Here is a 115,343-nt window from a genome sequence, read left to right on the forward strand (position 1 = left end):
AGGCTATGGTTATGCTTATGGCAACAGTAGCTCATTACCCTTTGTTAAACAGTTTTTTGCAGGCGGCAGTAATGATGTAAGGGCCTTCCCTGCCCGTACATTGGGCCCAGGCACCTATAAAGTTCGCGATGATGCCATTTTCGCTGATCAGGGTGGTGATATTAAATTAATGCTGAATTCAGAACTGCGTTTTAAAATTGTGAGTATATTCTATGGCGCGTTATTTGTTGATGCTGGTAATATCTGGCTCAGGAAAGAAGATCTCGGAGAACCTGGCAAACCAGAAACTGCCAGGCTTGGCTCTGGCTTCAGGCTAAAGAATACATTTAATGAACTTGCTGTAGGCACAGGTGCCGGCTTAAGGGTAGATGTTAGTATTTTTGTAGTGCGCCTGGATGTAGCTTTCCCTGTGCGTAAACCATATTTGCCTGAGGGACAACGTTGGGTATTCAACGATATCAATTTTGGAAGTAAAGACTGGCGCAGGCAAAATTTAATTTTTAATATTGGGATAGGATATCCATTTTAGTTTTTTGATGAAAAGAGTAAGAGTAATACATAAAATCAAATATTTTTTTGTTGCCATTTATCACCTTTTTATAGCCGCCGGAAAAGGCTTTATGGAAGATAGGGTAATGAAATTAAGTGCCTCTCTGGCTTACTATACTATCTTTTCGCTTACACCACTCATTATTATTGTACTCTCGGCAGCCACGCTGTTTTTTGGCGATAAAATGAAAACCCGCGATAAGTTTTTTATCGAGGTTACTGAGCTGGTTGGAAAACCAGCAGCTACCCAGATACAGGGTTTTGTTGAGCATGCAAACAAAACGGGCCAGTCTACCTTGGGTTTAATTATTGGTATCGGTACATTAATTGTTGGTGCAACGGCCATTTTTATCGAAATACAAGACAGCATCAATCTGATCTGGAAAGTAAAGGCTATGCCTAAAAAAGGCTGGATAAAAATGCTCACCAACCGATTGCTTTCTTTCTCACTCATTGTGTCGATGGGCTTCTTGCTCCTGGTATCTTTAGTAATTAACAGTGTTGTTGTTGGTTTGGGCGATAAACTGGTTTCCCTAATTTCGGAAAGTAAGGTTGATGATGTGATACCTGTGGCAAACGATACCATGGCCTTAATTATCTACATCTTAAATAATGCACTTACGCTTACCGCTGTTACGGCCGTATTTACCATTATTTTTAAGGTACTGCCCGATGTTAACATTAAATGGAAATCGGCTATAATTGGTGCATTATTCACTGCCCTGCTGTTTAGCCTCGGCAAATATTTAATCGGTATCTACATCGAAAAAGGAAGTACGGTTTCGGCATTTGGTGCAGCAGGTTCTATTATCATTATCCTCCTGTGGATTTACTACACTTCCATTATCCTTTATTTTGGTGCAGAATTTACACAAGCTTATGCCGAAAAGTTCGATGGCGGTATTTCACCCAGTAAATATGCCGTATTTACTAAAATTACGATTGTAGAGAAAAAGGTTGATGTATTGCCACCACAACACCCTGAAGATACGGTTAACCTGCCGAAAGAATAGCGAACTTAGTTTCTCATTCAGATCATCTCATTCCCAAATCTTCTTACTGAAATACCCGTCCGGGCGGACGGGTATTTCAGCATCTCTTAACTTATTGGTTGGTATCCCAGCGGCTGAAAAAAGAGTACCTAAGCTGGTTGGTGAGACACCGACCAGTAGATAAACAAAAAAGTCAGGCCTTTTAAAACCTGACTCTCTTTTTATGCTACTTCCGTAATTACTTTAGGCTCTTCTGCAACCTCATCCTTCTCTATACGTAGGTTCCGGATAATGTGCTGCTGCCTGTCTGGAGTATTCTTACCCATATAATATTCTAACAGGCTCTTAATTGTCTGATCTTTTAAAATCACAGGGTCCAATCTGATATCTTTTCCGATAAACAGTCCAAACTCATCAGGAGAAATCTCACCTAAACCTTTAAATCGGGTAATTTCAGGCTTGTTACCTAATTTTTCTATCGCATTTCTACGCTCCTCATCGCTATAGCAATAAATCGTTTCCTTTTTATTACGTACCCTAAAAAGTGGCGTTTGCAAAATATACACGTGCCCAGCCTTTACCAGATCGGGAAAAAACTGGAGGAAGAAAGTCATCATTAACAAACGGATGTGCATACCATCCACATCGGCATCAGTAGCGATAACGATATTATTGTAGTGTAAGCCCTCTAATCCGTCTTCGATATTTAAAGCGTGCTGCAACAGGTTAAATTCTTCATTTTCGTACACCACTTTTTTGGTCAGTTCGTAGCAATTAAGGGGTTTACCTTTTAAGCTGAAAACTGCCTGACAATCTACATCACGTGATTTTGTGATAGAACCGGAGGCCGAATCTCCCTCGGTAATAAATAAAGTAGTTTCGTAACGTTTTTCGTGCGTGCTGTTGAAATGCACTTTACAATCGCGCAGTTTTTTGTTGTGCAACGAAGCCTTTTTAGCCCTGTCGTTAGCCAGTTTTTTAATCCCTGCAATATCCTTACGCTCACGCTCCGATTGCATAATCCTTTTCAGCAAAGCATCGGCAACATCAGGGTTTTTGTGTAGATAATCGTCAAGTTCTTTTTTAACAAAGTCGTTAATAAAAGTAGGCACTGATGGTCCTTCGGGGCCCATATTCTGCGAACCCAGTTTTGTTTTGGTTTGCGATTCGAAAACCGGCTCCTGCACACGGATAGAAATGGCCGCGATAATGGATGAGCGTACATCAGCAGCGTCAAACTCTTTCTTAAAAAACTCACGAACGGTTTTCACTACCGCGGCTCTGAAAGCAGCCTGGTGGGTTCCACCCTGTGTGGTGTGCTGTCCGTTAACAAAAGAATGGTAATCTTCGCCATATTGCTGACCGTGGGTCATCGCAATTTCGATATCGGGCCCAACCATGTGGATAATTGGGTATCTGATTTCTTCTGGCTTATTAAATTTAGAAAGCAAATCGTAAAGACCTCTTTCTGAAAAATATTTCTGGTTATTGAAATTTACCGTTAATCCTGTATTTAAGAAAACGTAGTTCCAAACCATGCTCTCTACAAAATCAGGAATGTAATGGTAGTTTCTAAAAATAGTTTCGTCAGGGTAAAAAGTAATGGCAGTGCCGTTACGCTGGGTAGTATCAATAACCGGGTTTTCGGTTACAATTTCACCTTTAGAAAACTCAACTTTCTTCGTTTTTCCATCGCGGTACGATTGCACGGTAAAACTGGTCGACAAAGCATTTACCGCTTTGGTACCAACACCATTTAAACCCACCGATTTTTGGAAGGCATTGCTATCGTATTTACCGCCGGTATTGATTTTGCTTACACAATCGATTACTTTACCCAAGGGAATACCACGGCCATAATCGCGCACGTTTACTTTTTGCTCTGAAAGAGTAATTTCGATGGTTTTTCCTGTTCCCATCACAAACTCATCGATAGAGTTATCTACAATTTCCTTTAACAAAACATAAATACCATCGTCCTGTGCAGAGCCATCACCAAGTTTTCCGATATACATACCGGGACGCAACCTGATGTGTTCTTTCCAATCTAATGAGCGGATACTGTCGTCGTTATAAATTACTTCTGCCATAATGTGTTTATTCTGTTCCTCAATGAAAAACCCTGCATTTTTGATTTGCCGAGCGATGAAGAGTTTGTAGAAATAACCCTGATGATTGAAATAAAAACATTTTCAGATCACCTCTTCAGAATTATCTTACAATAATAAATTTATTATGTGAGGCTAGCAAAATAAAGTTTCAACACAATGATGGAAAATGGATGATGAAAAGCATACCGTTCATGGCTTTAAGAATTAACTAAATCACCTCTTCCATCTTCCCTCTCCCCTATTTACATAATTTCCCTATCTTCATCCCACATTAACAAATTATTCATGCAACAGAAAAAGCAGCTTTCGTTATTCGATTTATCCATGATTGTGGTAAGTTTGGTTATTGGCATGGGGGTTTTCCGCACACCAGTAAATGTTGCAGCTAAAGCGCAAATCCCCGAACTGTTTTACCTTGCCTGGTTTATTGGCGGTTTTGTAGCTTTTTGTGGTGCATTAACTTATGCAGAAATCGGATCGCGTTTCCCAGTAACTGGTGGCTATTATAAAATATTTTCGGCGGCTTATCATCCGTCCATTGCCTTTGCCATTAATTGTATTGTGATCATTTCGAGTGCAGCTTCGGTAGCGGCCATATCTATTATCGGTGCAGAGTATCTGAGTAAGATTATTTTGCCTCCAGCCATGCAAAACGAAACCTACCGGGTTGCCATTGCCATTACTACCATACTGGTGTTTTATTTCATCAATCTGCTTGGTTTAAAAGCCAGTTCGAAAACGCAGAATGTATTAACGGTAATTAAGATCGGTATGATTTTAACACTCATCTGCGCCGTGTTTTTTGGAGGAGGTACACAAACTGCAGCGCCCGTTTTTAAAACCACCAGTGGAGCATTACCCAACTGGGCCGATTACGGCAAAGCCCTTGGCCTTTGTTTAATTGCAGTTTCGTTCTCTTATGCAGGTTATGCACAAACTATTAATTTTGGCGGTGAGGTTAAAGAAGCAAAAAAGGTAATCCCACGCGCAATTATTATTGGCTTAACCATTATCGTCATCCTGTATCTGGCCATTAACTATGTATATGTTCGGGTTATCGGCTTCGAAGAACTGAAATCTGCAGAAAGCATTGCTGCAATCCTGGCTGCTAAAATATTCGGCCCTGCTGGCTTCAACGCGCTTTCGGTTATTATCTTTTTTTCGGTAATGGGCTATGTAAATGTAAATTTATTGAGTAACCCCAGGGCTATGTTTGCCATGGGCGAAGAAGGTGCTTTACCCAAAGTTTTTAGTCGTATGAATAAAAAAACGGAGGTAATTACCTTGAGCTTAACCGTTTTTACAGTGGTTGCAGTGGTAATTATTTTCTATGCCAAAACTTTTGATAAGATTTTAAACTACACCATTTTTTTAGAAAGCATTAGTATGGCCAGTTCGGCAGCAACTATTTTCATTCTGCGCAAAAGAACTGCACATCTTGATAAAAAAACCATCTATACTGTTCCTTTATATCCTATATTGCCTATTATATTTATAGCAGCATATACCTTTGTGGCCCTAAGCATTTACGCCGACGATCCCAATGCTGCACTGAATGGTTTATATATCTTTATTGGCTTTCTGGCAATTTATTTTGTGAGCAGATGGTTTAATAAGAAATAAGTAAACTACGAATAGAAATTAAAGGAAATTAATGAACAAAACACTCTCGCTAAAACAAGAAATTGCTTACGCTGCCGGTATGATTGGCTGGAGCACGATGACGAACATTATCATCGTAATGCTGCCCTTTTTCTACCTGCCGCCCAGCAACGCCGGCCTCCCCCCACTTGTACCGCAACTTGTTTTATTCGGAGCCTTTAATATCCTATCTATTATTGCTGCCTCAGGCCGTTTGGTCGATGCTCTTTACGATCCGTTTATTGCAGCCAAAAGTGATGCCAGTAACAATAAGAAAGGCCGACGCATGCCTTTTATGAAATGGGCTATAATTCCGGCTATGCTTTTTTGCGGCCTGGTTTTTTACCCGCTTCAAAAAACCGAAAGCCTGCACAATGCTTGGTGGTTAACCATTACACTTTGTTTATTCTTTGTATCGGTTACCACCTATATCATCCCTTACAACGCTTTACTTGCCGAAGTGACCAACACGCCAAGGCAAAAAGTAAAACTTTCCAGTTACCAACAGGTGGGTTTTGTAATTGGCATTATTTTATCGGCCTGCACCAATAATTTTGCCGATCTGGTACAAGATAATTTTCAGGTAACCAACCGTAGCGAAGCCGTTCAAATGGCCATTTGGGGCTTATGCGCGCTATCCGGACTTGTGATGTTACTACCTGTTTTTTTCATCAATGAAAAAGATTTTTCGGTAGCCAAACCTTCACATGTTCCTCTTTGGGCGGCGATGAAGAATACCTTTAAAAACAGTAATTTTAAATATTACCTGATTTCAGACTTTGCCTTTTACACTGCCTTGAGCATCATTTCGAGTGGTCTGTTATACTTCTGCACCGTTTTGCTGGGCCTGCACGAATCAGAGGGAGGGAAATTTATGGCATCGATGGTATTGGCTTCGTTGTTATTTTACCCACTGGTTAACTTTGGTTCGGCTAAAATAGGTAAGAAACCCTTTGTACTCTTCGCTTTTGGGGTACTGTGCCTCATTTTTGTCACCATATTTTTCCTGGGCAAATTACCGTTTGGTCCGCATACCCAAATTTACATGTTGGTTTTATCGGCCTCATTTCCATTGGCTGCGCTAGGTATTTTACCTACGGCTATCCTGGCCGATATTGCCCAAAGAGATACTTTAGCAACCGGCGAAAACCACGAAGGAATGTTCTTTGCGGTAAAATATCTTTTTGTAAAGCTAGGCCAAACCCTGGGTATTGCTATTTTTGCGATGCTTACCATTTACGGTAAAGATCCGGGTAATGATTTCGGATTACGCCTGAATGGAATTGTAGGTTTTGGGCTCTGTTTAATCGCATTGTTGTTTTTCAGCAGGTTTAAAGAGGAAAAGTAATAGTCAAATGTAGAGCAGGATTGAATGTGAGTTTGAGCCGCTCCGATCATTCAAAATTCAATTATTCGATCATTCCATAAATTTAGCTATCTTTGCAGCGAAGCAGGAATAAGGGCTTGTCATTCTGAATGGCATATTCTCTCCGCAAGTTAGTCCTTCAACAAATGATTGTTCTAGCTTCTTCAATACATATTACATAAAAACATACATGTTATTCAAAGAATTAAACCTCATTGAGCCGATTTTAAAGGCACTTGAGACTGAGGGTTACACGCAACCTACGCCTATACAGGAGCAATCCATCCCTACTATATTAAAAGGAAAAGATTTATTGGGCTGTGCACAAACTGGTACCGGAAAAACTGCAGCTTTTGCTATTCCGATGCTACAGTTATTGCACGAAAAACACATCAATACTAAAGCCACAAAAAACATTAAAGCTTTGGTTTTAACGCCAACACGCGAGCTGGCCATCCAGATTGAGGAAAGCTTTAAAGCTTATGGCAAAAACTTAAACCTTCGCCACCTGGTAATTTTTGGTGGGGTAAACCAGTTCTCGCAGGTAGAAGCACTAAAAAAAGGTGTCGATATTTTAGTGGCTACCCCAGGCCGTTTACTGGATTTAATGAACCAGGGCTTTATCAGCCTGAACACCATCGAGCTTTTTGTTTTAGATGAAGCCGATCGTATGCTGGATATGGGCTTTATACACGATGTAAAAAGGGTTGTGGCTAAATTACCTGCAATGCGCCAGACTTTATTTTTCTCGGCTACAATGCCTGATGAAATACAGAAATTGGCCAACACCATTTTATCGAACCCTACCAAAGTTGAGGTTACACCTATCTCTTCTACTGCAGAAACCATCGTTCAGTCGGTTTATTTTGTAGACAAGCCTGATAAAAAGAAATTACTGATTCATCTTTTAGAAGATAAAGATATTCAAACTGCGCTGGTATTTACCCGTACCAAACATGGTGCAGACAGAATTGTAAAAGATTTAGGTCATGCAGGTATTAAAGCAGCTGCCATTCACGGTAATAAATCGCAAAATGCCAGACAAAGAGCCCTAACCGATTTTAAAGACCGGAAAATACGTGTTTTGGTAGCTACTGATATTGCTGCACGTGGGATAGACATCGATCAACTATCACATGTTTTCAATTTCGAATTACCCAATATTCCTGAATCTTATGTGCATAGAATCGGCCGAACAGGTCGTGCAGGAGCAAACGGAATTGCCATTTCATTTTGCGATGCAGAAGAAAACGAATACTTACTGGATATACAGAAACTGATTAAAATTACCCTGCCGATTGTTGATGACCATCCTTACCCGTTAAGCTGGGAAAACATGCTGGCCAAAAACCAGATCAAACGCAAGCCTCAAGCGCAATCGAAAGGTGGCGGAGGCGGTGGAGCCAGAAAAGGTGGTGATGGTAATATGAGCGGCAAACCGCGTAATGCAAGCAATAACAGACGTTTTGGCGGCAACAGGAGGAAGAGAGACTAGAAAGGCGGAAGGCTGAAAGGTAGAAAGCATAAGGCTTAAAATCTACACTTCTATACAACGATTAAGTTTATAAAGAAAAACCCAGGTTGCAAAATGCAACCTGGGTTTTCTATTTTCAGTTTAGACTAAGGCAAGAGAAAGAAAACCTTCTACCTTTAAACTACTACATTAATAATCTTTCCCTTTACGAAAATGATTTTCTTAGGTGCTTTTCCATCTAAAAACTTTTGGAAGTGCTCATCTGCCAATAAAATACTTTCAACCTCTGGTTGAGCAAGGTTTAAGCTCAAATTCAGGTTCATTTTCATTTTACCGTTAATAGAAACCGGATAAGCGAATTCATCTTCTACCAGGTATTCTGGCTTAAACGTTGGGAAAGCTGTGTAAGAAAGTGTTCCGGCATCGTTACCCAATAATACCCATAGCTCCTCGCAAATGTGCGGCGCATAAGGCGAAAGGATAATTACCATATCTTCCAGAATCTGACGGTTCTTACATTTCAGATCGGTAAGTTCATTTACAGCAATCATAAAGCTCGATACAGAAGTATTGAATGAGAAACGCTCGATATCATCCTGAACTTTTTTAATGATTTTATGTAACGATTTATGTTCTGCTTTTGTTGGTACGGCATCGTTTACATGAAATACCCACTCTTCGTTGTGGAACAAACGCCAGAATTTACGCAAGAACTTAAACACACCTTCAATACCATTGGTATTCCATGGCTTGCTTTGTTCTAACGGGCCTAAAAACATTTCGTACATGCGCAAGGTATCGGCACCGTAACGCTCAATCAAATCATCGGGGTTAACCACGTTGAACTTCGATTTCGACATTTTTTCCACCTCTATACCGCAAATGTATTTCCCACCTTCCAAAATAAATTCTGCATTGGCATATTCCTCTCTCCAAGCCTTGAATTTATTTAAATCCAGTGTATCGTTCTCAACAATATTTACATCAACATGCAGTGCCGAAGTTTTATATTCTTTTCTTAAGCCCGCTGAAACATAGGTATTGGTTGGTTTACCGTTCTCATCGTTAATGCGGTAAACAAAGTTACTCCTGCCCTGAATCATGCCCTGGTTAATCAGTTTTTTGAAAGGTTCTTCTTCTTTGGTATAACCCAAATCTTTCAAAAATTTATTCCAGAAACGGCTGTATAACAAGTGTCCTGTAGCATGCTCAGAACCTCCGATATATAAATCAACCGCCTGCCAGTAATTAACAGCCTCTTTCGAAGCAAATTCTGAATCGTTATTGGCATCCATATAACGGTACCAATACCAGCTACTACCTGCCCAACCTGGCATGGTGCTCATTTCATAGTGTCCACCTGCGGCAGGCATCCAGTCTTCGGCCCTCGCCAAAGGTGGCTCTCCTGTTTCAGTTGGTAAATATTTATCAATTTCGGGTAGCAATAAAGGCAATTCTTCTTCCTGTACCAGATAAGGCAATCCATCTTTGAAGTACACCGGAATTGGCTCACCCCAGTAACGCTGGCGACCAAAAATCGCATCGCGCTGACGAAAGTTTACTTTTGCTTTCCCTGCTCCTTTTTCTTCTAACCAGTTATTTAAAAACGGAACAGCTTCCTTATAGGTTAATCCGTTTATAAAACCCGAATTAATATATTTTCCTTCTTTGGTTGGATCTGCCTGAACGTCGATATCTTTTTGCGCATCTAAAATCTGAACAATAGGTAAGTTAAAGTGCGTAGCAAATAACCAGTCGCGCTGATCGCCACTTGGCACACCCATTACCGCACCTGTTCCATACCCAGCCAGCACGTAATCTGCAATCCACAATTGAATACGCTCGCCATTTACCGGATTAATTACATAAGTACCGGTAAAAGCACCCGAAACGGTTTTGGTATCGGCCATACGGTCTAACTCCGATTTCTTTTTGGTTAAGGAGATATAATCTTCGATAGCCTGTTTTTGTGCTGGAGTAGTTAATTCGGCAACCCATTCGTGCTCTGGTGCCAATACGAGGTAAGAAACCCCAAAAATGGTATCTACACGGGTAGTAAAAACTTCAATCTGTTTATCGCTACCTTCAACCTGAAACTTCACTGATGCCCCTACACTCTTGCCAATCCAGTTGCGTTGCATTTCTTTAATTGGCTCTGGCCAATCGATGGTATCCAAACCTTGCAAAAGACGATCAGAATAGGCCGTAATGCGCATACTCCATTGCATCATTTTCTTTTGTTCAACCGGAAAACCGCCACGCTCAGAAAAACCGTCTTTTACTTCATCATTTGCTAAAACGGTACCCAGGGCAGCACACCAGTTTACAGTACTTTCCCTTAAATAGGTTAAACGGTATTTTAATAATTCCTCTTGTTTTTCCTCTTCGGTAAAAGTTGCCCAATCACTTGGCAGGAAAGATTTCACATCATCATCGCAAACAGCTTTCACATCAGCCGATCCTGAAGCATTGAACTTCTCAATCAAAGTGGTAATATCCTCAGCCCTGTCGTTTTCGTTGTTGTACCATGAGTTAAACAGTTGCATAAAAATCCACTGCGTCCATTTGTAATAAGATGGCTCACTGGTACGCACTTCCCTGCTCCAATCGAAAGAGAAACCGATCTGATCGAGCTGGCGACGATAGGTTGCAATATTGGCTTCTGTGGTAATGGCCGGGTGCTGACCGGTTTGTATAGCGTATTGCTCTGCAGGTAAACCAAACGAATCGTAACCCATTGGATGCAATACATTAAAGCCTTTAAGGCGTTTGTATCTCGAAAAAATATCAGATGCAATGTAACCCAGTGGATGGCCAACATGTAAACCTGCACCCGATGGGTACGGGAACATATCTAACACATAATACTTTGGCTTTTCAGAATTGCTTTCGGCTTTGAAGGTTTGATTGTCTGCCCAAAATTTCTGCCACTTTTGTTCTATTTCTTTGAATTGGTAATCCATTGCAGGTTTTAAAATTTTTAATGCGCGAAATTACGCAAATAAAGGGGTTTAGTAAAACATAAATTTTGGATGAAAATCAAAGACCTCACAGCCCTTAAAAATCTGTGAGGTTTGTTTTTCAGATAAAAAAAGCGCCATCAGTTAAAAACCAATGGCGCTTTTAAATAATAAGGAGATCCGGGTTTTATCTCGACAGGTAATAAACCTTTTTAATTCTATTGTTTATGGTTGCCGTAAACTGAAATTTGTTTCCGGTAATACTATTTACCGCACAAAAATTGCTTCCATCGTTCAAATCCATGGTAAACTGATCTGAATAAATGATAATGTAGGTACCGATGGTTCTGTTACCTGATAAACTCACTTCTACCTGATCATCGTTGTTTGCTTTATAGTCAACATAATCGCTGGTTTTACCATAAGTTACATCACCATTAATTTTGGTAGGATCTTTTAAGGTTTCTTCAGCAGTATATCCAGTAGTAACAATTTTATCCAATGTCCATCTTCCTAACATCTGCGCTTTTAATGAAGTTGTGTCCTTTTTACAAGATATAATCGTGCTAGTAACAATTAATAATAGCCCTAGTAAAGTAATTTGCCTTTTCATAGTTAAAATTTTAGTCTTAAGTTTTATGATTAACGGCGTTTCAACAAATTTCGTACCGTATTTTGACAAAATGATGAATTAATTAAAAAATTCAATCTTTGGACTAAAACCTTATCCCATCCGTTAATGTTCATTTAGGCCCCTTTTAAATTGGTGTTTATCAGGTATAATTTATATTTTCGCAGAAACAAAAATGAAATACATGGAAGAATTCGAAGTAAGTGACGCATCTAAGAAAACCAAAACCGTATACATCTCTACGATCATTAGTATTGCTTTGGTTTTGTTAATGCTGGGGCTGCTTGGGTTGGTACTTGTACATGCCAAAAACCTGTCTAACTACGTTAAAGAGAACATCGTTTTAAATATTATTGTGGATGAAGGCGCAAAAGAAGCCGATGTACTGGCCTTTCAGAAAGAGTTAAATGCTAACCCTGCCGTAAAGCAAACGCAATACGTAAACAAAGAACTTGCAGCAAGAAATTTAACACAGGATTTAGGCGAAGATTTTGTTAACTTTTTAGGTTACAACCCCTTGACTTCTACTTTCGATGTGTATTTAAAAGCAGAATATGCCAACAATAAAAGTATCGATGCTTTAAAAGCCAGTATTTCTAAAAATCCTGTGGTTAAAGAAGTGGTTTACCAGAGCTCATTAATTGATATGGTAAATAAAAATATCAGCACCATTGGTTTAATTATTTTAGCATTTGCTATTTTGCTATTAATCATATCTATAGCACTGATAAACAATACAATACGACTAGCCATTTACTCGCAACGCTTTTTAATTAAAAGTATGCAGCTGGTTGGTGCAACGAAAAATTTTATCAGACGTCCTTTCTTACTGTATGCTGCCCTGCACGGTTTAATTGCGGCCTTTATTGCCATTATTATCCTTTTGGCCACATTGATATACGCCCGTAAAGAAGTACCCGAAATTATAATTTTAAATAATTATACTGAATTTGGTTTCGTATTTATAGGCCTTTTAATTGTGGGCATTTTTATAACGGGTATTAGTACCTGGTTTGCAGTAAGTAGATATTTACGTTTAAAATCTTATCATCTTTATAGATAATGGCAGAAAAAAAAACAAGTCCGGTTGTTAAGGACGTTAAAAGCGAATTGGTTTTTACCAAGAAAAACTATCAGTTATTGTTAATCAGCATTGCTATTGTAGTGGTTGGTTTTATTTTAATGATGGGCACCACAGGTGATATTTACGATTTCAGAAGAACATTACTGGCACCTGTAGTTGTGCTTTTCGGCTTCGCTTTCGGGGTTTACGCCATTCTTAAAAAATAACATCCATTACAGGAAGATATCTGGAAAACGCTTAATTTTTAGTTGAGCGTTTTCTTTATTTTTTGCTATTTCAAAACAAATATGAACTCTTTTGAAGCCATTGTCCTTGCTATTGTTGAAGGATTAACTGAATTTTTACCTGTTTCGAGTACCGGACATATGATTATTGCATCATCTTTTATGGGTATTGCATCAGATCCATTTGTAAAGTTATTTACCATTGCCATTCAACTTGGGGCCATTCTATCGGTTTTAGTACTCTACTTTAAAAGGTTCTTTAAAACAATAGGCTTTTACATTAAATTATTGGTTGCATTTATCCCTGCAGCCATATTTGGATTGTTATTAAGCAAAAAGATAGATGAACTTTTAGAGAGTCCAATGGCTGTTGGCATTTCTCTTTTAACAGGTGGTATAATTTTGTTATTTGTTGATAAATGGTTTAACAACCCTACAATTAACGAAGAAGAAAATGTAAGTTATTTAACAGCTTTAAAAATCGGTTTTTTTCAATGTATTGCTATGATACCAGGCGTTTCGCGTTCGGGAGCAACTATAGTTGGTGGTATGAGCCAAAAATTGAGCAGAACGGTTGCTGCTGAGTTCTCGTTCTTCCTTGCTGTACCAACCATGTTTGCGGCTACTGCTAAAAAACTTTACGATTTTTATAAAGAAGGTCATACCATTACCCACGAACAAACCAATCTGCTAATTATTGGTAACGTTGTTGCCTTTATTGTAGCACTTTTAGCCATTAAGAGCTTTATTGGTTATTTAAACAAAAATGGCTTTAGGGTTTTTGGCTGGTATAGAATTGCTGCCGGTTTGGTTATTATCATCCTTTTGCTAAGTGGCCACAGCCTACAAATTATTTAAGCCTAAAATACCTTAAGCACAGATAATAAGCATCTGTTACATCTGCGGTAAAAAAAATTAAGCAAACCACATTGAATCTGTATCTTTGCGCAAAAAAGATTTGTGAGCACCGAAAATCCAAAGTTTAAAGATTTCAAATTTGCTGAAGGCGAATTGCTGTTGATTAATAAGCCATACAAATGGACTTCATTTGATGTGGTCGGAAAAATCCGTAATTCGTTAAAACCATTAAAGCTAAAAGTTGGCCATGCCGGCACGTTAGATCCCCTTGCAACAGGTTTATTGATTATTTGTACAGGTAAATTAACCAAACAAATTGATACCTTTCAAGCAGAAGAAAAAGAATATACCGGCACCATGATACTAGGCGCTACTACCCCATCATTCGACATGGAAACTGAGGTAGACGAAACCTTCGATATCAGCCAGATTACCAACGAAGAAATTTACGCGGCTTGCAAGCCATTTATTGGCGATATTGAGCAGTACCCACCTGCACACTCTGCAGTAAAGGTAAATGGCGAGCGTTTATACGTTAAAGCCAGGCTCGGCGAAGAAGTAGAGCTGCGCAAACGCTTTGTAAGTGTTCCCGAATTCGAGATTACCAGAATAGAACTGCCCGAAATCGATTTTAGGGTTGTATGCAGCAAAGGCACCTACATCCGTTCACTAATATCCGATTTTGGTAAACAACTTAACAACGGCGCCTATCTTTCTAAACTCACCCGTACCCGCAGCGGAAACTTTTTGCTTAAAGATGCGTTTGAGGTATTAGAACTTGTTAATTATATTCGTAGCAAGAAAGAAGAAGCAAAAACCCAGGCGGAGGTATGAACCACATTAAAAACAGGAACACCAGATTTGTAAAAGAAATCTTTTTAATCGTTGCAGGTGTAACTTCGGCATGTTTTGGCTTAAAAAGCTTTTTAATGCCGAGCCATTTTATAGATGGAGGCGTAACCGGTATTTCGCTTTTACTAAGCACCCTAACGGGTTGGAATTTATCTTACCTTATTGCCCTCATCAACATTCCGTTTGTGATATTAGGCTACCGGCAAATTGGTAAGGGATTTGCATTTAAAACCGCCATTGCCATTGCAGCACTTTCACTGGCCTTAATTTTTCTACCCTTCCAACCCATTACCCACGATAAATTGTTAATTGCCTTTTTCGGCGGGTTGTTTTTGGGCGGAGGCATTGGTTTGGCCATGCGCGGCGGTTGCGTAGTCGATGGCACCGAGGTACTGGCACTTTACATCAGTAAAAACAGTATCCTTACTGTTGGCAATATCATTCTCATTTTAAACATCATCATTTTTGCCTTTGCAGCGTATTTTTTAAACATCGAAACAGCGCTTTATGCCATTTTAACCTATTTATCGGCTTCAAGCACTATCGATTTTATTGTAAACGGCATAGAACAATATACCGGCGTTACCATCATCTCCGAGCATCAGGAAGAGATTAAAAACTTCATTATTAAAGAGATGAAACGCGGCGTTACCATTTATAAAGGCGAGGGTGGCTATGGCGAAAAGAAAGATATAGATATTATTTTTACCGTAGTAACCAAGCTAGAAATGAGCAAATTACAAACTGCTATCAGGCAGATAGATGCTGATGCTTTTGTGATACAACAACAAATTGCTGATTTAAAAGGCGGAGTAGTAAAAAGGCACACTCTGCATTAAGCTTTTGGTCGCAAATTTGCGTTGATTTAGTTTTGCTGTAATGGCAATGATTTTAATTTAATAACATTGAAAATATACCATAACCTATCCGAGTTTTCGAAATTAGATAATGCTATTGTAACCATCGGCACCTTTGATGGCGTACATTTCGGGCACCAGAAAATTATTAAACAACTGGTTGAAAAGGCAAAAGCCGATAACGGTGAAAGTGTAATCCTTACTTTTTTCCCGCACCCGAGAATGATCATCGATCCTGAAAACCAGGAGCTAAAAATGATCAACACCATTAACGAGAAAGCCGATATTTTGAAAAACCTGGGGGTAGATCATCTAATTATTACCCCGTTTACCCGCGATTTTTCTAATCAACTGCCCGAAGATTATATTAAAAACACTTTGGTTGATAATATTGGTACAAAACACATTATCATTGGTTACGATCACCGCTTTGGCAAAGACCGTTCGGGCAATTTAACTGATTTGAAAGCCGCCGGACTGCATTATGGCTTTACGGTTGAAGAAATTATGGAGCAGGATATTCACGATGTGGCCGTAAGTTCGACCAAAATACGTCAGGCGCTTTTAGCGGGCGATGTAAGTTTGGCCAGCGATTATCTGGGCTATCCCTTTTCTATTTTCGGCAGGGTAATTAAAGGCGATAAAATTGGCCGTACGATTGGTTTTCCAACGGCGAATATCTTTGTAGAAGAAACCTATAAACTTATTCCCGGCGACGGTATTTACGCTGTAACGGTAGAAATGAGTTCGGAGTTTAGCGTTGAGAATTTAGAGGCTAAGCAACTCCAAACTTCAAGCCCCGAACTCAAAACTGTCTACGAAGGCATGGCTTATATTGGACAACGACCTACCATAAACGGTATGACCAGAAATATTGAGGTTAATATTTTTGATTTTAACCAGGAAATTTATGGCCAGGATATTAAAATGAACTTCCTAAAATTCTTACGCCACGACGTAAAATTTACCGGCTTAGAAGCTTTAACCCTTCAGTTACAAAAAGACAAGGAAGCTACTTTAGCTTTTTTTGAAACGATTAGTTAAAAGCATAAAATCACGTTTTTTCTTTCAAAAAAGCCTCATTTTCGTTATATTAGCAGCAATGAGGCTTTTTTATATTATTTTCTTTTGTGCCATTTCTATTCCTTTTGCGGTACACGCATCGCAGAAAAAACAAGATGATGTCTTGCCCAAAAATCAAAAAATAAGTTTCATAACCAGCAAAAAGATTAAGAAAATCACCAGCGATTTTCAACCCGACAATGATAGTCTGCAAAAAGACCTGATCAATAACCCTATCGTTAAAATATCTTCATCGGCTTTTTTGCTACTTATTTTTTTAGTGTTTCTTTTCTTTAAGTACAACACTGCCTATACCAAAGCTGTAATCAAAAGATTAAATTATAATTATTGGTGCCTTTTTAAAATGCTGTACCCAAAACATGTTTTTTGGTAAGTAATTTCATTTTTTAACCGCAGCAATGTGGTACAATTAAAAATGTCGGGTTTTGGCCCGAACATAAATTATTTAATATCATTACTCATTTTTATAGATGCATTTACCAGATTTAATTGCCGATTTAGGGTTAATTCTTGCTGCCGCAGGGATAACCACACTTATATTTAAAAAAATTAAACAGCCCCTTGTTTTGGGCTATATACTTGCGGGGCTTTTGGTTGGCTCGCACCTTGATTTTTTCCCTTCTGTTACCGATACCAAAAGCATTAACATTTGGGGCGAAATCGGGGTAATTTTCCTGCTTTTCAGTTTAGGTTTAGAGTTCAGTTTTAAAAAACTTGTTAAAGTTGGCGGTTCTGCTTCCATTACAGCCATTGTAAAAGTACTGTTTATCATTTTGGCCGGTTACTTTGTAGGTAAAGCCATGCGCTGGTCTGATATGGACAGCCTGTTCCTGGGTGGGATTTTATCAATCTCCTCTACTATGATTACCATCAAGGCCTTTGAAGAGCTTGGCCTCAAACATAAAAAATTTGCCGGACTGGTTTTCGGAGTCTTAATTGTAGAAGATCTGGTGGCTATTTTACTGCTGGTGCTATTTTCTACCCTGGCCGTAAGCCAGCAATCGGCAGGTACCGAAATGCTTTATTCTATCTTAAAACTGGCCTTTTTCCTAGTTTTGTGGTTTTTGGGCGGTATATTTTTGGTCCCGTCTTTTTTAAAGGCTACCCGAAAGTTAATGAACGATGAAACCATGCTCGTGGTTTCGCTTGCCTTATGTTTAGTTATGGTATTACTGGCCGATAAGGTAGGCTTCTCTCCTGCTTTGGGAGCGTTTATCATGGGCTCTATTTTAGCCGAAACCACCCAGGCCGAAAGAATCGAACATCTTACCAAATCGGTAAAGGATCTATTTGCAGCAGTGTTTTTTGTTTCTGTTGGTATGCTTATAGATCCCGCCATGCTGGTAAAATACTGGGTACCTATTTTGTTCGCTACCCTGGTAATTGTTATCGGTAAAATTATCTTCACCATTTTAGGTGCTTTATTGTCTGGCCAGCCTTTAAAAACTTCGGTACAATCGGGTATGAGTTTGGCCCAAATTGGTGAGTTCTCCTTTATCATCGCATCGTTGGGTTTAACACTTAAGGTTACCAGCGATTTCCTCTATCCTATTGCAGTAGCTTCCGCGGCTATTACCACTTTTACCACACCATACCTGATTAAACTATCAGAACCATTTTATGAGTTTTTAAAACGTGTTTTACCTCAAAAATGGCAGGATGGAATTGAACGCTACAGTTCGAGTACCGAGGGTATTACTACTTTAAGCGACTGGAAAGTTTTATTACGGTCGTATATTTTCAATACCATTATCCATTCGGTTATTATCATTGCCATTATATTTCTGGCTTACCGTTACGTACAACCTTTTATTGTGCGCAATATTGCGGATAGCCTAATCTCTATTATTATCAGCGTAATCGCTTCATTTATACTCATGTCGCCATTTTTATGGGCATTGTCTATCCGGAGAATTCAAAAAACAGCCTACTCCCACTTGTGGCTGAATAAAAAATATACCCGCGGGCCACTAATTGCCATTGAGTTTTTCAGGATTGCATTGGGAATATTTTTTGTTGGCTTTTTAATGTACGAATTCTTCGATACCTGGATTGCAGCCGTTATTGCGCTTGGTCTGATTATTTTCGGTATGGTTATTTTTTCGAGAAAACTGCAATCGTTTTACGATAAACTGGAAAGGCGCTTTATTTTAAACCTAAATGCAAGAGAAAACCGGAAACCCGATATCTTACCGTGGGATACTCACTTAACTGAATTGACCGTTTCGGCTGAATCGGAAGTCGTAGGCAAAACGCTTACCGAATTAATGATCAGGGAAAAATACGGAGTAAATATTGCACTGATTGAGCGTGGTAGAATCAATATCCCTACTCCGGGCAGAGACGAAAGACTTTATCCTAATGATAAATTGCTACTAATCGGAGCCGACGACCAGCTGGCAGCTGTAAAAGCTATTTTAGAAGTAGATAAGCCCGAAACGGTTGAGGAAAACAATTTCCCAAACAAAGAAATGACCTTGCAAAAAGTAGTTGTACATGCCGAATCGCCGGTCTATGGTTTGAGTATTAGAAATGCCGGAATCCGTGAGAAAGCACAGGCGCTGATTGTGGGTATTGAACGTGGTGCCGACCGCATCTTAAATCCTTCGTCTGATTTTGTTTTCGATACGGGTGATGTAATCTGGATTGTAGGAAACAATAAGAAGATTAAAGAGGTTATTTAAAAGTCAGGAGTCATTAGTCCCGAGTTGGAAGTCAATACACTTAGCTTCGTAACTAAAAACTTCGGACTAATGAATTAAAAACATATCTTCGTACAGAACCTAACCTATGAAAGTCGACAGAGAAAAGAGTGAATTTCTGGATGATATGATTGAGCAATGGCAAAGCGATGGCTTGATTACCGAAGATACAGGCAACAAGCTACGTAAAAGTTATGAAGCCAAAAATTTCGACTGGTTACGCCTCGCGCAGTATGCCTTTTGGGTGGCACTGGCCTGTGGATTTATTGCCTTGGGCTCTTTACTGATAGATAATTCGATTTTAGATTACCTGAAAAGGGTCTACAATACACCCAACATTGTAATCGCCATTGTTTCGGGCGGTTTGGCAGGCTGGTTATATATTTTAGGTTTCAGGCGAAAAAAGAAATTACCCCATTTAAAATTCAGCAACGAAGCCATTGTGTTTTCAGCTATTTTACTAACAGCAAACGCCATTGCTTATTTTGGTAAAGCGCTGGATAACGGATCGGGCAATTTTTCTATTCTTATCCTCATTTCTGTTTTTATCTACGGCGTATTAGGTTATATCTTTAATTCAAGGCTGATCTGGATTTTTGCATTGATCTCTTTAGGGGCCTGGTTTGGTACCGAAACAGGCTATCTCAGCCGCTGGAATTACTATTTCCTCGGCATGAACTATCCCCTGCGCTTTGTTGTTTTCGGAGCCACATTAACTGCTGCATCTTTCATCATGAAAGCGATTCCTAAAACTCAACATTTTTTTCAGGTAACTTATCTGGCCGGCATGGTATACTTATTTGTATCGCTATGGGCGCTATCAGTATTTGGCAATTTTGCAAGTCTGGATGAGTGGTATAAAATAAGACAGCTTAGCTTATTTTACTGGGCATTAATTTCGGCAGCGATTTGTGTAGTCAGCACCTTATTTGGTTTAAAATACCGCGATGATATTGCCCGCGAATTTGGCATCACATTTTTATTCATTAACCTCTATACTCGCTACTTTGAGTACTTTTGGGATAGTTGGCACAAAGCATTATTCTTTTCGGTTCTTGCGGCCTCTTTTTGGCTTATTGGACGAAAAGCAGAAAAGATATGGAATGTGGAGTTTTTAAAATAAAATGCTTTCGCTTTAAAACCTATGAAAATATATCAGCAAGCCCTAACACTCAGAGAAAGAAAAAGAGGCTTCCATATCATTACCAGCGAAATTGAATACGCCTTACCCCAGATTGCCGAAATTTCTGTAGGATTATGCCAGGTTTTTATTCAGCATACTTCTGCATCACTTAGCATCAACGAAAATGCCGACCCTACTGTGAGAATAGATTTTGAAATGTTCTTTAATAAAACAGTAAAAGAAAACGATCCTGATTATGAACATGATTACGAAGGATCGGATGATATGCCCGCGCATTTAAAAGCTGTACTTTTAGGTAGCTCGGTAACAATCCCTATTCGTAATGGCCGGTTGGCTCTGGGTACCTGGCAAGGTATTTACCTATGCGAACACCGTAATTATGGCGGGCAAAGAAACCTGATTATTACCGCCTGGGGCACTTAATCCTGCCTTAAGTTTTTTTTACTTCTTCTTTAATTTCCGGGTGATTATCCTGAACAGAATTATTTCCGGTTTCTATTTCAATTTCTTTTGTGGTCACAGCATAATGTGAGGGGTAAATTTCCGATCCAAAAGCTACAGCATAGGCTTTGGTAAATTCGGCACCAAAATACAGGATAATAGAAGAATAATAAGTCCAGAGTAATACCACTACCAACGAACCCATTGCACCATAAGTACCGCCAACATTGCTTTGCCCAATGTAAAGGGAAATAGCAAACTTACCGATCATAAACAAAACGGCGGTTACGATTGCTCCTGCTGCAACATCTTTCCATTTAATGATGGCATCAGGTAAAACTTTAAATATTACACCGAATATTAATGAAATCACAGCGAGCGTAACAATCTGATTTAAGATATAAAAAACGACTATCGATACATCTTCAAACCTTGCCTGTAATCCTTTGCTAAAAGCATCAAGCACCGAAGTAATGGCCAGCGATACCAACAATACAAAACCTAGACTAATAATTACCGAGAACGATAAAAAACGGTTTTGCAGCATTTTTACCCAGCCTCTTTTAGGTTTGGGTTTAAGCCCCCAAATGGTATTAATCGAATCCTGGATATCGCCAAAAACTGTTGTTGCTCCAATTAAAAGCGTAATGATACCAATAATTAGCGCTATGGTACTTTTTCCATCCAGATAAGCGTTTTTAATCAACTGCTGCAAGGAAACGGCCGACTCGCGACCTAAAAAACTTTCGAGCTGGGCATACACCTGCCCCTCGGCAATTTCGCGTCCTAAAAATATGCCGCAAAGCGAAATAATTACGACTAACAGTGGTGCCATCGAAAATACGGTATAATAAGCCAAAGAGCCGCTTAGCTTAGTTACCTTATGGTCGGTAAAACCTGTAAATGATGCTTTCAAAACGCACCATATTGCCTTTAAAGTAATTTTGTTCTTAGCCATATGCAGTTCAAAGATGATACGTTAGTATTTAAACCGCCGTTTTTTCGAATTGTTTGGTAGTTATATTTAGGCCTAAACCACAAAGCCCCAGTTTAAAACCAGGGCTTTGTAGTCAATTCGCTTGATATAAGTTACTTGGCTTTAATCCATTGAACAATATCGTTCACTAAAGTTTCTGATACACTTACCGCCGCCTGGTATTGTGCCATAGTACCTTTTTCGGTTTGCGAGCTTAAAAGGTGATTTAAATCCGGGTAGAATTTCAGCACCACATTTTTCTTCTTAGCTAATGCTGCACTCCAAACATCGAAATCGGCTTTACCCACCTGAAAATCATTTCCACCTTGTAAAACATAAATTTTAGGTTTGCTTAAGGACTTCGCAACCGTAACCTGGTTGTATGAATTTAAGTCGGCCCAATACTTTGCAGGTAGGCCCAGAATAATAGAATCGGGTTTTATGGTTGTTCCTAATTGCGTAATCCTGCTCTTGTCAATCTCCACCATGGCATCAGCAAGCTGCTTTTTAAATGCGACAGTGGTATCGTTTGCCAGGTTAAACATATAATTATTCTGATCAACAATAATATCGGTTAGCTTTCTGGCAGGTGCTGCAGCCAAAATAATTCCAGCCAAATCAGGCGTAAGTGTTGCCATTTTAGGTGCCAGCATACCGCCCAAACTATGACCAAATAAATAAACACTTTTTGGATCTGCACCGGTAACGGTTTTAGCCACAGCGATAGCAGCCGCAGCATCATCCAATACTTCTTCTTTTACGGTATAGGGTGCTGCAAACTCGTTTGGATAAATTAAAGTCCGCTTTACATAACGAATAGAACCAACACCTTTTGAAGCCAAACCACCAGCTAAATCTTTAAACGGTTTATTGGCACCGACAGTTTCATCCATATCACCCGGCCCTGAGCCATGTACAAAAACAACAACCGGAAAGTTTTTGGCATTTTTTGGCGTGGTTACAATTGCCGCCAGTTGTTTGCCGGTAGGGCCAATATATACCGATTTTTCACGGTACAGACTGGTATCTACATAACTAGGTTTTAAATAAGTAGCTATTTTTTTTGAAGGTGCGAGAAATATCCCCACTATCTTTTGCTGTTTATTGAAACCCAGGATAAAATTCTGGTCACCGTTGGCAAATTTACCTTCAACAGTAACCGAAAAAAATTCGCCTTGCATTTTGCTTTGAATGGCATCGAATGATTCGGCTTTACCAAATTTGGTTCCAATATCACCCCAAAGTTTTTTAAGACTTTCCTCAGGTAGTTTTGTTTTTAGTGTATCGTCAAAAAAGGCGTGTGCCTGGGTAAATTTCTCTTCCTGTAAGAGTTTAAAAAAGTCGTTGGCGCTGTTAAATAACTGTATTACATTTTGAGAAAATGCAGTGGTAGTAAACAGTAAGGCAATTATAAATAGGATGCTTTTCTTCATGCTTGGTTTGTTTGTTTGAGTTGCAATGTACCAAAGTTAATAATATTTGGTATGCAAAAGTTTGTAAACAAACGACCTATTTAGTTTTAACTATTTTTAACATTTTCCTGCATCCTTTTCCATAAAACGTAGGGGATAAACATGATTACAAGTGCTACAAGCGGCGGTATTAAAAGTGCAACGCCATCGCCAACAAAGGCACGCGAGGCAAAAGCGCCTATAAAATTAATGGCAAAACCTGCAAAAGCCCATTCTTTGATAGCTGTAAACTTTTGCTGCAAAATGGTTAAAGCGCCAAGCAGCTTTGCAATGCCCACAATAATGAGGAGATACATGGGGTAGCCCAGGTGTTTTAGTACTTCTTTACCTGCTTGCTGTTGTGTTACCCCACCAAAGCCATCCATCAGCATCATTAGGGCAAAAATAATTGTGACCACCCAGTACCATGTCTTTAATTTTTTCATTTTATTGGTTGTTATCGTAATTAATTAGCCAGTTGTTACCATATCGATCGGTTAAATCGCCGAAAATAGCACCCCAAAATGTTTCCTGTAAAGGGTGTACCGCTTTGCCTCCTGTTGAAAGTTTATGGTAAAAAATTTGTGCCTCTTCTTCCGAGCTGCAATTGAGCATCATCGAAACGGCATTTCCTTTAATTAAACCCACCTCTTCTACCATATCAGTGGCCATAATTACGAGGTCATCTTTAGCCAAAACCGCATGCAAAATGCTTTTCTCCAAATAATGGGGCATCTTAGGGGCTATGGGTGATTCGCCGATGGTTTGCAGCGTTAATTCGCCACCCAGACAATCCTGATAGAAAATCATCGCCTCACGACAATTGCCGTTGAAGGTTAAATAAGAGTTAATATGCGCCACGTGATTCTATTTTTGGATGCCCACCATACAGCGCACATCGGTTTCATTTAAATACATTTCCAGACAATAACCATTGGGATCGATGTTGGGTTCATTCAGCAATTTTTCGAAAGTTTTTCCAACCTGCGAAACATCTTCCATGAAATCCGGGATCAGCTCGCTGATGTAATCGCCCTTTTTTATCGTAAAATATTCCAGGTCTGGATTTTTCCCCGCTTCTTCTGCCATTTCTGTAACAGCAGCCTTATATATAACCTTTCTGGTTGCATCGGGCCTGCTAATTCCAAAATACATGCGCTGTTTATTTGGCGGGAACAATGCGTGTAATTGTTGATGTGCAGCCAAAACACCATCAGGGAAAGAACTGGCAGTAATGCAAAGCACTTTAATATCTTCTTCTATAATGTAGGTTTCCATAAATTAACAGTTAACAGTACAAACATACGGGCAGAAACCGATAGCTTAAACCTGTAGAAACGACAATTGAAGGGGTTGTTTACGACAACACACCTTGTTATATTTGTAATGGCTCCCAACCCGGGAGATTTACCTAACCAATAAAACAAGAATAGACAGATGAAACATGTATCTATCTTAATTCCAGAGACTGCCGTAATTGAAGCCATTGCCGACCCGCGCTACCTGTTTACTGCGGTTAACGAATTTTTACAGGCATCGGGCAAGCTGCCTTTGTTTAAAGTAGAGCTTGTGGCCATGACTAAAGAAGTACGCTTAAACAACAGCCTTTTTTCGGTACATGCAGATAAGCTTTTGCACGAAGTTGAAAATACAGACCTTATTTTTGTTCCGGCCATTAGTGGTAATGTTGATTACGCAATGGATGTAAACAGGGATTTGCTGCCCTGGATTACAAAACATCATGCAAAAGGTGCAGAAGTAGCTTCGTTGTGTCTGGGTGCTTTTTTACTCGCTGCTACAGGCTTGTTAAATGGCCGTAAATGTTCTACCCACTGGTTATTTGCCAACCAGTTTAAAGAAATGTTTCCTGATGTTGAGCTCGTAGATGGTAGCATAATTACCGATGCACAGGGCCTATACTCAAGTGGTGGTGCAAATTCTTACTGGAACCTGCTTTTGTATCTGGTAGAAAAATATACCGACCGTGATACCGCTATTTTGGCGGCCAAATACTTTGCTATTGATATAGACCGCGAAAGTCAGCTGGCTTTTATGATGTTTCAGGGGCAAAAAGGGCATGAAGATACTAAAATTAAAAAAGCACAGGAATTTATTGATGGAAATTATCAGGATAAAATCACTGTCGATCAACTGGCGGATATGCTGGCTTTAGGGAGAAGAAGTTTTGAGCGACGATTTAAGAGTGCTACGAAAAATACAGTAATCGAATATATTCAGCGGGTTAAAATTGAAGCTGCAAAGCGAAGTTTCGAATCGAGCAGAAAAAATATTACCGAAGTGATGTTCGATGTTGGCTATACTGATACCAAATCATTCAGAGATGTTTTTAAAAAAATTACAGGTTTAACGCCAATTGAATACCGCAATAAATACCATAAAGCCACTCCAGTATTACAGCAGGTTTAATTTAAGAACTTTAATTCAAAACCATGAATTATAAAAAAAATTAAAAAAAATTAACTTTCACACAATATATTCCGTTTATAGCGTTTATGTATGTGAGAGCGTTAATTTAGATGACGGGGATGCTGCCTTAGGGTGGAATCCCCGTTTCTTTTTTGCATAGGCGACAGCCGTCTCCAGGCTCCATGCGCCCGTGCAATTTACGTCATAAAAAAAGGGACACCTGTTAAAAAAATGTCCCTTTTTAAGATATATGATGGAGTTATGATTTTTATTCTGCTTTATCAGTAAAATCAACTGGTTTTTTATCAAAATACTGATCGAAGTTTTGCACTTTTTTAGGTTTTAAGATTACATACAAACCTAATCCGATCAATACCAGCGCCGTGCTGATTCTTGACACGTCGAAATCGAAAACAGTTATAGATTTAAGGGTAAATAAACCACCAATGATGGTTAAAGCCAGCCAGCCGCTACCGGTAAAATCTTTGCGATAGCCCAACCACAAACCAATACCTAACATGATGGTATGCCATTTTAAGATCCAGTGCGGAATATCTATTCCCGAATTTCTAAGTAAGCATACCGAACCGATTACTAAGATTAAAATGCCTAAACCAAATTGTTTATCAGCGTGATTTTTTTTGATGAAAGTTTCCATGACCTTTTGTTTTTATACTTCAAATGTAGCCAAGAAATGCAGGCCGAGGAATGGCTTTTCCTCTAGTTAAGCGGTTTTATCGGTGAGTGAAATAAAAGCGTCGGTAAAAATTTTCGAAGATTTTTTGAGAAAGGAATTTTATCGGTGAATGTAGCGCAAGCAGTTATCAGTTTTCAATGACCAGTTGGAAAATAATCAAGAACCAATTATCAGCTTTCAATAAACAGTTGGCAGACAATAAAGAATCAATTTTCAATGACCAATAAACAATGGATCAATCACCAATTAACTTATGAACAACTAAACCTATAACGAATTAGGCTATAAACCATGAACTATTGACCAATGTACAATTGAGCTAATGAACTACCTATTCAAAAACGACAATCTCCATCCCTTCGCTCATAATTACTTTTGAAGTGATATTAATAAATAAGCCATGGGCTAGGATGCCGTTAATCTGATTGAGATCAGAAGCCAGCTTGGCAGGGTTATTAATCAGGCCAAAATCAGCATCAATAATCAGGTTTCCGTTATCGGTAATGAAGTTTTTATTCTCTTTTACCCTAAGCGTGCCTTGCCCTCCTAATAATTCGATCTGGTCGAAAACATACTGGTAAGCCAGTGGGATAACCTCTACAGGTACTGTAAAAGCGCCAAGTTCTTTAACTTTTTTCGAAGCATCGGCAATTACGATGGCATTTTTACTTAATGAAGCTATAATTTTCTCTCTGAAAAGTGCACCACCGCCACCTTTAATCAGATCGAGCGATTCGGTAAATTCATCTGCCCCATCAATACTGATATCGATCTTGCTTAAGCTACCCAGATCAAGAATTTCGATACCGAAAGATTTGGCTAGTTTTTCTGTGGCAACAGAACTTGCTGCAGCTGTAATGTTTAAACCTTCCTGCACACGCTCGCCCAATGCTTTAATGGCAAAGGTAGTGGTAGAACCTGTGCCCAAACCCACAACATCGCCATCTTTAACATATTTTACAGCGGCAAGCGCTGCAGCCTGTTTTTCGGCATCTTGTTGGTTTTGCGTGGTCTTTTCCATAAAGTAAAAATAGGAGTTAAATGATAAAGATTACAAAAACGAAAAAAATTTATAACTCAGGCAATAAATCCTATTTACAGCGTTTATGTATATGAGAGCGTTAATTTAGATGATGGGGATTCTGCAATTGTGGAATCCTCATTTCTTTTTTAAAGTGGATTCTGCTATCATATGCGGAAGACCCTGAAATAAATTCAGGGTGACGTACAAATTGCAAAAAAAACGGCTGATGTTTCCATCAACCGTCTTATTACTAATTTAAGCTATTTTTATTTTAAAGAATTAATCCAACCAGCAATTTTTAAAGCTTCGGCTTTAGTTACTTGAGGCATTGGAGGCATCTCAGTTGAGTAACCCGGCCAGTTTTGTGGCTGTGGATTGTGGATCAACTGAAATATTTTCTCAGGTGAATATTTACGTTTTGCAATTTCTGCGAACGGCGGGCCAATTTGTCTTTTGGTTTGGTTGTGGCAAGCCAGACAAGTATTTTTAGTTAATAAACCTTCTACTTCTTTAAAAGTTGGTGCTTTTGCCGTAGCTGCAGTTGTTGCAGGCGTTTTTGTTTCAGCTGTTTTTTTTGCTGGTACCGTTTTTTTAGCTGGTGCAGATGCTGCCGGTACTGCTGCTGAGTTTTTAATGCTCACTTCACTCATGGTAAGTTTAGTTCCATCAGGGATCTGGTTTAAGGTATAATAAGCTACCGGATGAACCAGCGAATAGAAACCATCCTGCGAACGGATACCATCTAAAGTTAAAGTATGGATATAATACTGACGCAGGTTTTGAACAATAAATCTTGCTTTCAATCCATCAGCCGAAACTTTAACACCCGAAATTTTTAGTTTCTCGGTATTTACCGGTGGCGAACCATAAACCGGGTGGTACTTATAAATAAAGCTTTCAGCATCGTAAGAAGCTAAATCTTCGGCCGATTTACGATCTACCGGCATGGTAAATTCAACTTCGAAACCATCAGGCATTGCCCTTACGGCCTTCATCTCGAAAGGTGTTTTATTGTTGTAAACCAATCTTTCTAAACCTTCGTTTGCATCACCAGCCGATCCCCAGCCGCGGTTGGTTTCTCCAACAAATAACGAACCATCGGTTCCCCACTCTAATCTTAATACACCCGAACGGAAACCTTTACGGAACAAGAAGGCTGCGCCTTGCTCTTCACCTTTTACGGTTTCCATAAAAATCCTCGAAATGATACTCATCCCCTGATCGCCAACTAAAATCTGACCTGCAAATGGACCAAATGTATTTTCAGGAATTTTAACAGGCTCTGCAGAAGAGATACCCAAAATACCGTAAGGCAACCAAACCGATGGTAAACGCAACTCAGGAAATACTTTCTTCATATCGAACAAAGTTTTGAAGGTTTCATTTACCCTGTTTTCTGGCTTAATATATCTTCCCTGCTCATTTTTAGTTCTACGCTCATCTATTTGCGAATAAAAGAAATCAGATTGTAGTTTAACGGGAGAGTTTGGCAGGTTGGTCCACCTTAAACTTGCAGGGTGCCCCATAAAATCGCCTTTGTTTACTTTCCATAAACCACCTGAGCCAACCCAGTCGCCCTGGTTTTCGGTATAATAAAATTTACCATCAATTTCGCCAATACCTGCAGGCGAACGGAAACCAGCTGCATAAGGGCTCATTTTACCATCTTCGGTAATGTTCATGGCCCAACCACGCATAGGTACGCGGCTTTCCGCACGCCACCATTCTTCATCGCCGAAAGCAACGTTTGCGGTAACCATAAAAGTACCATCAGGCATTAATTTAGGTCCGAAACTATATTCGTGGTAGTGACCGCTTAAAGGCCATGCATATACAGTTTCGTACACATCGGCTTTACCATCCTGATCTTTATCAACCAATTTGGTTAACTCGCCACGTTGCGCTACGTAAATCGCACCATTTTTATAGGCGATACCTAAAATTTCGTGCAAGCCGTAGGCAAATCTGCGCCAGTAAGGTTTGGTTGTTGTTGGGTTTTCTACCACAAACACTTCTCCTCTACGGGTAGAAAGGGCTAAATCGCCATTCGGTAAGGTAATTAAACCACCAACCTCTAAAATAGGTCCTTCGGGTACGCGTACTTTATTTATTTTGAAAAAATCTTCTTCTTTCGGTGTTTCCTGTGCAAAAACTGTAGTAAAGCTAAAACTTAATGCCAGTATTGCTAATTTCTTAAATGTATTTCTCATTACTATCACAATTAAAACAAAATGGTATAATTCAACTTACTTCCAATGGCTACAACCATTTCTTTCTTGCCATCTACATCTCTGATTACTGGTTTGGCAGCGCCATCAGCCAGCTGGATGTAATAAGATTTGTCATCAACCAGGTATAAACCTTTCGATACTTCTTCGATGTTGGAAGCAGTAGCTAAAAGGAAATACAAATCTTTTGAAGCATTGTCGACAGTAATTTCTCTTATTAAGCCTTGTCCATTTTCCATCACTTTTACCGCATCGGCAACTGTGGTACCATAAATATTGTATTTAAATGTTGGTCTTTCTTGTTGATCCAATACATATCCTCTTGTGCGGAAACCTGTACCAGCAGTATCTGCAACCCATTTACCCTGTGCATTTGCCAGTTTTGAAATGGCTAAAACAGGTTTCCTGGTAAAGTGGGTAACACTACCCAATGCACGTGAAGTACCATTACCACGGCCATCCCACATTGGTGTTGCGTCTATAAAATCGCCGTGCCAACCTTGTAATAAGGTTCCGTTATCCAAATCGTAGCTATAAGCCGTTTTTTCTGGTCCGCCTACTGAAATAGCATGTACTGAACGTACACCTGGTAACACATCTACAAAGCTTCTGATCATGTTGTTGCTTGCTGCTTCGATATAAATCGGATCTGCACCACCTCTTTGGTCTGACTTAGGAATATCAGATAGCGCAGTGATTACAATGTTTTTAAAAGCCACGCTACCATGATCGCCTTGTAAACGCAATGGTCCGGTAGCTTTTTCAGCACCTGCAGCGCCACGGGTTGCACCAAACAATTCTACATTTTCGTGAATGGTTACCCCATTAAGCACTACACTAATTACTTTCGCATTTTCGGTTTTCTTTCCAGATGCATCGAATTTTGGTGCCTGGAAAACAATTTTAATGTGCTGCCATAAACCAGGTGCTTTACTTGCATTCTGACGTGGAGCTATACCACCAAAACCTTTTTCGGCTTCTGGCTTGCTGTCATCCCAACGTTGGTAAATACCTCCGTTGTTTGATGAGGTTGCGTTTCTCAATCCCCAGGCATCATCAATTTGGATTTCGTAATTACCCTGAAGATAAATACCAGAATTTGCACCTTTGGAAGTTAAATAGTCAAGTTCTACTGCTACGTTACCATATTCGCTTACGGTAAACAAATCAGATCCGGCTTTTTTAGCTGTTGACTGATTAACCAGAATTCCTTCACCTTTGGTTGCTTTCAAAATATTTTCACCGTTTAAATCGGCTACAACATTTTCGGCTAGTGACCATGAATTTCCAGGGTTCCGGAAAGCAGAGAGATCTTTTAGTTCGATGCGCTGGCCGTATGCCAGCAAGGTTCCACAAAGCCAGAGCATGGCTGTGAAACTCGTCTTTGAGACGTTTCTTATCATATATTTGGTTTCATTTGTGCCGACCGTATTAGGGTCAAACTGTGTCTTAAAATTTCCATTGAGCAGGTGTTTACTACTCAATGGAAAGGTAAAATTAATTATTTTTCTGTTGATAATGAATAAGGGAAATCGGCTGGATTTGCCCCACGTGTTTTGTTTGGTGTAGCTGTCATGTTAAAGTTTAACACGGCACCTTGCTGCATACCACTATGGCTGATCCAGTTTTTTGAATACGGTTTACCATTGATCTGCAATGATTGCACATAACGGTTGTTATCGCTGTTTTCTGGCGCATTAATTACTAACTGTTTACCATTTTCTAAAGTAACGGTTACCTTTTTAAACAAAGGCGCACCCAAAACATACTGATCAACAGCTGGTGTTACCGGATAGAAACCCATTGCCGAAAACACATACCAGGCAGAAGTTTGTCCGTTATCTTCGTCTCCGCAATAACCATCAGGTGTTGCTTTGTACATTCTGTTCATGGTTTCGCGCACCCAATATTGTGTTTTATAAGGAGCACCGCCATAGTTGTACAGGTAGATCATGTGTTGGATAGGCTGGTTACCGTGTGCGTACTGACCCATGTTGGCAATCTGCATTTCGCGGATTTCGTGAATTACGCCACCATAAGCACTTTCGTCAAACACCGGAGGCATAGAGAAAACTGAATCCAGTTTGGTTACAAATTTCTGATGACCACCCATTAATTTCGATAAACCGTCGATATCCTGAAAAACCGACCAGGTATAGTGCCAGCTGTTACCTTCGGTAAATGCCCCCCCCCACTTAAACGGGCTAAACGGGCTTTGGAAAGTTCCATCCTGGTTTTTACCACGCATTAAGCCTGAAGCCGGATCGAAAAGGTTTTTGTAGTTCAGAGCCCTTTTCTTGTAAATATCGATCTCTGATGCCGGTTTACCCAGTGCTCTTCCCAGCTGGTAAATGGTGAAATCATCGTACGAATACTCTAAAGTTTTAGCTGCATTTTCGTTCTTTTTAACATCAAAAGGTACATAGCCTAATTCGTTATAATATTTAACGCCATCGCGACCAACAGCTTCCATAGGGCCTTCGTTATTGGCACCATGTTTTACCGCCTGCCATAAGGTTTCAATATCGTAACCACGCATCCCTTTGATATAAGCATCAGAAACTACAGAAGCAGAGTTGTTACCCACCATGATGTTGGCATACCCCGGGCTGCTCCATTCAGGCAACCAACCACCTTCTTTATAGTCGTTAATTAACCCTTGCTGCATTTCCTTGTTAATTGAAGGATAAACGAGGTTTAAGAAAGGATATAAAGCCCTGAATGTATCCCAGAAACCTGTTCCGGCAAACATATACCCTGGTAACACCTGACCGTTATACGGGCTCCAGTGTACAATCTGGTTCTGTGCATCAATTTCGTACAATTTGTTCGGGAAGAACAAGGTGCGGTACATGGCCGAGTAAAAAGTACGCGTTTGATCGATGGTACCACCCTCAACAGCAATTTTGCTTAAAGTTTTGTTCCAGGTAGCACGGCCTTTTGCTTTTGTTGCTTCGAAAGCATCGTTAGCCAGCTCTCTTTTTAAGTTTAAATCGGCTTGCTCAAAACTAATAAATGAAGAAGCAACTTTTGCAATTACCTGCTCGCCTTTTTGAGTAGCAAAACCGATAACAGCACCTGCATGATCAACGGTAAGCTCTAAATCTTTATCGTTTAATTTTTTATCATCCCAGGTTTTGGCCAATTTAAAATCTTTGTTAAAATAGATTACAAAGTAGTTTTTGAAATTTTTAGGCAACGGGCCACGGGCATACTTGGAGGTATAACCGATAATTTTTCTTTCGGCCGGAATAATTTTAATGTAAGAACCTTTGTTCTGTGCATCAATTACCACAAAAGAACTATCGGTTTTAGGGAAAGTAAACCTGAACTGTGCCGCTCTTTCTGTTGGTGTAATTTCGGTGGTTACATCAGCATCAGCCAAATAAACGCTATAGTAGTAAGGTTTAGAAACCTCTGCTTTATGGCTGAACCAGCTTGCGCGGTCATCGTCAGTAAATTTTAATTTACCGGTAACGGGCATTAAAGAAAAAGCGCCGTAATCATTCATCCATGGCGACGGCTGGTGGGTTTGTTTAAAACCGCGGATTTTATCGGCATCGTAGGTATAGGCCCATCCATCGCCGCTTTTACCGGTTTGTGGAGTCCACATATTCATTCCCCATGGCAAACCAATTGCCGGGTAGGTATTTCCGTTTGATAATGCCGGCTTGGATGCTGTTCCCATCAGGGGATTTATCCAATCAACCGGATCTGTAACCTTACCTATGGTTTGTGCGAAGCTGGTTGTTGCCGCAAAACCCAATAAGGCAATAAATAGTCGTTTCATTTGTTTTGTCCGTGTTTTTTATATGCGTGTAATTATTATTTAAACTTGCGAATTTTTAACGTAATCAGCCCAAAGCGCATCTAAATCTTTTCCGGTTAATTTCGTCCAGATTTCTTTAGTATAGGTATGGTCTCTTAGTGAAGCATCAACCGCTTTAATGGTACCCGGTTTAATGCTTTTCTCCATCCAGGCAAAAAATGCTGCCGTAATGCGGTAGCTGTTTTTATAACTATGCTCTGGTTTTAAAGCTGGCAATGCCCATTTGGCTCCGGCATTATCAACGCCGAATTTGTAACGGGCATAATCGGCAATGCCTTCGGTTAACCAACCCGGCCCAACGCTACGGCCATAATCCTGTACAATGTGCATTACTTCGTGGGTAACTACATCAATATCTTCTGGGTGCTTCACCATCCACAGCGAACTGAAAGTTACTTTGCCATCAGCCGTTGCTGCAACGCCTTTGTATGCCGTATCGACAAAAAATTTCACTTCTTTAATGGTTGATGGGTTATACTCTTTTGCAAGTTTTGGATAAACTTCAAAAAATGTTTTAATTAAACGTTTTTTTAACTGTGGATCCAGTTCTGCAAAATTACTTTCGAACGATAAGGTGTAACCGCTCTTTTTGGTAGTTTCCTGTGCTTTTAACTGTGCAGAAAGCGCCGTAATCAGCATTGCACAAATCGAAATGGTGAATATTTTTTTCATTTATCTGAGATTTATGGCTTTGGTTAGCACGTTTGGTTCTGCAAAATAAATATAATATGTAAAACGTTTTACTAAATGATCAAAAATTTTACTTTACCAACGATTATTTTACTTCCCGCCCCTAACCAGGCGTTATTATTTACTGCTATAAGTTAGCGTTACTTTTTGTGGTTCCTTACTGTAATCTTCCCAAAGCTGTTCGACAGTTTTGCCGGTTAAAGCTGCCCACGATTGCTCGGTGTATTGGTGTGCCCTCAACTGCTGATCCAAGGTGGCAATTAATCCTGGTTTTACATTTTGCTCTAACCATGCGAAAAAACGTGCGGTAATGCGATAACTATTTTTGTAGCTCTGTTTATCGTTATATGCCGGTAAGCTCCATTTAGAACCTACATTATCTACCCCGTATTTATAGCGCACATAATCGGCAATGCCCTCGGTTAACCAAACCGGACCTGCACTGTAGCCATAGCCTTGTACAATGTGCATGGTTTCGTGTGTTACCACATCGATATCAGTAGGATGTGCTTTCATATAACCTGCACTGAAAAGAATCCGGTTTCCGCTGGCTTCTGCAACAGCCTTATATGCCGTATCGACTACAAAAAGTACATTGTTAGTAGATTTGTTATTAAAGGTTTTAACCAGTGTAGGGTAAATTTCGAAATAGGTTTTAATGAGTTTTTTTCTAACCACCGGATCTAAATTGGGGTCTTTACTGATTAAGGTTAAGGTATAGCCTTTATGTTTTTCTTTGCTGTAGGAAACCCAGTTTTTTGAAAGCGCAGTAAACAGCTCTTTTTCTATTTTCTTTTGCGATTTATTTTTAACCCATTCGCTGTTTACTTTTATTTCTCCAGCTCTGGCCTTAATTGTTGGTGTTTCGTCGGTTACAAAATCCAGCTCCACATTTCTTTTTGTACGGTATCCATCTGCCTGAGCAAAACCTGGATAAACCTGAAAAAAAGCAGCCTTTAATTTGGCATCTACATCGGCATTAGTAACACTATCTGCATCGTTAATGATAATTTTATATTCTCTTTGCCCACGGTTTTGAGCAAAAGCACCGGTACCTAAAAGCGAGGCTAAGGCAAGGATTAAAAATTTCTTTTTCATTTGGTTTGTTTGGGTGTATGATAAATATGAACGTGGGCTTAAAAAATCAAATAGCTAGGTAAACAACTTCGCTGGTATGGGTAGCGATGCATCAAAAAACGACACATTATTTTAAGATAAACCTAAAAAATATAGCTTTAAAATAAAACTAAAACGTTTAAGTAAGCAATAATAAGCATATTACTACGTAAGCAAAAATTAATTCAGACTTTTTGGGACAGAAATTTTCACTAAACGCACAGCCAAATGCCACAGCGGCAATTAGAAATAAAAATATTACAGAAAATTTTTCTCGCCGGCAGGATACAAAAGAGGCTGTTTCACCAATAACAAACTAGGTTTGATGAAACAGCCTCTGTAGAAAAAGAGATAAGAACCAGTCTTAGGTAAGGCTTAAATCGCAACAACTTGCGGCACCGATAAGAGCTGCATGCTCTTTAAGTTCTGATATTTTTATTTCCGTTTCAATGCCATTACCTTTCAGTGTGGCAATCAGTTCGGGGCAAAAGCATTAAATGATTGTGCAATATTACCACCAATAATAACGGTATCAATTTTATGTTCTTTTATAATCGGAATTAAGAACTGAGCCAGGTTATTACCAAATTCCATAAAAACCATGGTTGCATGGTGATCGGTTTCTACAATCTCGACAAGCTCCTTAACGCCGGCTACCACTTTTCCGCTAAGCTGGTTAAAACGTTTTACGAACCAGCGTGTAGATAAGTAATCTTCGGCAATTCCGTCTAAAAATTCGGAGTTCCAAAGGTCAGCATCGAAAGCTTTATAGTTGAGGCATAGCGATGAACCCAACCCTGTACCAAGCGTTAAGCCCAATACACTTGCATTTCCTTTGGCTGCGCCTGCAAAAACCTCGCCTTGCAAAAAGCCTGCCGCATCGTTTATAAAGTGAATATGATCAGTAGGGATATCCAATCTTTTGGAAAGTTCTTCTTTAACATTAATTTGATAAAGTGCTTTAAACTTATCCTGTTCTTTAATTAAAGAAATGCCTTCGCTGTAATTAAATGGGCCTGGCATGGCAATACCCACACTGCGAACGCCATTTTTAATGTTTTTAAAAGCCTTATCAATGATATCGCACCATGCTGATAAAATCACTTCTTTACTCTCCTGTGAATTCACAGGGCTACGCTTGATAGAATCTTTCACCAAAGTTCTTGTTTCTAAATCCACCAATGCGGCCGTAATATGCGAGCCGCCAATATCTACACCTAATGCAACAGGCTTTTCCATTCTATATTTATATTTCTGTTATTTACTCTTCCTACTTTTTAATAATTTGCAAAAGTAGTAATTCCTTATCTATTTGCTAAGCGAAAATGGCTTATCTTCAGCTAATAACCCTCTATTTAACGAAGGTTTAACATTCATTTCTAATTTTAGTACCCCTCCCTTTAACAAATCGCTGTGATTGATGAAGTTTTTGGTGAAGTTTTTACCATTAAGTGTTGCCGATTTAATGTAAACATGGCTGACATCGTTGGCCGGTGCTTCGATCACGAATTTTTTACCGTTTTCTAAATTAATGGTCGTTTTTTTAAATACCGGGCTTCCCAATACATATTCACCGGTACCGGGGTTACACTGTAAAAGCCTAGCGCACTTAATACATACCACGACGAGGTTTGCCCCTGATCTTCATCTCCAGGGTAACCGTTTTCCGTGGCATCGTACAGTTTACGCATCACCTCGCGGGCATAAAATTGCGATTTCCAGGGTTGGTTGGCATAATTGTACAGGTAAACCATGTGTTGTATGGGTTGATTACCATGGGCATATTGTCCCATGTTGGCCATTACCATTTCGGTCATTTCGTGTATCAAGCCACCGTATGAGCCTACATTTACCTTATTGGGCTCGCTAAAAACTGAATCGAGTTTTGCGGTAAAGTTTTGGTATCCGCCCATTAAATCAATCAGGCCTTTGGTATCCTGAAAAACCGACCAGTGATAATGCCAGGCATTGCCTTCGGTAAAAGGTCCACCCCACTCTATCGGGTCGAAATTAGGCGACCATTTTCCACTCACATCTTTACCACGCATAAAACGTGTAGAAGCATCGTAAACATTTTTATAATTGTACATCGGTTTTTCAAAAACCTCCATGTAGTGCCTATCCCCGATCATTTTGGCCAAATGGTAGGCACAATAATCATCGTAGGCATACTCTAAAGTTTTAGCAGTTGCTTCTCTGTATTTTGGATAGGGCACATAACCCAGCTCGTTATATTCTTTTACGCCATCCCTGCCATTTGCCGGCCCCAGGGACCTTTGTTCATGGCTTCGTGGTAATAGGCATCCAAAGCTTTCTTAGGGTCGAAGGTCCTGATTCCCTTTGACCAGGCATCGGTTAATAACGAAATGGCGTGGTTTCCGATCATACTTCCGGCTTCGCTCGGGAAAGACCATGACGGCAGCCAGCCGCATTGCTGATAAGCATCAAGCAGGGCTTGCATATAACGGCCATGCATTTCGGACTGAACCAATGTATTTAATGGAAATTGTGCCCTGAAAGTATCCCAAAAACCAGTATCGGTAAACATGTACCCATCATGTACTTTACCATCGTAAGGACTAAAATAATAAGGTTTACCTGCTTCGTTCAGTTCATAAAACTTTCTCGAAAATAAACTCGCCCTGAAGAAGCAAGAATAAAAGGTTTCCATATCGGTTTTCGATCCACCTTCTACTTCAATTTTGCCAAGCGATTTATTCCATACCGCAGCGGCATTTGCTTTGGTATCTTCCAGGTTTTTATCGTTGCCCAGTTCTCTTTTTAAATTCAGCTCGGCTTGTTTTAAACTGATATAAGATGAAGCAGTTTTAATCTGCACTTTTGCTCCGGCTTCGAACTGCACAAAGGCACCTTTACCCAGCCCCTCTGCAGCGGTAGAATCGGCAGAAACCGTGTTGTTTTTGTTTTCCCATGTTCCGTACGATTTAATGGGCTGATCGAACTGAATTACAAAATAGCTTTTCCAACCCCTTTTAAACCCTTCGCCGTTATTTACCCAACCGGTAATTTTATTTTCTTTTGGAAAAATCTGTACACCGCTTAACCGGTTGTAACCATCTAAAACCAGAAAACTTCTTTTACCTTTTGGATAGCTGAAACGCAGGTGCGCCCCACGCTCTGAAGGCGAAATTTCGGTAGTAATATCGTTTTCGAACTTTACCTTATAATAGTTCGGTTTGGCTATTTCGTTGTTATGACTAAATTTTGTCTCACGCTTGTTTTCATCAACTACCAGCTCATCAACCACTGGCATTAAAGAAAATACGGCATAATCTCTGGTCCATGAACTGCATTGGTGTGCCTGCTGAAAACCTCTTATTTTATCTTTAAAATACTGGTATTTCCAGCCATCGCCGTTTCTACCAGTTTGGGGTGTCCAGGTGTGCATGCCAAAGGGCAATGAGGTTGTGGGGTAGGTATTGCCACGGGTTAACTCGTGTTTGGAGTTGGTTCCCTGCAAGGTGTTTACGTACTGTACCCAATCTTTTTGCTGTGCCAATAACCCCTTGGCAGAAAGACAAAACAGAACGGATGCGATTAATTTAATTTTCATTGTTTATTTGTGTGTTTATCTTTTGCGCTTTTTGCAAGCCACATACCTTTAAAAACCAGCATGTACACTCCAGTTTTATACTGCAGGCCATGCTGGTTATAGCTTATTTAATTTCCCATTTATCGGCCAGCATTTTAATAAAATAGCCGCCAACTACGCTCCTCGCCTGGAAGCCCGTCATTTTGCCATTGGTGGTTTCGTGCCAATCGCTTAATGGTACTTTACTTTGGGTTTCGGTTGCAAAACGATATATCGGGCTTATAAATTTTCTGAAATCTGTGTCTTTATCAGCCAAAGTAGCAGTCCACATAATCCAATCCGATTTGGTGTAAGTCCTGCGACTATCGAGAGGCAAGCCAAAATCTTTTTGTTTGGTTAAATAGAAATTGATTTCTTTTTTGTAAACCTCTTTAGGGAACAGATCCAGTTTTAACAGTTTATCCCATACCAGATTATATTTCTGGCTCCAGGTATTTTTATCGTTAAAGGTTAAGGCATAATGATCGCCATCATCGGCCATTTTCATCCAGTTTTGAGCCATTTGCAAAGCTGCCGTTCTGTATTTCGTCGCTATATCGGTTTTACCCAGTTGTTGTGCCATTTGTGCGTAACCTCCCAAGGCTACAATTGCCTTTACTGATAAGTTTGCATTGCGGGCCAAATGACCGGCAAAATCATCGGTACAAAGCTGGTTTGCAGGGTCAAATCCTTCTCTCAATAAATAGTTCGCCCATACCGACATTACCTCCCAGTGTTTTTCGGCATATTTTGCATTGCCCTCGGCCTTGGTAATGGCTGCGGTTAAAATAATCATGTTACCTGCTTCTTCCACAGGCATATCTTCGCCATAGGTTTGCCCGTTGGCCAACGGATAAGTACCCAAATCGTGTGCAGGGAAAGGTTTTTTCCACTTACCACTTTCAGAGTAATAGAAAATACCGTTTAGCATCCCTTTTAGTAATTCGGGGTTATATACCAAAAATTGCGGCGCTGAAGGGTAAGTAACATCTACTGTATTGATAGAGCCATTACTGAAATTTTCTTTGGATAGGAAAAGGATATCACCATTTGGTGCATAAACAATTTTGTGGGCAGCAATGGCCTGCCGATAAGCCAATTTACACATATCGGCGTATTCTACCCCTCCGGCCTTTTTGGCATCGGCGTATAATTTAGCATCAAATGCAGCACATTCAGATTTTAAGGCAGAATATCGTGCAGCGGCTTCGGCAAGTTGATCTTCAAAATTCTGACCACCAGTTTGTCGCCAAACGGGTGATAGTTTTTCGCCAAAGTATTCTACAGATTTTAAATCATCGTAGCCCAGCATTACATATTTTTCTACCAGGGCAGAAGAAACAGTACCAAAAGGTATCACATTACTCAGACTTAAATTTTTGGTATTTAACACCTGCTTTTGTGCAGGGTACTTTGTCGAAAGAAAAGCTTTCAGACTTTCGTTTGGTGTACCGATAAACTGAGTGGCTTTAAATTTTGTAGGAACGGCAACATACAGGTAACCCCAATCGATACGCAGGTCATCGCCACGTTTTTTCAATATGGGTTGTTCCACGGTACCTGTTTTTAATACCGATAAATTGTTGCTGGTATTTTTCCATGCAGAAACGGGTTGGGTAGGATTATTTACGGCAATGTTGGATGAAGCACTGAAGTAAACATCAACCTGGTGTGTTTTGCCATCAGTAGCGTTTACTGCATAGCTGATATAACTAATCGGGCGAGCGGTTAGTTTAATATCATTAGCCAATAAAGGCGAGGTAAAATCGACCTTTAACTTTACCGGACCACAGCTAAAAGTATATTGTGTGCTGGTGGCCTGAATGTTTACATGGGTTTGCGTAGCTACATCTGTTTTAATATCTGATGCCTCTTCCTCTACAATACCGGCATCTAAATGACGACCACCTGCTGTATTTTTAACGTAGATGGCCAATACATTTTTGCCTTTCTGCAGCGTGCTATTCTCAATTGGGAGGTAGGCGTAATCTGAAACCCAACCATTTTTTCTGTAAATAACCTTACCATTTAGATAAACGATTACATTGTCATCGTGATTAAGCTTTAAATATTTTTTTGTAGCAGAAACATTGGTTATATCGAAAGTTCTGCGGAAGTAAAGATCGTTAGTTGTCCATTTTGTTTTGGCTCGCTCGTCATCGCCAAAAGGTGCTTCTGCTTTTTTCCAGTCAGTATCTTTGTAAGTGTTGCTTTCCCAACCCTCCTGAGGTTTTTCAAAGCTATAACTTGCCTGATATTTCGATTCATCAGCAGCCGGAAGTATGGTTTTGAAAGTTTTGCTTTCCTCGCCTAAAAAGCGATATAATTTACCATCCACTTTTATAATGCCCAATAACGACTGCTCTTTGCCGGTCCAATGTTTGGTAACAGAGTTGGTAAGGCCTTCGCCAAAAGACCAGATACTGAAATAAGCATCGTGGGTAATTAAGGGATAGGCCGGGGCTTTGTCTTGCGCTCTCGTAATTAAGCTAAAAAAAAGACAAAGTGCTAGTAAGGAAAGTTTTCTCATAAATTAATATTTGGTTTCATTGCAGTTGATAAAACGTTTTACCAGTTTATTCACCAAATATCTTATATCAAAGCCTAAATAGATAATGTAGATAATGCTGGTTAAATGTCGTTTTTACAGTTAAAAATGATTAAACAAAGTAAAACGTTTTACTAAATCAATATTAGTAAAAAATAATACACTTTTCGCCGCTTCGATTCGTAACATATAGGTTACATATCACTAATATAAAAGCGGCTAGCATAATAAAATAAAAAAGAAGCCGCAGCATAATTATCTTATACTGCGGCTTTCTTCTATACCTAAGCTATTTATTAATTATAGCCTGGATTTTGGGCTAAGTTTTCATTAAGTGTACGCTGAACCTGAGGAATTGGATACAAATTCCTGAATGCAGCAGAAGGGGTATGATCCCACCAGCTTTCGGTAGTAAATTTACCAAATCTAATAAGGTCATTTCTTCTAAAACCTTCAAAAATAAACTCCCTGCCTCTTTCAGATAGGAGCTCATTTAAGGTTAACGTTCCTGGTGTGTAAGCCCTTGTCGCCCAATTTGCATCAGTAAAAGCTCTTTTTTTACAATCATTGATTAATTGTACAGCTTCTGCAGTGGCTACTCCCCATTTTTACGCATTATTGCTTCTGCCTTGGCAAAATATACCCAGGTTAAACGGTAAATATTCCAATCTGTATTGTTGTAGTTTTGATCAATGGGTACAGCTACTCCATTTACAATGCCTGCAACCTGATTGCCTAATTTGTATTTATTGAAACGGACACCGCTGTTTTCTTCACCTTCACTCATATTGGATACGGTAGATCCAGTTTTATTTTTGCGGATGTTATCTACAAAAACAATCTGTTGACCATCATATTCGTTTCCTCCTCTGGCAAGCGCCGGTTGACCATTGTCAAATCTAACCATTGGCCCCTCTAAGAGCCAGGTTCTCTTTCTTAAATCTTCATCCTCGTATTTTGTAAAATTTCCGGGCACTACAACAATCCCATCGTTACCATTTCTGGCACCACCATAAATTTGATCTTGCTGAAAGTGAAAGAATTCACCTGTCCACGAGGGTTGAAAAGAAGCTTTTGCAAACTCATAAGCGATTGAAAAAATCACTTCTTTGGATAAATCGTTAGTAGACTTGAATGGATCAGTGATGTTTGGATCTAACTGCATAGTCCCGTTCTGCGCACCACCATCACCTGCAATCAGTTTATTTGCTGCAGCAATACAATCGTCCCATCTTGCTGTACCTGTCCAAATTTCAGCATTCAGATAGAGCTCTACCAACATTGCATACGCACCAGCCTGACTCATCCTGCCAATCATGTTCCTAGATAATTTTGGTGCTTTATCGATATTTTCTTTGATTTCTTTTTCGACAAAAGCAAAAACCTGTGCACGAGGCAATGTTGCTGGCTTAGCCGGAACACCTACTTGGGTAACTACAGGAATGTTTCCAAAAAGATCCATTAATTTTAAATAATGGAAAGCCCGGAATAGTTTTAACTCAGCAATGTAGGCATCTTTTTCTGCTTGTGTAATACCCATTTCTGCTATACTTTTCTTTTCTAAGTTTTCGATTGGAGAATTACATAAACCCATTCCCCAATACATCAACACCCAAGCGTTGTTCAATGGCCCATCATCGCTTAACCACGTATGGTAATGTAGTCTTTTCCATTTACCACCATCTTCGCCGTGACGTCCTTTAGTTGGCCAGGCCAATTGATCTCCTGACAGTTCAGCTGGTCTCCACCATCCGTCCTGACCTGATGGCGTAACCCAAGCATTAGCGTGCGTATATGGTCTTAACACAGCAGATAAAACCTCATTTTTATTGTTGTAGAAATTATCTGCAATCAGTTGATCATAAATCGGTTGATCTAGTTTAGAGCAGCTATTTAGGAGCAATGTTGGTGCTGCCACAAGCACTGCTAATATTATTTTTTTATATCTTTTCATTACTTAAAAATTAAAATCCGAAATTAACGCCAAATAAGAATTGTCTTGTTGCTGGGTAAGGGCTTCTGGTATCGATACCTAAGCTTCTGCCGTTGATTTCTTGCCCTAAACCTGTATCTTGAATATAGTCTGGGTCATTCCCTGTGTAACCAGTGATGGTCACCAGATTTTGTCCAGTCAAGTTCAATCTTAGTGTTCTCACATATTTAGTTTTAAGTTTAAAGGTATAGCCAAGTGTTACTTCATCAAGTTTAAGGAAACTACCACTCTCTAAGTAATAATCAGTATACATATAAGTGTCTTTCAGATCGGCATATTTGGTGAAAGCACTATTTAAAAGATTTGTAGAGGCACCATTTTTATTGCCATAAGAAATGGCCATTGTATTGAGCACATCAAAATCAAGCTTACTTCTCAAGAATACTCTTAAATCAAATCCTTTGTAGGTAAAGTTGTTTGTTAAGGATAAATAGTACTTTGGAACTGCGTTCCCGATTACAGCAAGGTCAGTTTGGTCTCTGAATACTGAGGTGTTAATTTGAGCATTAGTCACGACTTCATTATTTCTATTGAAGAAAGTCCATTTGCCATCAGGGCTGAAGCCAGCGAAGCGTTTTCCCCAAAATTCGCCAACTTTTCTACCTTCGTAGGTTCTAAATGCATCTCCCAGCGCTCCGAAACCACCAATCGAGCCAAAAGTTCTCATGTCTCTGCGATATTCACTATTTGAGTAAGTGTCCAGGATATTTTCTGTCGTACTACCTGCAAAATCTACGCTCCAACTGAAATCTTTATTTTTAATAGCCGCGTAGCTTAAAGAAACCTCAATACCTTTAGCTGAAATTGATCCAACGTTTGTCGTAATTGATGATGTTACAAAAGGAGGTTGTGGAGAAGTATATGTATCTATGAGGTCTTTCGTTTTTCGTTTATATACATCTATCGAACCAGTTAATTTATTATTTAGGATAGTAAAGTCTATACCAATATTAGTTTCTTGCTTGGTTTCCCACCTCAAATCAGGATTAGGGTTTTTATTTGGACCATAAGTTTGCAGGTACTCGCCTGTTGGGAAAAGATAGATCCCTCCACCGTTTAAGGTTACCAGAGCAGCATCATTTCCCATACCCGAATTACCTGTTTCCCCATACCCTACTCTTAGCTTCAAATTGTTCACCCAGCTTACATTCTTCATGAATTCTTCCTGGGTGATATTCCAGCCTCCGGAAATAGCAGGGAAGTTAGCCCATTTGTTATTTGCTCCAAACTTAGAAGAACCTTCTCTTCTGAAGATAGCTTGAGCAAAGTATTTATCATTCAAGGAATAGTTTAATCTTGCAAAAACAGCAATCAATGTATTCTCATTTTTAAAGCTTCCTATCCCAATTGTAGTAACCTTTACTGGCACACTTCCCAGGTTGTTATCTTCAAACAAATCATTCACATAGCCGCGGTTATTAGCGTTAAAACCCTCGTTGGTTTCGCGACGGAAACTGTAACCACCAATTCCAGAGAGTTTGTGTTTCCCGAAAGTCTTAGTATACTCAATAGTAGGTTCGAAGTTGATATTTTGGTTTAATTCGGTAGTTTTTGCAGCATATCCACCATTAGGTGCATCTCCATTCTCAACAGAGTTCTGGCTAGCTCTATCACGATATTCACTCCAAATTCTATTGTTTCTTTGAGCTGCAAAGAATGCACTTAACTTTAAATCTTTGATCACCTCTAAATCCAACTTACCATCCACGGAAGTAGTCTGTTGCTGTAAACCATAGCGTTCTTGCTCCAACCTAGCCAGTTCGTTGGTAATTGTACGAGTAAATTGATAAGAACCATCCGGATTGAAATAAGATTCGGTCGGGTTCTTTGTCAACACGTTCTCCCAACCGCCACCACCCAATAGGTTGGCATTATTAAAATTGGTAGAAACATTGAATTGTGCCTGAAGCTTATCTTGCAGACCTTTTTGTGTTAAGCTTGCCCGGATACCATATTCTTTTCGTCCGTTTTCTTTAGCCAAACCTTGAAGCTCTCTGTAATTCGCACTTACTCTATAGCTAGAATTATCACCACCTCCGGATACTGCTAAATTGTGGTTGTTTGATATATTATTTTTATTGATTAGATCCTGGAAGTAATCATAATCGCCCCCTTTATCAACTACTTTGTACTCACCACTTGCAATACGCGTTCTCCATTCAGTAGCATTCATAAAGTCAGGTCTTTTGACAAGGGTTTCTGTTCTAACATAGGCATTGTAATCAAAACGAGCAGGTCCTTTTTTGCCTTTTTTCGTTGTTACGATGATTACCCCTGCATTTGCTCTTGTTCCGTAAATTGCGGCACCCGATCCATCTTTTAAAACACTAAACGACTCAATATCGTCTTGCTGTAAAAGATCAAGGTTACCTCCTGGAATTCCATCAATAATGATTAAGGGGATTGCAGTACCAGATACAGAGGTAACTCCCCTCAATTGAATACCTACTCCACTGTTCGGATTAGAACTATTTCTAGAGATTTGTAAACCTGCAACCTTTCCTACCAATAAATCCAACGGGTTTCTCGACCCGCTTTGTCTGAATTTAGTAGAATCTACTTTAGTGATAGCCGAGGTAATCTCTTTTTCTCTTAATGTACCATAACCTACCACTACAACATCATCCAGCTTGGTATCAGCAGATACCACTAATTTGATGTTTAATGTGGTTTGATTTGCTATTGTAATGTTTTGCGTGATATAGCCTACATAGCTGATCCTGATTACATCACCTACATTTGCTTCTATGTTAAACTTTCCGCTTACATCGGTTACAGCACCTTTACCGGAAGTTACATTCTTAATACCAACCCCTGGTACTGGTAGATTGTTTTCATCGAGAATTGTTCCTGAGACGATCTTTCTTACCAGAGCATGTTTCAACAGCTTGCTCTCGCCCGATCGTCCTCCTGTAACTCCTAATTTTGCGTTCATTGAAAACGCAGGACTGTTTAGCAACACAATGGCAGCGGACAGCCCCGTAATTTTGAGTAAATTAATTTTCATTAACGGTTTTGTTTTAATTATAAATGATTAGTTATTGTTTCTGGTATTGTTTATCTGCGAAAGCGAAGGCCAGGCAAGGGTTATACTGCCTGACACTATTTATCGTGTTTAAGGTTTGATTGGATAACAACAGAGCCCCGATGACAAGACTCATCCCTGTGTTGATACAATCCCTTAAAAATCAGTAGGAAACTGGTGTAATGCTCATAAAATTTATTCCGGCCATGCTAAAACGTTTTAGCAAGCCCAATAATAGCAATTCTAAATCGTAATAAAACGTTTTAGTAAGTAAAAAAAATATGACAATTGATCGGAAGTCGGTTTTTGTTAGTCTCTAAGCACTAAACGGGCGGGGATAATCACCTCTTCTGCAGGCAATTTGCTTTTTGAAGAAAGTTGACTTAAAATGAGTTTGATGATGGTTTCGGCTATTTCCTCTAAGGGTTGCTGAATAGCAGAAATGCGGGAGTATGCAGCTCAAATGCTTCATGATCATCGTAAGCAATAACTGCGAAGTCATCCCCTACTTTTTTATTGATCTGCTTTAAAGCCTTTAAACCACTAATGGCCAGGTAATTGGTAGCAAACAGCACAGCATCTATTTCTTTATGCTGCAGTAAGCCCTGAATCTGGGCAATGGTTTCACTTTCTTCTTGGTTAAAATGGATTTTTAAAACAAGGTCTTCATTGTATTTGATTCCGTTATCTTCCAGTGCTTTTTTATAGCCTTCTAAACGCTCGGTAATCTGTTCTACGTTAATATCGATAGTTACCAGGGCAATGTTCTTTTTACCCTGATCGATAAAGTTTTTGATGGATTGATAAGAAGCATTAAAATGATCTGCACCTACGTAACTGGTACTGATATCGGGCAGGTTCCTATCGAAAAGAATTACAGGATTACCGTCGTTTATTAACAGCTGTATATCTTCTTCAATTCCTTTAATTGGCGAAATAATATAGGCATCGACCTTGCGCGATTTAAACATGTTGATGAGCTCTTTCGCTTTATCTACACTGTTTTCGGTACTAGAATAAATAATTTTATACCCTTTTTTGTAAGCTTTATCTTCAATTAGCCTTGCTATCCTCGAAAAGAAAGAATTGGAAATATCTTCGATAATCAAGCCAATGATATTCGAATTTCCGGTACGCAGGCTTCGGGCGATCTGATTAGGTTTATACCCGCTTTCTTCAATAATTTTCTCTACTTTCTCTATTACTGCCTCACTAATCGATTTCTCTTTTGCTTTTCCATTAATGATAAAAGAAACTGTAGTGATGGATACGTTTGCTTTAACAGCGATATCTTTGATAGAAAGCGATTTCATGTGCCGGGGAGTTCTATTAGGTTAATCATTCAAAACTAAGCAAAAATTATAGCTTTTATTTTTTTGCATGTTTAAAAACTGCAATTTAACATTTTTTATGTTAATCGTTTTAGAAAGAAAGAGGGGAATAATAATTATTGAATGAGAGATTTGGGGTTGCGCCAGAAAACACTCAGTCATTCAATATTACAGTCGTTCAATAATTACGCAGATAGATAACCTTTAATCAGTTTTGCTGTTTTAGCCGATGCGCCAGGTTTTCCCATCAATTTTAAAAGTTCGTCGTAACCCGCCAGCATTTCACTTCTGCCTGCACCTCCAAGTATTAAACCTAACTCTTCGTCTATTTTTGGGGTATTGCAATCTTCCTGAATTAGCTCGGTCACGATTTTTTTATCTACGATGAGGTTTACAAGCGAAATAAACTTAATTTTTACCAGCAAGCGCGCAATGGCAATAGAAATGGTACCACCTTTATAAACCACCACCTGAGGCACTTTAAACAAGGCTGTTTCTAGAGTAGCCGTACCCGATGCTACAATTGCAGCATGTGCTTGGTGTAACAGGTTGTAAGTATTGTTAAAAACTAAAACTACTTTTTTGTCGCCAGTAAACTGATGATAATATTGGTCTGTAAAGGTTGGTGCAGCAGCAATTACAAAGGTATAATCATTATGATTTTCGACCACACTCAGCATTACCGGGAGCAATCGTTCTATTTCCTGCTTCCGGCTTCCAGGCAATAATGCAATAATTTTTTTATCGCCTAGCTGGTGCTTTCCGCGAAAGACAGGATCGGGTGTGAACTGTGCAATTTCATCTAACAAAGGGTTGCCAATATAATCTACCTGCATGCCCCAGCTTTTGTAAAAATCTACCTCGAATGGCAAAATGCAGAACATATGATCTACAACTCTTTTAATTTTGAGTACCCGTTTCTGGTTCCAGGCCCAAACCTTTGGCGAAATATAGTAACAAACCTTTATGCCATGTGCTTTGGCAAACTCTGCAATTTTGAGGTTAAAACCCGGAAAATCGATCAGAATCAACACATCAGGTTTCCAGGCTAACAAATCTTGTTTACAGGCGCTAAGGTTTTTAAAAATAGTACGCAGGTTTAAAACTACTTCGGTAAAGCCCATAAAAGCCATATCGGCATAATGTTTTACCAGCTCCCCTCCTTCGGCAGCCATTTTATCGCCACCAAAGTAACGGAATACAGCTCCACCATCTTCAGCTTTTAATGCTTTCATTAGGTTTGCACCGTGTAAATCGCCTGATGCTTCTCCGGCTACGAGGTAGTATTTCATAGGTTGTTATGTAAGATGTGGGATTGATGATGGAAGATGTAGGAACAATCCCTGTCATCTATTTTACACGTTCTCTGCACAGTTATTTTTGACATAAGATTTGAGATAGAAATTGTAGTGTCCCCTACATCCATGTTACTTCTTCCATTATCCATTTTACCTATTCCATCATCTAAAAGACTTTGTAGGCAAAAAAGGCAAAGGCACACAAAAATGTAGCGGCCAGTATGCCTCTTCCAATATTTTCTTTATTGTATTTAAAAAAATATTGCATGGTATATGCGTTTACGGCAATGCCACCAATGTATAACAAATCGGCTTTGGTTAAAGAAGCTACATGGTGAATAATATACAAGGCAAGGGAACATAAAATTACCGGTACCAGTAAACCAATTGCCAAACCAACCCATACCGAATTATTCAATGCTTTTAATCGATCGTTCATCACCTTGTGGTTAACCTAAATTAATGCCATCGGGTGCAGAAACCTTGGTGGCAATGCCTACCTGTTTAGAATCTTTTCCACCAGTAAAATTCCAGGTGTTTAGCGTTTGGATGGCATGGTGCGCGGTTAAATCGAACTGTACCGGAACAATAGATACGTAGCCGTTTTCTAAAGCCCAAACATCGGTATCTTCTCCTTTATCAAAGTTTTCGAAAACACCCGTAAGCCAGTAATACGGACGTTTGTATGGATCGGTTCTTTCTTCAAACTCCTCCATCCACTTGGCATTGGCCTGGCGGCAAACTTTAACCCCTTTCAGGTTATCTCCTTTGGGAAAATTAACATTTAAAAGGGTGCCTTCCGGCAAACCGTTTTCAAGAAGCTGCTCGCAAATATTTTTTATATAAGGTTTGGTATGACTAAAATCAGCATCAGCAGCAAAATCATCTAAAGAGAAACCAACTGATGGTATTTTTTCAATAGCTCCTTCAACTGCAGCTGACATGGTACCAGAATACAGTACATTAACCGAATTATTTAAACCATGGTTAATTCCGGATACACACAAATCGGGCTTTTTACCTTTAAAAATTTTATTTACAGCAATTTTAACGCAATCAACAGGTGTACCGCTGCATTTATACATCTCAACGCCTTCATATAGATCAACTTTATCAAAACGAATCGGTTTGCCAATGGTAATAGCGTGCCCCATTCCACTCTGTGGACTATCGGGAGCTACCACAACCACATTGCCCAGCTCTTGCATTACTTCCATTAAATTCTTTATACCAGTAGCTGTAATTCCATCGTCGTTTACAACTAAAATATTTGGTTTTGTGCCCTGCTTTGTCATGCCGGTAAAAATACAGATTATAAATTCAAGGCACAATAAGTATTGCTTTAAGAGATCTGATTACTGTTAAGAACATACCATAGAAACATGTTATTTATAATTAGCCAATCAATATATTGGATCAAATATCTTTTTAAATAATAGTGTTTTCATTTACATGTAATCAATAATAAAAGGGGCGATCAATAGTCTGATTTCACTATCGTTAATCAATGAAATTAATAGGAACAGCTTTTTAATATCACCCTCACTTATAATATACTTTTCCGAGATTAATTAATGCCGTTACAATCTATATAAATACAGAAGAGATTAAAAATCCTCACCAACGGGTAACAGGATGCAGGGCTTAAGTGGGTATCTACTCCATAGTTTCTAAATCTTTTCTTCGACAATCCTTAACCCACCAACCGAAAGCTTGCTAAACCTGTGGTATAGGCAAGTGCCAACAACACTTAGCTTTTACCAGTGTATAACCAAAGCAATCCTCCACCTAAGGCAAAGCAGTACCCAAGCAAGCCTGTCTGGAAGGTGGCATAAATGTGGAGTAAATGTGGAATAAAGGTGGGGTGCTGTGATGTTTTGTGGATTTTTAATCAGATTGACTAAAATGGGGTATTATCGCTTTTGTTTAACCTAATATACAAAAATTAAGGCTATCTAAAATGGAACTATTAAAGTTAAAGGAAACATCAATCTGCGGGAAACAACCCAACTGCAATCTGGCTTACAAATCCCCGACCTACGAGGAACCAATAGACTAATTCCAATCATATCTAAAAAGCATAAGTCAAGCTGCAGCACTGTCTGGCCCGCTAAGACTTGCGCTAGTGATGGATAGAGACAATTTATAGTTTGAAAAGGGTGTATAAATCTGATTTATATGCCAAAATCATTTATTCCTACCTATTTAGTTCTGAAATGAAAAAGTATTTCATAACGTAACAGAAAGGCTATATATTTGAACAAATAACTTATTAAAAATGAATGCTGTATTTTATCAGATCGTAAAAAACAAAATACAAGCGCATTATCATAAACCAAAACCATTTCAATGAAATTCAAACTATTTACTTTGGCTTGTTTTCTGATTACGGGTTCTATTGCGAAAGCACAGACCACCTATCAATGGAAAACAGGGACCTCGGGCGGATTTACGTATAAATATGTAACCAACGACCCGACTAAGACACGTTTTTACACGCTAAAAAACGGTTTGACAGTAATCTTATCGCAAAACAACAAAGAGCCTAACATTACCTACAAAATGGCAGTTAGGGCGGGTAGTAACACCGACCCTCGCACCAATACAGGTTTGGCGCACTATTTAGAGCATCTTTTGTTTAAAGGAACCGATAAGTTTGGAACGCTGAACTATGCCAAAGAAAAACCACTTTTGGATAAAATCGAATCGCTTTACGAGGTTTATAACAAAACTACCGATCCGGCTAAGCGTAAAGAAATTTACAAAGAGATAGATAAAACTTCGGGCGAAGCATCTAACTATTCGATTGCGAATGAGTACGATAAGATGATGAAATCGATCGGCAGCGGCTCTACAAATGCACATACTTCTGTAGAAGAAACTGTTTACGAAGAAGATCTTCCATCAAATGCTATCGATAAGTTTCTTGCAGTACAGGCTGAGCGTTTCCGCGCACCGGTTTTCCGTATTTTCCACACCGAGTTAGAAGCGGTATACGAAGAGAAAAACATCGGTATGGATAATGATGGACGTAAAATGTACGAAAAAATGCTTTACTCATTGTTTCCTACCCACAATTACGGTCAACAAACCACTATTGGTACCATTGAGCATTTAAAAAACCCTTCATTAATCGAAATCAGAAAATATTACAACAAATATTATGTACCAAATAACATGGCCTTAATCATGTCGGGTGATATTAATTATGATGAGTTGATTAAAAAAATCGATAAAGATTTTGCTTACATGGTTCCTAAACCATTTACGCTTTATAATCCTGCTCCCGAAAAACCTTTAACCCAGATACAAACAGTTGATATTTACGGTCCTAGTGCCGAGAATTTATATGTTGCTTACAGAGGTTTTGCACAAAACACTCGCCAAAGCTTATTGTTAGATTTAATCGGCAGCATTTTATCTAATGGTAAAGCTGGTTTAATGGATATTAACATCAACAAACAACAAAAAATGTTGCGTGCAGGTGCGGGTTATAATTCGATGAAAGATTACGGTATTTTCATTTTATCGGGATCGCCAAAAGCAGGACAAAGTTTAGAAGAAGCTCAAAAATTGTTATTAGAGCAAGTAGAACTGCTTAAAAAAGGCGAGTTTGATGAAAGCCTGATTAAAGCAACTGTAGCTAACATTAAACTGGCCGAATTGCAAGGGTTTGATAATAATGATGTACGTGCTGATGCTACCATGAATGCCTTTATCCAGAACAGAGGCGCTGAGTGGGACAAAACATTGGCTTCTACTGATGCCATGGCTAAAATAACCAAAAAGGAAATTGTAGATTTTGCCAATAAATTTTTCATCAACAACTATGTTTCTATACTGAAACATAAAGGTGAAGATAAAAGCATTGTTAAAGTAGAAAAACCTACAATTACAGCTGTTAAAACCAATGTAAACGAAGTTTCTCCTTTTACAAAAAACATTATTGCTGCTCCGGTAAAACCAATTGCACCTAAATTTTTAGATTATACTAAAGACCTTAATTTCGGCAAAGCAGGTATTGCCGATGTAATTGCTGTACAAAATGCCGAAAACGGAATTTTCCGTATGAGCTATCGTTTTGATATGGGTTCTTACAATTACAAACTGTTGCCCTATGCTTCGCAATATTTATCTTTCTTAAGCACTGATAAATATTCGGCAGAAGATATTAGCAAAGCATTTTACAACATTGCATGTAGCTATAGCATAAACGTTAGTAATGATGTAACAACGGTATCAATTAGTGGTTTACAAGAGAATTTCGACAAAGCTGTAGCTTTGGTAGAAGATGTTTTGGCGAACTGCAAACCAAACGAAAAAGCTTTAGAAGATTTAAAAGGCCGTTTGTTAAAATCGAGAGAAAACGCAAAGCTGAACAAATCATCAATCCTTGGTGGTTTAATGAGTTATGCACAGTTTGGTGCGGTTAATCCTTTCAACTACGGTTTAACAAACGATGAAATCAAGAACATGAAATCGGCTGATCTGATTTACATCTTGCATAATCTAACCAATTACAAACACACCATTACTTATTACGGTCCTAAAACGCTAGCTGCATTCTCGGCCGATATTGTGAAGGCACATCCTTTGGCAAAAGAATTTACTGATGCTGCGCCGATTAAGAAATTTACCTATACCAAAACCGATTCGACTAAAGTTTACTTTGCTGATTATGATATGGTTCAGGCAGAAATTCGTTGGGTGCGCAATGCTGGTTTATATGATCCGGCTAATTCAGCAAAAATTGCTTTATTCAACAATTATTTTGGCGGCGGTATGGGTTCGGTAGTATTCCAAACCATCCGCGAATCTAAAGCTCTAGCTTATTCTACTTTCGCAGTATATTCTTCGCCAAACAGTAAGGATAAAGAAAATGCAATTATTGCATACGTAGGTACACAGGCTGATAAAATGAACGATGCAGTAGCAGGAATGAATGATTTGTTAACTACTTTACCAGAGTCTGATAAATCGTTCGCACTTTCTAAAACCAACTCATTAAATGGCTTAGAAACCAGCCGTATTACCAAAGATGGCATCATTTACAGCTATCTTTCGGATAAAAAACTTGGTTTCGACCACGATTCGAGAATTGATGAGTATGCTAACTTAAAACCGCTAACCTTCAATGATGTAAAATCATTCCACCAGACTAATCTTTCGGGCAAGCCTTACAGCTATTGTATTGTTGCTTCTGAAAAGAAAATCAACATGGCCGATTTAGCCAAGTTTGGTCCGGTAACTAAATTAAGCCTGGAGCAAATTTTTGGATACTAATTTTAAAGGTAAAAGCTGAAAGACCAAAGCGAAAAGCTTAGATGCCCTAAGATGTCTAAGGTAGTAAAAGTCCCAGTCTAAAAGCTGAAGTTAGATTAATTCATAAAAAAGCGTTCTGATCACTTGTCAGAACGCTTTTTTTATCTACCTACAATCAATTATCCGAAAACACTGGCAAATAGTTTATTCGAATGCAATTTTGACTGGTGATCGTAAATATGCGAAGTACTCATGATTTCGTTAACCCCATGTTTTGAAATGAAGCTATTCAACTCTCCTTTTATAGTTTCGGTACTTCCAATAAAAGAATAGTACAACATTTGTTCTACCGCTTCCTTTTCAAGCTGATCCCAATATAGGTCAATATTATCAACTGCTGGTTTTAACAGCTCTCTTTTGCCGGTAATTACGCCTAAAAACATTCTTTTAACAGAAGTGGCTAAACGATTGGCTTCGGCATCGGTATCGGCAGCTACCACATTTACACAGGCCATGACATAGGGCGCTGACAAAAACTGAGAAGGCTTAAAGTTATTGCGGTAAATAGCAATGGCCTGCTCAAAGTAAGCAGGAGCAAAGTGACTTGCAAAAGCATATGGCAAACCTTTTTCTGCTGCAAGTCTGGCACTATCTGTACTCGATCCTAAAACCCAAATCGGAATATCTAGTCCTTCGCCAGGAATAGCGCGTACACTAGCCTTATTGTTTTCGGCCGAGAACAACCTCTGCAACTTATCAATATCATTAGGAAAACTGTGCACGGCATGCATATTTTCGCCTCTGATGGCCATTGCAGTAACCTGATCGGTACCAGGCGCCCTGCCCAGGCCCAAATCTATGCGGTTTGGATAAAGCGAAGCCAGCGTACCAAACTGCTCGGCTACAATTAATGGTGCGTGGTTAGGCAACATAATACCGCCTGAACCAACGCGAATTGATTTTGTCCCACCCGCAATAAAGCCAATTAACACAGCTGTAGCCGAACTGGCTACCCCAGCCATATTGTGGTGTTCGGCAAACCAGTAACGCCGGTAGCCCAAATCTTCTGATTGTTTAGCCAGTGCTAAACTTGTCTTAAAAGTATCGGCGGCGGTATGTCCATCTAAAACGGTGGCCAGATCGAGCACAGAGAAAGGTATATTTTTTAATAAATTCGAATCCATTTTTATAGGAGATTTTAACACCAGCAAAAGTATTCTTAAAACCAGCAAGTGCCTGCGGTTACCTGCACATATGACCTAAAGGCTACATTAATGAAAAGTATAAAACAAAGAAAGCAGCCAAAATTTTGACTGCTCCCATCTTCCTATACTACTGCTATTAAAGGGAATTTATCCATTTCACCAGTTCCTCTCTACCTTTTCCCGTTTTTTGTTGCAGCTTCCCTAACAACTCATCATCCTGCCCTTCCTCATGTTTCAAATCATCGTCAGTTAAATCGGCATAAGCCTGTTTAACTTTCCCTTTTATTTCATTCCACTTTCCTTTTAATTCTAACTTATCCATGCGTGTATGTTTTTCTAAATGTTAATGTTATACTTTAAAAAACAGCTATAGCCTGCTATTGTTTTGAAATAAAACAGATACTTCACTCCTATTTAAAATTTTGAGCAAAAAAAAAGCCCCCGGAGTTTCCGGGGACAGGTAATATTTATCGTTTTTAAAAACTATTTTAAGGCTTTGGCTGCTTCGATAATTTCTTCTACCACCGCAGGATCTAACAAAGTAGATGTATCGCCTAAATTACTAGTATCACCTTCGGCTATTTTACGTAATATCCTACGCATTATTTTACCCGACCGGGTTTTTGGTAATCCAGATACAAATAAAATCTTATCGGGCTTGGCAATCGCACCAATTACACGGGTAACGGTTTGCAGGATATCCTTTTTCGATAAATCGGCTTCGCCATGCATTTCAGGATAAATTACGAAGGCATAAATACCCTGTCCTTTTACATCATGTGGATAACCCACAACGGCACTTTCAACTACGCCAGCGTGCATGTTAATTGCATTTTCTACCTCGGCAGTACCAATCCGGTGCCCCGAAACGTTTAATACATCATCAACGCGGCCAGTAATACGGTAATAACCATCGGCATCGCGTAAACAACCATCACCTGTGAAATATAGGTTTTCGTAAGTAGAAAAATAAGTCTGTTTGCAACGCTCATGGTCGCCATAAGTGGTACGCAACATACCCGGCCATGGGAACTTAATACACAGGTTACCCATTACATCGTTTCCTTCTACTTCCTTGCCGTTCTCATCAACTAAAATGGGTTGAATACCGGGTAAAGGCAAAGTAGCAAAACTTGGTTTTGTTGGGGTTACAGTTGCAATTGGCGAAATCATAATCCCCCCGGTTTCAGTTTGCCACCAGGTATCTACTATTGGTGCATTTCCCTTACCAATTTTCTCATCAAACCAATGCCACGCTTCTTCGTTAATTGGCTCTCCTACCGATCCCAATACCCTGATGCTACTAAGATCTTTTCCATTTAATGGTTCATCGCCGTAACTCATTAAAGAGCGGATAGCGGTTGGCGCAGTATATAAAGTATTTACTTTGTGTTTTTCTACAACATCCCAAAAACGTGATGGCGTTGGATAGGTAGGTATTCCCTCGAACAATACAGAAGTAGCACCTTGCGAAAGTGGCCCGTAAACAATGTAAGAGTGACCGGTAATCCAGCCAATATCTGCTGTACAGAAATAAACTTCGCCCGGCTTATAGTTAAATACATTTGAGAAAGTATAACCTGCATACACCATATAGCCACCACAGGTATGTACCACACCTTTAGGCTTGCCGGTAGAACCGGAAGTGTAAAGGATGAAAAGCATATCCTCTGCATCCATTTCTTCTGCTTCACAAATGTCGTTAACGTGTTTTACCTCATCTTCCCACCATACATCCCTCCCTTTTAGCATCGAAACAGGAGTGCGGATATGCGTTAATACAATACATTTTTCTACAGTTGGACAGCCAATTAAAGCATCGTCTATTACATCTTTAAGTGGAATCTGTTTGTTGCCGCGGTACGAACCATCAGCAGTAATTACCAGTTTACATTTCGAATCATTAATACGATCGGCAATAGATTTGGCAGAAAAACCACCGAAAATAACCGAGTGAACAGCACCGATACGTGCACAAGCCAAAACTGCGATAGCCAGCTCGGGCACCATAGGCATGTAAATACAAATACGATCGCCTTTTTTGGCACCATTGCGTTTTAATACGTTGGCAAAGCGGCAAACGCGCTCGTGCAACATTTTGTAGGTATAGGTAACCGACTCTTCTTCCGGGTTATTCGGTTCCCAGACAATAGCTGGTTTATCGCCATTGAGCGCAAGATGACGATCTAAACAATTTTCAGTGATATTAAGCTTAGCCCCTTCGAACCATTTGATATTCGGTTCGTTAAAGTTCCACGATAACACCTTGAACCAAGGTTTGCGCCATTGAAAATTTTGCGCAACCTCACCCCAAAACTGTTCAGGATTTTCTACGCTTTTCTTATAATCTTCTTCGTATTGCTTAAAAGATGTAATTTGCATTGCTCGTTTTATATTTTGGATTAGTGGCGGCTAATTTAAATAAATAATAACAAGGAGAAATAGTTAAATCGTATCAAAATAAATATCAAACGTTTGATCAAAAATAATTATTTTTGATATATGAAAAATATCGCTTTATCACTTCTTCTATTCTTCATGGTAATGGGGAATAGAACTTTCGGCAACACTCGCCTTCATTTAACAAATAAAACCGACACGATTAAAACCACAACCTATAAAGTTTTGGGGAAATCAAAAAATATAGAGTCAGTTGAGATTCGTAAAAGTAAGAAGACAGGCCACATTGTTTACATTACCATTGGCAAAAAAAAACTAAATGCTATCAATAATAATTCAACGGCCTACGGAGTTGTAGGAAAATCAGAATCGGTAGAAGCAAAAAGTGAAACCGGACCGGTATTTGACAATATTGAGGTTTTGAATGGTGGATATGACAACATAAAAGTGGACAAAAAATCGACTTCACAAAATTTTTATACGCTCACCAACATTAATTTTCCATTACGGTTGCGAATGCATGCCGGTACTGAATACATAGATTTTGAATTAAAGGAAGCAGGAAGATGGGATGTTGATATAAAATATAAAAATAATTAGCTAGGCTCTTGCCTTTTACAATTATTATTCAGATATTTGCACACTCTTAAAAAAATTAAGCGACGATATTTAACAACTATATTTACAAGTCATGTCAAGAGTTTGTGATTTAACAGGAAAAATGGCAATGAAAGGTAATAACGTATCACACTCGAACGTTAAAACCAAACGCAAATTTTATCCGAATTTGAAACTTCAGAAATTTTATATCCCTGAAGAAGACCGTTGGATTACGTTGAAAGTTTCTACTTCAGCGATTAAAACCATCAATAAAGTGGGTATTAGCGAAGCAATCAACCGTTTCGTAAAAAAAGGATTTTTGTAAAAAACATTAACTGTTGAGATTAACAGTTTACAATTAATATTAAAATGGCAAAAAAAGGTAACAGAGTTCAGGTTATTTTAGAATGTACTGAGCACAAAGAAAGTGGCATGCCAGGTATGTCTAGGTACATTTCTACCAAAAACCGTAAAAACACTACTGAGCGTTTAGAATTGAAAAAATTCAACCCGGTATTGAGAAAAGTAACCGTACATAAAGAGATTAAATAAGGTTGAGGGTGTAAAGGTAGAAGGTTTAGGGTATGCCCTTCCATTCTATCCATCTATCATTCGATCATTAAAATTATAAGAACATGGCAAAGAAAGTAGTTGCAACCCTTAAAACAGGTACAGGTAAAGAATATTCGAAAGTAATTACAATGGTAAAATCACCTAAAACTGGTGCTTACTCATTCAAAGAGCTTATCGTACACAACGACCACGTAAAAGATGCTATTGCATCTAAATAAGGTTAATATTTTTTAATATTGAAAATATTACAGGCCGTTCCGCTTTAACCGGAAGGGCTTTTTTTGTTATATAAAATTTAGATATGGGTTTATTTGATTTTTTCAAAAAGAAAGAAACTGCACCTGAGGCTCAGGAAGCCTTAGATAAGGGTTTAGAGAAAACAAAAGACGGTTTCTTTAATAAAATTACCAAAGCTGTTGCCGGAAAATCTTCTGTTGATGATGAGGTACTCGATAACCTGGAAGAAGTTCTGGTAACCTCTGATGTAGGAGTAAGTACAACCTTAAAAATCATTAAACGTATTGAAGACCGTGTTTCGCGGGATAAATACCTGAACACGTCTGAACTGAATTTTATTTTACGTGATGAAATTCAATTGCTGTTATCAGAAAACAACAGTAACGATTTCCGCCAGTTTGAATATGGCAACCACAAGCCCTATGTAATTATGGTTGTTGGTGTAAATGGGGTAGGTAAAACCACTACCATTGGTAAACTGGCTCATAAACTTAAAGAATCGGGACTTAAAGTTGTTTTAGGTGCTGCCGATACTTTCAGAGCTGCCGCAGTTGATCAGATTAAACTTTGGGGAGAGCGCGTAGGCGTAAGAGTTGTAGCCCAGGCCATGGGATCAGATCCTGCCTCTGTAGCTTTCGACACCCTACAATCAGCTGTCGCCAACAACGAAGATGTAGTAATTATCGATACTGCCGGCCGTTTGCATAACAAAATTGGTTTGATGAACGAGTTGGGCAAAATTAAACAGGTAATGCAAAAAGTGGTTCCAGGTGCGCCACATGAAATATTATTGGTACTGGATGCCTCGACTGGCCAGAATGCCTTTGAACAGTGTAAACAGTTTACCGAAGCTACCGATGTAAACGCTTTAGCCATTACGAAATTAGATGGAACAGCTAAAGGTGGCGTGGTAATCGGGATCTCGGATCAGTTTAAAATTCCGGTTAAATATATCGGCGTAGGCGAAAAGATAAACGACTTACAACTCTTCGATAAAAAGGAGTTTGTGAATAGTTTATTTAAGTAACCGATCAAAACATTCGTCATGCTGATTTTATTTCAGCATCTCTTGTTTTAAAATTAAAGACCCTGAAATAAATTCAGGGTGACGATCTCCTTACTTATAATAACAGTAAAGATTAAGTGTAAAAGATGAATACTAAAGTAGTACGCAGTAAAACAACAGCTAAACAACCTAAAATCAATGTAATAACTTTGGGTTGCTCTAAAAACATATACGATTCAGAAGTATTGATGGGTCAGTTGCGTGGCAACAACCTCAACGTTACCCACGAATCTGATAAAATGGGCAAGGATGATATCGTGGTAATTAATACCTGCGGTTTTATCGATAATGCCAAGCAAGAATCGATTGATACCATTCTGCAATTCAGCGAGCTTAAAGAGGCCGGTAAAATTGGCAAGGTTGTGGTCACAGGCTGCCTATCTGAGCGCTATAAACCCGAACTTGAATCAGAAATTACCAACGTTGATGCTTTTTTTGGCACCAACGATTTACAAAACATATTGCACGAGTTGGGTGCCAATTACAAACACGAGCTTATTGGCGAACGTTTACTCACTACCCCATCTCATTTTGCTTATTTTAAAATAGCCGAGGGTTGTAACCGTCCATGTTCGTTTTGCGCTATTCCGCTGATGCGTGGCAAGCACATGAGCAAGCCAATGGAAGAATTGGTTAACGAAGCCAAGATATTGGCTAAAAACGGAACCAAAGAGCTGATATTAATTGCCCAGGATCTTACTTATTATGGTTTAGACCTATACGGTGTTCGTAAGTTAGATGAACTAATGCGCCGTTTGTCGGATGTGCCAGGCATTGAATGGATCCGCCTGCAATACGCCTACCCTTCTGGCTTTCCGATGGAAATTTTAGATGCCATGAATGAACGCGACAACATTTGCAAATATCTGGATATGCCGCTACAGCACATTACCGATAACATGCTCAAATCGATGCGCCGTGGTACCACCAAGCAGAAAACCATCGATCTGGTTAACCAAATTCGCGACAAGGTGCCAAATATTGCCATGCGTACCACTTTAATATGCGGTTATCCGGGCGAAACTGAACGCGATTTTGAAGAAATGAAAGAATGGGTTGCCGAAACTAAATTTGATCGTTTAGGCTGTTTCACTTACTCACACGAAGAAAAAACACATGCCCATACTTTGGTTGATGATGTAGCTGAAGAAGTGAAACAACAGCGTGTTGATGATATCATGGAAATTCAGCAAGGCATTTCATTTGATATTAACCAGGAAAAAGTAGGCAAGACCTTTAAAGTACTCATTGATAAAAAAGAAGGCGATTTCTTTGTGGGCAGAACCGAATTCGATTCGCCTGAGGTAGATAATGAAGTGTTAATTGATGCCGCTACAGGTTATGCTGCCAACGGAAGCTTTGTTAACGTTAAGGTTGATAGAGCCGAGGATTTCGACTTATACGGAACAATTGTTTAATAAAATATAACTGATTAAAAATCCCGGGGCGCTGCTTTCGGGATTTTTGTTTTTTAAGCTATTTTTTTAATCATCAATTGCTCTGTAGCGAAAAGCATAGTTTATGCGTTTAATTAAAAAACCATAAAAGAACTATGAAAAAATTTCTGATTATCCTCTCTGTTATTTTTATTGTTAGTTTAGGCTGCAAAAAAGAAAACATTGGCGGTGGCGGCTTGTGTGCTTGTTCGCCAGTTATAAACCCGCCTTTAAGCCTGGTGATTAAAAATAGTGCGGATGTTGATTTACTCAACCCCAAAACTAAAGGTTACTTTGATAAAACCCAGATACAGCTTTATTCCAAAGATGCCAAGAACATGATCAAACAGATCAATTTTGAAATACGTCAGCCTTTTGCCTATACCGCTAATCTTAAAATAGATTATTATCAGCTTATTTCGAGCGAAATACCTTATTTATCTAAAAGCATTGATCAAACCTTTTACCTTAAGCTTGGCGATAACAAGCTATATGAGCTTAATTTAAAAGTAACCAATAATATTGTCGAAAAATTACTGATTGATAAAACAGAGGCACCAAAAGAAATCCAAACGGGTACAAATTCTTATCTGGATACCATTTACAGACTAAAAATTTCATAACCGTTAGTCAATCGTTCCCCTTTTTAATGAAAAAACTCCCGATCGTTGACCGGGAGTTTTTTTATCTAGTTTTTAGGTGCAGGCCTGTCTTTAATCTGGCTTGCTTTTAACCAGATTTTGGCGCCTTTAGCGTTTACATAATATTTTTCATTCTTTCCGTTAATGTAAACATCCGAACCATCGGGTGCCATTTTACCTTTCCAGGTTTTATCGGCTACCTTCGAGCTACCTTTTACAGCAACTTCGGCGGTTTTATTGCCAACAGATTTGGCTCCTTTACTAATGGCTTTACCAGTATGGTCTAATGCCTTACCGACTTCGGTTTTCTTCTTTTCTTGTGCGTTTACGCTAAGGGTTACACCGCCAATTAAGGCCATTGCCAATAAACCCATTACAAATTTCTTTTTCATGACAGCTATATTATTTTTTATGATAACAGCACCATTTGATTTTTGTTTGGTGCACAGCCATAAATTAAATAAACCTTATTGAAGCGGCTATACTTTTTGTAATGGCCAGCAAAGCAAGAAAGATTGTTAAGCACTTAGGTAATGTTATAGCAGCAGATTAACTTAACCATACAAAAAGATAGTAGCGGAAAGAAGGGCTATCGTAGCCGACGAGCACGAAACTTCCTTTACATTTTTTTGAAGCGCAGGGAAGCCCGGCTTAATTCAATTTTTCGGCCAATAATTTCATTTCTATTTGTGGCGAACGCTTCTCGTAAATGATGCTGTGAACAGCCTTACAGATGGGCATATCTACATTATACTCCTGGTTTTTGATGTGCATACATTTTGCTGCATAATAACCTTCGGCCACCATGTTCATTTCTAACTGTGCCGATTTTACGGTATAACCCTTCCCAACCATGTTACCAAAGGTGCGGTTGCGGCTAAACTGCGAGTAGGCCGTCACCAATAAATCGCCCAAATAGGCCGATTCTTTAATATCGCGATCAATGGGATGCACCACATCTACAAAGCGCTTTATTTCTCGTATAGCGTTGCTAATAAGCACTGCCTGAAAATTATCGCCATAACCAATGCCGTGGCAAATGCCGCTGGCTACTGCATAAATATTTTTTAAAACCGCAGCGTATTCTGTTCCGAAAATATCGTCAGAAACATTGGTTTTAATGTAACGGGTATTTAAAATTGACGCAAACACCGATGCTTTTTCCGTATCTGTACAGGCTATAGTAAGATAAGATAATTTCTCTAAAGCCACTTCTTCGGCATGGCACGGTCCGCTAACCACCAAAATATCGTGGTAAGGAATATCGTATTTTTCGTGCAAAAATTCACCGATTATCAGGTTATCTTCAGGTACAATGCCCTTAATGGCAGATACTATTTTCTTGCCTTTTAAATCAGCAGGTGTTATAGTTGATAATGTTTCCTTTAAAAAGGCTGCAGGCACGTTTAAAATAACGAAATCAGCCGATTTGATAATCGAACTGATATCAGACGAGATATTTTCCTGATCGAGTTTTAACTCAACAGAACTGAGGTAATGCGGATTGTGTTTAAATTTTTTAATGTGTTCAATGGCCGTCTCGTTACGCATCCACCAAAAAATTTCTTTCTCAGATAAATTATCTGCAAGCATTTTTACGATGGCAGTAGCCCAGCTCCCGCCCCCTATCATTGCTATTTTAGGTACCATGATTATAAAATAAAAATCCCGGTTTAATGTTTTAAACCGGGACAATTTAATTATTTATTATGGTTAAATATACCTTACTTCTTAGCCTCTTTGCTAAACAATTGGTCTTTAGATGTTTTTTCTACAACCATACCATCTTTCAATTTGTTCTGAATAGCAGAATAAGGACCGGTTACGATTTCGTTGCCAGCTTTAACACCCGATTTTACAATGATAAACTGATCGTTCTGGATACCTGTAGTTACTTCTGCCTTTTTAACTTTTTTGCTTTTAGCATCGTAAGTATAAACATATTGCTTAACCTTTTTATCAGTAAGTTTTGATTTCTGTTTATCGGTATTTTCCTGATTGCCCTGGTTATTGTTACTACCCGATTTTGCATTATCAGTAAATACTGACTGAATAGGAATGGCTAAGCCAGTTAACGATTCGCTTTCTATATCAACTGTTGCCGACATACCCGGACGGAAAATAGATTGTTGCTTACCTTCCATTTCTTCGCTGATCCTGATTTTTACCGAGAAGTTGGTTACCTGATCAACAGAAGTAGATACTGCAGTTCCAACCGCTGTTGAAGAACTTGCAATTTCGGTAACCACACCTCTGAATTTTTTATCAGAGAAGGCATCAACTTCAATTGAAGCTTTATCGCCAACCTTAACACGTGTAATGTCGTTCTCATTTACATCAACATTAACTTCCATTGATGATAAATTAGAAATACGCATAATTTCGGTACCCGCCATTTGCGAAGTTCCTAAAATACGGTCGCCCAACTCGATTGATAATTTAGACACCACACCATCAACAGGTGCATAAATGGTAGTTTTAGCTAAGTTAGCACCTGCTTCTTTAACATTTGCACCGGTTTGCTCTAAAGTAAACCTTGCACCGGTTACATTTTCTTTTGCACTGGCTAAATTAGCTTTAGCAGTTAAAAATGCAGCTTTAGCCGAATCAAACTCTGAAGCCGAAATTACCTTTTTATTAAAAAGCTCTACATTACGTTTATAGGTAGCCTCTGCATTAACGAAATTAGCCTGGTTTTGAGCAAGCTGTTGTTGCGCTGCAGCTACGCTGGCTTTTTGTGCATTAAAACTTGCCACAGTTCTTTCGTAACCCGATTGCAATACATCCGGACGTACTTTACAAAGTAATTGGCCTGCCTTAACAATATCGCCTTCTTTAACTTTTAGTTCTACCACCTCACCCGATACCTCAGAGCTTAATTTAACCTCGGTTTCTGGCTGGATTTTACCGCTTGCCGTAACTGTTTCCACAACAGTTTTATCTGATGCTTTTTCTGTAGTTACTTTTTCGGTTTTATCGCCACCAATTACACCAGCTAGTTTGAGTACAACCAGCAGCGCTACGATAGCAACTACGGTAATAATAATATGCTTCAGTTTCATAATTTATCTATTGTATTTCGTTTGTTTTATTAAAGTTGTAATGTTTTAAGGTTAAAACGTTGCAATGTTAGACCCTAAACCCAAAGGGTTTTACCTTTATTTAAGCCTTAAAAAGTAATTTGTTTACCTAAGTAGTAATCAATAACCTTAGCCCTAAAAATAAGGTCATATTTTGCTTGTATAAAATCTATTTCCGCCTTGTTTCTATTGGTTTGGGCTGTACTATAATCTAATGAGTTTACCAAACCTACATTGTAACGTTGTTCAACTACGTAAAAAGCATCTTTTTGCGCATTAAAAGCATTTTGGGTAGAAGCATAACGGCTTTCAGCTGCCTTTAAATCGGTGGTAGCCTGAAAAATAACTTTATTCAGATTATTCTTAGCCAGTTGTTCCTGAACTAAATTATTCTGGTAAGTAATTTTAGCTTTACGTACACTTGAGCGGGCAGTAAAACCATTAAAAATAGGAATTTGAAGGCTCATACCTATGCTTTGTCCTAATCTTTGATCTATTTGATCTGCGAATGAAGCTTGAGGAGTTAGTCCGTTATAGTTAAATTGATAAGAATACGAGGTATTTAATCCTGCACCCAGGCTTAGTGAAGGCGAATATGCTCCCTTTGCCACAGCGATGGCTTGCTTTGCAGCTAACGCTCTTAAACTGGCCAGCTTAATATCAGGAAAAATATTCAGTGCATTGTTATAAATTTCTTCAGCACTTACAGTTGTTGATGCTGTTTTAATGTTATCAATTAAAGGTGCCTGTACAACAAATTTTTGGCTGGGCTGCATTTCCATTAACTGTCCTAATGTTAGGTATGAAATTGAAAGTGCATTTTGTGCATTCGTTAAGTTAAGCTCAGCAGTAGCTGCCTGAGATTTAGCCTGAGAAACATCAGCCAGTGTTTTGTTCCCCGCATCAAGCAAGGCATTCTCCCGGGCTAAGGTTTTTCTGGCAATATCCAATTGGTCTTTAGAAGCACGTTCCAGATCTGTATTATATAACACCTGAAGATAGGCATTAACTACATTTAAAATCAAATCGTTTTTAACCTTTTCTATATTACTTTTATCAGCATCTAAAAGAATTTTGTTCTGTCTGATTTGGTTTATTTTGGTAAAACCCTGAAATAAATCAACATTAGTACTCAAATTACCACTTGTGTATAGCGATGTTTGATTGGTAACCTGGAAAGTTGTTTGATCCAAACCACGTCCAAACGTTAAATTAGGATTTACGCTTGCATTTAAATTAGGATAAAGCGCATATTTTGATTGTGTTAAATTTTCCTCAGTTATAGCAGCGCTGAATTGGGCTTGTTTAATGGTCAGGTTATTTTTTAAAGTATTTTCAACAGCTTGCTGAATGGTGATTACTTGTTGGGCATTGACAATATTGACAAAACCGAGCGCAGCAACAAAAGTAAAACCGGTAATAAACTTCTTCTTGGTAAACATCTTCATAATTTGTTTCAAATCTATATAAACAACTTTAATAATTTCAATCTGTACAGGCATTTACTAACTTTGAGCTTAAATGTACCTGATCAAATCACCGCTTCTGCTAAAATGGTATTACCCATCACTGTTATGGAATAAATCCCGCACCGAAAAAGTTATTTATCTGACCTTTGACGATGGACCCATACCCAATGTTACAGATTTTGTATTAAAAACTTTAAAAGTCTTTAATGCAAAAGCTACATTTTTTTGCATCGGCGACAATATTGTAAAACACCCCGAAGTTTTTGAACGTGTAAAAACCGATGGGCATGCCATTGGTAACCACACTTTCAATCATTTAAAAGGGTGGAAAACCGATGATGAAACCTACCTTCAAAACACACTAAAATGCCAGGAACTTACCCAAACCAATCTTTTCCGGCCACCTTATGGGAGAATTAAAAAGAGCCAGGTTAAGAGTTTGGAATCGTTAGTTTGGAGTCCGGAGTCTGACTCCAAACTGAAAACTGAAAACTCCCAACTGCAAATTGTAATGTGGGATGTGCTCAGTGGCGATTTCGACATTAATCTTTCGCCCGAAAAATGCTATAAAAACGTGATTAAACATACCGAAAACGGCTCTATAATTGTTTTTCACGATAGTTTAAAAGCATTCGACCGTTTAGCATACGCACTTCCCAAAGTTTTAGCCTATTTTACTGAAAGGGGTTTCACTTTCGCTACACTTTAGCGATAGTTATGCCAGAACTGTTTATACCTACCGTAACTGGCAAAAACAAGCTTTTAGTCAGATAGTCAATTTTCAGCTGTTCAAAAACGGACAAAACTGTACGGTAATGAACGGTTATGAAATCAAGAAATACTAAAGTTTTGAAGCAATTACCAATCATTTACCGGGTTAATCTTTCGATGTGATTGTTGCGTTTTATGACTTGTCATTAACACTAAATTTCATAGTTTAGAACAATTCCAAATTGCGCAATTGCCTGCTTAAATTACATTTAAAGCTTGCTTTTTGTTATTTTTGTTTTATCCAAAAATTCATTTTTTTTGGTCGATAACCACAAATTAATTACAAATAATAGTATTCTTTTGGGAAAGGTGTATTTTATTACGCAAAACTTAGCGAAAAAAGAATAAAATATCTAAGATGAGTATTTATAACGATTATATCCAGGAGATTGAGGAGAGAAAAACCCAAGGTCTTCACCCTAAACCTATTGATGGCGCCGAATTATTGAGCGAAATCATCGATCAGATCAAAAATGTAAATAATTTTAACAGAGCAGATGCTGTTAATTTTTTCATCTACAATACCCTGCCGGGCACTACCGCTGCAGCTGGTGTAAAAGCACAATTCTTAAAAGAAATTATTACCGGTGAAGCTGTTGTTGCAGAAATTACACCTGATTTTGCTTTCGAACTGTTATCACACATGAAGGGTGGCCCTTCTATCAAAGTTTTATTGGATATTGCTTTGGCTGATAATGGTGATAAAGCCCATAAAGCAGCAGATGTACTTAAAACACAGGTTTTCTTGTACGATGCTGATACTGATCGTTTAAAAGAAGCTTATAACAATGGCAATGACATTGCTAAAGAAATATTAGAAAGTTACGCTAAAGCCGAATTCTTTACAGAATTGCCTGCTGTTGCTGAAGAAATTAAAGTGGTAACCTTTATTGCTGGTATTGGCGATATTTCTACTGATTTATTATCTCCAGGTAACCAGGCGCACTCGCGTTCAGATCGCGAATTGCATGGTAAATGCATGATTACACCAGAAGCTCAGGAACAAATTCGCGCGTTACAGGCACAACACCCCGATAAAAGTGTGATGCTGGTAGCCGAAAAAGGCACCATGGGCGTAGGTTCTTCACGTATGTCGGGCGTAAACAATGTGGCACTTTGGACAGGTAAACAATCGAGCCCTTATGTTCCGTTTGTAAACATTGCACCAATTGTAGGTGGTACCAATGGTATTTCGCCAATTTTCTTAACCACAGTTGATGTAACCGGCGGTATTGGTATCGACCTTAAAAACTGGGTAAAGAAAACTGACGAGAACGGTAATGTTGTTCGCAATGAAAATGATGAACCTGTTTTAGAGCAAGCATTTTCTGTTGAAACCGGAACTGTACTTACCATCAATACAAAAACTAAAAAATTATACAGCGGAGATCAGGAGCTGATTGATATTGCAAAAGCATTGACTCCTCAAAAAATGGAATTTATCAAAGCAGGTGGTTCTTATGCCATCGTTTTCGGTAAAAAAATCCAAACATTTGCGGCCAAAACTTTAGGTATCGAGGCTCAGTTGGTATTTGCTCCGGCTAAAGAAGTATCTATCGAAGGTCAGGGTTTAACTGCTGTAGAAAAGATATTCAATAGAAACGCTGTAGGTTTAACCCCAGGTAAGATTCTACATGCCGGTTCTGATGTTCGTGTAGAAGTAAACATTGTAGGTTCGCAAGATACTACCGGTTTAATGACTGCTCAGGAATTAGAGGCAATGGCTGCTACAGTTATTTCTCCGATTGTTGATGGCGCTTATCAGTCAGGTTGCCATACGGCATCTGTTTGGGATAAAAAAGCACAGGCAAACATCCCTAAACTGATGAAGTTTATGAACGACTTTGGTGTGATTACAGCCCGTGACCCTAAAGGTACTTATCATTCAATGACCGACGTTATTCACAAAGTACTGAACGACATCACCATTGATGAGTGGGCAATTATTATCGGTGGCGACTCGCATACCCGTATGTCTAAAGGTGTAGCTTTCGGTGCCGATTCTGGTACGGTAGCTTTAGCACTGGCAACTGGCGAGGCATCTATGCCAATTCCGGAGTCGGTAAAAGTTACGTTCAAAGGTGAAATGAAACAACACATGGATTTCCGTGATGTGGTTCATGCTACGCAATTGCAGATGTTGCAGCAGTTTGATGGCGAAAACGTATTCCAGGGTCGGATTATTGAGGTGCATATTGGTACTTTATTAGCTGACCAGGCCTTTACTTTTACAGACTGGACCGCAGAGATGAAAGCAAAAGCTTCAATCTGTATTTCTCAGGACGATACTTTAATCCAGTCTTTAGAAATTGCCAAAAACCGTATTCAAATCATGATAGACAAGGGTATGGACAACCATAACCAGGTTTTACAAGGTTTGATTAATAAAGCAAATAAACGCATTGAGGAAATTAAAACTGGTATCAAACCAGCTTTAACACCAGACGATAACGCCAAATATTACGCTGAAGTAGTAATTGATCTTGATCTGATTCAGGAACCAATGATTGCCGATCCGGATGTGAATAACGCCGATGTTTCTAAACGTTATACGCATGATACCATTAGAGATTTAACTTTCTACGGTGGCGATAAAAAAGTAGACCTTGGTTTCGTTGGCTCATGCATGGTGCATAAGGATGACTTGAAAATCGTTTCTCAAATGTTAAAAAACATAGAGACACAAACTGGTAAAGTAGAATTCAAAGCACCATTGGTAGTTGCAGCTCCGACTTACAATATCATTGATGAATTGAAAGCAGAAGGTGATTGGGAATATTTACAAAGATATTCTGGATTCGAGTTCAGCGATGCATTACCTAAAAGCACAGCGCGTACCGAGTACGAAAACATTATGTATTTAGAGCGTCCGGGTTGTAACCTTTGTATGGGTAACCAGGAAAAAGCGGCTAAAGGTGATACGGTAATGGCTACTTCAACTCGCTTGTTCCAGGGCCGTGTAGTAGAAGATAAAGATGGTAAAAAAGGAGAGTCTTTACTGGCATCTACGCCGGTAGTTGTTCTTTCAGCTATCCTAGGTCGTATTCCAAGCATTGAAGAATATAAAGTAGCGGTAGAAGGCATCAACTTAACCAAGTTTACCCCTATTTCTACCAAACAATAAGAAACAAAAAAACATATCATTTGTTAAATACACGAAAAGGCTATCTGAGATTTCAGATAGCCTTTTCTTTTGTAAAAATAGTTGCATAGAATGGTTTTAAATAACACATTATGACAAATCTCAAAAATAAGTGTGTTTAAAATTGTGTAATTTAGATAGTACCTTATTGACAATAATTATAAAAAATTAAAGTATGGCTTTTGATATAGACATGATTAAAAAGGTTTATGCAAACTTTGGCAGCCGCGTTGAGGCTGCACGCAAAGTTGTTGGCAGACCTTTAACCTTATCTGAAAAAATATTGTATGCACACCTTTGGGATGGAGATCCTAAAACGGCGTTTAAACGTGGGTCTGACTATGTAGATTTTGCACCAGACCGTGTAGCGATGCAAGATGCAACAGCACAGATGGCATTATTGCAGTTTATGCAGGCAGGTCGTCCGCAGGTTGCTGTTCCCTCTACGGTTCACTGCGATCACTTAATTACGGCTAAAGAAGGTGCTGCAATAGATTTACCTCATGCCAAAACCGAGAGTGCAGAAGTTTTTGATTTCTTATCATCTGTGTCCAACAAATACGGCATCGGTTTCTGGAAACCAGGTGCAGGTATTATTCACCAGGTTGTTTTAGAAAATTACGCATTTCCGGGTGGAATGATGATTGGTACCGACTCGCACACTGTAAATGCAGGTGGTTTAGGTATGGTTGCCATTGGTGTTGGTGGTGCTGATGCCTGCGATGTTATGGCTGGTTTACCATGGGAGCTCAAATTCCCTAAATTAATCGGTGTAAAGTTAACCGGTAAATTAAACGGCTGGACTGCTGCCAAAGATGTGATACTTAAAGTTGCTGGTATTTTAACTGTAAAAGGTGGTACAGGCGCAATTGTAGAATATTTTGGCGATGGAGCTACATCGATGAGCTGTACTGGTAAAGGTACCATTTGTAACATGGGAGCTGAAATCGGTGCAACTACTTCTACCTTCGGCTACGACGAGAGCATGGAGCGTTATTTACGCGCCACAGGCAGAAACGAAGTGGCCAATGAAGCCAACAAAATTGCTGCATATTTAACAGGTGATGATGAAGTTTATGCCAATCCTGAAAACTATTTCGATCAGGTTATTGAGATTGATTTAGATACTTTAGAACCTTACTTAAACGGTCCTTTTACACCAGATTTAGCTACTCCGGTTTCGCAAATGAAAACTGAAGCAGAGAAAAATGGCTGGCCATTAAAAGTAGAATGGGGTTTAATTGGTTCTTGTACCAACTCTTCTTACGAAGATTTATCGAGAGCAGCATCTATTGCCAACCAGGCCATTGCTAAAGGTTTAGTAACAAAAGCCGAATTTGGTATTAACCCGGGTTCAGAGCAGGTTCGTTATACTGCAGACCGCGATGGCTATTTAAAAACTTTCGAAGATTTAAATGCGACTATCTTTACCAACGCTTGCGGACCATGTATAGGTATGTGGGATCGTACGGGTGCAGAAAAAGCAGAAAAAAATACCATTGTACACTCGTTTAACAGAAATTTTGCTAAACGCGCCGATGGTAACCCAAATACTTACGCATTTGTAGCTTCGCCAGAAATGGTGGCGGCGATAGCCATTTCGGGTAATTTAGGATTTAACCCGTTAACAGACACTTTAACAAACGATAAAGGCGAGCAGGTTAAGCTAGACCCGCCTACCGGTTATGAATTACCTACTAAGGGCTTTGCTGTAGAAGATGCAGGTTATCAGGCCCCGGCTGCTGATGGTTCGAAAGTAGAAGTTCTGGTTTCGCCAACCTCGCACCGTTTACAATTGCTAGATCCGTTTACACCTTGGGAAGGTACTGACCTTAAAGGCTTAAAATTATTAATTAAAGCCAAAGGAAAATGTACAACCGATCATATTTCGATGGCTGGTCCGTGGTTAAAATTCCGTGGTCACTTAGATAACATTTCTAACAACATGTTAATTGGTGCAGTTAATTACTTCAACGATAAAACAGATACCGTTAAAAACGAATTAACGGGCGAATATGGCCCTGTTCCGGCTACGCAACGCGATTACAAAGCTGCAGGCTTGGGTTCTATTGTTGTTGGTGATGAAAACTATGGTGAAGGGTCATCTCGCGAGCACGCAGCGATGGAGCCTCGTCATTTAGGTGTTCGTGCAGTATTGGTTAAATCTTTTGCCCGTATCCACGAAACCAACCTTAAAAAACAAGGTATGCTTGGCTTAACTTTTGCCGATAAAGATGATTACGATAAAATCTTAGAAGATGATACGATCGACATTTTAGGCTTAACTGAGTTTGCTCCTGATAAACCATTAACATTGGTATTACACCATGCGGATGGTACTACGGATCAGTTCCCGGTTAACCATAGCTACAACGCGCAACAAATAGACTGGTTTAAAGCTGGTGGCGCATTGAACATTATCAGAGCTGAGGCTGCCGCAAAAGCTGCGCTTTAGTCTGAAATTTAGAAATCGGTAGTCCGAAGTCTGAGTTTATAATATCAATCCCGTTTTGAGTAAAATCAGAACGGGATTTTTTATTTGTAAAACACAATAATAAATCTATTTTTGCCTGCTAAAACAAACAAATCAAATTAATGAAAAAGCTCTTTCTTTGTGCCATTACGGCCATGACTTTCCTTTGTGCAAAAGCGCAGGATGCCCAGAACACGATTAAAATTAACCCCTTAAGTGCACTATTAAAAACAGGTTCGGTATTTTACGAACGTAAACTAAATGACGGTGTTTCATTGCAACTTGGAGTGGCTTATACTGGCTTAAAATTAGATGACGTTAAATTTACAGGTGTTGCCATTACACCTGAAGTTCGTTTCTACTTAAAACAAAAAGCAATTAGTGGCTTATACGCAGCTCCTTTTTTGAGATATCAGGATTATACAGTTTCTGATGGCGGAGATAAAGGAAATTACAATTCGTTTGGTGGTGGTGTAGTAATGGGCCGCCAATGGGTATATGGTAGCGGTTTTGTTCTCGACATTTTCTTTGGACCAAGTTACAATAATGGTAATTACAAAGCTACACAAGGTAATAACGAACCTGATATTAAGGGAGGTATTGAAGGTTTTGGTCTTCGTACAGGTATTGCCCTTGGTTTCGGTTTTTAATCTATAAAAGCATTATTATAATCCCGTTCTGTTTATTCAGGGCGGGATTTTTTATCATACGCACACCTTTATTATTTCATGAAAAAACTATTACTATCATTAGGGATCTTAACCCTCATTAACCTAAGCTCCTGCAAAAAAGATGAGACGACAAGCAATACCATTGTTGGAAAATGGCAAATTGATTCTTACATCATTACCAATTTTGAAAACACAGGCAAGGATCAGGATGACACCAAAGGAGAAAGCCCGAGGCCAACTTTAGAATTTAAGGAAGACGGTAATTTACATGCCATTTTCTATTTCAAAGATCTTCCCGGAAATAATCAAAATACGATAGAAGATGTTCAAGTAAAGTATACCTTAAATGGAGACAAACTAAACCTGAGCGGAAATTTAGCTTTTAACCATAACAGCTTTACCTTTTCTATATCAAACAATATATTAATCCTGAAAAGAACTGATGTTTCCAGTATCGGGAATAAGGATTCGGGAACACACATAGAATACACAACCATTACAGCAACCAGAATAAAGTAATTTTCTCAAAAGACTTAAACCGTATAAATCCCGTTTTGTTAAATCAAAGCGGGATTTTTTATTTTAGAGTCATGTTAAATTATTGCTTTTGAGTTTGGTTACTCCACTTCGTTTACTAACGGCTCTTTAAATTCATAACCACAATCGCAACAGTGGTAACATTTATTTGCCTGAATTGGCGTAGTAAAGGTTAAAAAGGCTAATATGGTAGCCCAAAGACTGTATTTTTGATCTGTTGCCATTCCATAACCTACATTTTTAGACCCACAATTGATGCAGGCAACACGATTAAGATCTTCTTCCATATCGGTAACTTCATCCCTATGTTGGCTAACAGTTTCACTATGATCCTCGGCCAGCAAAGCGTTAATTGCCTCCACGTCTCTTTCAAAAACGATTAGTTTAACGCCACCAATGGCCTGATTATATAAAGGGTTAAGTGTAGCCACATTTTCATCAGCAAGAAAGCAAGAAAACCCACTATCTTCTAACCTGGCTTTGATAATATTGGCTTCTATGGGGTTATAATAGGTACTGTAAACTATGGTTCTGTCGTTCATTAATGAGGTTTCTTGTAAGCGTAAATATAAAAATCTTTACTTAGATAGATTTTTATAAGATTTGTTACCAAAACTTAAGGTACCGCCACAAAGCAAAATTATTGGTCCTAAAAAGAAAAAACGCCTTACCTCAACCTATGCACCAGAAGATGTTAGGCTTTTAAAAACTCCTGCCACCAGTAGCCAGAATACTTTATAGTACGTTTCAAAGTATGGAAATCGGTGTAAACCAGGCCAAACCGTGCATTAAAACCTTCAGCCCATTCGAAATTATCCATCAACGTCCAGGCCATATAACCGGTGATATTCATACCCTCGTTCTTAGCCTTTAACAAAGCACTTAAGTATAGCTTAAAATAGTCGATCCGCTCTGCGTCAACAACATTTCCGTTGTTTAGTTTATCATGATAGGCCGCACCATTTTCGGTAATCATTATATTTTTGACATTGGGATAGCTTGCAAATTGCTTAATAATATTGTAAAAGCTGTCGGCATTTATTTCCCAGCCCATTGCCGTATGCGGCTTTTTTCTGCCTTTAGCTTTTACTTCCCAGGCCTGTATTACCGGGATAAAGGCATTGTATTTTACGGTTAAAGGAAAATAATTTTGCAGGCCTATAAAATCGAAGTCAAACTTCATTCTATCCTGCAGTCGCCAGGTACCGTATTCCATCTGAAATTTCTCGAGTACATCCCAATCGGCCGTTGGAAAGCCCATGCCTTGAGTAGGTTCGACAAATAAACGGTTCATTAAACAATCTACCCGTTTAGCAGCCAGTATATCATTATCACTCTGGGTATAAGGCAGTATTTCGGAGCAGGAATAGGTAGTGCCAATATTGGCTTTAGCTATCTCGGCACGTAAAATTTTGCCTCCTTCGGCCTGCGCCAGGGCTGTATGCAAAACTGCCGGAAAAAAATTGCTCAAACCAGTTTTACCGGGAGCATGTACGCCCAGCATGTAGCCCAAAGAGGTGTAGCCGAAAGGTTCGTTCAGTACAATCCAGTTTTTTACTTTATCGCCATATTCCAACGCACAGATGCTCACAAAAGCATTAAAAGCTGCATTAATGCTAAAGCTGGTCCAGCCTCCTTCGTCTTCAAGGACCTGAGGCAAATCCCAGTGGTAAAGGGTAACATAAGGCGTAATCCCCTGGGTAAGGCACTCATCGATCAGGTTATGGTAAAAGCGGATCCCTTCCTGATTTACTTCTCCCCTTCCGTGTGGCAAAATCCTCGACCAGGCAATAGAGAACCTGAACACTTTAAAACCAAGCAGTTTTACCATTGCAACATCCTCTACATACCGGTGGTAAAAATCGCAGGCGGGATCTAATTTATGGTTCCTTTTTATTTTGCCGTTTTTTGCAGCGAAAGTGTCCCATATAGAAGGGCCTTTGCCATACTGGCTTGCTGCACCTTCTATTTGCACGGCAGCTGCAGCCACGCCCCAGGTAAATTTCGGACCAAAATCACTTGCCTTAATCATTTGTTATCCATTAATTGCCATAAGTTGCAAGTTTAATATTAACAAATCATTAATTGTCAGGCCAATAGTTATTTTAACCTATTTATTACCAAAACAATTCATCATTATGGCGCTTTTAGAACCGCTGTGTCTTGCGCCAGCAATGGCACTTTATAATTACCGGTATCTAAACTTACTTTGGGCAATAGTTTCTTTATTTTCAATAAATCGGCCTTGTTTATATTGGTTTGGTACAAATAGAGGAACTTCAGGTTTTTAGATTTTTTAAGCTGGTTAATACCGTTGGCGGTAATCTTTGTACCTACCAAACTAAGCGATTGCAGCTGTTCTAAATCTTTAAGTTTCGCTAACCCGGCATCGGTAACAGCTGTATAGTTTAAACTAAGGCGGGTTAAGTTTTTACAATCTTTAATTGCATCGAGGGTTTGGTCGGTAACCTTTCCGTTTTCTAATTTAAGCCAGGTTAACTGCTTTTTTATCGATTTGATCAAATCCTGAACCTCTTTACCCATAGAAACGGCGTTGATAAAGTTCGCTGATAAATAATTGGTGTTCTGTGCAACCGGAAAAACTGAGATGCCTAAACTGGTGAATTGTTGCAATACCTTCTCGTCAACTGCACCCACCTCTTCTGATGGAATTTCGCTGGCTGTAGCTTCTCCCGCTACGGTTTCGCCTTTTTGTAAAGCCGCCAAAACTGGTTTGATGATTTCGGGCTGAGGCAATTCTTTAAATTTCTTTTTAAAATCTGCCCCATTATCAATCCACCATTTTAATAAAGCAATTTCGTTTGCTGTTAGTTGAGGTTTCTCTTTCGGTGCCATATGATCATCATGGGTTAAAGGAAGCAACAACCTTTTAATCAACTCACTTTCATCGGCTTTGCCTTTTACAAGCGTATGTCCGTCTTCACCACCATTTAAAATAAATACTTCCTGATCGAGACGTAATTTGCCCTTCTGTTTTTCACTTCCATGACAACTATAGCAACGGCTTTTCAAAAGTGGCTGAATGGCGTGCTGATAAACAAAGGCTTCCTGAATATTGGCAATTGGCGGAATTGCTGCACCAACCTTCGCACCATCAGATTTTAACGGTGCAGTTAAATAATCGGCACCATGTGTTAATGAACCTCCGAAATGCCCTGTAACAGAAATCAGAATGATTAAAACGCCACTAATGCTTCCTAATATTACATTGGATTTAACCTTTTGATGAATGATCAGCAAAATAAGCGATAAAACTGCAACACTAATACCCATCCACTGATGATTACTCACCAGCTTGCCGTCATAATCTCCGCCATTGGCCAAAAAATATCCGGTAAGGCAGGAAACAACAGCGCTAAGCATCCCCAGCAAAAGCATGATGGGGAGTGCGGGTTTTAAGCTGGAAAATCTTGTCCAAAACGACAAAATGATACAAATACAGGCTAGTAGCAATATACCAATTGGAAGATGTACAAAAACAGGGTGAAAGCGACCGAAAAACTCTAGCATCTTTTAATTATTGGTATCTCTTTCTTAATAAATTCATCATATACACATTTATTGCCCATTGATCGGCAACAGGCTGACGGGTATAGGGCAAGGTAGGCATATAATCGGCCGGACCAAATTCAGTTAATATGGTCATTCGCTCGCCATTTTGTTTTTTTCGTGCAATCACTTTATCCCACCAGGCCAGGTGGGCTTCGATTACCTTGTTCCACTCAGGTGCCCGCGGATCGTTAACCTGTGGTCCTTCGGGATGCCCTACCCTGGAATGGATATGATCTGTTTTTTCTAAAATAAAATCTATGGTTTGTTTCTGATCGGACAATAAGCTTTCGTGCACATTACACCAGTGCGAAATATCTAAAGTAAACCTAACTTCCGGATTTTTTTCGGCAAAGTTTTTAGCAATTGGTGCTGCAAACATCATTCTTCCGCGGTGTGTTTCATGATAAATAGGAATCCCCGAAGTTTTTCTTTTGGCGGTTACATAATCAATTATCTGTTTATTTTCTTCATAACTAAAATAATCTTTACCCGAATGGCAGTTGATATACACCGGCTTTTGATAGGTATTGGCACAAATGGCATCCAAGCTACTTTTAAAGGAAGCAAAATGCTCTTTAATATTCGATTGCGATCCTGCACATAAAAAACCTATTTCCAATTTATGCTTTTTTACGGCATCGAAAAGTTCTTTCACGGCGTTGGCTTCGCCCGGCCACCATACCTCAATGCCTTCGTAGCCTTCTTTTTTTGCCGCTGCACAAAATTCATCTCTCGTGCCTTCAAAACCCCAGTCGGTTTGCATAAACAATAATTCGTAGCCTGCTTTTGCCTTTACATTGGTAACTTCGCTTGCATTTATATTATTAATAGGTGCCAAAAATGAGGCTGCCGTTACAACGGCTGTATTTTGCAAAAATTTTCTTCTGGTTTGAGACATATTTTATTGGTTCATTATCGTTAGTTCAAGGGTTCAATAGTTCATTAGTTCATTAGCCATTGGGTTCATTACCAAATCCTACATTTCGAACTGAAGGGTTACTGTAAGCGTGGTCGCTTGAGCAACCTATCTATTGGTTCACTTGTTCATTCATTGGTTATTGCAAATTGTTAACTGTTAATTGGTTTTGGTTATCGATTATCCTTTAAGCCACAATCTCCGATATCACTTTACCGCCCACATCAGTTAGCCTAAACGGGCGCCCCTGGAATGGGTAAGTAAATTGTTCGTGGTTAAAACCCAATTGGTTTAAGATTGTTGCCTGAATATCAAAAGCATCAACTTTTCCGCTGATGGCACTATAACCAATTTCATCGGTTTCGCCGTGTGTAAATCCCTTTTTTACACCGCCACCGGCCATCCAGATGGTAAAGGCTTCGGTGTGGTGATCTCTTCCTTTAAACGGATTTTGAATACCATTCCGGTTTTCCATCATTGGTGTACGCCCGAATTCGCCGCCCCAAACCACCAGTGTTTCTTCTAAAAGACCGCGCTGCTTTAAATCGAGCAGCAAAGCGGTAATTGGCCGGTCAATGCTTCTGCACTTATTTTTTAGGCCGATATTGAGCGAGTTATTCGGATTATCGCCATGTGCATCCCAACCCCAATCGAACAGCTGAATGTAACGCACTCCTTTTTCTACCAGTTTGCGTGCAAGCAACACATTATTGGCAAAACAGGCTTTACCTGGCTGTGTACCATACATTTCGTGGATATAAGCTGGTTCATCGTTAATATTCATCACCTCGGGGGCCGATATCTGCATGCGGTAAGCCATTTCGTATTGTGCTATCCGCGATAAAATTTCGGGATCATTGTACTCATGATATTGTTGTTCGTTGGCTTTGTTAATGGCATCGATAGAAGCTTTGCGCAAATCGCGGTTCATACCATCGGGATCTTTGATAAAGAGTACCGGATCGCCCTCGCTCCGGCATTGCACGCCCTGATAAACCGAAGGTAGAAAGCCGCTGCCCCAAACGCTTTTTCCGGCGTCGGGAAAACTTCCGCCGCTGGTAAGCACTACATAGCCTGGCAAATTCTGATTTTCGGAACCTAAACCATAAGTTACCCAGCTACCCATACTCGGCCTACCCAAACGTGGCGATCCGGTATGCACCAAAAGTTGTGCAGGCGCATGGTTAAACTGATCGGTTTTTACTGCTTTTAAAAAACTTACATCGTCTACCATGGTAGAAAAGTGAGGCAGGTTATCGCTCACCAAAGCTCCTGATTGCCCATGTTTGGCAAAATTAGCCTGTGGGCCCAGCATTTTGGGTACGCCTGTAATGAAGGCAAATTTCTTACCAGCAAGTAACGAAGGCGGACAATCCTGACCATCCATTTTCATTAGTTCGGGTTTAAAATCGAATAATTCCAACTGTGATGGTGCACCGGCCATGTGCAGGTAAATTACGCTCTTTGCCTTGCCTACCAATGGCGGCGATTTTGGCAATAACGGATGCGCCGGATCGTAAGCAATTTTAGTTTGCGGACTTGAAAAAAGATTACCACAACTGCCCAGTAATGAGCCCATGGCCAAAGCCCCTAAACCCATTGCGCTTTCTTTTAAAAAATGTCGCCTCGAATGCAGTCGGGCATTGGCCTCTTGTGCTTCCTTAATTAATCTGTGTGCGTTTAGCTCGTCTCTTGTCATAACCGTCCCTTAATTTTTGGTAACTACCTCATCCAGGTTTAACATGGCATTGGCCACTAAAACCATCGCTGCTTCTTCTGGCTTAAATTTCTTATGCTTATCGCCCATAAATGCCGATGCATCGGCTGCATTTTTTCTAAATGCCTGGAGGGCCTTTGTATACAGCTCTTCAAATACTTTTAACCTGTTTTCCGGAATAGCTTTATACAACATCAATTCATATCCTTTCGAAATTTTAGCTGCATTGGTGCTCCCTCCTACTTTTTCCATTCGTAAGGCTAATTTTCTGGCCAAATCAATATAAACGCTATCATTTAGGGTAACCAATGCCTGCAAAGGCGTATTGGTGCGAATACGCCTTGGGCTGCAGACCACTCTGGATGCACCATCGAAAGCAATAGATGAGGGATATGGCGCCGTGCGTTTCCAATAGGTATATATTCCTCTCCGGTATTGGTCTTCGCCTCCGCTTGTTTGCCATTTTGCTCCATTATACGGCGAAAACCATATGCCTTCGGGTTGCCATGGCATTACCGGCGGACCATACATTTTATTACTTAAAACACCACAAACGGCCAAACTCTGGTCCCTGATCTGTTCTGCACTTAGTCTCACCCTCGAACCACGTGCATAGAATTTATTAAAAAGATCTTTTTCTTTTATTTCTTCGGTTACTTTACTATCCTGACGATAGGTGGCCATCATCACCATTTCTTTGAGCATTTTTTTAACACTCCAATGGTATTGGTGCATAAACTGATAGGCCATAAAATCAAGCAGCTCCTGATGGGTTGGTGCCATACCTTGTGTACCCATATCTTCTAATGTTTCTACCAAACCGGCACCATACAACTGCTCCCATAACCGGTTAACCATAGTTCTCGATACCAGCGGATTTCGCTTATCGGTAAGCCACATGGCAAGTCCCATCCTATTATCGGGCGCATTTTTAGGCATAGCAAAAGCCAAAGAATTGGGTACGCCAACTTTTACTTCCTTACCTTTAGAGGTCCAGGCGCCACGTTCAAACACGTAGTTTTTACGCTGCATACTTAATGGATTTTCGACCATAACTGGTGTTGTTGGTACAGCGGCATTCATTAAATTGGTAAATGTTTTTTTATAGGCCAGATAATCCGAGTTACCCTGGCCCGGAAACTTCTGTGTAAAATAAAACCAGTCGAAATACACCATAAACTCATCAGGATTTTTTACTGATGGATTGCTATATTTTAAATACACATCTTTTACCCCACTTTGCTTAGGAAAATCGATGGTTACATTTTCATAGCCTTTAGTTTGCGCTACCTTCCACGATTTTACAAGCGGTCCGTTAGGCGAACCTAAATGCAGGCTCATGGCACCATTTTCCTTGCTGCAATTGTAACGCAGTATCAGTTGATCAACATTTTGGAGGTTAACCGATTTTAACCTTGCAGATGAACTGTTTTTAAAGAATAGTGCAATATTGTGATTGCCAATTACCGAATTCACCAGTTCATCGGCTGTTGTAGAGTTTATAGCCGGCTGACCAGTTTTTAAGAACAATTCTACCTCAGCTGCTCGCTCTTTACCTGCCACATCCTTAACCCAGCTGGTTAAATGATTCAGTTCATTTTTAAGACTGTCGTTAAAATTTTTAAGTAAAGGATACTCTGCCGATACATCTTCATCTCTTGTATTGTTAAAATACGACATGAATTTATAATACTCATCGTGTTTAAAAGGATCGTAAGGATGGCTATGACATTGTACACATGAGAAAGTGGTACTCATTAAGCCTTCCCAGGTGGCATTTACCCGATCCAGCACTGCTGCCGTTCTAAACTCCTCATTATTTGTTCCCCCTTCATCGTTTGTAGGGGTATTTCGGCTAAATGCAGTAGCAATATATTGGGCATCGGTTGGCTTGGCAAACAAATCGCCTGCAATCTGATCGGTAATAAACCTATCGTAAGGCATATCGGCATTATAAGCCTTAATTACCCAATCACGGTAGCTCCAGATGTTCCGGTTAGGATCGCTCTCATATCCCTTTGTATCGGCATAACGGGCAATATCCAGCCACATAGAAGCCCAGCGTTCGCCAAATTTAGACGATGCCAGCAAACTATCTACTAAAACATTATAGGCCTTTTGCTCGTCTTTACTGTTCAGGTAAAATTTCGCCAGTTTATCCGATGGATAAGTACCAATCAGATCTAAACTAACCCTTCTGAGTAAAGTAGCCTTATCGGCAGTTTTGGACGGTGCCAGTTTATTTTCTTCCAGTTTGGCAAAAATAAATTTATCCAGGTCGTTACGTACCCAATCGTTATCTACATCTGGCAATGCTGTTGGTTTTACACTTACATAGGCCCAATGATTACCCCACTTTGCACCTTGTTTAACCCAGCTACTAAGAATGTCTATTTCATCGTTATTTAAAGCCGGATGTTTATAGGGCATCCTTTCTTCAGGATCGTTAGATTTAAGGCGCTTGATAAACTCACTATCGTTGGGATTGCCCGGAATGATGGCTGGTTTGCCGCTTTTGGTATTGGCCAACGCTTCGTCTCTAAACAACACGCTAAAACCACCCTGTTGCTTAACACCGCCATGGCAAGCAATACACTTCTTATTGAGTATTGGCTTAACCTGCGAGTTAAAATCGATTTCCTTTTCCGAAGAAAAAAGTGAAAAAGCGACCAGCGCTATAGCCACTAGTGCAAAGCCGGAAGCAAATAATATTTTCCTTTTCAATAACATTTGGTTAGTATACATTAAAACAGCCTTTTTGGCCGATATGTCTTTGTTTATCGGGCTATGTTCATAAAACAATTAGTCTGAACTATTATTAGAACAAAGATTTGGCAAAAACACCAAGTGCTATACCCCCCTTAAAACCAAAGGTCTATAAAATTGCAAAAGACTAAAATGTATTAATTTGCGTAAAAGATGGATTATACTACTTTTGCATAGTGTAATTACGTATGAGAAGTTTAGTATGGAAAAACAATTGGCAAGGAAAAAAGATGGTTTTGAATATCAAAAAGCAATTATTATCCCAAGAAATGTACTAAGCAAACAATGTATTAAAAATGAAATCATTAACAATCTATACATTACCAATATTGGATATTATCCGAAAGCTTTAAATCATTACCGTAAACGAAACCATGGTTCAGAACAACATATTTTGATTTATTGTTTTGAAGGAAAGGGGCATGTAGAAGTTGAGGGGACTGCTTACCATATAGAAGCTGGTAATTTTATTATTATCCCCAAAAAAAAGGCCCATATATATCAGGCAGACTTAATTTTACCCTGGACGATTTACTGGTTTCACTTTTCAGGATCAGGAGCTGACCTGTTGGTAGCGCAGCTAGAAAACCATAAAGCATACGCCGGCTTTAGTGAGGAAAGAAATTTATTGTTCAATACCATTTACAGCCGGCTGGAACGTGGATTCAGCAGAGAAAATATTATTTATGCAAACTTGTGTTTCCACCAGTACATTGCAGGCTTTATTTATGCGGATAAACACATTACAAATGATAAAACCATAACGCCTGATAAAGTAGAGGAAACCATTGATTTTATGCGAAACAATATTGATAAAACGCTTAGTTTAAAAGAAGTAGCCTTAGCTGTTTATCTCTCTCCTTCTTACTTATCAGCCATATTTAAAAAGAAAACCGGAACTTCCCCAATCGACTATTTTAATCAGCTAAAAATTCAGAGAACAACCCAATACCTACTTTTTACTAACCTGAGAATTAATGAAATTGCACAGAAAATCGGTATAAGCGATCCTTATTATTTTAGCAGGCTTTTTTCCAATATCATGGGGATTTCGCCAAAGCAATACCGTGATAACCGGTTTAATTGATGCGGAATTAAACCTTTATAGCATTAATTAATTCGTATTCACAATAAACAATATTCCTATTAATAGTTATCCGCTTTTTCGTAAAAAACTTTATTTTTTTCATTTAGATTGGTTCAAATATTTTTTATAAAAATTTGAGATTTCTGAAATAACTAAATCCGGCTTATCCAGAGGTATATTATGTGAGCTACCCGGTGCACGAACCAAATTCGCGTTTATTCTTTTTCCGATAAGGTTTTTTAGATCAGATTGAAATCTGTCATTTTCTTCTTTATCATCAAATGGGCCTTGCTCTGCCATTATACCTAGCACTGGTATGTTAGGAGGTATGTTTTTTCCTCTTATAAAATCACTATTTTTCTCCATTCGGGCTAAAACATAGTAAAGACCAATATCCTCTCGCCTAAAGTCACTACGTTTAATTTTTGTAAACACGCTTCTTGCAAACCGCATATCAGCAAGTGATGGTAGCCTTGGGGCTAACATTATAATTCCTTTAACAAGATGCGGGTGCCTAAACGCGTATAGACTAGAATAGAATGTCCCTAAAGAATGGCAAGCCAATAAAATATTTTTATTTGCATACCCTAATTTTTTAATTGCAATTTCTAAGCCTTTCACTTCATCAAGAATGGTGTATTTAGAAGTATCCAATTCGCTTTTTCCAAAACCCTGACGGTCGTAAGTTATGATTGTGGCGTTTAGTTTGTTGTAAAGTATATTGGAAATAGAATCCCATTGTCTTGCGTCGAGTGCACCACCCGATTCGAACAATATTGGAGCTCCTTTACCTTTTAATATTTTTATGTGGAGTTTATAAGATCCAACATCAAGTAGTGTATCTACCTGACCATAAGCGCTTATGATGCCAATCCAAAAGAAAAGACAACATAATATATAAGTTTTCATGATTAACAATATGCTTAAAAAGTTAGCGCCAGTCTCACTAATCCAGAGTCAAACCAATCTGTTTCAGTAAAATAGCAGCATTAAAGGTTTTGCAGGGGCCATGTTTCAACAGGTAATCAAATTTCATTTCTCCGTTGGTAATCTGGATATCGAAATGGAAGTTACGTACTGTAGCCGGGTAATCGTTAATCAAATCGGCCAGTTGTAAATCGTGTGTAGCAAATAGTGCAGGTGTTTTTTCGGCAATCAGTTTTTCAACAAAAACTTTCGATCCAAGGTATTTATCGCGGCTGTTGGTTCCCCGCAACATTTCATCAATCAGCACCAAAGTATCTTTATCGCGAACCACATTTTCTAAAATCATTTTGAGGCGGTTTAGCTCGGCCTTAAAGGTCGAAGTACTTTCGTTCAGCGAATCTTTAATCCGCATATAGGTGTTAATCGAAAAAACAGATAATTCCAGGCTGTTGGCACAAACCGATGCCCCGGAATAGGCTAAAACCATGTTAATGCCCAGGGTACGCAGAAAAGTACTCTTGCCAGCCATGTTCGATCCGGTTACAATATCAACAGTTGGGCTTGGCGTTAAGTGATAATCGTTATCAACCCTGAGCTCGCGACGGATAAGCGGATGACCGATTTGTTCTGTTTTTAAAGTAAACTGATCGGTTACTGTTGGAAAAACCCAATCGGGTTGATTATGGGCTGTAGTGGCAAGCGAAATCAGTTCTTCAAAATCGCCAAGGTGGTTTAGCGCAGCAATTACATCTTTAGAAGAAGATTTGTACCAGATATCGAGATTTATGCAGCATTTTAAATCCCACAGTAAAAGTGCATTGAGTATGCCCCCTATCAAAATATTTAACCGGGCATCAAAGTTCTGGATAATTTTAGACAGGCTTTTAATTTCCTGGCTTACCGGAATGCGCGAATCGAATAAATTTAAAATATATGGGCTCTTCCAGTTTTGATTTTCCGTCCACAAAATAGCACTGGCATAACCGTTTAACAAACCAGAACTACCACCAAAACTATAAAACACCTTATTAATTTTAGCGTTTAGCAAAACATTCCAGCCGGTGTGGATTACAAATACAAGTGCCAGCACTTTCCAAAAAGCACTGCTGATGATAATGGCAGCCAAAATAAGACTGAAGGTAACAAAGGGTACTAGTTTAACATAAAACCGCATCAACTTACCACTAACAAATTCCAGTTGCGCACCCAACTGCAGTTTTAACTGCAGTTTAATCTGTTCTATTTTATTAGGATCGTAGCCGTGCAAATTAGCCCTGAAGCTGTAGGTCTCATCAATTTTAGCTACAATTTCCTTTACGGCTTCCTGCCGGCTTAAAATAATATCTGATGCCGATTTCTCTGCCAGTCTTTTCGCCAGCAAATCGTTACCATTTTTAGTACTGCAACGGTTTAAAAGGGCAAACAAAGATGCTTTTCCAAAAATATCGAGATCAGAGCTGTAAGGGTGAATTTCAGACTCGAATGCTGTTCCGTGATCGTAACCATTCTCTATGCCGTTTAAAGCATTCCATTCGTTCTGGTAAACCCATAGAAGCTGTTTTTTGTAATCGATTTCGAGGTCTAGTTTACTTTGTTTGCGCACCACATAGGCAAAAGCGATTACAGGCAGAAGCAAGGCAATTTGTATCAATGTACGAAAGCCATCATCGGTAGAGCGCACCAGTAAAACAAAAAATAAAATCTCGGCCAGGAACAAAGCAACCCGCACTAAAGAAAGCTTATCGATTAATTTTTTAATCTGATTTATACCATCAGTAACCAGCTTAATTTTTTCACTGTAACCCGATATGATTTGTGCTTGTAATTTTAACATTATATTTGAATCTCGAAATTCTAAAGATAGGGAAAATATTAAATGAAGATTACACTGATCGCCATTGGCAAAACCGAAGATAAATATTTAATAGAGGGGATTGATAAATACATTAACCGCTTAAAACACTATATTAACTTCAGTTTTTTGGCCATACCAGATGTAAAGAATGTTAAAAACCTAAGTGAAGCGCAGCAAAAAGCAAAGGAGGCAGAACTACTGCACAAACAAATCAACAATGGTGATATGGTGATTTTGCTGGATGAAAAAGGAAAAAAATATTCGTCGGTTGAATTTTCCAATTATCTTAACAAACAGATGATTGGCAGTGTACAACATCTTATTTTTATCATTGGTGGTCCTTACGGGTTCGACGAAAGTATTTACAAACGTGCCAATGGCTTAATCTCCTTATCGGATATGACATTTTCGCACCAGATGATCAGGTTATTTTTTGTGGAACAGCTTTACCGGGGATTTAGTATTTTGAAGGGAGAGCCATACCACCACGCATAAATGGAAGATGGCTGAGGCTGTATGGATAATGTGGAATTAAATATGGAAAAAGGGATTAAAAATCATCATTAAATAAAAGAAACGATGCTACTAGATAAATATAAACGGGAATACAGATACAAAAGCAATCAGAACGGCAACAATAAATACTTATGGATCAGCATTATTGTTTCGCTGATTATTGTGGCCTTACTTTGGTATTTCTTCGATTAAGCGCATAAAAAAACACCAGACAAAATGCCTGGTGTTTCTTATACTGAAGTAAAAAAGCTTAAACGCCCTTTTTACTGGTCATACTTGCTTTTTTAGCCGGAGCCGAAGTTTTAGTAGTTGCTTTTGCACTCGCTGAAGCTTTAGCACCTGTAGCTTTTACTTTTTTATCTGAAGCTGCTTTTTCTTCTGATAATTTAACTTCTGCCGGAGTTCCAGGTGTTTCAGGAGTTTCTTCTGTAAACAATGGAAGATCTTTAAGTAAGTTATACCAGGTGATAATCTTCTTCATATCCGAAGCATAAACCTTCTCCTGATCGTGACCTGGCGCTACTTCAAGAAAGTAAGCACGTAAATCGCCTTTTAGATCAGGTGTTGATCCTTTAGCAGAAATTTTGGCAAAAATATCGGCCAGTTTAATTTCTTCATCTTCACCATAAACAGTAATATCTTCTAACGAAGCTAATTTTGTATTGGTGATGTTGGCTACAATTTTAGTTTTTTGTGCATCTAAGCTTTCTAAAATGTAACCTACTTTATTTTGTCCAACCAGTTTAAATAAACCTGGTCTGCCAGATACGGCAACAATTCCTCTTAAGTTCATATATGTATGTGTTAGGCGGCTAGCGGTTAGCGTGCAGCGTTACAAAACGCCTGTTCGCTGTACGCCTATCGCGTTATCATTTGCATGGCACAGAGTACAGAGAGCGCTATGCTCAAAGCCCCTACCCTCTTGCTATTTAATCTTCTAAAACTTCAATATTTAAAATTTTGTCTCCCTGACGAATATCATCAACAAGATCAACATTTTCGGTTACTTTACCAAAACAAGTGTGGTTACGGTCTAAATGTGCAGTATTTGTTCTGCTGTGGCAGATAAAAAATTGCGAACCACCTGTGTTGCGACCTGCATGTGCCATTGATAATACACCACGATCGTGATATTGGTTATCGCCATCTAATTCGCAATCGATTTTGTAACCAGGGCCACCAGTACCAGCTAAATGTGCAGTAGCGGGATCTTTTGAATTCGGACATCCACCCTGAACTACAAAGTTCGGAATTACACGGTGAAAAGTTACTCCATCATAAAAGCCTTCTTTAGCTAATTTTTTAAAGTTTGCAACGGCTTTTGGCGCATCATTATCGTAGAATTCTACGGTCATATCGCCTTTTTCTGTTTTTATTATTGCTTTACTCATCTTAATATCGGTACTATTTTTTTAAACCTGTTTACTTAAAAAGACCAAAGTATTTTTTAAGTAGAGGGCAAAAATAACAAAATTGTATAACTTATAACACCATTAAATTTTTCTATCCAGTATAAATGAGGTATTTTAGTATTTTAAGTAAACTGGTTTTGACAAAGAAATATTATATCCTCCTCATCTGTCTGCTTTGCTCTATGGGGCTTAAGGCTTCATCGTTATTAATTTATATGGATGAAGACCAAAAAAACCACCTTAAAGCATACGGCATTGCCTATTGGACCATTAGCAAACAAGTTGAGGTAGACTGGCTGTTAAATTACCGCGGAGGTAGCTTTCTCATTAAATACAATAAGGCGGTAGAAGATGAACTTAAAATAAGAGGAGTATCGTACGAGGTTATGGCCGATGGTAAAGTGGTTAGCTTATTAAACGAAATCAGCGATCCTTCGGTAAACATGGAAATGGTAAAGCTGGAGAAAACGCCAAAAATTGCCGTTTACTCGCCTAAAAGCAAATTGCCCTGGGATGATGCCGTTACCTTGGTTTTAACTTATGCCGAAATTCCGTACGATGTAATATACGATGACGATATTTTGCAGGATAAACTAAGTAAATATGATTGGCTCCACCTACACCATGAAGATTTTACTGGTCAGTACGGCCGGTTCTGGGCCAATTTCAGGTATGCTACCTGGTACCAGGAAGATGTAAAAAACCAGGAGACATTGGCCAAACGCATGGGTTATAAAAAGGTATCGGAAATGAAACTGGCCGTGGCCAAACACATTAAAGAGTATTGCGCTGGTGGGGGCTTCTTATTTGCCATGTGCTCGGGCACCGATAGTTTTGATATTGCCCTTGCAGCCGAAGGTGTGGATATTTGTGCCCAGATGTTTGATGGTGATGCGGCCGATCCGAATGCCCAAGCTAAGCTTGATTTTAATAAAACACTGGCTTTCCAGAATTTCAGGCTTGATAATAACCCCATGAATTACGAGTTTTCGGATATCGACGCCACTCAAACCCGCACACTTAACCAAACCAACGATTATTTTACGCTTTTCGATTTTTCGGCCAAATGGGACCTGGTACCAACCATGCTTACGCAAGACCACGATAAGGTAATTAAAGGTTTTATGGGGCAAACCACAGCATTTAAAAAAAGTCTTGTTAAAACGAGTGTAACGGTTTTAGGCGAAAACAAAGGTGCGGCTGAAGTACGCTACCTGCATGGCGAAATTGGTAAAGGGCAGTTTACTTTTTATGGCGGCCACGATCCGGAAGATTATCAGCATGCAGTAGGTGATCCGCCAACCGATTTAAACCTGCACCCTAATTCACCGGGCTATCGCCTCATTTTAAATAACGTACTTTTTCCTGCAGCCAAAAAGAAACCTCAAAAAACATAATTCTTCAGTAACTACTTTCTGGCATTCATCATTTCAGGCTAAAAAAAACTGTTTTGGCCCGAAATTCCTGTTATGTATACAATAGGGAACAAAAAACCATTGCGCAAAGCAATACCGTAATTATACTAATTCACTACAAATACACGCCTGTAAACCAACACATTACAACCTGTTTTGTAACACACTTGATACTTTGGCACAGCTTTTGGAAATGAGGCTTGTAATTAACAACAGGTTTAAAGCCTGAAATTTTTAAACAAGATCTTTCTAAAAGAAAAATATTATGAAAAAGTTATTATTAAGTGCATCAGTTATTTTATTAGCAACAGGTGCTTTCGCACAATCGACTACGGGTACTACTTCAAGATTTGGTATTAAAGCCGGAGTTAACTTAGCTAAAATTCATTCAAGTGGAGATAATGAATCTATCTACAATGACAATGCTAAAAACAATGTTGGCTATAATGTTACCGCTTTTGGAGATTTTGGTGTGGCTAACAACTTTTTTATCCAGCCCGGAATTTCATTGCAAAATAAAGGTGTAAAATTCGAAGGCACCAGTTCTGCAACTATAGGAGCTACGACTACAACTACTACATCATCAGTAAAAACGAATGTAATGGCTATTGAAGTACCGGTTAATGCGGTATTTAATATTCCAACCGGCGATGCTGGTGCAGTGCAAATTAGTGCCGGTCCGTATATTGGGTTTAACATTTCTGGTAAAAACAAAGGAAATACCACCACTACTACGGTAAATAACAACACCAACTCGAGTGTAACCAGTACCAGTAGTAATGACAGGGATTTAAGTTTTGGTAGTGCAAACGATAAAGATCAGAGCTCTACGGATTTTGGCGCAAACTTTGGTCTGTCTTACCGTACCTCATCTGGTTTCTTAGTGGGTGCCAATTATGGTTTAGGTTTATCTGATTTAACTCCAAAAGACAGACAAGCTAACAGCAATAAATTTACCAATCGCGTGTTAGGATTTACAGTAGGTTATTCTTTCTAAGCAATAACATACCTATGAAAAACAAAAACCTTCCCGGTGTAAAATCGGGAAGGTTTTTTTATGCTTTTTGATTAAGTTACCTAATCGTAAAAATTCCAACTAACACCAAATTTCAACAGGGCATCCTGCATCGGGTAGCGGTTTACTGTAAAGTACCCCTTTTGGAAAAGGCCCTGGTTTACGAAATCATATTTAACAAAGATATTGGCCCTTTTTAAATTTGCTTTAAAAAAGACATCGACAATTGGTTTCGACTGTAAATTAACCGGATTATCCTCATCGATATAAAACTGTGCAGTAGCCGGCGAATACAAATAATTTCCGTATTCTGAATTGTAGCGAACATCGAAGCCGATATTTGCCTTCAACACTTTAAAAAAGGTATTATTGAAATAAATGCTGTTATAGGTGTAAATTTCTGGTGTTCTTAAAACAGCATTTTTATCGGTTTTTTGGTAGGCTACGTAGTTTTCTAATGCAAACTTACCAAAGCGCCATTTCTTTAATACATCAATCCTGATTAAGCTGATATCTGCTGTGGCCTGTTTGGGTAGGATAGCCGTTGTACCGTTACTGTGGTCGGCAGCAAAATAAAGATAATTACTGGTTAAGAAATATTTTGCCCCTGCGGTAAGGTCATATTTATCGTTTATATAATTAAAAGACAGGTTCAGGATTTTGGTGTTTTTAAAATCGTTATTTGTCCATTTGTAGTGGTTACCATGGTAATAATCGTAAATCGCCGATGGGCTCTGGTTTTGTGCATAAGCTCCCAGTTCTATCCGGCCAATAGTTTTACCCAAAAGGATTTTACTTTTTGCCTCATACAGATAATCGCCGGCATTTTCGCCTTGCAGGATTTGCTGTAAGTCTAAATTAAAATCGACATTGCTGGAGAATCGGTAACCCGCAGCACCCAAAACCGTAATATTCTGGTAATAAGCCCTACTTTGCTCGTAGCTGGTACCATCTAATTTAAGTCCCAGAAATTCATGTTTGTAATAATCGTGCCTGATCCCTGCATCTACCTTTAGCTCATTTTTAATTACCGACGAGTTTTTAGGCCGTAAAAAGAAACTGTAAATAAACTCATTTTTAACATGCAACACACGGGTCGAATCGTTGGTAAAGGTAGTACTGGCAATTCCCGGAGGCAGCACATTGTTTACATCGGTTTCGTTCTTTAAAAAATCGTAGGTATTGGTATTGTATTCAAAAGTATGGGTAAGCTTATTGGTTGGTAAAACCGCATTATTAGCATTGGCTGAGGTATCGATACGGCCCACGTAATAAGTCTGCTTTAAAAACAAGGTATTTTTCTTATAGATATTCCTGGCTGATGACAGATTTACTGGTTCGGCCTCCCTGCTAATGGTTGAATAATCGGGATTAAATATCTGTTTGGCCGAAGTTACCGATCCATTCTCGTAGCCACGCATGGTATTGAAAATTGCCGAAGCCCACATATTATAACGCTTGCTTGGCGATTGATACCACGAAAACACTGCTACATTTAAGTTATCGCCACGCTGCCTTGCATAAAAACCCTTGGAGTCGCCACGGTTAAAATTCACTCCAACATTCCAGTTTCGCTTAATATTTTGAGTATGAATAGCCCTGAAAAGCTGCTCCTTTTGACCCGCGCTTACAAAATATAAGCTTGTAAAAGGCGTTCGAGCCTGATAGTAAATAATATCTTCGGGCGTTAAGGCATAATAATCGAGCGAGTGGAAGCCCACATCAAAACCAATACGCTTGCTCGGTTCAAATAACAAAGGTCTGGCCGAAAGCCCCATATTACCATTGCTGATGGTGGGGTGTGTAGGTTGCAAAAGCGGACTATAATTCTGAATATTGGTAGTAGAGGTATCGAGCGGCAGCAGCACAATACTATCTTTGGTTAAAGATAGCTTGGTAAAGCGGATGTATTTAGCCGTAAAAACTACCGAATCCTTGCCTCCATCCAGCTTTTTTCTAACCGAATCGAGTTCTTTATTGGTACCAACACTTGTTTTTAAATCTTGTGCAAAGGCTTTGTTGATGCCCATGAGCACGATAATCAAAAAACAGATCTGAACAATATTACGCATCTTATAGTTCGGCAATTAAGCGGGTTAAAATTTCGGTCATTTTAGGCTCCGCCTTTGCTGCAGCCTCTAAAATTTCGTCAAGGTTAAAAGGTTGTAAATCTTCCGGAAATCCCTCATCCGTTAATACCGAAATGGCAAAAACAGGTAAACCGGCATGGTTAGCCACAATAACTTCGGGCACTGTACTCATGCCCACTGCATCGGCGCCAATTAAACGCAGGTATTTATACTCAGCCTTGGTTTCTAAATTAGGACCAGAAACGGCTACATAAACACCTTTATGGCATTTTACATCAACATTTTTGGCTATTTCTAAAGCTTTGGCAATAATAGAACGTTTATATGGCTGGCTCATATCCGGAAAACGCGGTCCAAGTTCGCTTTCAATTAAGCCTCTTAATGGATTATCGGGTTGCAGGTTAATATGATCTTCAATAATCATTAAATCACCTTTTTTAAACTCTGGGTTTAAAGAACCCGCAGCGTTAGAAACAATCAGGTTTTCGATGCCCAAACCTTTCATTACACGCACCGGAAAAGTAATTTGCTGCATACTATAACCTTCGTAATAGTGCAAACGCCCCTGCATAGCCACAATTTTTTTTCCGTTTAAAGTCCCGAAAATGAGTTTTCCGCTATGAAATTCAAGCGTAGAAATCGGGAAATTCGGGATATTAGAATACATAAGCTGGTGCTCGACTTCGATATCTTTAACCAGCCCGCCAAGCCCTGTACCTAAAACAATACCTATTTCTGGTTTAAAATTCTCTGTTTTACGTTTTATATATTCAACGGTTTCTTCTATTGCTCTTAACATAATTTAAAATGAGTTCGTCAAAGATAATCTTATCTTCTTCAAATAATTCAACCTCAATGGGTAAATAATATACGGGTAAATTTACCAGTAAATCTTCAAATCCGGTAGCTCTTAAACGTTTGCTATCCTTTTCTGTTGTGATGATGATTTTTTCTTTTTTTATTCCTGCTTCAAAAGCCGTTTTTAGCTTGCTGAGATCGGTATGCTTAAAGGCATAATGATCTCTGAACGCTTCGTGTTTAATGCTTTGGGTATATTTCTGGAGCTCTTCTATTAAGGGTTCTGGATTGGCAATTCCTGTTAGCAGGAAAACTTCATAATCTTTAACCGATTCAAGCGGCCTGCTTTCTTCCCGGTACAGGTGTTGTAGCTGACCATACTTTAAATAAGCATGCAAGACCGGCTGGTTATTGTTGGGCTGTAATTCGTTTACAGATGCCTGTTGCGCCACATGTAGCAAAGGCACCGGCGACTTGGTAACCAAAAGCACATCGGCCCTTGTGCGCGAAGCAAAAACATCCCTTAAATTTCCTGCAGGCAATAAAAACTGTAAAATGCCCAGTTTTCTGAACTCGAAAAGCAGAATATTAAAACCTGCTCTTATTGCCCGGTGTTGAAAAGCATCATCCAGAATAATTACATCGTGATCGTTTTGCAATTGCCTTACTCCAGCCACCCGATCTTCGCAAACGGCTACCGTAACTTCCTTAAATTTTTGATAGTACTGCAATGGCTCGTCGCCTATTGTTTCGGCTGTAGCATCGGCATCGGCCAGGATAAAGCCTTTGGTTTTACGTCCATATCCCCTGCTTAAAATAGCAACTTTATAATTGGCCAGCAACCTCACCAAATATTCGGTTGTAGGTGTTTTTCCAGAACCACCAACAGCCAGGTTACCAACACAAATTACTGGCAGATCGAATGATACGCTGCGCATGATCCCCCAATCGTATAGCTTTTTCCGGAGAATAACAGCCATTCCATAAATAAATGAAAAAGGGAGGAGCAGAAGGCGTAAATAATTAACTAGCATAGTGTCGTGGATTCAAAAATACTGATTATTTAAAAAAGAAAGGCATGGCACTCACCATTACCATTAAAGCAACCTTTGGTAATTAAAAATGTTTTGCTTTCTTCCCATTGTGCATATGGTATTTAACCATCGTACAACATTTAAATTGATAAGCCTGAATTTTCTTTTTATACTTGTTGTTCTATCAAAACATAAACGCATGTCTCCAAATAAACGCTTAGTAGTTGGTCAGGGTCAGATTAGTGGCTATATTTCTATATTTTTAGCTGTTCTGGCTTTACTGGGTATCCTCTGTTTTCATTATCCCGAGAAACTTACCACACCCGAATTCCGTGAGGTTTACACGAAAGACAGTATGGAGGTTTTAATGTTGGGCGGGGTAATTGCGTCTTTCTTCTTTTCGGCGTTAAGTATTGTTTTAAGCAAAAAATTAAAGTGGGCCTGGCCAGGTTTTTTATTGGCTGCACTTGCTGTATTATTGGGCGCTGTAACCGTTGAAGGTAGAGATGTTGCCAAATCGAACTGGCATTTTGGTTTAGACTGGATGATTTTAGATTTACTCTTAATGGTAGCCATTTTTGTCCCGCTGGAGTTGTTTTTCCCGAAAAATACCAATCAGACCAAATTCCATGAAGAGTGGCGTACCGATTTAACCTATTTTGTAATCAGCCATCTATTTATCCAGTTTTTTGGCATTGTTACGCAAAAACCTGCGGTGTTGTTTTTTGGCTGGTTGGGTTTAGATAAAATCCATACCTGGGTGCAAGGCCTACCTTTTGCCGTAGCGCTTTTTCTCGCTTTCCTCAGCACCGATTTATTTCAATATTGGGCGCACCGCTTTTTTCATACTAGGGTGTCTCTATGGCGTTTTCATTCAATACATCATTCTACACAGAATATGGATTGGCTGGCCGGAAGCCGCACGCATTTTATCGATATCTTTTTTACCCGTGCCATGACTTTTATTCCCTTATATATACTGGGGTTTTCGTCAACGGTATTTAATGTTTACATCATTTTTATTGCCATTCATGCAGTTTTAATCCACGCCAATACTCGGATTAATTTTGGGCCGTTGAAATACATCTTCACCACACCACAATACCATCACTGGCACCATTGCGAAGACCCTAAATATTATGGACATAATTTCGCATCGATATTTCCATTTATTGATATGCTGTTCGGCACCTATTATTTACCTGGAAAGGAATGGCCTGCCGGAACAGGCGTGCACGAAGCTGCTTACCCAAAAGGATTTGTGAAACAAACCATTTATCCATTTACCAAAAGCCCTTTCGATACTGATCTGAATATGGAAGAGCGGAGCGATAGGTAAACTTATTGGATGATTAAAGTGGTTGGTGGAGACACCAACCACCAGCGACCTGCTTAGCGGTCGGTGTCCTCACCTACCGCCCAAAAAGATCAGCTTATCGTCTGCGCTAAACCTCTTCTTTCGCCTCTACCCTCGGTGGCATTAATTTATAAACCACTGGTGTAACAATCCGTGATAGCAAAGTAGAACTAATTAAACCACCAATCATAACTATTGCCAGCGGCGAAATAAGTGGATTGCTTGACAGTGCGATAGGCAACAAACCTCCAATGGCTGTGAATGTAGTTAAGATAATTGGCAGGAATCTGATTTCGCCTGCTTCTTCAATGGCCTGATTTAAAGGCATTCCCTCACTGCGCAACTGATTGGTAAAATCGACTAGTAAGATGGTGTTTTTCACTTCGATACCCGCCAAAGCCACAATACCGATGGTAGCCACAAATGATAACGAATTACCAGTAACCATAAGCGCCAGTACAGCCCCCACAATACCAAGCGGAATAACCGACAGTACAATAAGCGTACTTTTAAAAGTTTTAAACTCCAGCACCAGCACAGCAATAAAAAGGAAAAGGGTAACCAGCAAGATGCTGCCAAAACCACCAAACGACTGGTTTCGGCTTTCTATTTCCCCGCCCATTTCAAAGGTGTAACCCTCAGGCAGTTTCAGGTTTTTCATTTGCGCTTCTACATCCTGAATCACCTTATCGTTCAAAAAACCTTTCTGCACAAATGCATTGACCGAAATGGTACGGGTTTTATTGTAGTGATTAATGCTCAAAGGTGAAGTTTCGAGCTTTAACGAAGCCACCTGAAGTAAAGGGATCGAGGTACCCTGATTATTATTGATGTACAGGTTATTAAAAACCGTCAAATCTGGATAAGATGGCCGTTTAGTGGTAAGCAGGATATTGTAATCATCGCCGTTAGATTTTGGATTGATGAATTTTCCTACTTCCAATCCAGCCACAGCCATGCGTACAGTCCGGTCGATATTAACAGTCGGAATGCCCAGTGCCTGTGCTTTATCTTTATTGATATCGACTTTAATATCAGATTTTAAATTTTTGAGCGGGTTGTTTACATAAATGGTTCCGGCGGTTTTAAGCAACACGTTTTCTACACGTCCACCAATATTTCTTAAGGTATCTAAATTATCTCCCAGCAAACGCACCTCAACAGGCGAAATAATTGGCTGCCCTTGCTCAAAGTCTTTAACTTCTACTTTTGCACCCGGATAGGGTGTCCATTTTTTACGCAACATTTCGATAATTTCGATCTTGCGATCGGATTTGATATCGGGTTGCAGCAACACAAAAAGCTCCGAAAAGTCGGTTCTTTCATTTTGTGGCAACACATTGTAATAAATCCGGGGATTACCTTTCCCAACATTCGAAGCAAAGTACTTTACTTCAGGAATCTTTTTCAGCTCCCTTTCTATTGCTTTCGTAACCGAATCGGTATAATTCAGGTTCGATTGCAGCGGTGTAGAGATATTGATTAAAAACTGCGGTTTTTCTGAGGCCGGGAATAAACTGAAGCCAATAACCGGAATAAGCATAATAGACCCCACAAAAATAGCCAAGGCTATAACAATGGTTAAAATTGGTTTCGCCAAAGCCTTATCCAGCAATTTCGAATAAGAGCCATGGATAATTTTCTGTAAAGTGCGCAGGAAAATATTGCCATTGGCATCGGCATGTGGCTTTAACAATTTGCTCGATAAAAAGGGAACCACTGTTAAGGCCACCAGCATGGAGGCAATAACCGAACAAATTACGGCTACCGGTAAACTTCTGATAAATTCGCCCGATGCTTCGGGTAAAAACATTAAAGGCATAAAAGCAATAATCAATGTGGCCGTACAACCCATTACTGCCATACCAATTTGTTTGGTTGCTTTCAGCGTAGCATCAAGCCGGCTATGACCATCGCGCATCCAGCGTTCAATGTTTTCTACCACCACAATACTATCATCAACCAATAAGCCCAGCGATACCACCAAGCCTACAATACTCAGTTGATTTAAACTAAAGCCTAATACGCTTAGCAAAACCACACCGATAGCCAGCGATAGCGGAATAGAAACCATCACCACAATAGAGGCCCTTGTACCCAGAGGCAAAAGTGTAACCAAAACCAACAAAATGGCAATCAGGAAATCTGTTCCCAGCCCCCCAAACGACTGTTTACATTATCGGCCTGATCGAACATTAACTGCTGATCAATATTGGCTGGCAGGGTTTTCCCGAATTTCTCTATTACCGGCAAATAGGCTTTCTGGGCAGCGGTAATGTTTCCGCCCGATTTTTGTGCAGCCACTACAAAAACGCAGCGGTGTCCGTTTAAACGGGTAATGTCTTTTTCCTGCGAATAATCGAAATACACATCGGCGATATCTTTTAAAGCCGTATTTTTGCCGTTACCGCTAAAAACAACCGTATTTTTAATTTCATCGATATTCTGATAGTTACCACTGGTTTTAATGTTGAATGATTTAGTACCCGCATTTACGCTTCCACCAGGAATATTGGCCACCTCACTTTGAATAGCATTGACAATAAAAGTAACCGGAATGTGCAGTTGTGCCAGCTTTTCAAGGTTTAAATCTACCCGCACCAGCTGATCGGGCAAACCCATAATTTCTACATTTTTTAAAAACGGGATTTTCTCCAGTTCTGACTGCAAATCTTCTGCTTTGGTTTTCAGCTTATCGCGCGATGCATTTTCAGAAACCAACGCAATCTGCAAAACATTTACATCTGAGGGGGAAACCTTTTGCACTTCCATGCTGTAAATTTCCTGGGGGAGATTTGCCCGCTCACTGTTCACTTCGCGCACCAGCTCCTGGTATTTATCATCTACATTTACGGCATATTTATACTCTACAAAAAGTACAGCCAAGCCATCACGAATGGTGGTTTTGATGGTCTTGATATCGTCCAATCCATAAATAGTTTTCTCTAGAGGCTTTACCACCAATTCCTCCATATCCTTCGGACTAGCCCCTGGATATACCACCACCACGGGATAGTTTGGCGCATTCATGTCGGGATCTTCCGATCGCGGCATATTGAATATTGTGGTAATACCCAGCGCCAAAACCATGAGCACCATGATCAGGGTAAACTGGTAATTTTTTACAGCGTATTCTGATATTTTCATCTTATTAGCTATGATGTGTATATTATTCCTTCGGTGTGATTACACCGATTTTAATGGGTCAGTTCCTCACAGTTCATATAAAATCGCATCTACCCCTTGAAATCTTGCTTTCAGCTCTAGTTATTTAATCTTTAGTCTTACTTAACCACCTTAATCTTCGAACCATCAGTTAAATAAGCGCTACCCGAAACAATTAAGCCTGTTGCATTTTCTAAACCGCCACTAATTGTAATTTTGTCATTTTGGATAGCCCCTAACCGAACCTTTACTTTTTGGGCGGTTTTATTGTCATTTGTAATAAAAACATAACCCTCGTTTTCACCACCGTCTAAAAGCGCATCGTAAGGAATGGTATAACCGCTACTTGTTTTGGTTGGGATAATGGTAGCCTTACCAAATAAGCCTGCAGCAAGCCCCTGAATTTTCGAATCGCTTAAGCTTAGCTCTACACCAAAAGTTCCACTTTGCGGGTCTATACCCTCAGCCTTACGAGTTACTTTTGCATTTAATGTTTGATTGGGTAGCGCATCGGTAGTAATGGTAGCGCCATCGCCTATTTTTAAAGCAGCCCATTGCACATCACTCAAACCAACTTTTAAAATCCATTTACTTTGTTTTGCTCCGTTTATCTGTAAAATCGGGGTTCCTGGCCCTACTACCTGACCATCGTTAGCCAATTTTTTAAGCACAAAACCACTACTGGTTGCCCTGATTTCGGAATAATTCTGATTGAATTTTACCGCATCCAATTGTTGTTTGGCCACCTGCAATGCGGTTTTGGCATTTTGCATCTGCTCTAAGGTGGCCACACTATCTTTATACAGTTTGCTTGCCCGACTGTAATCGCGTTCGGCTTTTTGGTATGATAAATTTACCTGCTGCACCTGGGCCGAAATTTCGGTCTGGTTCACAGTAGCCAGTAATTGTCCCTGGTGCACGGCATCGCCCTCTTTTACCAAAATCCGGTTAATGATGCCTCCGTTTTTAAACGAAAGAAAAGTTTCGTCGTTGGTGGTAAACTGTCCGGAAGCTGCAATGGCATGGTTGGCATCTTCAACTTTTAGTACCATTACCTGAACTGGTATGGTGTCTTGAGTACCGACATTATTGTTATCGGTTTTATGACTGCCGCAGGCACTTATTGTAAAACCTGCAGCAAGCAGGGCTGAATAAATAAATATCTTCTTCATAAAATTAATTTATTGAATAGGTTGCGGTTTCGCGCTCAACATCGGCCATTGCCGATAAAACTTTATACCTGTTTATGTTTACTAAAAGTTGGGCTGAAGTATATTGGTTGCGGGCATCGATGGTTTCTATAAAAGAATTTGTACCTGCTCTATACCCTTTTTCGATCAGACGCTGGTAGCTTGATGCCGCCTCGAACTGCTTGAGTGAAGATTGGTAGGTTTGGTAGGCTGCCCTTAAATTATTTTGCGCTGTTTTGGCCGAAAGATTTAACTGTTGTGCTGCCAGATTGGCATTCAGCTCGGCATTTTTAAGATCGAGGTTACTTTGTTTGATTTTAAAGTTGTTACGGTTTCCGGTAAAAATCGGAATATCGAGCTGCAAACCAATCATATAGTAGCGGGTATTATCGTTAAAGTGAAAACCTTCTGATTGCGAGCCCAGGTCGACAAAACCACCCAGTTTCGGTACTGCAAACTGCCTGTTCATTTTAAGTGCAGTTTTGTTGATGTTGATCAGCTGGCCTAAAGCCTTTAATTCTTCCCTCTCACCTGTTACCGATAAATCAGCAATCAGTGCAGGAGCTTTATTCAGATCGGCCTGGTTATCAAAATTCGCATCAATCTTTTCGTTTGCATCACGATTTAAGAGGAAATTAAAATACATGCGGGCATTGATTACTTGCTGATCAGCCGCAACCAATTGTGCGTTCACATTTTCTACTTCGCTTTTCGAACGCAAAACATAGGCTGGTAAACCTTTTCCCCCATCAAGCAGTTTTTCGTTTACCCGCAAACCTTCATTCGCCAGCTGCAAACCCGATTTATAAATATCAACTGCTTGTAAAGCATTCTGATAATTGTAATAGGCTGTTTTAATGCTCCGCACTAAATCGCGTTTGTAAATCTGCACTTCAAATTCCTGCAGAGTTACCTGTTGTGCCGATAATTGTTTATTATAACCTAAATCGGTATTAATAATCGGTACCGTTGTTCTTACTTTGGCATCGTAATAATTCTTTGGCAGGAAGTTAATGCTCTGGTTTTCCATCAAAGGAAAGTTGTTGGTGGCTGTCAATTTATTCAAGGTAGAGTAAACCGGATTTAACAGGTCGCCAAGCGGCAAGGGGATGTTACGTCCTCCATCAGCAGTAGACCAGGTGGTAGAAAAAGCAACAGTCGGAAGATATAAACTCCTGGCCGTTTTTAATGCCAGCTGAGCCTTATCTAACGAAATGTTTTTTTGTTGCAAAACGATATTGTTTTTAAACGCTTCTACTACATAAGCATCCAGCAACTGTTGGGCATTTGCGGTTGAGGCTAAAACCGTAACCGAGAAAAACAACAAACCAAATAACTTCGTTCTCATAATTAACAGTGTTAACTTAATGTTATTTTAAACTATTCAACATGGCAATAAAGCCATCAAAAGTTTTCTCCAGCCAATCGCCTTCCTCCAACATATGCGCTTTAGTTGTAGCCATGTGATCAAGATGTCCCTGCAATTTTAAACTGCATAAGCCATGCATTAACGACCATATATTAAGCGCAAAAGTGGTGGTATCGAAACTGGTAAAGTAGCCCGCAGCTTTGCATTGATCAACCGTCATAATTAAAGCTGTAAATGCCTGCTCACCCTCTTCCCATTCTTCATCGTGGCAGTGCGCCTTAACAAATTCGATGGGTTCTTTCATGATAAACATAAGCTCATAAAAGTCGGGGTTATTTAAAGCAAAGCTCATATAAACGCGCCCCATAGCTTTTAAACGCTCAAAAGGCTCACTCACATGTTGCAAAACCACAAACTGTGAACCCAACAATATAAAGCCCTCCTGATGCAAAGCATACATAATATCTGCCTTGTCTTTATAGTATAGGTAAATCGTAGTCGGACTAAATTCTATTTTCTCCGCAATCTTCCTGATTGATGTAGCCTCATAGCCATCCTTTAAAAAAAGTTCCTTCGCCGCATCCAAAATCCGCTGACGTAAATCTTCCTTATGCTTCTCTTTACGCTCTTTTATTCCCATGACAAAAACAATTACACCGCAAACATAATTAACACTGTTAATAAAATGAAATTATTTTAGAAAAATTTTTATTCGTGATACTGTTATTAAGAATTTAACCGAAAGAAAGTTAGATACACATTAGTCCCATACTGTTTATTAATGAATCAATACCTGGGATTAGCGCATTAGCCAAATTTTAACCAAAACTATTTTAAAATTACCCCTCCCCTCAAGTCCGTAACTTCACACAAACGTTTGCTCTATTTTCTTTACAGAATAATAGAATTGGCTATGTTAAAAAGCACTATCTTTGCCCAACTCATAAAAAATACATTATGCTTAAAGGATTTTTTAACGTACCTACCCCGGTAAACGAACCTATTTTAAACTACGGACCAGGCAGCAAAGAACGTGCTTTATTAAAAGAAGCATTGGCCGAAGCCCGCGCACACCAACAAGACATTCCAATGTATATTGGCGGTAAACAAGTTCATACTACCAAAAAAGGTAAAGTTGTTCCACCACACGATCACCAACATATTTTAGCGCAATACAGCATTGGCGATAAAACCCATATTGCACAAGCTATTGATGCGGCTTTAGCTGCAAAACAAGACTGGGAAAACCTGTCTTGGGAGCATAGAGCAGCAATCTTTTTAAAAGCTGCCGATTTAATTGCTGGTAAATACCGTTATAAATTAAATGCAGCAACCATGCTTGGCCAAAGCAAAAATGCTTATCAGGCTGAGATTGATGCAGCTTGCGAGCTGATTGATTTCTTACGTTTTAACGTAAGTTACATGGTTGATATTTACAAACAACAGCCTCCTGTTTCACCGCGCGGAAGCTGGAACCGTGTAGAACAACGTCCTTTAGAAGGTTTTGTATTTGCCCTTACGCCTTTCAACTTTACTGCCATTGCAGCAAACTTACCTGCTTCTGCAGCTATGATGGGTAATGTGGTAGTTTGGAAACCTGCCGATACGCAAGTATATGCAGCGAACCTGTTAATGGAAATCTTCCGCGAAGCAGGTTTACCTGATGGCGTTGTAAACTTAGTTTATGCCGACGGACCAGAAACAGGTGATGTAATTTTTAACCACCCTGATTTTGCAGGTATCCACTTTACAGGCTCTACTAAAGTATTTCAGGAAATCTGGAAAACCATTGGTACCAATATCCATAAATACAGATCTTACCCACGCATTGTAGGCGAAACTGGTGGTAAAGATTTTATCCTGGTTCACCCATCTGCACAGACCAAAGTAGCCAGTACAGCTATTGTACGTGGTGCTTTCGAATATCAAGGACAAAAATGTTCAGCAGCTAGCCGTGTGTACATTGCAAAAAGCCTTTGGCCTGAAATTAAAGAACAAATGTTAGCTGATCTAGATACATTTAAAATGGGCGGCACCGAAGATTTCACCAACTTTATTAACGCGGTAATTGATGAGCGCTCGTTTGATAAACTGGCTAAATACATCGATCAGGCTAAAAAAGATAAAGGTGTTGAAATTATTGCAGGCGGTAATTACGATAAGAGCAAAGGTTATTTTGTTGAGCCAACTGTTTTGGTGGTTGACGATCCGAAATATACCACCATGTGCGAAGAATTATTTGGCCCGGTTTTAACTGTTTACATTTATGCTGATCAGGATTTCGATTCGATATTAGAAGTAATTGATACAACTTCACCATACGCCTTAACGGGAGCATTAATTGCACAAGACCGTTATGCTATTGAAAAAGCAAGCCATGCGTTACGTAACTCAGCTGGTAACTTCTACATTAACGATAAATGTACAGGTGCAGTTGTTGGTCAGCAGCCATTTGGCGGCGCTAGAGGTTCGGGTACAAACGATAAAGCGGGATCGATGATCAATTTATTGCGTTGGGTTTCTCCACGTACCATTAAAGAGGTTTTCGAATCTCCAACTGATTACCGTTACCCATTCTTAGCTGAAGATTAATAAAGTAGAAACACTATATCAAAACCTCCGGAAACACTGGAGGTTTTTCTTTTAAGAGCTATCTACAGCTAAAACAAAGGTATCCATTCGAATCGTCACCCTGATCCGATAGTTATCGGATTTCCGCCCGGTCGGTCGAACGGGTATTTTAGGATCTCTCACTCAAAAGCCAAATCAAATCACCTTATTGTTTACCGCATAAGAAAGCGCCTCAACAATATTACTAACCCCAAAATTTTGGAATATTTTTCGTCGGTAGTACTTTACAGTATCCGGAGAAACAAATATCTTATCAGCAATCTGACTAATAGTTAAACCCTGCGCGTACAAACGCAAAACCTCCAGCTCGCGCTCGGATAACTGCGGCTTTACTTGCTTTTGCCACAAGTGCCTGGTTAAGTCGAGCTCCCAAATCTGATCGGAACCATGTCTATGAATAGCTGCATTTCCTGCCGTTTTATTGGCCGAAATAGATACCACACAAATGGCTTTCCACATCTTCCCTTCTGAATTAAGAAACAATGGAGTAAGCTTATGGTTTATCAAGGTAGCTTTTCCACCCTTGTTAAGCAAATGAAAATCGTAGGTAATGCTGTATAATTTTTTCTCGTTAAGGGGTAGTTTCTCAAAAAAATTGAATCCGCTTTCGTTAATCAAATCCAACAACTGCAGATCCTTTTCAGGCACGTTATTAAAGTAAAACCCATACCCTAACGTCATTACTTCAGCTACCGTATGACCACATAGAAAAAGAGGGTTACTCGATACATATTCGAATTTCATTTCGGCATAATCGATAACATACACGCTTTGATAGGTTAATTTTTCGAAAGCGCTTATCGCTTCCAGATAATTATCCAGCTGAAGTATATCTTCGGAAGTTACGTTTTCTATTTTGTTTTTGGTAAGTAACCCTGTGTGGTTATCGGCTTTCATGGCACTACTAAAATAGCAAAATTACACTAAAGTGTAGCCGCCAATCAGATTACATTTCTGAATTTTGTTGTTAAGCACAAAATCATTATGGCAGCAGAACAACTATCTAAACTAGACTTCTCCGAATTAAACAAAAACAAAGCAAAATTGAAGGCGGTAATCATTGCAGGTGCAATTGTTTGGCTGTTGCTAGTGTTCGCCGTAATTTACCTGTTCATATTTAAATCGAAATCAGCTATTCCATTTGTGGCAATTCTGATTGCAGTACCCATCACATTTTTACCAGCAATTAACAGCCTGGTTGAAGTGAATAAAGAAATAAAATCGCGCAATCAAAATTAATTGATGATGACGGCGATCTGTAACAGCTGCAACCAGGATATTCCTGAAAACTACTGCACCAAATGTGGTGAGCCGGCCAAACTTAAAAGAATTGACTGGCATTATATCCAGCATGAAATAGAGCACATTCTACACCTAGAGAAGGGGATACTTTATACGGTTAAAGAATTATTAATCAGGCCAGGGCAAACTATCCACAATTTCATATCCAATGACAGAAGCAGACTGGTAAAACCGATTGTATTTGTTGTTGTAACCTCTTTAATTTATACGATAATTAATCACTTTTTCCATATTGAGGAAGGTTACTTTAATTTTGATAAAACCAAAACTGCAGCCATAAACCCGATTAATGAATGGGTTCAGAGCCACTATGGTTATGCCAATATTCTTATAGGCGTATTTTCGGCATTATGGCTGAAACTCTTCTTCAGGAAATATGATTATAATTTCTTCGAGTTACTGATTCTTTTGTGCTTTCTACAAGGAATGGGCATGCTCATTTTTGCTTTTTTTGCCATAATTGAAGGACTCATCCATATTCATCTTATGAAATATTCGGGGATGCTTTTTATGGTCTACTTCACCTGGGCTGTGGGGCAGTTTTTTGAAAAAGGTAAATACATCAATTACCTGAAAGCTTTGGGCGGTTATATTCTGGGAGTAATTACTTTTACGGGTTGTACAATATTGTTAGGATTACTGATATACGTTGTTTTCAAACATTAATCCGGCTTCCTGGTCATGAAGATAGTTTAAGCAGTAAAACTACCTGTTGCTACACGCAAATAGCATTTCCTCGATATTAAGCTCAATCTTTCAAATCAGGAAGATAAAACCAATCTGTTTTTGCAGTGTTTTAATATAAACAGTTCAGCTACAGATCATGGAAAACAAAAAAGAAAACAACGAAAATCTCGGCAATAAAAACATCGAAAACAATGCTGACAAAAGCAATATGCCCGATCAACAGGTGCCGCGCCACCGCAGCAATGATAAAGAGAAAAAGAATACTGTAGAAACCGAAGCAGGTAACCTGGGCCGCAATTTCGGAATGGGAGATTTTGGTTCGGAAGAAGCCAGGACTGATGCTGAAAAGGGCAATAAGGGAGATGCAGGCAATATGCCCACCGGTACAAAAAAATAAAGCCCGGATAAATCCGGGCTTTGCTAACAACTAAAAAAGAACATCTAAAGATGTTTTAACTTACTTTAAAAGCAGCAGAAACATCATCAAGACCTGTACTTGTTACTTTAAGATCTTTAATCAGTCCTGTTTTTAAACTATATACCCAGGCATGAACCGCCAATTCCTGGCCATTTGCCCAAGCACTTTGTACAATAGAAGTATGCATTACATTCGATGCACCTTCAATAGCATTTAATTCAACCAAACGATCAAAACGCTGATCCTCATCTTTAATGGTAGCCATTTCGCGTTCGTGTGTACGATATACATCGCGGATATTCCTTAACCAGTTATCGATAATACCAACTTGTTTGTTGCCCAAAGCAGCCTTAACACCACCGCAACCATAATGACCGCAAACAATTACATGTTTAACTTTTAAAACATTAACCGAATAATCCAATACCGATAATAAATTCATATCGGTATGAACCACCACATTGGCGATGTTGCGGTGTACGAATACATCACCCGGTTTAGTATTTGTAATTTGATTTGCAGGTACGCGACTGTCCGAACAGCCAATCCATAATACCGGCGGGCTCTGTCCAGCTGAAAGTTTATCGAAAAAAGCAGGGTCGTTATCGATCATATCTTTAACCCAGTCTCTATTGCCTTGCAACAGGCTATCGTATGTTATATCTTTTGTTTCAATTGTTTTTGCACACATAACTATAATTTATTTATATCTTCTTCTACTTTAATATTTAATTTAGGAACAGCATAATGCTTCTGAATGTTTTCGAGGGTTACAATAATTCCTTTGGTATAGGCATTATGCTTGTAATTAAAAATGGTTTCCAAAACATCCGGATCAATAAACCTTGCATTGGTTCCATCAATAATTACATTTGTTTCTTTCGGTATATTCGTTAATACCACTTGTATTGCTGCTTTGTTTAAAAAGGAAACCTCTTCGGCGAGTTTAATCCTGATGTTCTTTTTATCACCTTCATTGGAAATGCGATAAAAGAAAGGGTTACGCATATTGGTACGAAGCAAATAGAAAATAGATACCAGCATGCCTACTGCCACACCTTTTAACAAATCGGTAAAAAGAACCGCAACAATAGTAACCACAAACGGCACAAACTGATCCCAGCCTTTGTGATACATGTGTTTAAAAAGGCTTATCCTGGTTAATTTATATCCGGTTACCAAAAGAATTGCAGCCAAACAAGAAAGTGGAATCATATTAATAACCTGAGGAATAAATAACAGGGATAATAATAACCAGATACCATGAAAAATTGCCGACATTTTAGTCCTTGCACCAGCATTTGTATTTGCCGAACTGCGCACAATTACTGATGTTAGCGGCAAACCACCCAACATACCACTGGTCATGTTACCAATACCTTGTGCAACCAGCTCTCTATTTGTAGGCGATACACGCTTGATTGGATCGATCTTATCAATAGCTTCTATGCTTAACAAGGTTTCTAAACTAGCCACAACAGCGATTGTTAAAGCTACAATATACACATCCTTATTGCCTAGCGCAGAAAAATCGGGCATAGAAAACAATCCTAAAAATTCTCCAAAACCACTTACCACCGGAATTTTGACCATTTGATCGGCCCTAAGCTGGTGGTCGGTACCTGCAAAAACAAAGCTTCCTACCACACCAATAATAACTACAATTAACGGAGCAGGAACAATGGCTAGTTTTTTTAATTTTGGCCAAATCAGCAATACGGCGATCGAAATAACACTAATCAGTACTGCGGCCAGACTAAAATGGCTAATTGCTGCTGTTATTGCAGAGAAAGTATTTTCGTGATCTTGCTGAAGAAAACCTTCATCGCCACTAAAATCGCTATCTACCCCCAAAGCATGCGGTAACTGCTTCAATATCAATATTAAACCAATTGCAGCCAACATACCTTCAATTACGCTCGACGGAAAGTAGTTACCAATGGTTCCTGCCTTTACCAGGCCCAAAATCATTTGGAAAAAGCCTGCTAAAAACACTGCTAATAAAAAGGTTTGATAATTGCCCAATGAGGTTATTGCACCTAAAACGATAACTGTTAAGCCTGCTGCAGGTCCGCTAACACTTAGCTGCGAGCCACTGCATGAAGCTACCACTATACCACCAATAATTCCGGTAATTAAACCGGCAAACAAAGGGGCTCCTGAGGCGAGCGCAATACCTAAACATAGCGGCAAAGCCACCAAAAAAACTACGATACTTGAGGGTAAATCCTTCTTTAAATTCTTTTTAAGAAAATATTTCTTCACATCCGTACCTGAAAAGGCCGGGTTAAACTTTTGCATAACAATATAATTATCTGGTAAATTTTAACGAATAAAATCGTGCGGAAAACCAAAATGCCATAACACGGCCACCATCCAAATGCTATATAGCATCAGATAATGAAAGATGGTTTATCCTGAAAAAACTAGATAAAGTTAGGAGGGGGGTTGGAACAGTAGGGTGATATGGATCGACATATCGCTTAAAATGCTCTATAAAACTGCTCTTCAAAAAGAAATGACTTGAAGAGAACTCGTAAGCAAAAATAGGATGATTAAGTTCAATAAGTTTGAAATCGGTAAATTTCGCGGTGTCTTTGGCGGCATCCTTTCCGCCTTCATGCTCTAACTCAATTTGCATGATTACCGCATTCATAATTTCCTTATCGATACTGGTACAAAATACCGGCGCACCAGAAATGCCCATCTTCGCCATGAAGATAAACATGAATGCTGAAACGATTAAATATTTGTACTTTCTTAAAAACATCGATTGATTTCTAATCTTATTCTAATGTGATGTTACAAAAATAAACGGATATTTGGTTTTTCAATGCTTTAAGCTGTAAAAAAAATGTAATATACTAAAAATTGACCATCATTTAATCACTAGTACTAAGTCTACCGGGTTTTTAAAAGTTGTCACAACAAGTTGTCTAATCAATTGTGGTAGTGTCTGAATGAAATTACATTCGCTCCCCTTGCAATACCGTTGTTAATTTTTAAATTTAAAATCTCATCGTTAGGCAATGGATAAAAAAATAGCATTACTTCAGGATAAAATAAAACAGGCTAGCCTTGGCGGCGGGCAATCCAGAATAGCCAGTCAGCATAAAAAAGGTAAACTTACGGCCCGCGAACGCATTCACTTTTTACTTGATGAAGGCAGTTTTGAAGAAATTGGCATGATGGTTACCCACCGCAGTACCGATTTTGGTATGGAAGCCGAAAAATACCTGGGTGATGGCGTGGTTACAGGTTACGGCACGATAAACGGACGGTTAACCTATATTTTTTCTCAGGATTTCACCGTTTTTGGTGGCTCTTTGTCCGAAACACATGCCGAGAAAATTTGCAAACTGATGGATATGGCCATGAAAAATGGCGCACCATTAATTGGCTTGAACGATAGTGGCGGTGCACGTATCCAGGAAGGTGTGGTTTCTTTAGGTGGTTATGCCGATATTTTTTATAAAAACGTACAGGCATCGGGGGTAATTCCTCAATTATCGGCCATTATGGGACCTTGTGCTGGTGGTGCCGTTTATTCGCCAGCCATAACCGATTTTATTTTAATGGTCGAAAACACATCGTATATGTTTGTTACAGGGCCCAATGTGGTTAAAACCGTAACCCACGAAGAAGTAACATCAGAAGAGCTGGGTGGTGCAGCTACCCATGCTACAAAATCGGGCGTTACGCACTTTGCCTGTGCCAACGAAATCGAAGCCATTAACCATGTTAAGAAATTATTGAGCTATATGCCTCAAAACTGCGAGGAAATAGCCAGTCACCTACCCTACCAACCATCTGATGAAACCCGGCCAGAGTTAAATACCTTTATGCCGGAGAATGCTTCGCAACCATACGATATCCGGGAGGTAATTGCTGCCATTGCAGATTCTGATAGTTTTTTAGAAGTACATGCTGCTTATGCTGAAAATATTGTAGTGGGCTTTGCCAGGCTTGCTGGCCGTAGTATTGGTATCGTAGCCAATCAACCTGCCTATTTAGCTGGTGTTTTAGATAGCAATTCATCTACTAAAGCAGCTCGTTTTGTACGCTTTTGCGATTGCTTTAACATCCCATTACTGGTATTCGAAGATGTTCCCGGATTCTTACCAGGAACGGATCAGGAGTGGAACGGGATTATTACCAACGGGGCAAAATTATTATATGCCTTTAGTGAAGCTACCGTACCCCGTATTACAGTAATTACCAGAAAGGCTTACGGCGGTGCTTACGATGTAATGAACAGCAAACACATCGGAGCAGATATGAATTATGCGTGGCCAAGTGCCGAAATTGCTGTAATGGGTGCAAAAGGTGCAGCCGAAATTATCTTTAAAAGAGAAATTACCGCAGCGGAAAACCCGAAGAAAAATGGCTGGAAAAAGAAAAGCTATACTCTGATATTTTTGCCAACCCTTACCGCGCTGCCGAGCGGGGCTTTGTTGATGAGGTTATAGAGCCTGCCCAAACCCGTGTTAAGTTGATAAAAGCTTTTAAAATGTTAGAAAATAAGGTGGTTAATAATCCAAGGAAGAAACACGGAAATATACCTTTGTAAGGATGGAATATGGATGAGGTAAGATGGTAGATGGATTGAACATAATGTACCATTATCCATTTTACATAATTACATTTTACATAATGGAATATGAGTTGATCATGGTATTTCATTATCCACCTTACATAATACATTTTACATACTTTACATGTTAAAGCGAGCCGATATCATCCTGATGGCCTTTTGCACAGGTTTAATTGTTGCAAACATTTATTACTGCCAACCCTTGGTGGTGTTAATTGCCAAAGATTTCAATCTCACCGAAACCAATGCCGGAAAAATCACCTATCTCACGCAGATTGGCTATGCCTTAGGTCTCTTTCTTTTGGTGCCACTCGGTGATATGTTTGAAAGAAAAAAACAAATCCTGATCATTACTGGTCTGGCTATTTTCGCCTTGTTGCTTGCTGCACTTTCGCACACTTTCTTCGTATTGGAAATTGCCTCGGTACTCATTGGTGCATGTTCTATTGTACCGCAGCTTATTTTGCCTTTGGCAGCCAACCTAAGTACCGACGAAAACCGTGGAGCCAACATAGGCATGATTATGAGTGGCTTACTGGTCGGCATTCTGGCATCGAGGGCTGTTAGTGGCAGTATTGGTTTTTGGCTAGACTGGCGGGCCGTTTATTACATTGCAGCAGGAATTTGCGCTTTGCTTATTATACTTATGGCCAAACGTTTCCCGCAGAGTTACCCAGCTTTTAAAGGAACTTATAAAGAATTGATGCGTTCTATGTTTGGCTACATCAAAAGCCAACCGGCTTTAAGAGAAACTTCGATCATTAACTTTTTGGCTTTTGCCATTATCAGTGCCTTTTGGACTACCATGGTACTTTTTCTGGCCAATCCACCATTTAATTTTCAGACACTACAGATTGGCTTATTTGGAATTGCTGGCGCCGCAGGCGCTTTGGCAGCTCCCCTGGTTGGTAAATTAAGCGATGGTGGCAATCCGCGTAAAAACCTGATGATTGGTTTTATCCTTCAGCTGTTGAGCATAGTTTTGTTTTATTTCACAGGTAGTCATTTATATTTATTTATAATCGGAATCGTATTAATTGATATTGCTCAGCAAGCCATCCATGTAACTAACCAAACCCGTATTTACACTTTAGTACCCGAAGCAAGAAATAGGCTGAACACCATATTTATGTCGGTAAGTTTTATCGGGGCAAGCTGTGGTTCGGCATTAGGCCTCTGGCTCTGGGGACAAGGTGGGTGGACCTTATTCTGTTATGGTATGACGGGAATTACACTAATTAATATTTTAATTTATAAATTTTACGGGCAAAGAAAGTTTACCAATGGTTCAAATTGAGCAAATATTCCCATCGCTAACCTGGCGTATCCGTCACGAGGCCATGTACCCCGACCAGCCGTTTGATATCGTAAAGCTTAAAGATGATTTTGAGGGCATTCATTTCGGACTATATGCCGATCACAAATTAACCGGTGTGGTTTCACTCTTCTATGAGGGTGATATTTATCAGTTCAGAAAATTGGCGGTACTACCCGAGGCGCAAAAACTCGGTTATGGCTCCAGATTAATGACCTATATGATTGATTTTTGTAAAATTCAAAAAGCGACAAAACTATGGTGCAATGCCCGTGTACAGACTAAGGAATTTTATTTTAAATTTGGCTTCCACGAAACGGATAAAATCTTCTCCAAAGATGGAAATGATTTCGTGGTAATGGAAAAAGAACTAACATATTAATTGACAAAGACAAGAAAGCACATAACGCTATGCGCTTTGCACCTTGCTATAAAACAAATATCATATGGCTAAGAAAAAAGACGATGAAAAGAAAAAACATGAAACTGTAGTCACTAAAAAATCGTTACAGTTTTTAGAAGAATACATCAATAACCCAGCTCCTACCGGTTACGAATGGGAAGGGCAAAAAATCTGGTTAAATTATTTAAAACCATATATAGACGAGCATTTTATTGATAACTATGGCACAGCAGTCGGCGTAATTAACCCTAAAGCAGCCTACAAAGTGGTAATTGAGGCACATGCCGATGAAATTTCGTGGTATGTAAACTACATTACCGCCGATGGTTTAATTTATGTAATTCGTAACGGAGGTTCAGATCATCAGATTGCGCCATCAAAGCGTGTTAATATCCACACGGAAAAAGGCTTGGTTAAAGCTGTTTTTGGCTGGCCGGCTATCCATACCCGCCACGGTGAAAAAGAGCAGGCTCCTGAGTTGAAAAACATTTTTCTGGATTGTGGTTGTACCTCGAAAGAAGAAGTAGAAAAACTGGGCATTCATGTAGGTTGCGTAATTACCTACGAAGATGAGTTTATGGTACTAAACGACCGTTATTATGTTGGCCGTGCGCTTGATAACCGCGTAGGTGGCTTTATGATTGCCGAAGTTGCCCGTTTATTAAAAGAAAACAAGAAAAAACTTCCTTTTGGTTTATACATTGTAAACTCAGTACAGGAAGAAATAGGCTTACGTGGTGCAGAAATGATTGCACAACGCATTAAACCAAATGTAGCCATTGTTACGGATGTAACACACGACACTACAACCCCAATGATTAACAAAAATACTCAGGGTGATTTATCGGCAGGCAAAGGCCCAGTGGTTTCTTATGCACCTGCAGTACAAACCAATCTGAATAAATTACTGATTAAAACGGCAGAGAAAAACAATATTCCATTTCAGCGACAGGCCTCATCACGTTCTACCGGAACTGATACTGATGCATTTGCATATTCAAACGGAGGTGTGCCTTCGGCATTAATCTCTTTGC

The 115,343-nt window shown here is 39.3% G+C and carries 96 protein-coding genes and 2 pseudogenes (2 of these 98 only partly in view); 43 read left to right on the forward strand and 55 right to left on the reverse strand.

Annotation, left to right across the window (positions count from 1 at the left end; genetic code table 11):
- Together G7074_RS04955 and G7074_RS04960 are read left to right on the forward strand one after the other, a co-directional pair.
- Nucleotides 1-529, forward strand: partial view of a BamA/TamA family outer membrane protein gene (locus G7074_RS04955; RefSeq protein ID WP_166207219.1) — the 3' portion only. Its footprint begins 1,784 nt before the window's first position; only the last 529 of its 2,313 coding nucleotides appear in the window; the start codon falls outside the window, past its left edge; it ends in the stop codon at nucleotides 527-529.
- Nucleotides 530-536: 7 nt separating this feature from the next.
- Nucleotides 537-1,562 carry a YihY/virulence factor BrkB family protein gene (locus G7074_RS04960; protein WP_124557871.1) on the forward strand — a complete coding sequence of 342 codons (1,026 nt, stop codon included), beginning with the start codon at nucleotides 537-539 and terminating at the stop codon, nucleotides 1,560-1,562.
- A 200-nt stretch (nucleotides 1,563-1,762) separates the two neighbouring features.
- Here the strand turns inward: G7074_RS04960 and G7074_RS04965 are convergent, their stop codons facing one another.
- Entirely contained in the window at nucleotides 1,763-3,631 is a 1,869-nt protein-coding gene (locus G7074_RS04965; protein WP_124557870.1) for a DNA topoisomerase IV subunit B, read from the reverse strand.
- A gap of 306 nt (nucleotides 3,632-3,937) precedes the next feature.
- Here G7074_RS04965 and G7074_RS04970 point away from each other — a divergent pair, with 306 nt between their 5' ends.
- From G7074_RS04970 to G7074_RS04980, 3 genes are all read left to right on the forward strand, one after another.
- Entirely contained in the window at nucleotides 3,938-5,275 is a 1,338-nt protein-coding gene (locus G7074_RS04970) for an APC family permease (protein ID WP_124557869.1), read from the forward strand.
- Between the two features lie 31 nt (nucleotides 5,276-5,306).
- Nucleotides 5,307-6,641 carry an MFS transporter gene (locus G7074_RS04975; protein ID WP_124557868.1) on the forward strand — a complete coding sequence of 445 codons (1,335 nt, stop codon included), beginning with the start codon at nucleotides 5,307-5,309 and terminating at the stop codon, nucleotides 6,639-6,641.
- A 208-nt stretch (nucleotides 6,642-6,849) separates the two neighbouring features.
- Nucleotides 6,850-8,154, forward strand: coding sequence for a DEAD/DEAH box helicase (locus G7074_RS04980; RefSeq protein ID WP_124557867.1), 1,305 nt, complete (start codon nucleotides 6,850-6,852; stop codon nucleotides 8,152-8,154).
- Nucleotides 8,155-8,309: 155 nt separating this feature from the next.
- On the opposite strand, the gene leuS is transcribed toward G7074_RS04980, so the two are convergent.
- The gene (gene leuS, locus G7074_RS04985; RefSeq protein ID WP_166207222.1) at nucleotides 8,310-11,096 is read right to left on the reverse strand and encodes a leucine--tRNA ligase; all 2,787 of its coding nucleotides are present in this window, start codon (nucleotides 11,094-11,096) and stop codon (nucleotides 8,310-8,312) included.
- Between the two features lie 184 nt (nucleotides 11,097-11,280).
- Nucleotides 11,281-11,706, reverse strand: coding sequence for a hypothetical protein (locus G7074_RS04990; RefSeq protein ID WP_124557865.1), 426 nt, complete (start codon nucleotides 11,704-11,706; stop codon nucleotides 11,281-11,283).
- A 202-nt stretch (nucleotides 11,707-11,908) separates the two neighbouring features.
- Between G7074_RS04990 and G7074_RS04995 the strand changes: the two genes are divergently transcribed.
- From G7074_RS04995 to G7074_RS05040, 10 genes are all read left to right on the forward strand, one after another.
- A complete protein-coding gene (locus G7074_RS04995) occupies nucleotides 11,909-12,787 on the forward strand; it encodes an ABC transporter permease (RefSeq protein WP_124557864.1) in 879 nt (292 codons plus the stop codon).
- Nucleotides 12,787-13,014: a DUF3098 domain-containing protein gene (locus G7074_RS05000; protein ID WP_124557863.1), complete on the forward strand. Its 228-nt coding sequence runs from the start codon at nucleotides 12,787-12,789 to the stop codon at nucleotides 13,012-13,014. The genes G7074_RS04995 and G7074_RS05000 overlap by 1 nt, the downstream gene beginning before the upstream one ends.
- Before the next feature lie 81 nt (nucleotides 13,015-13,095).
- Complete coding sequence (locus G7074_RS05005) at nucleotides 13,096-13,890, forward strand: undecaprenyl-diphosphate phosphatase (RefSeq protein ID WP_124557862.1); 795 nt, start codon at nucleotides 13,096-13,098, stop codon at nucleotides 13,888-13,890.
- 102 nt (nucleotides 13,891-13,992) lie between these two features.
- On the forward strand, nucleotides 13,993-14,724 hold the full coding sequence (gene truB, locus G7074_RS05010; RefSeq protein ID WP_124557861.1) for a tRNA pseudouridine(55) synthase TruB: 732 nt from the start codon (nucleotides 13,993-13,995) through the stop codon (nucleotides 14,722-14,724).
- Nucleotides 14,721-15,581: a YitT family protein gene (locus G7074_RS05015; RefSeq protein WP_166207225.1), complete on the forward strand. Its 861-nt coding sequence runs from the start codon at nucleotides 14,721-14,723 to the stop codon at nucleotides 15,579-15,581. The genes truB and G7074_RS05015 overlap by 4 nt, the downstream gene beginning before the upstream one ends.
- Nucleotides 15,582-15,647: 66 nt before the next feature.
- Nucleotides 15,648-16,643, forward strand: a complete 996-nt coding sequence (locus tag G7074_RS05020) for a bifunctional riboflavin kinase/FAD synthetase (RefSeq protein WP_124557859.1) — start codon at nucleotides 15,648-15,650, stop codon at nucleotides 16,641-16,643.
- Nucleotides 16,644-16,701: 58 nt separating this feature from the next.
- A complete protein-coding gene (locus G7074_RS05025; RefSeq protein WP_148090170.1) occupies nucleotides 16,702-17,055 on the forward strand; it encodes a hypothetical protein in 354 nt (117 codons plus the stop codon).
- Nucleotides 17,056-17,152: 97 nt separating this feature from the next.
- On the forward strand, nucleotides 17,153-19,366 hold the full coding sequence (locus tag G7074_RS05030; RefSeq protein ID WP_124557857.1) for a cation:proton antiporter: 2,214 nt from the start codon (nucleotides 17,153-17,155) through the stop codon (nucleotides 19,364-19,366).
- Between the two features lie 106 nt (nucleotides 19,367-19,472).
- Nucleotides 19,473-20,507: a DUF2157 domain-containing protein gene (locus tag G7074_RS05035; RefSeq protein WP_166207228.1), complete on the forward strand. Its 1,035-nt coding sequence runs from the start codon at nucleotides 19,473-19,475 to the stop codon at nucleotides 20,505-20,507.
- A 21-nt stretch (nucleotides 20,508-20,528) separates the two neighbouring features.
- Complete coding sequence (locus G7074_RS05040; RefSeq protein ID WP_166207231.1) at nucleotides 20,529-20,951, forward strand: secondary thiamine-phosphate synthase enzyme YjbQ; 423 nt, start codon at nucleotides 20,529-20,531, stop codon at nucleotides 20,949-20,951.
- A gap of 7 nt (nucleotides 20,952-20,958) precedes the next feature.
- On the opposite strand, the gene G7074_RS05045 is transcribed toward G7074_RS05040, so the two are convergent.
- The 5 genes from G7074_RS05045 to G7074_RS05065 form a co-directional block, all read right to left on the reverse strand.
- A complete protein-coding gene (locus G7074_RS05045; RefSeq protein WP_166207234.1) occupies nucleotides 20,959-21,927 on the reverse strand; it encodes a YihY/virulence factor BrkB family protein in 969 nt (322 codons plus the stop codon).
- A 131-nt stretch (nucleotides 21,928-22,058) separates the two neighbouring features.
- Nucleotides 22,059-23,378, reverse strand: a complete 1,320-nt coding sequence (locus tag G7074_RS05050) for an alpha/beta fold hydrolase (protein ID WP_124557853.1) — start codon at nucleotides 23,376-23,378, stop codon at nucleotides 22,059-22,061.
- Between the two features lie 86 nt (nucleotides 23,379-23,464).
- Complete coding sequence (locus tag G7074_RS05055) at nucleotides 23,465-23,842, reverse strand: DoxX family protein (protein ID WP_124557852.1); 378 nt, start codon at nucleotides 23,840-23,842, stop codon at nucleotides 23,465-23,467.
- A gap of 1 nt (nucleotide 23,843) precedes the next feature.
- The gene (locus G7074_RS05060; RefSeq protein WP_124557851.1) at nucleotides 23,844-24,257 is read right to left on the reverse strand and encodes a VOC family protein; all 414 of its coding nucleotides are present in this window, start codon (nucleotides 24,255-24,257) and stop codon (nucleotides 23,844-23,846) included.
- A gap of 6 nt (nucleotides 24,258-24,263) precedes the next feature.
- Nucleotides 24,264-24,674, reverse strand: a complete 411-nt coding sequence (locus G7074_RS05065) for a transcriptional regulator (protein WP_124557850.1) — start codon at nucleotides 24,672-24,674, stop codon at nucleotides 24,264-24,266.
- A gap of 159 nt (nucleotides 24,675-24,833) precedes the next feature.
- On the opposite strand from G7074_RS05065, the gene G7074_RS05070 reads away from it, so the two are divergent.
- The gene (locus G7074_RS05070; RefSeq protein WP_124557849.1) at nucleotides 24,834-25,823 is read left to right on the forward strand and encodes a GlxA family transcriptional regulator; all 990 of its coding nucleotides are present in this window, start codon (nucleotides 24,834-24,836) and stop codon (nucleotides 25,821-25,823) included.
- Between the two features lie 268 nt (nucleotides 25,824-26,091).
- Here the strand turns inward: G7074_RS05070 and G7074_RS05075 are convergent, their stop codons facing one another.
- From G7074_RS05075 to surE, 18 genes and pseudogenes are all read right to left on the reverse strand, one after another.
- The gene (locus G7074_RS05075) at nucleotides 26,092-26,481 is read right to left on the reverse strand and encodes a hypothetical protein (protein ID WP_124557848.1); all 390 of its coding nucleotides are present in this window, start codon (nucleotides 26,479-26,481) and stop codon (nucleotides 26,092-26,094) included.
- A 370-nt stretch (nucleotides 26,482-26,851) separates the two neighbouring features.
- A complete protein-coding gene (gene rpiA / locus G7074_RS05080; protein WP_166207237.1) occupies nucleotides 26,852-27,541 on the reverse strand; it encodes a ribose-5-phosphate isomerase RpiA in 690 nt (229 codons plus the stop codon).
- 269 nt (nucleotides 27,542-27,810) lie between these two features.
- The gene (locus tag G7074_RS05085) at nucleotides 27,811-29,754 is read right to left on the reverse strand and encodes a c-type cytochrome (RefSeq protein WP_124557846.1); all 1,944 of its coding nucleotides are present in this window, start codon (nucleotides 29,752-29,754) and stop codon (nucleotides 27,811-27,813) included.
- Nucleotides 29,755-29,765: 11 nt separating this feature from the next.
- Nucleotides 29,766-31,175, reverse strand: a complete 1,410-nt coding sequence (locus tag G7074_RS05090) for a DUF1080 domain-containing protein (protein ID WP_166207240.1) — start codon at nucleotides 31,173-31,175, stop codon at nucleotides 29,766-29,768.
- A gap of 98 nt (nucleotides 31,176-31,273) precedes the next feature.
- On the reverse strand, nucleotides 31,274-33,562 hold the full coding sequence (locus tag G7074_RS05095; RefSeq protein WP_166207243.1) for a GH92 family glycosyl hydrolase: 2,289 nt from the start codon (nucleotides 33,560-33,562) through the stop codon (nucleotides 31,274-31,276).
- A 39-nt stretch (nucleotides 33,563-33,601) separates the two neighbouring features.
- Nucleotides 33,602-34,273, reverse strand: a complete 672-nt coding sequence (locus G7074_RS05100) for a basic secretory protein-like protein (protein ID WP_124557843.1) — start codon at nucleotides 34,271-34,273, stop codon at nucleotides 33,602-33,604.
- 135 nt (nucleotides 34,274-34,408) lie between these two features.
- Entirely contained in the window at nucleotides 34,409-35,389 is a 981-nt protein-coding gene (locus G7074_RS05105) for a basic secretory protein-like protein (RefSeq protein ID WP_166207246.1), read from the reverse strand.
- Nucleotides 35,390-35,881: 492 nt separating this feature from the next.
- Nucleotides 35,882-36,646, reverse strand: coding sequence for an ROK family protein (locus G7074_RS05110; protein ID WP_166207249.1), 765 nt, complete (start codon nucleotides 36,644-36,646; stop codon nucleotides 35,882-35,884).
- Nucleotides 36,647-36,715: 69 nt separating this feature from the next.
- Nucleotides 36,716-37,623 (reverse strand): annotated as a pseudogene (locus G7074_RS27525) (GH92 family glycosyl hydrolase).
- 23 nt (nucleotides 37,624-37,646) lie between these two features.
- Nucleotides 37,647-38,981, reverse strand: coding sequence for a GH92 family glycosyl hydrolase (locus G7074_RS05115; protein ID WP_255456775.1), 1,335 nt, complete (start codon nucleotides 38,979-38,981; stop codon nucleotides 37,647-37,649).
- Nucleotides 38,982-39,084: 103 nt separating this feature from the next.
- On the reverse strand, nucleotides 39,085-41,529 hold the full coding sequence (locus G7074_RS05120) for a glutaminase family protein (RefSeq protein ID WP_166207252.1): 2,445 nt from the start codon (nucleotides 41,527-41,529) through the stop codon (nucleotides 39,085-39,087).
- A gap of 314 nt (nucleotides 41,530-41,843) precedes the next feature.
- On the reverse strand, nucleotides 41,844-42,119 hold the full coding sequence (locus G7074_RS27000) for a RagB/SusD family nutrient uptake outer membrane protein (RefSeq protein WP_240916548.1): 276 nt from the start codon (nucleotides 42,117-42,119) through the stop codon (nucleotides 41,844-41,846).
- A gap of 23 nt (nucleotides 42,120-42,142) precedes the next feature.
- The gene (locus G7074_RS05125) at nucleotides 42,143-43,501 is read right to left on the reverse strand and encodes a RagB/SusD family nutrient uptake outer membrane protein (protein ID WP_240916467.1); all 1,359 of its coding nucleotides are present in this window, start codon (nucleotides 43,499-43,501) and stop codon (nucleotides 42,143-42,145) included.
- Between the two features lie 10 nt (nucleotides 43,502-43,511).
- Nucleotides 43,512-46,547 (reverse strand): SusC/RagA family TonB-linked outer membrane protein, encoded by a 3,036-nt coding sequence (locus tag G7074_RS05130; protein WP_124557837.1) that lies wholly within the window; start codon nucleotides 46,545-46,547, stop codon nucleotides 43,512-43,514.
- 437 nt (nucleotides 46,548-46,984) lie between these two features.
- A complete protein-coding gene (locus G7074_RS05135; RefSeq protein WP_240916468.1) occupies nucleotides 46,985-47,878 on the reverse strand; it encodes a LacI family DNA-binding transcriptional regulator in 894 nt (297 codons plus the stop codon).
- 203 nt (nucleotides 47,879-48,081) lie between these two features.
- A complete protein-coding gene (gene lpxB / locus G7074_RS05140) occupies nucleotides 48,082-49,188 on the reverse strand; it encodes a lipid-A-disaccharide synthase (protein WP_124557835.1) in 1,107 nt (368 codons plus the stop codon).
- A gap of 172 nt (nucleotides 49,189-49,360) precedes the next feature.
- The gene (locus tag G7074_RS05145; protein ID WP_166207255.1) at nucleotides 49,361-49,633 is read right to left on the reverse strand and encodes a stationary phase survival protein SurE; all 273 of its coding nucleotides are present in this window, start codon (nucleotides 49,631-49,633) and stop codon (nucleotides 49,361-49,363) included.
- Between the two features lie 10 nt (nucleotides 49,634-49,643).
- Nucleotides 49,644-50,489, reverse strand: coding sequence for a 5'/3'-nucleotidase SurE (gene surE / locus G7074_RS05150; protein ID WP_166207258.1), 846 nt, complete (start codon nucleotides 50,487-50,489; stop codon nucleotides 49,644-49,646).
- 1,054 nt (nucleotides 50,490-51,543) lie between these two features.
- Here surE and G7074_RS05155 point away from each other — a divergent pair.
- Nucleotides 51,544-54,477, forward strand: coding sequence for a pitrilysin family protein (locus G7074_RS05155; RefSeq protein WP_166207261.1), 2,934 nt, complete (start codon nucleotides 51,544-51,546; stop codon nucleotides 54,475-54,477).
- Nucleotides 54,478-54,635: 158 nt separating this feature from the next.
- Here the strand turns inward: G7074_RS05155 and G7074_RS05160 are convergent, their stop codons facing one another.
- From G7074_RS05160 to acs, 3 genes are all read right to left on the reverse strand, one after another.
- On the reverse strand, nucleotides 54,636-55,640 hold the full coding sequence (locus tag G7074_RS05160) for an LLM class flavin-dependent oxidoreductase (protein ID WP_124557830.1): 1,005 nt from the start codon (nucleotides 55,638-55,640) through the stop codon (nucleotides 54,636-54,638).
- Nucleotides 55,641-55,797: 157 nt separating this feature from the next.
- A complete protein-coding gene (locus G7074_RS05165) occupies nucleotides 55,798-55,983 on the reverse strand; it encodes a CsbD family protein (RefSeq protein ID WP_025145117.1) in 186 nt (61 codons plus the stop codon).
- Between the two features lie 161 nt (nucleotides 55,984-56,144).
- A complete protein-coding gene (gene acs, locus G7074_RS05170) occupies nucleotides 56,145-58,043 on the reverse strand; it encodes an acetate--CoA ligase (RefSeq protein ID WP_166207264.1) in 1,899 nt (632 codons plus the stop codon).
- Nucleotides 58,044-58,163: 120 nt separating this feature from the next.
- Between acs and G7074_RS05175 the strand changes: the two genes are divergently transcribed.
- The 7 genes from G7074_RS05175 (at nucleotide 58,164) to G7074_RS05205 (ending at nucleotide 62,596) form a co-directional block, all read left to right on the forward strand.
- A complete protein-coding gene (locus G7074_RS05175) occupies nucleotides 58,164-58,661 on the forward strand; it encodes a hypothetical protein (protein ID WP_166207267.1) in 498 nt (165 codons plus the stop codon).
- Between the two features lie 91 nt (nucleotides 58,662-58,752).
- The gene (gene rpmB, locus G7074_RS05180) at nucleotides 58,753-58,986 is read left to right on the forward strand and encodes a 50S ribosomal protein L28 (RefSeq protein ID WP_010599806.1); all 234 of its coding nucleotides are present in this window, start codon (nucleotides 58,753-58,755) and stop codon (nucleotides 58,984-58,986) included.
- A gap of 44 nt (nucleotides 58,987-59,030) precedes the next feature.
- On the forward strand, nucleotides 59,031-59,213 hold the full coding sequence (rpmG, locus tag G7074_RS05185) for a 50S ribosomal protein L33 (protein ID WP_010599807.1): 183 nt from the start codon (nucleotides 59,031-59,033) through the stop codon (nucleotides 59,211-59,213).
- Nucleotides 59,214-59,296: 83 nt separating this feature from the next.
- Entirely contained in the window at nucleotides 59,297-59,452 is a 156-nt protein-coding gene (locus G7074_RS05190) for a DUF4295 domain-containing protein (protein ID WP_010599808.1), read from the forward strand.
- Nucleotides 59,453-59,535: 83 nt separating this feature from the next.
- The gene (gene ftsY, locus G7074_RS05195; RefSeq protein ID WP_124557827.1) at nucleotides 59,536-60,498 is read left to right on the forward strand and encodes a signal recognition particle-docking protein FtsY; all 963 of its coding nucleotides are present in this window, start codon (nucleotides 59,536-59,538) and stop codon (nucleotides 60,496-60,498) included.
- A gap of 125 nt (nucleotides 60,499-60,623) precedes the next feature.
- Nucleotides 60,624-61,955 (forward strand): 30S ribosomal protein S12 methylthiotransferase RimO, encoded by a 1,332-nt coding sequence (gene rimO / locus G7074_RS05200; protein ID WP_124557826.1) that lies wholly within the window; start codon nucleotides 60,624-60,626, stop codon nucleotides 61,953-61,955.
- Between the two features lie 134 nt (nucleotides 61,956-62,089).
- On the forward strand, nucleotides 62,090-62,596 hold the full coding sequence (locus G7074_RS05205; protein WP_166207270.1) for a hypothetical protein: 507 nt from the start codon (nucleotides 62,090-62,092) through the stop codon (nucleotides 62,594-62,596).
- 65 nt (nucleotides 62,597-62,661) lie between these two features.
- Here G7074_RS05205 and G7074_RS05210 read toward each other — a convergent pair whose 3' ends face one another.
- From G7074_RS05210 to G7074_RS05225, 4 genes are all read right to left on the reverse strand, one after another.
- Nucleotides 62,662-63,006 (reverse strand): hypothetical protein, encoded by a 345-nt coding sequence (locus G7074_RS05210; RefSeq protein WP_124557824.1) that lies wholly within the window; start codon nucleotides 63,004-63,006, stop codon nucleotides 62,662-62,664.
- Nucleotides 63,007-63,265: 259 nt separating this feature from the next.
- Nucleotides 63,266-64,264: an NAD(P)H-dependent glycerol-3-phosphate dehydrogenase gene (locus tag G7074_RS05215; RefSeq protein ID WP_233603741.1), complete on the reverse strand. Its 999-nt coding sequence runs from the start codon at nucleotides 64,262-64,264 to the stop codon at nucleotides 63,266-63,268.
- A 74-nt stretch (nucleotides 64,265-64,338) separates the two neighbouring features.
- Nucleotides 64,339-65,676, reverse strand: coding sequence for an efflux RND transporter periplasmic adaptor subunit (locus G7074_RS05220; protein ID WP_124557823.1), 1,338 nt, complete (start codon nucleotides 65,674-65,676; stop codon nucleotides 64,339-64,341).
- A 107-nt stretch (nucleotides 65,677-65,783) separates the two neighbouring features.
- A complete protein-coding gene (locus tag G7074_RS05225) occupies nucleotides 65,784-67,196 on the reverse strand; it encodes a TolC family protein (RefSeq protein WP_233603740.1) in 1,413 nt (470 codons plus the stop codon).
- Between the two features lie 19 nt (nucleotides 67,197-67,215).
- On the opposite strand from G7074_RS05225, the gene G7074_RS05230 reads away from it, so the two are divergent.
- From G7074_RS05230 to G7074_RS05250, 5 genes are all read left to right on the forward strand, one after another.
- Nucleotides 67,216-67,872, forward strand: coding sequence for a polysaccharide deacetylase family protein (locus G7074_RS05230; RefSeq protein ID WP_124557821.1), 657 nt, complete (start codon nucleotides 67,216-67,218; stop codon nucleotides 67,870-67,872).
- Nucleotides 67,873-68,292: 420 nt separating this feature from the next.
- Complete coding sequence (locus G7074_RS05235) at nucleotides 68,293-71,058, forward strand: bifunctional aconitate hydratase 2/2-methylisocitrate dehydratase (protein ID WP_124557820.1); 2,766 nt, start codon at nucleotides 68,293-68,295, stop codon at nucleotides 71,056-71,058.
- Nucleotides 71,059-71,251: 193 nt separating this feature from the next.
- Nucleotides 71,252-73,531, forward strand: a complete 2,280-nt coding sequence (locus G7074_RS05240; RefSeq protein WP_124557819.1) for an aconitate hydratase — start codon at nucleotides 71,252-71,254, stop codon at nucleotides 73,529-73,531.
- A gap of 140 nt (nucleotides 73,532-73,671) precedes the next feature.
- Nucleotides 73,672-74,199: a DUF3575 domain-containing protein gene (locus G7074_RS05245; protein WP_124557818.1), complete on the forward strand. Its 528-nt coding sequence runs from the start codon at nucleotides 73,672-73,674 to the stop codon at nucleotides 74,197-74,199.
- Nucleotides 74,200-74,277: 78 nt separating this feature from the next.
- Nucleotides 74,278-74,739, forward strand: a complete 462-nt coding sequence (locus G7074_RS05250; protein WP_166207273.1) for a hypothetical protein — start codon at nucleotides 74,278-74,280, stop codon at nucleotides 74,737-74,739.
- Nucleotides 74,740-74,837: 98 nt separating this feature from the next.
- On the opposite strand, the gene G7074_RS05255 is transcribed toward G7074_RS05250, so the two are convergent.
- The 6 genes from G7074_RS05255 to G7074_RS05280 all read right to left on the reverse strand — a co-directional run bounded on the left by G7074_RS05255 (nucleotide 74,838) and on the right by G7074_RS05280 (nucleotide 83,687).
- A complete protein-coding gene (locus G7074_RS05255) occupies nucleotides 74,838-75,299 on the reverse strand; it encodes a DUF2007 domain-containing protein (RefSeq protein ID WP_166207276.1) in 462 nt (153 codons plus the stop codon).
- A gap of 152 nt (nucleotides 75,300-75,451) precedes the next feature.
- The gene (locus G7074_RS05260; protein ID WP_124557815.1) at nucleotides 75,452-76,789 is read right to left on the reverse strand and encodes a GH1 family beta-glucosidase; all 1,338 of its coding nucleotides are present in this window, start codon (nucleotides 76,787-76,789) and stop codon (nucleotides 75,452-75,454) included.
- A gap of 104 nt (nucleotides 76,790-76,893) precedes the next feature.
- A complete protein-coding gene (locus G7074_RS05265; RefSeq protein WP_166207278.1) occupies nucleotides 76,894-78,288 on the reverse strand; it encodes a c-type cytochrome domain-containing protein in 1,395 nt (464 codons plus the stop codon).
- A gap of 7 nt (nucleotides 78,289-78,295) precedes the next feature.
- Nucleotides 78,296-79,228 (reverse strand): sugar phosphate isomerase/epimerase, encoded by a 933-nt coding sequence (locus tag G7074_RS05270; protein ID WP_166207281.1) that lies wholly within the window; start codon nucleotides 79,226-79,228, stop codon nucleotides 78,296-78,298.
- A gap of 205 nt (nucleotides 79,229-79,433) precedes the next feature.
- Nucleotides 79,434-80,945 carry a DUF1501 domain-containing protein gene (locus tag G7074_RS05275; protein WP_166207284.1) on the reverse strand — a complete coding sequence of 504 codons (1,512 nt, stop codon included), beginning with the start codon at nucleotides 80,943-80,945 and terminating at the stop codon, nucleotides 79,434-79,436.
- A gap of 9 nt (nucleotides 80,946-80,954) precedes the next feature.
- Nucleotides 80,955-83,687 carry a DUF1553 domain-containing protein gene (locus G7074_RS05280; RefSeq protein ID WP_370526604.1) on the reverse strand — a complete coding sequence of 911 codons (2,733 nt, stop codon included), beginning with the start codon at nucleotides 83,685-83,687 and terminating at the stop codon, nucleotides 80,955-80,957.
- Nucleotides 83,688-83,931: 244 nt separating this feature from the next.
- Here G7074_RS05280 and G7074_RS05285 point away from each other — a divergent pair, with 244 nt between their 5' ends.
- Complete coding sequence (locus tag G7074_RS05285) at nucleotides 83,932-84,816, forward strand: AraC family transcriptional regulator (protein ID WP_166207287.1); 885 nt, start codon at nucleotides 83,932-83,934, stop codon at nucleotides 84,814-84,816.
- A 99-nt stretch (nucleotides 84,817-84,915) separates the two neighbouring features.
- On the opposite strand, the gene G7074_RS05290 is transcribed toward G7074_RS05285, so the two are convergent.
- Nucleotides 84,916-85,725, reverse strand: a complete 810-nt coding sequence (locus G7074_RS05290; protein ID WP_166207290.1) for an alpha/beta fold hydrolase — start codon at nucleotides 85,723-85,725, stop codon at nucleotides 84,916-84,918.
- Nucleotides 85,726-85,762: 37 nt separating this feature from the next.
- A complete protein-coding gene (locus tag G7074_RS05295; RefSeq protein WP_166207293.1) occupies nucleotides 85,763-87,577 on the reverse strand; it encodes a DNA mismatch repair protein MutS in 1,815 nt (604 codons plus the stop codon).
- A 42-nt stretch (nucleotides 87,578-87,619) separates the two neighbouring features.
- On the opposite strand from G7074_RS05295, the gene rlmH reads away from it, so the two are divergent.
- Complete coding sequence (rlmH, locus tag G7074_RS05300) at nucleotides 87,620-88,093, forward strand: 23S rRNA (pseudouridine(1915)-N(3))-methyltransferase RlmH (RefSeq protein ID WP_090501206.1); 474 nt, start codon at nucleotides 87,620-87,622, stop codon at nucleotides 88,091-88,093.
- Nucleotides 88,094-88,177: 84 nt separating this feature from the next.
- Complete coding sequence (locus G7074_RS27530; RefSeq protein ID WP_255420091.1) at nucleotides 88,178-88,306, forward strand: hypothetical protein; 129 nt, start codon at nucleotides 88,178-88,180, stop codon at nucleotides 88,304-88,306.
- A 58-nt stretch (nucleotides 88,307-88,364) separates the two neighbouring features.
- Here the strand turns inward: G7074_RS27530 and G7074_RS05305 are convergent, their stop codons facing one another.
- Both G7074_RS05305 and G7074_RS05310 read right to left on the reverse strand, forming a co-directional pair.
- Nucleotides 88,365-88,907: a DUF5606 domain-containing protein gene (locus tag G7074_RS05305; protein ID WP_124557808.1), complete on the reverse strand. Its 543-nt coding sequence runs from the start codon at nucleotides 88,905-88,907 to the stop codon at nucleotides 88,365-88,367.
- 136 nt (nucleotides 88,908-89,043) lie between these two features.
- Nucleotides 89,044-89,505: a peptidylprolyl isomerase gene (locus G7074_RS05310; protein WP_124557807.1), complete on the reverse strand. Its 462-nt coding sequence runs from the start codon at nucleotides 89,503-89,505 to the stop codon at nucleotides 89,044-89,046.
- A 236-nt stretch (nucleotides 89,506-89,741) separates the two neighbouring features.
- Between G7074_RS05310 and G7074_RS05315 the strand changes: the two genes are divergently transcribed.
- On the forward strand, nucleotides 89,742-90,923 hold the full coding sequence (locus G7074_RS05315) for an asparagine synthetase B (RefSeq protein WP_233603749.1): 1,182 nt from the start codon (nucleotides 89,742-89,744) through the stop codon (nucleotides 90,921-90,923).
- A gap of 283 nt (nucleotides 90,924-91,206) precedes the next feature.
- Entirely contained in the window at nucleotides 91,207-91,938 is a 732-nt protein-coding gene (locus G7074_RS05320) for a porin family protein (RefSeq protein WP_124557806.1), read from the forward strand.
- A gap of 80 nt (nucleotides 91,939-92,018) precedes the next feature.
- Here the strand turns inward: G7074_RS05320 and G7074_RS05325 are convergent, their stop codons facing one another.
- Genes G7074_RS05325 through lpxK form a run of 3 tightly spaced genes read right to left on the reverse strand, consistent with a single transcriptional unit; the run spans nucleotide 92,019 to nucleotide 95,824 of the window.
- A complete protein-coding gene (locus G7074_RS05325) occupies nucleotides 92,019-93,986 on the reverse strand; it encodes a putative porin (protein ID WP_240916469.1) in 1,968 nt (655 codons plus the stop codon).
- A gap of 43 nt (nucleotides 93,987-94,029) precedes the next feature.
- Nucleotides 94,030-94,845: a purine-nucleoside phosphorylase gene (locus tag G7074_RS05330; RefSeq protein WP_166207296.1), complete on the reverse strand. Its 816-nt coding sequence runs from the start codon at nucleotides 94,843-94,845 to the stop codon at nucleotides 94,030-94,032.
- Nucleotides 94,817-95,824 (reverse strand): tetraacyldisaccharide 4'-kinase, encoded by a 1,008-nt coding sequence (gene lpxK / locus G7074_RS05335; protein WP_233603737.1) that lies wholly within the window; start codon nucleotides 95,822-95,824, stop codon nucleotides 94,817-94,819. The genes G7074_RS05330 and lpxK overlap by 29 nt, the downstream gene beginning before the upstream one ends.
- Before the next feature lie 253 nt (nucleotides 95,825-96,077).
- On the opposite strand from lpxK, the gene G7074_RS05340 reads away from it, so the two are divergent.
- Nucleotides 96,078-97,217 carry a sterol desaturase family protein gene (locus tag G7074_RS05340; protein ID WP_124557803.1) on the forward strand — a complete coding sequence of 380 codons (1,140 nt, stop codon included), beginning with the start codon at nucleotides 96,078-96,080 and terminating at the stop codon, nucleotides 97,215-97,217.
- 106 nt (nucleotides 97,218-97,323) lie between these two features.
- Here G7074_RS05340 and G7074_RS05345 read toward each other — a convergent pair whose 3' ends face one another.
- From G7074_RS05345 to G7074_RS05360, 5 genes are all read right to left on the reverse strand, one after another.
- Nucleotides 97,324-99,354 carry an efflux RND transporter permease subunit gene (locus G7074_RS05345; RefSeq protein ID WP_255456776.1) on the reverse strand — a complete coding sequence of 677 codons (2,031 nt, stop codon included), beginning with the start codon at nucleotides 99,352-99,354 and terminating at the stop codon, nucleotides 97,324-97,326.
- A gap of 17 nt (nucleotides 99,355-99,371) precedes the next feature.
- On the reverse strand, nucleotides 99,372-100,382 hold the full coding sequence (locus tag G7074_RS27535; RefSeq protein ID WP_255456777.1) for an efflux RND transporter permease subunit: 1,011 nt from the start codon (nucleotides 100,380-100,382) through the stop codon (nucleotides 99,372-99,374).
- A gap of 137 nt (nucleotides 100,383-100,519) precedes the next feature.
- Nucleotides 100,520-101,572, reverse strand: coding sequence for an efflux RND transporter periplasmic adaptor subunit (locus G7074_RS05350; protein WP_166207299.1), 1,053 nt, complete (start codon nucleotides 101,570-101,572; stop codon nucleotides 100,520-100,522).
- 4 nt (nucleotides 101,573-101,576) lie between these two features.
- Nucleotides 101,577-102,938, reverse strand: coding sequence for a TolC family protein (locus G7074_RS05355; RefSeq protein ID WP_124557800.1), 1,362 nt, complete (start codon nucleotides 102,936-102,938; stop codon nucleotides 101,577-101,579).
- 22 nt (nucleotides 102,939-102,960) lie between these two features.
- The gene (locus G7074_RS05360) at nucleotides 102,961-103,599 is read right to left on the reverse strand and encodes a TetR/AcrR family transcriptional regulator (protein WP_124557799.1); all 639 of its coding nucleotides are present in this window, start codon (nucleotides 103,597-103,599) and stop codon (nucleotides 102,961-102,963) included.
- 317 nt (nucleotides 103,600-103,916) lie between these two features.
- Here G7074_RS05360 and pruA point away from each other — a divergent pair, with 317 nt between their 5' ends.
- Nucleotides 103,917-105,551: an L-glutamate gamma-semialdehyde dehydrogenase gene (pruA, locus tag G7074_RS05365; RefSeq protein WP_124557798.1), complete on the forward strand. Its 1,635-nt coding sequence runs from the start codon at nucleotides 103,917-103,919 to the stop codon at nucleotides 105,549-105,551.
- A 174-nt stretch (nucleotides 105,552-105,725) separates the two neighbouring features.
- On the opposite strand, the gene G7074_RS05370 is transcribed toward pruA, so the two are convergent.
- Nucleotides 105,726-106,487 (reverse strand): response regulator transcription factor, encoded by a 762-nt coding sequence (locus tag G7074_RS05370; protein WP_166207302.1) that lies wholly within the window; start codon nucleotides 106,485-106,487, stop codon nucleotides 105,726-105,728.
- An 87-nt stretch (nucleotides 106,488-106,574) separates the two neighbouring features.
- Between G7074_RS05370 and G7074_RS05375 the strand changes: the two genes are divergently transcribed.
- From G7074_RS05375 to G7074_RS05385, 3 genes are all read left to right on the forward strand, one after another.
- Nucleotides 106,575-106,829: a hypothetical protein gene (locus G7074_RS05375; RefSeq protein ID WP_124557796.1), complete on the forward strand. Its 255-nt coding sequence runs from the start codon at nucleotides 106,575-106,577 to the stop codon at nucleotides 106,827-106,829.
- 6 nt (nucleotides 106,830-106,835) lie between these two features.
- On the forward strand, nucleotides 106,836-107,558 hold the full coding sequence (locus G7074_RS05380) for a DUF3667 domain-containing protein (protein WP_124557795.1): 723 nt from the start codon (nucleotides 106,836-106,838) through the stop codon (nucleotides 107,556-107,558).
- A gap of 157 nt (nucleotides 107,559-107,715) precedes the next feature.
- Nucleotides 107,716-107,976: a hypothetical protein gene (locus G7074_RS05385; RefSeq protein ID WP_124557794.1), complete on the forward strand. Its 261-nt coding sequence runs from the start codon at nucleotides 107,716-107,718 to the stop codon at nucleotides 107,974-107,976.
- A gap of 55 nt (nucleotides 107,977-108,031) precedes the next feature.
- Here the strand turns inward: G7074_RS05385 and can are convergent, their stop codons facing one another.
- The 3 genes from can to G7074_RS05400 all read right to left on the reverse strand — a co-directional run bounded on the left by can (nucleotide 108,032) and on the right by G7074_RS05400 (nucleotide 110,713).
- The gene (gene can / locus G7074_RS05390) at nucleotides 108,032-108,688 is read right to left on the reverse strand and encodes a carbonate dehydratase (protein ID WP_124557793.1); all 657 of its coding nucleotides are present in this window, start codon (nucleotides 108,686-108,688) and stop codon (nucleotides 108,032-108,034) included.
- 2 nt (nucleotides 108,689-108,690) lie between these two features.
- On the reverse strand, nucleotides 108,691-110,298 hold the full coding sequence (locus G7074_RS05395) for a SulP family inorganic anion transporter (protein ID WP_124557792.1): 1,608 nt from the start codon (nucleotides 110,296-110,298) through the stop codon (nucleotides 108,691-108,693).
- 82 nt (nucleotides 110,299-110,380) lie between these two features.
- Nucleotides 110,381-110,713, reverse strand: coding sequence for a hypothetical protein (locus G7074_RS05400; RefSeq protein WP_240916470.1), 333 nt, complete (start codon nucleotides 110,711-110,713; stop codon nucleotides 110,381-110,383).
- A 313-nt stretch (nucleotides 110,714-111,026) separates the two neighbouring features.
- Between G7074_RS05400 and G7074_RS05405 the strand changes: the two are divergent.
- The 4 genes and pseudogenes from G7074_RS05405 to G7074_RS05420 form a co-directional block, all read left to right on the forward strand.
- Nucleotides 111,027-112,567 (forward strand): annotated as a pseudogene (locus tag G7074_RS05405) (acyl-CoA carboxylase subunit beta).
- A gap of 148 nt (nucleotides 112,568-112,715) precedes the next feature.
- On the forward strand, nucleotides 112,716-113,888 hold the full coding sequence (locus G7074_RS05410) for an MFS transporter (protein ID WP_240916471.1): 1,173 nt from the start codon (nucleotides 112,716-112,718) through the stop codon (nucleotides 113,886-113,888).
- Nucleotides 113,875-114,288, forward strand: coding sequence for a GNAT family N-acetyltransferase (locus tag G7074_RS05415; protein WP_166207308.1), 414 nt, complete (start codon nucleotides 113,875-113,877; stop codon nucleotides 114,286-114,288). Before G7074_RS05410 ends, G7074_RS05415 begins: the two co-directional genes overlap by 14 nt.
- Nucleotides 114,289-114,352: 64 nt before the next feature.
- On the forward strand, nucleotides 114,353-115,343 hold the 5' portion of the coding sequence (locus tag G7074_RS05420) for a M42 family metallopeptidase (RefSeq protein WP_124557788.1). The gene runs 125 nt beyond the window's last position; only the first 991 of its 1,116 coding nucleotides appear in the window; its start codon is at nucleotides 114,353-114,355; its stop codon lies off the right edge, out of view.

The organism is Pedobacter sp. HDW13 (genome assembly GCF_011303555.1).
Lineage (GTDB): Bacteria > Bacteroidota > Bacteroidia > Sphingobacteriales > Sphingobacteriaceae > Pedobacter.

Bases quoted from the DNA above. Each gene is read 5' to 3' on its own strand.
- G7074_RS05235 (WP_124557820.1), top strand. From the start codon at position 68,293: ATGAGTATTTATAACGATTATATCCAGGAGATTGAGGAGAGAAAAACC.
- G7074_RS05260 (WP_124557815.1), bottom strand. From the start codon at position 76,789: ATGATTAAGGCAAGTGATTTTGGTCCGAAATTTACCTGGGGCGTGGCT.
- lpxB (WP_124557835.1), bottom strand. From the start codon at position 49,188: ATGAAATACTACCTCGTAGCCGGAGAAGCATCAGGCGATTTACACGGT.
- G7074_RS05265 (WP_166207278.1), bottom strand. From the start codon at position 78,288: ATGCTAGAGTTTTTCGGTCGCTTTCACCCTGTTTTTGTACATCTTCCA.
- G7074_RS05400 (WP_240916470.1), bottom strand. From the start codon at position 110,713: ATGGCGAAGATGGGCATTTCTGGTGCGCCGGTATTTTGTACCAGTATC.
- G7074_RS05015 (WP_166207225.1), top strand. From the start codon at position 14,721: ATGAACCACATTAAAAACAGGAACACCAGATTTGTAAAAGAAATCTTT.
- G7074_RS05270 (WP_166207281.1), bottom strand. From the start codon at position 79,228: ATGTCTCAAACCAGAAGAAAATTTTTGCAAAATACAGCCGTTGTAACG.
- G7074_RS05155 (WP_166207261.1), top strand. From the start codon at position 51,544: ATGAAATTCAAACTATTTACTTTGGCTTGTTTTCTGATTACGGGTTCT.
- G7074_RS05040 (WP_166207231.1), top strand. From the start codon at position 20,529: ATGAAAATATATCAGCAAGCCCTAACACTCAGAGAAAGAAAAAGAGGC.
- G7074_RS04965 (WP_124557870.1), bottom strand. From the start codon at position 3,631: ATGGCAGAAGTAATTTATAACGACGACAGTATCCGCTCATTAGATTGG.
- G7074_RS05025 (WP_148090170.1), top strand. From the start codon at position 16,702: ATGAGGCTTTTTTATATTATTTTCTTTTGTGCCATTTCTATTCCTTTT.
- G7074_RS05105 (WP_166207246.1), bottom strand. From the start codon at position 35,389: ATGAAAAAGAAATTTTTAATCCTTGCCTTAGCCTCGCTTTTAGGTACC.
- leuS (WP_166207222.1), bottom strand. From the start codon at position 11,096: ATGGATTACCAATTCAAAGAAATAGAACAAAAGTGGCAGAAATTTTGG.
- G7074_RS27535 (WP_255456777.1), bottom strand. From the start codon at position 100,382: ATGAAAATATCAGAATACGCTGTAAAAAATTACCAGTTTACCCTGATC.
- G7074_RS05255 (WP_166207276.1), bottom strand. From the start codon at position 75,299: ATGAACGACAGAACCATAGTTTACAGTACCTATTATAACCCCATAGAA.
- G7074_RS05355 (WP_124557800.1), bottom strand. From the start codon at position 102,938: ATGAGAACGAAGTTATTTGGTTTGTTGTTTTTCTCGGTTACGGTTTTA.
- G7074_RS05285 (WP_166207287.1), top strand. From the start codon at position 83,932: ATGGAAAAACAATTGGCAAGGAAAAAAGATGGTTTTGAATATCAAAAA.
- G7074_RS05120 (WP_166207252.1), bottom strand. From the start codon at position 41,529: ATGAGAAAACTTTCCTTACTAGCACTTTGTCTTTTTTTTAGCTTAATT.
- G7074_RS05230 (WP_124557821.1), top strand. From the start codon at position 67,216: ATGTACCTGATCAAATCACCGCTTCTGCTAAAATGGTATTACCCATCA.
- G7074_RS05250 (WP_166207273.1), top strand. From the start codon at position 74,278: ATGAAAAAACTATTACTATCATTAGGGATCTTAACCCTCATTAACCTA.
- G7074_RS05050 (WP_124557853.1), bottom strand. From the start codon at position 23,378: ATGAAGAAAAGCATCCTATTTATAATTGCCTTACTGTTTACTACCACT.
- G7074_RS05385 (WP_124557794.1), top strand. From the start codon at position 107,716: ATGGAAAACAAAAAAGAAAACAACGAAAATCTCGGCAATAAAAACATC.
- G7074_RS05275 (WP_166207284.1), bottom strand. From the start codon at position 80,945: ATGACAAGAGACGAGCTAAACGCACACAGATTAATTAAGGAAGCACAA.
- G7074_RS05415 (WP_166207308.1), top strand. From the start codon at position 113,875: ATGGTTCAAATTGAGCAAATATTCCCATCGCTAACCTGGCGTATCCGT.
- G7074_RS05075 (WP_124557848.1), bottom strand. From the start codon at position 26,481: ATGGAAACTTTCATCAAAAAAAATCACGCTGATAAACAATTTGGTTTA.
- lpxK (WP_233603737.1), bottom strand. From the start codon at position 95,824: ATGGCTGTTATTCTCCGGAAAAAGCTATACGATTGGGGGATCATGCGC.
- G7074_RS05410 (WP_240916471.1), top strand. From the start codon at position 112,716: ATGTTAAAGCGAGCCGATATCATCCTGATGGCCTTTTGCACAGGTTTA.
- G7074_RS05070 (WP_124557849.1), top strand. From the start codon at position 24,834: ATGAAACATGTATCTATCTTAATTCCAGAGACTGCCGTAATTGAAGCC.
- G7074_RS05380 (WP_124557795.1), top strand. From the start codon at position 106,836: ATGACGGCGATCTGTAACAGCTGCAACCAGGATATTCCTGAAAACTAC.
- acs (WP_166207264.1), bottom strand. From the start codon at position 58,043: ATGCAAATTACATCTTTTAAGCAATACGAAGAAGATTATAAGAAAAGC.
- ftsY (WP_124557827.1), top strand. From the start codon at position 59,536: ATGGGTTTATTTGATTTTTTCAAAAAGAAAGAAACTGCACCTGAGGCT.
- G7074_RS05320 (WP_124557806.1), top strand. From the start codon at position 91,207: ATGAAAAAGTTATTATTAAGTGCATCAGTTATTTTATTAGCAACAGGT.
- rpmG (WP_010599807.1), top strand. From the start codon at position 59,031: ATGGCAAAAAAAGGTAACAGAGTTCAGGTTATTTTAGAATGTACTGAG.
- G7074_RS05035 (WP_166207228.1), top strand. From the start codon at position 19,473: ATGAAAGTCGACAGAGAAAAGAGTGAATTTCTGGATGATATGATTGAG.
- G7074_RS05350 (WP_166207299.1), bottom strand. From the start codon at position 101,572: ATGAAGAAGATATTTATTTATTCAGCCCTGCTTGCTGCAGGTTTTACA.
- G7074_RS05210 (WP_124557824.1), bottom strand. From the start codon at position 63,006: ATGAAAAAGAAATTTGTAATGGGTTTATTGGCAATGGCCTTAATTGGC.
- G7074_RS05290 (WP_166207290.1), bottom strand. From the start codon at position 85,725: ATGAAAACTTATATATTATGTTGTCTTTTCTTTTGGATTGGCATCATA.
- can (WP_124557793.1), bottom strand. From the start codon at position 108,688: ATGTGTGCAAAAACAATTGAAACAAAAGATATAACATACGATAGCCTG.
- G7074_RS05175 (WP_166207267.1), top strand. From the start codon at position 58,164: ATGAAAAATATCGCTTTATCACTTCTTCTATTCTTCATGGTAATGGGG.
- G7074_RS05095 (WP_166207243.1), bottom strand. From the start codon at position 33,562: ATGAAACGACTATTTATTGCCTTATTGGGTTTTGCGGCAACAACCAGC.
- G7074_RS27530 (WP_255420091.1), top strand. From the start codon at position 88,178: ATGCTACTAGATAAATATAAACGGGAATACAGATACAAAAGCAATCAG.
- G7074_RS05030 (WP_124557857.1), top strand. From the start codon at position 17,153: ATGCATTTACCAGATTTAATTGCCGATTTAGGGTTAATTCTTGCTGCC.
- G7074_RS05065 (WP_124557850.1), bottom strand. From the start codon at position 24,674: ATGGAAACCTACATTATAGAAGAAGATATTAAAGTGCTTTGCATTACT.
- G7074_RS05005 (WP_124557862.1), top strand. From the start codon at position 13,096: ATGAACTCTTTTGAAGCCATTGTCCTTGCTATTGTTGAAGGATTAACT.
- G7074_RS04990 (WP_124557865.1), bottom strand. From the start codon at position 11,706: ATGAAAAGGCAAATTACTTTACTAGGGCTATTATTAATTGTTACTAGC.
- G7074_RS05240 (WP_124557819.1), top strand. From the start codon at position 71,252: ATGGCTTTTGATATAGACATGATTAAAAAGGTTTATGCAAACTTTGGC.
- G7074_RS05190 (WP_010599808.1), top strand. From the start codon at position 59,297: ATGGCAAAGAAAGTAGTTGCAACCCTTAAAACAGGTACAGGTAAAGAA.
- G7074_RS05205 (WP_166207270.1), top strand. From the start codon at position 62,090: ATGAAAAAATTTCTGATTATCCTCTCTGTTATTTTTATTGTTAGTTTA.
- G7074_RS04970 (WP_124557869.1), top strand. From the start codon at position 3,938: ATGCAACAGAAAAAGCAGCTTTCGTTATTCGATTTATCCATGATTGTG.
- G7074_RS05110 (WP_166207249.1), bottom strand. From the start codon at position 36,646: ATGGAAAAGCCTGTTGCATTAGGTGTAGATATTGGCGGCTCGCATATT.
- G7074_RS04995 (WP_124557864.1), top strand. From the start codon at position 11,909: ATGGAAGAATTCGAAGTAAGTGACGCATCTAAGAAAACCAAAACCGTA.
- G7074_RS05130 (WP_124557837.1), bottom strand. From the start codon at position 46,547: ATGAAAATTAATTTACTCAAAATTACGGGGCTGTCCGCTGCCATTGTG.
- G7074_RS05295 (WP_166207293.1), bottom strand. From the start codon at position 87,577: ATGTTAAAATTACAAGCACAAATCATATCGGGTTACAGTGAAAAAATT.
- G7074_RS05220 (WP_124557823.1), bottom strand. From the start codon at position 65,676: ATGAAACTGAAGCATATTATTATTACCGTAGTTGCTATCGTAGCGCTG.
- G7074_RS05305 (WP_124557808.1), bottom strand. From the start codon at position 88,907: ATGAACTTAAGAGGAATTGTTGCCGTATCTGGCAGACCAGGTTTATTT.
- G7074_RS05135 (WP_240916468.1), bottom strand. From the start codon at position 47,878: ATGAAATCGCTTTCTATCAAAGATATCGCTGTTAAAGCAAACGTATCC.
- G7074_RS05370 (WP_166207302.1), bottom strand. From the start codon at position 106,487: ATGAAAGCCGATAACCACACAGGGTTACTTACCAAAAACAAAATAGAA.
- rpmB (WP_010599806.1), top strand. From the start codon at position 58,753: ATGTCAAGAGTTTGTGATTTAACAGGAAAAATGGCAATGAAAGGTAAT.
- rimO (WP_124557826.1), top strand. From the start codon at position 60,624: ATGAATACTAAAGTAGTACGCAGTAAAACAACAGCTAAACAACCTAAA.
- G7074_RS04975 (WP_124557868.1), top strand. From the start codon at position 5,307: ATGAACAAAACACTCTCGCTAAAACAAGAAATTGCTTACGCTGCCGGT.
- G7074_RS04960 (WP_124557871.1), top strand. From the start codon at position 537: ATGAAAAGAGTAAGAGTAATACATAAAATCAAATATTTTTTTGTTGCC.
- G7074_RS05360 (WP_124557799.1), bottom strand. From the start codon at position 103,599: ATGGGAATAAAAGAGCGTAAAGAGAAGCATAAGGAAGATTTACGTCAG.
- G7074_RS05125 (WP_240916467.1), bottom strand. From the start codon at position 43,501: ATGAAAAGATATAAAAAAATAATATTAGCAGTGCTTGTGGCAGCACCA.
- G7074_RS05310 (WP_124557807.1), bottom strand. From the start codon at position 89,505: ATGAGTAAAGCAATAATAAAAACAGAAAAAGGCGATATGACCGTAGAA.
- G7074_RS05100 (WP_124557843.1), bottom strand. From the start codon at position 34,273: ATGAAAAAAATATTCACCATTTCGATTTGTGCAATGCTGATTACGGCG.
- G7074_RS05330 (WP_166207296.1), bottom strand. From the start codon at position 94,845: ATGTTAAGAGCAATAGAAGAAACCGTTGAATATATAAAACGTAAAACA.
- G7074_RS05325 (WP_240916469.1), bottom strand. From the start codon at position 93,986: ATGGGCATCAACAAAGCCTTTGCACAAGATTTAAAAACAAGTGTTGGT.
- G7074_RS05225 (WP_233603740.1), bottom strand. From the start codon at position 67,196: ATGCCTGTACAGATTGAAATTATTAAAGTTGTTTATATAGATTTGAAA.
- rlmH (WP_090501206.1), top strand. From the start codon at position 87,620: ATGAAGATTACACTGATCGCCATTGGCAAAACCGAAGATAAATATTTA.
- G7074_RS05315 (WP_233603749.1), top strand. From the start codon at position 89,742: ATGGATGAAGACCAAAAAAACCACCTTAAAGCATACGGCATTGCCTAT.
- G7074_RS05395 (WP_124557792.1), bottom strand. From the start codon at position 110,298: ATGCAAAAGTTTAACCCGGCCTTTTCAGGTACGGATGTGAAGAAATAT.
- G7074_RS04980 (WP_124557867.1), top strand. From the start codon at position 6,850: ATGTTATTCAAAGAATTAAACCTCATTGAGCCGATTTTAAAGGCACTT.
- G7074_RS05045 (WP_166207234.1), bottom strand. From the start codon at position 21,927: ATGGCTAAGAACAAAATTACTTTAAAGGCAATATGGTGCGTTTTGAAA.
- G7074_RS05115 (WP_255456775.1), bottom strand. From the start codon at position 38,981: ATGAAAATTAAATTAATCGCATCCGTTCTGTTTTGTCTTTCTGCCAAG.
- G7074_RS05145 (WP_166207255.1), bottom strand. From the start codon at position 49,633: ATGAACGATCGATTAAAAGCATTGAATAATTCGGTATGGGTTGGTTTG.
- rpiA (WP_166207237.1), bottom strand. From the start codon at position 27,541: ATGGAAAAGACCACGCAAAACCAACAAGATGCCGAAAAACAGGCTGCA.
- G7074_RS05055 (WP_124557852.1), bottom strand. From the start codon at position 23,842: ATGAAAAAATTAAAGACATGGTACTGGGTGGTCACAATTATTTTTGCC.
- G7074_RS05340 (WP_124557803.1), top strand. From the start codon at position 96,078: ATGTCTCCAAATAAACGCTTAGTAGTTGGTCAGGGTCAGATTAGTGGC.
- G7074_RS05160 (WP_124557830.1), bottom strand. From the start codon at position 55,640: ATGGATTCGAATTTATTAAAAAATATACCTTTCTCTGTGCTCGATCTG.
- G7074_RS05215 (WP_233603741.1), bottom strand. From the start codon at position 64,264: ATGGTACCTAAAATAGCAATGATAGGGGGCGGGAGCTGGGCTACTGCC.
- G7074_RS05375 (WP_124557796.1), top strand. From the start codon at position 106,575: ATGGCAGCAGAACAACTATCTAAACTAGACTTCTCCGAATTAAACAAA.
- G7074_RS05165 (WP_025145117.1), bottom strand. From the start codon at position 55,983: ATGGATAAGTTAGAATTAAAAGGAAAGTGGAATGAAATAAAAGGGAAA.
- G7074_RS05085 (WP_124557846.1), bottom strand. From the start codon at position 29,754: ATGAGAAATACATTTAAGAAATTAGCAATACTGGCATTAAGTTTTAGC.
- G7074_RS05000 (WP_124557863.1), top strand. From the start codon at position 12,787: ATGGCAGAAAAAAAAACAAGTCCGGTTGTTAAGGACGTTAAAAGCGAA.
- surE (WP_166207258.1), bottom strand. From the start codon at position 50,489: ATGACAAAGCAGGGCACAAAACCAAATATTTTAGTTGTAAACGACGAT.
- pruA (WP_124557798.1), top strand. From the start codon at position 103,917: ATGCTTAAAGGATTTTTTAACGTACCTACCCCGGTAAACGAACCTATT.
- G7074_RS05090 (WP_166207240.1), bottom strand. From the start codon at position 31,175: ATGATAAGAAACGTCTCAAAGACGAGTTTCACAGCCATGCTCTGGCTT.
- G7074_RS05245 (WP_124557818.1), top strand. From the start codon at position 73,672: ATGAAAAAGCTCTTTCTTTGTGCCATTACGGCCATGACTTTCCTTTGT.